Origin of the sequence: Bradyrhizobium xenonodulans (assembly GCF_027594865.1) — a bacterium.
Lineage (GTDB): Bacteria > Pseudomonadota > Alphaproteobacteria > Rhizobiales > Xanthobacteraceae > Bradyrhizobium > Bradyrhizobium xenonodulans.
Window position 1 is genome coordinate 8,133,182 of the sequence record NZ_CP089391.1, and the last position, 114,558, is coordinate 8,247,739.

Genomic DNA, 114,558 nt, shown 5'->3' on the forward strand with positions numbered 1-114,558 from the left:
GAAGTTGAAGCCGAACTCCGGATCATTGCGCGCACTCAACGCGCCGTAGGAGTCCGGCGTGTGCCCGACATCCACGATGATGCGGAATTTTCGCGGCTCGCACTTTTCCGGCGTGAACGCCCTCGGTTTCGCCTTTGCCACCTTCCGCGTCCCTGCCGCCTGGCCAGGGTCAACTGACGAAATCAAAAGCGGGATCAGCGAAACAGCGACAGCGGCGATGGCACGCCACGTCTTGCTCACACCGGCCGCTCCCCCTTCACCGTCACCCGCGTTCCCGAGCGCGTGTGCGGCCAGTAGTCCCACATGGCGCGGTGCTGGGTGCAGCGGTTGTCCCAGAAGGCGATGGCGTTCTCGGTCCAGCGGAAGCGGCACTGGAACAGCGGATTCTCGGCGTGCTGGTAGAGATAGGCGAGCATCGCGTCGCTCTCGTCGCGGGGGATGCCGTTGATGTGGCGGGTGAAGCCGCGGTTGACGTAGAGCGCCTTCTTAGCCGTCACCGGATGGGTGCGGACCACGGGATGCTCGGCATTCGGATAACTCGGCCTGTCGGCGACGCCATAGTTCGCGTAGAGACCGCGATAGATCGGCTCGCCGTCATGCAGCGCCGTCAGCCCGTCGAGATAGGCCTTCATGCGATCCGACAACGCCTCATAGGCCGCGTACATGTTGGCGAACAACGTGTCGCCGCCGCGCGGCGGGCATTGCCTGATGTAGAGGATCGATCCCATCGGCGGCTCGAGATCGCAGGACACGTCGGAATGCCAGCCTTCGCCGTTCGCCCGCGGCGAGTTCTTGTCGGCGTAGATCTTCATCAGCGCCGGATCTTCATCTTCGCGGGGAGCTGCGGGATGAAAATGCAGCTCGCCGAACTTGCGGCCGAAGGCGAGATGCTGCTTCGGCGTGATCTCCTGATCGCGGAAGAAGATGACGAGGTTCTCGGCGAGCGCGCGGTGGATCTCGTCCATCTGCCGGTTGGAGCGGGCGTCGTCCGAGACGAGCTTGCCAATGTCGACGCCGGAAATTTCCGCGCCGATGACGGGGGTGAGCTTTTCGACCGCGATGGTCTCATAGGGCGCGCCGTCCTCCGCCGTGTGGCGGTAGCGCGGGCCCTGCTTGCCGGCGAGTGAGCTCATGGCGGTTCTCCCGATCATTGTTGATTGGGAGCCATCGTAGCCCGGATGGAGCGAAGCGCAATCCGGGAACGGTCGTCCAAAAATAAGGCGGGTTGCGCTTCGCGAACCCGCCTTACGATTCCAATGTTGAGGAGACGCTTACTCTGCCGCGGTCACCGGCACCTTGGCGCCCTGGCCGTAACGCTGCTCGATGTAGTCGATCACCAGCGCCTTGAAGTCGGCGGAGATGGTCGGGCCGCGCAGCGTGCGGAACTTCTTGCCGTCGACGAAGACGGGCGCAGCCGGCGCTTCACCGGTGCCGGGCAGCGAGATGCCGATATTGGCATGCTTGGATTCGCCGGGGCCGTTGACGATGCAGCCCATCACCGCGACGTTGAGCTCTTCGACGCCGGGATATTTGGTCTTCCAGGCCGGCATCTCGTCGCGGATGAAATCCTGGATCGAGCGCGCCAATTCCTGGAACGTGGTCGAGGTGGTGCGGCCGCAGCCGGGGCAGGCCGCAACCAGCGGCACGAAGGTGCGGAAGCCCATGGTCTGGAGCAGCTCCTGGCCGACCTGCACCTCGCGGGTGCGGTCGCCGCCGGGCTCCGGCGTCAGCGAGATGCGGATGGTGTCGCCGATCCCCTGCTGCAAGAGGATGCCGAGCGCGGCCGAGGAGGCCACGATGCCCTTCGAGCCCATGCCGGCCTCGGTCAGGCCGAGATGGATGGCATAGTCGGAACGCGACGCGAGATCCTGATAGACCGCGATGAGATCCTGCACCGCCGAGACCTTGGCGGACAGGATGATGCGATTCTTGGGCATGCCGAGCTCTTCGGCGCGCGCGGCCGAGAGCAGCGCCGACTGCACCATGGCCTCGCGCGTCACCGCGCGCACGTCGCGCGGATTGGCGGACGCAGCGTTCTCGTCCATCAGCTTGGTCAGCAGCTCCTGGTCGAGCGAGCCCCAATTGGCGCCGATGCGCACCGGCTTGTTGTTCTTGTTCGCGATCTCGATGATGTCGGCGAACTGGGTGTCGCGCTTGTCCTTGAAGCCGACATTGCCGGGATTGATGCGGTACTTGGCGAGCGCTTCGGCGCAGGCCGGATAGGCCGCGAGCAGCTTGTGGCCGATATAGTGGAAGTCGCCGATCAGCGGCGTGGTGATGCCGCGCTTGGCAAGGCCGTCGCGGATGTGCGGGACGGCGGCAGCGGCCTCCTCGCGGTCCACGGTGATGCGGACCATTTCGGAGCCGGCGCGCGCGAGCGCTGCAACCTGGGCGATGGTGCCGTCGATATCGGCGGTGTCGGTGTTGGTCATCGACTGCACGACGATCGGCGCACCGCCGCCGACCGCGACGTCGCCGACCTTCACCTGGGTGGTCTGGTGCCGGGCCGCCGGGCCCGCGATGTCGGAATCGATGAGGTTTTCGAGCTTGTTCATGGGGTCCAAATATCAGGTTTTGGTGACGTTGAGCAATGCATCGCGCGGCGCCGCGGCCACTTGGCTCGGACGGTTAACGAGGAAAAGCCCAGCAATTACAAGGACCGCAGCGGCCCCGAATGTCAGGCTTAGGGTGTCGTGCATGATGAAATAGCTACCCACCACGCCAAACAAAGGGGTGATGAAGGTAAAAGCCGACAATTTGCTGGCCGAATAGGTCTTCACCAGCGCGAACCAAAGCGTGAACGTGGTTCCGACCACCCAGATCGCCTGGAAGGCCATCAGGCCGAACGACAGCGGCGACGGGGTATGGGTGATGGTCTCCCCGAACAGCCAGGCGGCGGCGCCGAGGATCGGAATCGAGGTCGCGACCTGATAGCCGAGCGCCTTCTCGGGCGCGGCGAAGCGCAGCCTTGTACCCTTGGCGACCAGCGTGGTCGCCGCCCAAAGCCCCGCGCCGGCCACGATCAGGAGATCGCCGAGCAGGATGTGCGAATCCACATTGGGCTGCGGCACGCCGATCGCGAGCGCAACGCCGGCAAAGCTCACGGCCAGACCCAGCCATTGGGTGCCGCCGAGCCGTTCGCCGAGCACCTGATAGGAGCCGAGCGCAACAAAGAACGGCGCCGTGTAGAGGAACACCACCGCGCGGGAGGCCGAGGTCAGGCGCAGGCCCTGGAAGATCAGCACGAACTCGATGCCGAACATCAGCCCGGCGATGAGGCCTGCCTTCCAGGTGCCGTCGCGCTCGAAGAATTTCACGCCGCGCAAGCTGCCGACGATGAACAGCACCGGCAGCGCCCCCATCGAGCGGATCATCGCCTGGAGCATCGGCGGCACGTCCGGCAGCACCAGCTTCACCGCGATCTGGTTGAATCCCCAGGTCAGGCACAGCATGAGCATCAGGGCGATGGCGCCGGCACTGAGGGGGCGGCCGGCGGACGATATGGCTTGTGGTGAGGACATCTCTTCCCGGATACCGGCTTGCGCCGTTGTTGCTTTAGGACTTCTTCTGGCAATGGGTGCAGACGCCCGTGATCTCCACCACGGACAGTTTTGGCGCAAAACCCGAGCCGCGCGCCGCGGAATTGAGGTCTTTGGCAAAAGACGCCGAGGAGATCTCCCCAACCAGGCCGCACCGCTCGCAGATCAGGAACGCCACCGCCGAGGTCGCGTCGTGGTCATGCGCCGCACAGGCGAGGTAGGCATTGCGGCTTTCGATGCGGTGCACGAGGCCGTTGGCCATCAGGAAATCGAGCGCACGGTAGACCGTGATCGGCGCCGGCCGCGGCATCGACTTGGCAAGTTCGTCGATCACCTCATAGGCGCCGAGCGGGCGATGACTGGACAGCAGCGCTTCCAGCACCTGACGGCGGATCGGCGTGAATTTCTGCGCGCGCTGCCCGCAGACCTCCTCGGCATGCGCCAGCGCATCCGCGGTGCAGCGGCCGTGATCGTGGTCGGGCGCGGGGAATGCCGGCTTTGCGAGCGTCATGTGGCCCGCCTTCTAGCATTTCGGAGAGGGAACCCAAAGCACGACCCTGCGAACGGCTGTCAGCCATGCTCACGCTGCGGGACAGCGTCCCGACAATCCGCCACGAAATAATCATAAGCTTGCTTATAATATCCCAAGCTTATTGGAGACCAAGCTCATGAGCCGCGGGCCCGTGGACCAGAACTTTCTGTTTACGCTCGCTGAGCTCTATCGCTTGCTGCGCGTCTATGCCGACAAGGAGGCCTCGCGCTTCGGCATCACCCGCGCCCAATGGGCGGTGCTGGCCAAGGTCGAGCGCAGCGAAGGCATGAAGCAGTCGGAACTCGCCGAATTGCTGGAGGTGCAGCCGATCACGCTGACGCGCCTGATCGACAAGCTCTGTGACAGCGACTGGATCGAGCGCCGCAACGACGCCTCGGATCGCCGCGTCAAGCGCCTCTACCTCAAGAAGGCCGGCCGGACGTTGCTCGGCCGGATGAGCGGGCTGAAGTCCGAGCTGACGGCCAACGCGCTCGACGGCATCACGCCGACCGATGCCCATCGCCTCCTGACCCAGCTCGAAACAATCAAGGAAAACGTGCGGACCGCGATCCAGACGTCGGGAGCGGAACAAGCACGTAAGGAGCAGCGCTATGGCTGATCAGGTCCTCAAATTCCAGCCCGAGCAGAAGATCGAGGGCGGCAAGCCCACCAAGAAAGCGGGCACTGATCCGCGCCGCCGCCTGGTGGCCGGCCTGCGCCGCTATCGCCGCTTCCTGCTCCTGGTCGTACTTCCGGTCGTCATGGCCATCGGCGGCATCACCTTCTACCTGCATGGCGGCCGCTATGTCGGCACTGACGACGCCTATGTCGGCGCGCAGAAGGTGCTGGTGACGCCCGACATCTCCGGCAAGATCCAGAAGGTCGTCGTGAAAGAAGGACAGTCGGTCAAGCAGGGCGACGAGCTGTTCGAGATCGATCCTGCTCCGTTCCGCCACACCGTGGATGAAGCCAAGGCGCAGCTCGCGCAGGCCCGCACGACCTACGACAACCTCGCTGCCAACATCAAGATCTACGGCGACATGCTCAATCTCGCCCAGCAGGGCATGGACCTGAAGCAGCGTGACGTCGAGCGCAAGCAGGCGCTGGTGAAGAACAATTACGGCTCGCAGCTCGACCTCGACAATGCCTCGAATGCGCTGGTCACCGCGGGCGCGCAGGCGCAGTACATCAAGCAGCAGCTCTCCAACGCCAAGACGCAATTGCTTGGCGATCCCGCGTTGCCGCTGGAGCAATTCCCGCCTTACGCACAGGCGAAGGCCAAGCTGGATGACGCCCAACGTAACCTCGACCACACCGTGCTGCGCGCGCCGATGGATGGCGTCGCGACGCAGGTCGAGCAGATTCAGCTCGGCCGCTATGTCGCCGCCGGCACGCCGGTATTCTCCATCATCGACGTCGCCCATCCCTGGGTCGACGCCAATCCGAAGGAGAGCGACCTCACCTACGTGACCGAGGGCCAGGCAGTCACGCTCGAAGTCGACGCGTTCCCGAACCATGTCTTCAAGGGCAAGATCGGCTCGCTCTCGCCCGGCACCGGCGCGCAATTCGCGATCCTGCCGCCGCAGAACGCCACCGGCAATTTCGTCAAGGTGGTGCAGCGCGTGCCGGTCCGCATCTATTTCGACGAGACCGACAAATATGTGCGGAAGCTGAAGGCGGGCATGAGCGTCTACGCCACCATCGACACCGGCCACCGGCGCTCGCTCGCCGGCCTGCTCGGCCTGTCGGCAACGGCGAACCAGGACAAAGACTGAGACAAGGACCGATCCGATGTCCGGCCCCAATGCCAGCCTGATGGTCCCCGGCCTGCGCCGGAACATGGTGACGATCTGCGCCATGACTGCGACCATCATGCAGGCGCTGGACACCACCATCGCCAACGTCGCCCTGCCCTACATGCAGGGTACGCTGTCGGCCTCGCAGGACCAGATCAACTGGGTGCTGACCTCCTACATCGTCGCCGCCGCGATCATGACGGCGCCGGTGGGCTGGATCGCCAACCGCTTCGGCCGCAAGCGCATCTTCATCATCTGCTCGGCCGGCTTTACCTTCGCATCCGTGCTGTGCGGTCTCGCGCAGGACATCAACCAGATGGTGCTGTTCCGCCTGCTGCAAGGCGTGTTCGGCGCCGCGCTGGTGCCGCTGTCGCAATCGGTCATGCTCGACTATTACACGCTCCAGGAACGCGCCAAGGCGATGTCGATCTGGGGCATGGGCGTGATGATGGGTCCGATCATGGGACCTTCTCTGGGTGCCTGGCTCACCGAGACTTATTCCTGGCACTGGGTGTTCTTCGTCAATCTGCCGTTCGGCGCCATCACCGTGCTCGGGCTGATCGTCTTCATGGACGAGACCAGGAAGGACCTCAGCCTCAAATTCGACTGGTTCGGCTTCGCCGCGCTGGCGGTTGCGATCGGCGCGCTTCAGCTCGCGCTCGACCGCGGCGAGCAATTGGGCTGGCTCGAATCCAATGAAATCCTCGCGGAGTTCATCGTCTCCGCCGTCGCCTTCTACTTCTTCGTCGCGCACTCCTTCACGACCTCGACGCCCTTCATCCGCTTCGCGCTGTTCCGGGATCGCAACTTCGTCACCGGCTGCATGTTCATGGTCGTGATGGGGCTCGTGCTGTTCTCGACCATGGCACTCGCCTCTCCCTACATGCAGAACGTGATCGGCTATCCCATCATCACCGCTGGCCTGCTGCTGGCGAGCCGCGGCTTCGGTACCTTCTTCGCCATGATGCTGGTCGGCCGCATGATGCGTTATTTCGAGGCGCGCACGCTGATCATCGCGGGCCTCACGCTGACCGCGGGCTCGCTGTTCCAGATGACCGGCTGGACCGATCTGACCCAGGTGCCGGAGATCGTGACCGTCAGCATCATCCAGGGCTTCGGCTTCGGTCTCGTCTTCGTGCCGCTCTCGACGGTGGCGTTCCTGACGCTGTCGAACGATCTGCGCACCGACGGCACCGCGATGCTGACCCTGATGCGCAACGTCGCAAGCTCGGTGGGCATTTCCGTCGTCATCGCCCAGCTGACGCAGGGAACGCGCAAGACCTATGCGATCCTCTCCGAGCATATCAACCCGTTCAACCACGCGCTCCAGATGCCGGACGTGCGCGGCATGATCAACCTCTCGACCGATGCCGGCCGCGCCATGGCCGACCGCATGGTCAGCGTGCAGGCGCAGATCATCGCTTTTGCACACGACTACATGCTGGTGATGATCTTCATCCTCTGCACCATCCCGCTCGCATTGCTGATCGGCTCGACCAAGGCGACGCTGCGCAAGCAGGCCGCCGGGCCGGAGCACGCGGTGATGGAGTAGCCACGGGTGTCATGCCCCGCGAAGGCGGGGCATCCAGTACGCCGTGGCTTCTCCGTATCACACGAACATCTCTGGGATACTGGGCCGCAGCCGGGCGACGACACCGAATATGTAGCGCCGCCCTTACCCCAACAACTCCTCGCAGCCCAAGTCCTCGACCGCCATCATCACCCGCTCCAGATTGTTCCACCAGACGATCGATGGAGTGTCGACGCTCCATTGCCAGACGGGCTTGGTGATGTGCCAAAGCACAGACCAACGATAGTCCTGATCGAGCGCGCCGCGCGTGTAGCCGCTGACGCCGTGTGCGATCAGCGTTTCATGGTAGCGATTGAGCAGGGCCCGCTCGAGCGTCTGCCGGCGTTCCGGGTACCATTGCGTCGCCATCATGTAGGCGAGGTCGTTGGTCGGCACGTTGATGCGCCACCGGTCGAAATCGAAGAGGCGTGCGGTATCAGCGATGCCGGCACGCGGCAGCAGGAAATTCCAGCTATGCGCGTCACCATGCACGATGGTCAGGTTGCGGTGCGAATGGTAGCGCTGCAAGAGCCGGCCCGACTGCTCGATGAAGCGGCGATAGAGGATGCGACGCTCTTCGCTGAGGCAGTCGCCGAGCAGGTCGGCGAAGCGATCGTAGTGACCCGCGAAGGTCTCCATTTGCCTCGCACTGTCGCCGACGCTCGACCAGGAGCCGACAGCCTCACCAAGGTTGGCATGATTCCACCACGCCGCGTGCCAGCCGGCGAGCGCGGTGACAATCGCCATCGCCTGCTCGCGTGACGGCGGCAACGGCCACTCGGTCGCGATCTCGTGACTGCCGGTGAGGTCCTCGAGCAACAGATGCCAGGCGAGGCTCTCCTCATCGAAATCCCCACCAAAGCAGCGCGGCGCAAGTTGCGTCGGCATTTTGGGCGCGAGCTGGGTGTAGAACTCCACCTCATGCCGGCCGGCATTTGCGAGCGTCTTGGCGAAGGAAGGTTGCGCCATCTTGAGGATCAGCGATTGCGGCGCGCCGCCGGACTCGCCGACATAGCGCAGGCCCAGGCGGATGATGTGTGACAACATCGTGTCCCGCTGGTGAAGCACCTTCACCTCGCGGACCGCGCCCGCGTCCAACGCGCCGGCCTTGCGCAGCGCAGCCGTCAGTTGGGCCGGCTCAACGACCGCCGGCAGTTGTGGAGGTGTCATGAGAACCACGATGCCCCTGTCCCGCGCCATCCTGCACGATCACGACCCCGCGCACCAGCTTCCGACCTGATGCCTCGCTTTATGCCGCCGCAGTCGAGTCGCGCACGGTCCGGACCACCACCGATCGCAGTTGATCGAGGTTGGCGGCCATGCCGGCGATGGCCTGCCTCACCTCCGTGGCGCGCTCGTTCACCGAGGCAGCGTCGCGGCTGACATTGGCGATCTTGGCCGAGACCTCCTTTGCAGCCGAGGCCGATTCGGAAATCGACCGCGCGATCGCCCGCGTCGCGGCGTCCTGCTGGTCCATTGCGGCGGCAACCGAGGTCGCGACGCCGTCGATCTCGACGATGTGGCCCCCCATGGTCTCGACGGCATCGACCGCAGCCTGTGTCGAGGCCTGAATCTCCGCGATCAGGCGCCCGATCTCCTCGGTGGATTTGGCGGTCTGGTCGGACAGGGATTTCACTTCGGCGGCGACCACGGCAAAGCCGCGGCCGGCCTCACCGGCCCGCGCGGCCTCGATCGTGGCATTGAGCGCCAGCAGGTTGGTCTGGCCGGCGATGCCGCCGATCAGGTCGGAGACCTCCGCGATCTTCTTCACCGCGCCCGCCAGCGCCTGGATGGTCGAACGCGCCTGCTCGCGGCCCGCGACCGCCGATTTGGTAACGGTGCTGGTCCGCGCGACCTGGGTTGCGATGTCCCGGATCGAGGTGCTCAGCTCTTCGGCCGCGGCCGAGACGGTCTGCGAGCTGCCCAGGGCCTGGGTGGATGCCGAGGCCACGGCCTGCGACTCCATGGACAGCGACCGGGCGATGTCGGACAGGCTGGAGGCGGCCCGTTCGACGCCCTGGCTTGCCACGCTTGCGGAATCGACCGAGCGGCCGGTCTCGCGCTCGACGGTCTCGGCCATCTGGTGCAGGGCGCCGCGCTTGGCCAGCGCCGCCTCCTGCTCCTTCCGCAACTGATCCTCGCGCAGGCGGGAATTCTCGACCGCCCCCTGCTTGAACACTTCGAGCGCGCCCGCCATCGAGCCGATCTCGTCCTGCCGGTGGGCGAAGGGGATGGCGGCGACGAGATCGCCGGTCGCGAGCTTCTGCATCGTGTCCGTCATGCGCACGATCGGGCGCACCACGCCAAGGGCGACGCCGAGCAGCCCGGCGGCAATGAAGGCAAGGACGGCCGCGGAGACGCCGAGGAGAATGTAGAGGATCGAGCTGTCCCGGTCGGCGGCCAGCTTCTCCATGTCGGCATTCTGCTTGTTGGCGCTCTCGACGATACTGTCGATCACGGCGCGATGCGCGGTGTAGGCGTCCTTGACCTGCGCATAGGCGCGCTCGGCGCCGGCCATATCCTTGCCCTTGAGGGCCGGCAGAAGCTGATCGGACAGGATCTTCCAGAACTTCTGCACCTCGGCATCGGATTTTTGCACCAGCGCCGTCTTCAGGTCGGCTGAGAGGCTGGAGGCGGTCCAATAGGCCTTGCGCTCGTCGTAATCCTTGCGGAGCTGGACCAGGCGTTCGCCATGGGCCGCCAGCTGATCCGGCTCGCGCATGGCGAGCGTGGCCTCGAGATAGGCTTCGATCACATATTCCGGCGGCGGCAGGATGTCGGCGATGAGGTCGTTGCCGAGCTTGATGTCGGAATACAGCGGACCGCCGACCTTGAGCTCGCGCAGGGCGTAGAGACTGGTCGAGACCACGGCCGTGAAACCGATGGCCAGAACGATGCCGAAAGCAATGATCGCGGAGGAAAGGGAAAGACGAATTTTCATGGAACAATCCGATGGGCCGCACCAAATCCAAACGGACTCTAAACGACTGCGGTAAACACGGGATTGCTACGCGCATAAATTGCACCGCCAAGGCCCCGGAAAACTACGGGAAATGCGATGCTGTCTCGATTGCCGATGCGCTCGGTGAGAAGCGTGGCCTTACATGTCGAAGAACACCGTCTCATTGTCGCCCTGGAGCCGCAGGTCGAGCCGGTAGACCGGCTTGCCGGCTTCACGCACCGCGGTCAGCGTGGCGCGGCGGTCGGCCGGCACCAAGGCCAGCACGGGGTCGGCGGCGTTGCCGGCCTCGTCGCTGAAATAGATCCGGGTATAGAGATGCCGCAGCATGCCGCGGCCGAACACCGCGAGCACGATGTGCGGCGCCTGCGGCTTGCCGTCGGGGTCGGGCACCACGCCCGGCTTGATGGTGTCGAAGGAATAATTGCCGTCCTTGTCGGTGCCGCAGCGGGCAAAGCCGCGGAAGCTGGCATTCGGCAGCGCGCGCTTGTCCTGCGGATCGGCGAAGCGTCCTTGCGCATCCGCCTGCCAGATCTCCAGCATGACATCGGGCACGACGACGCCGTCGCCGTCGAACACGCGACCCTCGATGCGGACGCGGTCTCCGGTCACGTCGGGCGTCAGCGTCGAGTTGATGAACGCATCGTTCCAGGCGTAGTCGCCGGTCGGCGTCAGGCCGTATTTGAAGAACGGACCGACGGTCTGCGAAGGGGTGATCCCTTTGTCCTTCTCGTTTCCCTGCACGTTAGTGGTTCTCCATTGGCGTAGCGTTCTTGCCGCGCAGTACGATGTCAAAGCGGTAGCACAGCGCCCATTCGGGCTGGGTATTCTCGAGATCGAACGACGAGACCATGCGCGCCCGCGCCTTCTCGTCCGGCACCGAGTTGAAGATCGGGTCGAACGGGAACAGCGGATCGTTCGGGAAATACATCTGCGTCACCAGGCGCGTGACGAAGGAATGGCCGAACACCGACAGGTGGATATGCGCGGGACGCCAGGCGTTGTGGTGATTGCCCCAGGGATAGGCGCCGGGCTTGATGCTGACGAAGCGGTAGTAGCCGGCGGCATCGCTCACGGTGCGGCCGGCGCCGGTAAAGTTCGGATCGAGCGGCGCCGGATGCTGGTCGCGGACATGGACGTAGCGGCCGCAGGAATTGGCCTGCCAGATCTCGACCAGCGAGTTCGGCACGCCGCGACCGTCTTCGTCGCGGACATGGCCATGCACGATGATGCGCTCGCCGAGCGGCTCACTCGCGTGCTGGCGGGTGAGATCATTGTCGCCCTCGCGCACCGTCTCGTGGCCGTAGACCGGGCCGGTCAATTCCGACAGCGTGTGGCGCATCGGGATCAGTGGCTTGTTCGGCGCACGCTTGATCGAGCTCTTGTACTCGGGCGACAGCGGCAGCGGATGCGCCTTGTTGCTGTCGGTGGGATAGATGAATGTCATGGGCGACTCCTCCCCGGCCATTGTGGTCCGGCCGGTCAACGCTTCCGCCAATCATTATATGATATAACTAATTGGGGGAAGCGGTTTGGCAGACCTCCTGCGTCTGGCCGGAGCGCACTTATTTGATCGGCGGGCGCGGCAGCACGGCCTCCCCGGCTTCGAGCCGGTAGGCGTGGTCGAGCGAATACCAGGGCGTCGCGACGTCGGGTGCGGCCGGATGCGGCGTGTCATGGCGCAGGAACTTGCCGATCAGCGCCTGTGTCACGCCGAACTGCACGTCGCTGTCGATATGGGGATCGTTGGGGTCGTAGACCTGCGAGATCAGCACCTTGAATCCGGGCTTGAAGATCAGGGCGTGCAGATGCGCGGGACGATAAGGGTGGCGGCTCTGCGCTTCCAGCAGGCGGCCGACCACGCCATCGGTCGGAATGGGATAGCCCACCATCATCACCGAGCGGAATGAGAAGCGCCCGTGCTCGTCGGTCGTGAACTTGCCGCGCAGGTTCATGTCGGCCTGATCGGGGTTCTGGTTCTCGTAGAGGCCGACCGGGGAGGCGTGCCAGACGTCGACCTCGGCGCCGGAAACGGGACGGCCGTCCCTGTCGACGACGCGGCCGTTGACAAACAGCGGTGCGCCCGGGGTCTCGGAGCGGACGATCGATCCGCCATTCTCCACCCGCGGCGAATTCAACCGCCAGAACGGTCCGAGCAGCGATTGATCCGTTTCCGTGTTGCCTTGGTCGCCATTGTTGAGCAGGCACACCAGCGGCGAGACGCCGAGCGAGCCGGCCATCAGCACGACTTCATTGTGCGTGTCGGTGGTCAGCTTGCCGAGTTCGGCCACGATCGCCGTCGCATCGCGAAACTCCTTCTCGGTCAGGCGAACGTCGCGGACGAATCCGTGCAGATGCTTGACCAGCGAGATCATGATCTGGCGCATCCGCGGATCGGAGGTTCGCTCCATCACCGCCAGAGCGGCGGCCGTGACGTCCTGCTCGCGTTCGATGATCATGCCCGTCTCCCAACCCACACGCTTCGCCTCTCCCCGCAAGCGGGGAGAGGGAGAGGAGAGAGCTCAGTTCAGCTTCTCGATCGCGACTGCCACACCCTGGCCGACGCCGACGCACATGGTGGCCAGCGCGAGCTTGCCGCCGCGCTTCTCCATGCCGTGCACGGCGGTGAGCACGAGACGCGCGCCGCTCATGCCGAGGGGATGGCCGAGCGCGATGGCGCCGCCATGCGGATTGACGAAATCGGCATCGTCGGCGACGCCGAGCTGGCGCATGCAGGCGATGCCTTGCGAGGCGAAGGCCTCGTTGAGCTCGATCAGGTCGAAATCGCTGATCTTCTTGCCGAGCCGCTCCATCAGCTTGCGGGTTGCCGGCACCGGGCCGATGCCCATGATGCGCGGCGGCACGCCGGCCGAGGCAAGGCCGAGGATACGCGCGCGCGGCGTCAGGCCGTGCTTCTTCACGGCAGCTTCGGAGGCGAGGATCATCGCGGCGGCGCCGTCATTGACGCCGGAGGCGTTGCCGGCGGTGACCGTGCCGGGATTGCGCACGATCGGCTTCAGCTTGGTCAGGCCCTCAAGCGTGGTCTCGGGACGCGGATGCTCGTCCTTGTCGACCGTGATCGGGCCGGCCTTGCCGCCGGGAATGGTGATCGGGATGATTTCTTCGGCGAAATAGCCGGCGGCGATCGCGGCACCCGCGCGCTGCTGCGAGCGGATCGCGAACGCGTCCTGGTCGGCGCGCGAGACCTGGAATTCCTCGGCGACGTTCTCGCCGGTCTCCGGCATGGCGTCGACGCCATACTGCGCCTTCAGCAGCGGATTGATGAAGCGCCAGCCGATGGTGGTGTCGAAGATTTCGGCCGAACGCGAAAAGGCTTCCTGTGCCTTGCCCATGACAAACGGCGCCCGGGTCATGGATTCGACGCCGCCGGCAATCGCCAGCTCGATCTCGCCGGAGCGGATGGCGCGCCCCGCAGCACCGACCGCATCGAGGCCGGACGCGCAGAGCCGGTTCAGGGTCTGGCCGGGAACCGAATCCGGCAGGCCCGCGAGCAGCAGCGCCATGCGCGCGACGTTGCGGTTGTCCTCGCCGGCCTGGTTGGCACAGCCGAAGAAGACTTCGTCGACCTGCGCCCAATCGAGATTAGGGTGCTTGGCCATCAGCGCCTTGATCGGGGCCGCCGCGAGGTCGTCGGCGCGCACCTTGGCGAGCGAGCCGCCGAAACGGCCGATCGGGGTCCGCACGGCATCGCAGATAAAGACGTCACGCATCGTTGTTCTCCCTGAATGCCGCGGTTCGGCCAAATTCTTCAATGTCGGCGGAGTTTTAGGAGGGCGCCCGCGGCAGGTCAATTGACTGATGCGCGCGTGTTCCGGGGGGTGCGCACGCCCTTGGCGCATGCCGCGCTGCGGACAACGTGGAAAACCTCCCCTCGCCGGCCAAAGCGATAGGAGCGCGGGGCGAAATTTTGTAGGTTGCGCCGCTCATGACAGTACAACAGCCGATACCCGTACCGCCCCCCGACGACGCGCCCGCACTACCAGCGGAAGCCGCCGCGCGCGTCACGCCGATGATGGAACAGTACCTTGAAATCAAGGCGGCGCATCAGGGCCTGCTGCTGTTCTACCGGATGGGCGACTTCTACGAGCTGTTCTTCGAGGACGCCGAGATCGCCTCCCGGACGCTCGGCATCGTGCTGACCAAGCGCGGCAAGCATCAGGGCGCCGATATCCCGATGTGCGGCGTTCCGGTCGAGCGCTCCGAGGACTATCTGCATCGCCTGATCATCGCCGGCCACCGCGTCGCGGTGTGCGAGCAGACCGAGGATCCTGCCGCCGCGAAAGCGCGCGGCAACAAGAGCGTGGTCCGCCGCGGCGTGGTGCGGCTGGTCACGCCGGGCACGCTGACCGAGGACACGCTGCTCGATGCCCGCGCCAACAATTACCTGCTGGCGATCGCGCGCGCCCGCGCCTCCGGTGGCGGCGACCGCTTTGGTCTCGCCTGGATCGACATCTCGACCGCCGAATTCACCGTGATGGAATGCTCGAGCGGCGAGCTCGCCGCGACGCTGGCACGCATCAACCCGAACGAGGCCATCGTCACCGACGCGCTCTACAACGACAGCGAGCTCGGCCAGACCTTGCGCGAGCTGCCGGCGGTGACGCCGCTGACGCGCGATGTCTTCGACGGCGCCACCGCCGAAAAGCGGCTGTGCGATTACTTTGCCGTCGCGACCATGGACGGGCTCGCGCAGCTCACACGGCTGGAGGCGACCGCCGCGGCCGCCGCCGTCACCTATGTCGACCGCACCCAGGTCGGCAAGCATCCGCCGTTGTCGCCGCCGGCGCGCGAGGCCTCGGGCGCGACCATGGCGATTGATCCCGCCACCCGCGCCAATCTCGAACTGACGCGGACGCTCGCCGGCGAACGGCGCGGCTCGCTGCTCGATGCGATCGACTGCACCGTGACCTCGGCCGGCTCGCGGCTGCTGGCGCAGCGGCTGGCGGCGCCGCTGACGGATGCGCCGGCGATTGCGCGGCGGCTCGATGCCGTCAGCGCCTTCGTCGCCGACTCGGCTGCGCGCGAAGACATCCGCAGCATTTTGCGCGGCGCGCCCGACATGTCACGCGCGCTGGCCCGTCTTTCGGTCGGCCGCGGCGGGCCGCGCGATCTTGCGGGCTTGCGCGACGGCATCATCGCCGCCGACCAGGTCTTGGCGCGGCTTTCCGAGCTCGACCAGCCGCCGCAGGAGATCGCGGCAGTGATGGCGGCCTTGCAGCGTCCGTCGCGCGAGCTCGCCACCGAATTTGCCCGTGCGCTCGACGAGCAATTGCCGCTGATCAAGCGCGACGGCGGCTTCGTGCGCCAGGGCTATGAGCCCGCGCTCGACGAGGCGCGAAACCTGCGCGACGCCTCGCGCCTCGTGGTGGCCTCGATGCAGGCGCGCTACGCCGACGACACGGGTGTGAAAGGTCTCAAGATCCGGCACAACAACGTGCTCGGCTATTTCGTCGAGGTCACCGCGCAGCACGGCGACAAGCTGATGTCAGCGCCGCTGAACGCGACCTTCATCCATCGCCAGACGCTGGCGGGCCAGGTGCGCTTCACCACCTCCGAGCTCGGCGAGATCGAAGCCAAGATCGCCAATGCCGGCGACCGCTCGCTCGGGCTCGAGCTCGAGATTTTCGAGCGGCTCTGCGCCAAGGCGCTGGATATCAGCGACGATCTGCGTTCCGCCGCTCACGCCTTCGCGTTGCTCGACGTCGCGACCTCGCTCGCCAAACTCGCGATCGACGACAATTACGTGCGGCCGGACGTCGATGGCTCGCTCGGCTTTGCGATCGAGGCCGGCCGCCACCCCGTGGTCGAACAGGCCCTGAAGCGCAACGGCGAGCCGTTCATCGCCAATGCCTGCGACCTCTCGCCTGCGCCGGCACAGAAATCCGGCCAGCTCTGGCTGCTGACCGGTCCCAACATGGCCGGCAAATCGACCTTCCTGCGCCAGAACGCGCTCATTGCCTTGCTGGCTCAAATTGGCAGCTTCGTGCCGGCCACGCGCGCGCGGATCGGCATCATCGACCGCCTGTTCTCGCGCGTCGGTGCCGCCGACGATCTCGCCCGCGGCCGCTCCACCTTCATGGTCGAGATGGTCGAGACCGCCGCGATCCTCAACCAGGCCGGCGAGCGCGCGCTGGTGATCCTCGACGAGATCGGCCGCGGCACTGCGACCTTCGACGGCCTCTCGATCGCCTGGGCCGCGATCGAGCATCTGCACGAAAGCAACCGCTGCCGCACGCTGTTCGCGACGCATTATCACGAGCTGACCGCGCTCTCGGCAAAACTGCCGCGGATGTTCAATGCGACGGTGCGCGTGAAGGAATGGCAGGGCAACGTCGTGTTCCTGCACGAGGTGCTGCCGGGTTCGGCCGATCGCTCCTACGGCATCCAGGTGGCGAAGCTTGCGGGCCTGCCGCCGGCGGTGATCACGCGCGCCAAATCGGTGCTGGCAAAGCTGGAGGCCCAGGACCGCGGCCAGACCGCGCGTGCACTGGCCGACGACCTCCCGCTGTTCGCCGTGCCCTCGCGCGCCGCCGCGGAAGCTGCGCCGCCGAGCGAAGCCGAGCTGCTGATGGAAGCCGTGAAGGCGCTGCACCCCGACGAGATGTCGCCGCGCGAGGCACTCGATGCGCTGTATGCGCTGAAGGCCAAGCTGCCGAAGCCGTGACGGTGCCGTAGGGTGGGCAAAGCGTAGCGTGCCCACCATACAAATCACACTGGAGAGATGGTGGGCACAGCGCGCGAAGCGCGCGCCTTTGCCCACCCTACAGGTCTGGCCTACGCCCTCGCCGCGATCGCGGCGGCTTCTGCGGCCGCGCGCTGCATGCTGGTCGACATCTCGTTCGTGACCGTGCTCTGCTCCTCGACTGCGGCGGCGGTCGACGTCACGTATTCGCTGACGCTGTTGATCGCCTGCTTGATCGAGCCGAGCGCGCTGACGACGTCGCCGGAGATGCCGTTGAGGCTGCCGATCTCCTGGCCGATCTTGTCGGTCGCCTGCTTGGCCTGGTTGGCGAGGCTCTTCACTTCGGAGGCGACCACGGCAAAGCCGCGGCCGGCCTCGCCGGCGCGCGCCGATTCGATCGTGGCGTTCAGCGCCAGCAGGTTGATCTGCCCGGTGATGCTGTTGATCATCTCGACGATGCCGCTCATCGACTGCGCGGCCTCGGTGAGGCGCTGGGCCTGGGCGTCGGCGGAGGCGACCTGATCCACCGCGCTCAACGCAGTCTCGCGCGATTTGGTCATGGCCTCGGAAATCTCCCGCACCGAGGCGTTCAGCTCCTCCGAACCGGCTGCGACCGATTCCATCATGCCGCGGACGCGCTCATTGCCCATGCGGACCAGCACCTGCTTCGTGGTGTCGGTGGCATATTTCACGACCTTGAACGGCTTGCCGTTGAGATCGAGAATCGGATTGTAGGACGCCTGGATGTAGACCTCCTTGCCGCCCTTGCCGATGCGCTTGTATTCGGCCGCCTGGTACTGGCCGCGATTGAGCGCAGCCCAGAACTCGCGATAGGCGGCGCCGTCCCGCTCGCTGGGATCGACGAACATGCTGTGATGCTTGCCCTTGATCTCGGCGAGCGAATAGCCGAGCGCGCCGAGGAAGTTGGCATTCGCGGCGATGATCGTGCCGTCCATGTTGAACTCGATCACGGCCTGGGCCTTGTCGATCGCCGCGATCTGGCCGGCGAGATCGGCGTTCTTCAGCTTCTCAGCGGTCACGTCGGTCGCGAACTTGACGACGCCGTACGGTTTGCCGTTCTCGTCGAGCAGCGGATTGTAGGAGGCGAGAATCCAGACCTCGCGACCGCCCTTGCCGATACGCTTGAACTCGCCGGCCTGGTAGTCGCCACGGTTGAGCGCGGCCCAGAATTCGCGATAGCCCGCGCCGTTGCGCTCGCCCTCGGCCACGAACAGGCTGTGATGCTTGCCCTCGATCTCGGCCAGCGAATAGCCGAGCGCCTTGCAGAAATTCTCGTTGGCAGTGACGATGGTGCCGTCGAGCTTGAATTCGATGACGGCCTGGGCGCGGCTGATGGCTGCGACCTTGGAAGCCTCGGTCATGCTCCGGATTTTCTTCGCAGTGATGTCGGTCGCAATCTTGGCGACCATCACCGTCTTGCCGTTGCCGTCGAGCACCGGATTGTAGGATGCTTCGATCCAGACCTCGCGGCCCCCCTTCGCGATCCGCTTGAACTCGCGGGCCTGATACTCGCCGCGGTTCAACGCGGCCCAGAACGCCTTGTACTCGGCGGTGTCGCGCTGGTCGGCCGGCACGAACATGGAGTGATGCTTGCCCTGAATCTCGTCAAGCCGATAGCCGAGGGCGTCGAGAAAATTCTTGTTGGCCGTGATGATCGAGCCATCGAGATTGAATTCGATCATCGCCTGCGAACGGCTGATGGCGTCGAGCCGCGGTTGTGCATCACTGTGGGACTTGCGACCAAACATCAAAGAATCTCCATCTCGAAATCATGCCGATGGGCCACGCCCGTCGGGGATGTGACCGTTCGGCGCCACTGCCGTATTCCAATCGACGATTTCCGCAGGTCCGCGCGATCGGATGCAAATCGGACGGAATTCGCGCTTCCGACAGCGGAAACGGATACGCAATGTCGTTCGTAAGGGAAAAGCTCGAATAAAGTTCTAATAGAGATGTCGAAAATCAGCAGGCGCGCGGCCGTGCCTGCCGGCGCCGAGGTCCCGCCAGGCGCGAGCGCGCGATTTGAAATGACACTTCTCATTCAATGGCTTGGGCGCCGTCGAGCCGGCATGAGAGTCTCGGACGTGTCTTCTCGCGACTCCGTGTCGCGCATATCCGTAGTGTCACGGCAACGGCCGCGCCTTGTGCCGCGCACGCCGGCCAATTCCCCAGAGCGACAGGTTCCACACGATGCAAGTGCCGAGCGCGAGACAAAGACCGACGGCAGAGCCGAACCACACCACCGCAACGTGCATGACGGCGATTGCCATGCCGAAACCGAGCAGCCCCCAGGCCGAATTGGCGAGTACCGCAGCGGTCGGCGGACCGCCGATGCGCGGATGCAGGATCACCATGATGCTGGAAAACACCACGGGATACAGCGCGATGATGCCGCTGATCCGCGGGCCGACCCAGCCCGACGTCGAGACCACGATGGCGACGAGGGTTGCGACCAGCGCAGCCCGCATCGGCACGTCGTACCAGCGGCGCGTCACCAGCGGCATCTTCACGTGGCGATAGCCCGCGAGCAGCGGAATGCAGATGCCGAACGCGATCAAATTGGCGGCGAGCCCGGCGCTGAGCGTCCAGTCGAATTGCCGGATGATCGAGGCGAGCACGATCCAGACCGCAACGGCGCTGCCGCAACTCGCGACAAGACCGTGCCGCTGCGACAGCACGACATAGGTGAGGCACATGAAGATCGTCGCCGCATTGACCGGCAGGCTCGCCAGCGCACCCTGCGCGATGAAGGCGGCGTCATGGTCGAGCGCGAGGAAGACATAGGACGGACCGGCGGAGACCGGCAGGGTCGCGACCAGCGCGCCGATCACCGGCCCCGAGCGTTCGGTGATGATCGACGCCGTCACGACGAACGCCGCCGCGATCGCCATGCGCAGGAGGAGGAAGAGGAGGAAGTGGAGGTCGGGGGACATCAGGCGCGGGATGATTTTTTGTTGAAGCGTATTATCCGCGGAGTCGTTCACCTCTCCTGTAGGGAGAGGTCGATTTGCGCAGCAAATCGGGTGAGGGCTTCAGGTCCCACGAGAGAGCACAGGCCCCTCACCCGCGCCTTCGGCGCGACCTCTCCCGATGGGAGAGGTGGACAGCTCACATCCGCTGCATCGACACCGAAACCTTCGGGCCGTTCTTGATGGTTTGATAGACCACGCAATAGCGCTCGGTGAGTTTCAGCAACAGATCGAGCTTGTCCTGCGGCGCATCGGTGTCGACCTCGAAGCGCAGCCGGATCTCGGCGAAGCCGACCGGGGTCTCCTTGTCGACGCCGAGCGTGCCGCGAAAATCGAGATCGCCCTCGGCATAGACGTTGCCGGTCTTCAACGGCACTTCGATCGCGGTCGCGACCGATTTCAGTGTGACGCCAGCGCAGGCGACCAGCGCTTCCAGCAGCATGTCGCCGGAGCAGAGCTCGAGGCCGGAGCCGCCGGTGGCCGGATGCAGACCGGCAAGCGCGATGGCACGGCCGGTCTCGACCTTGCAGGCGATGCCTTCGCTGTCGGTCGAGCCCTTGGCCTTCAGCGTGATCATCGCGGTCTTGGGATCGGTCTTGTAGCGCTCCTTGATCGGAGCCTGCATCTGGCGCAGTTGGGCAGCGTCCATTGTCGTTCTCTCCCGGAAAAATCGCTTCCCGATGTACCGGCTCAGAGGGACATTGTCACCACCACATGGCCTGACCGGGACCCTGGGTTGCGTCACGGTCGGGCACGCTGCGGTCGAGCGAACGGTCGAGTGACGTCAGCACACTTCGCTTGAAATTCTCGAACAGCGGCGAGTTGCGATCGCGCGGGCGCCCCAGATTGATCTCGATCTGGTCGAACAGCCGGCCCGGCCGCGGCCGCATCACCAGCACGCGGTCGGCCAGCACGACGGCTTCGTCGACGTCATGTGTGACGAGGATCAAGGTGGGGCGCGTGTCGGCCCAGAGGTCGAGCAGGTGATCCTGAAGGTCGCGGCGCGTGAAGGCGTCGAGCGCGGAGAACGGTTCGTCGAGCAGCAGCACTTCGGGCTGCGGCACCAGCGCACGCGCAATCGCGACGCGCTGCGCCTGCCCGCCGGAGAGCTCGCGCGGCCAGGCCTGCGCCTTGTCGGCGAGGCCGACGCGCGCGAGCGCACGCGCCACCTTCTCGCGGCGTTCCGCTGCGGGCAGGTCAGCGAGGCCGAAGCCGATATTGTCGGCGACGCTGAGCCAGGGCAAAAGCCGCGGCTCCTGGAAGATGATGCCGATCTTGGCGTGCGGCGAGCCGATCGCCTCGCTGTCGAGCGTCACCGAGCCGGAGCTGGCGCGGTCGAGGCCGGCAATGGCACGCAGCAGCGTGGACTTGCCGCAGCCGGAGCCACCGATGATGGCGACGATCTCGCCCTGCCTGATCTCGGCGGAGAAGCGCGCCAGCGCCTGCACACCGTTGGGATAGGTCTTGCTGACCCGGTCGAGCGCCAGCATCGCTTAACTCTCCCTGGCGCGCCCGAAGGCGTCCTGCCAGCGCAGGAACGGCGCGGCCGCGACCTCGATCAGCCAGTCGGTGAGCTTGCCGAGAATGGCGAAGATCACGATGGCGGCGAGGATCTGCGCGGGCTTGCCGAGCTGCTGGCCGTCGAGCAGGAGATAGCCGAGGCCTTCTGAGGCGCCGATCAATTCGGCCGCGACCACGAACATCCACCCCAAGCCGAGGCCGACGCGCAGGGACACGACGTAAGCCGGCAACACGGCAGGCAACAGGATGCGGCGGATCATGGCGAAGCCGGAGAGGCGGAAGGTGCGACCTACCTCGACGATCTTGCGATCGACGGAGAGGATCGCGCCCATCACGCCGAGATAGACCGGGAAGAACACGCCGACCGCGATCAGCGCGATCTTCGAAGTCTCGAAGATGCCGAGCCACAGGATGAACAGCGGCACCCAGGCGAGCGACGGGATCGCGCGCAGGGCCTGCACGGTCGGATCGAGCAGCCGGCGCGCCAGCGACCAATAGCCGGAGATGGCCCCTAACAGCGTTCCCGCGACCACGCCGAAGGCGAAGCCGAGACCGACGCGCCACAGCGTCGCGGCAATATGGCGAAGCAGCTCGCCGGAGCGGGCAAGCTCGGTGATGGTGGCAAACACGCGCGAGGGCGGCGGCACCAGCCGGCCGTTGGACCAGCCGAACCAGACCACGAACTCCCAGCCGAGCGCGAGGATGAGCGGCAGCAACACGCCCAGCATCGGCCGCGCATAGCGCGCGATGCGCGACGGCGCGGCGGCGCTCTCGGCGGGTTCCGATGATTGCTGCAGGACGGGCGCGTCGGAAATCATGGCCGGTAGGAAGCGCGTCTGGTCGGGGAATGCAACACTACTCTTGCCGCGCCCTCCGCTGTCGTCCCGGACAAGCGCAGCGGAGCGGAGCGCAGATCCGGGATCCATAATTGCAGGCCGATGTGATTACGGGGACCCGGAGTGACCGTCTTCGCGCCAAACTACTCCCTGTGGTTATGGGTCCCGGGTTCGCTTCGCGCCCCGGGACGACGGAGTTTGTTGCGCGCGCTTACCGACCTAATTCGTCGGCAGCGGGACCTGGTCGTCGATCAGGGCATCCAGCGTCGCCTTCACGTCGACCTTGGCGTCGACGACGCCGGCTTGCTGGAGCGCGAGGCCGGCGGCGAGGATTGACTCGCGCTGGGGTGCGCCGATGCGGCTGTGGGTGAGCTCGGTGCGCTCCTTGAGCTGCTTGTCGACGACGGCCTCCGGCAGTTTTGTGACCGCGATGAAGGTCTTCTTGAGCTCGTCGTAATTCGCCAGTGAGTACTTTCGCGCTTCCTCATACACAGCGAGCACGCGGCGGGCGGCGTCCGGATGATCCTTCAGGAACTGCTCGCGCACATTGAGGATGCCCCAGGTGTTGGCGTCGGCCTTACGATAGAACAGCTTTGCGCCCTCCTCGACCTCGGCCTGCGCCATCATCGGATCGAGCCCGGCCCAGGCATCGACGTCGCCCCGGATCAGCGCGGTCTTGCCGTCGGCGTGCTGGAGCAGCACCGGCGTGATGTCCTTTTCGGTGAGGCCGGCACCGAGCAGCGCACGCACCAGGAAGATGTGCGGATCGGTGCCGCGCGTCACCGCGACGCGCTTGCCCTTGAGGTCGGCAACGCTGGCAATCTTGGAATCCTTGCCCGTCACCAGCGCGGTCCATTCGGGACGCGAATAGACATAGATCGACTTGATCGGATTGCCGTTGATGCGCGCGACCAGCGCCGCAGACCCCGCGGTCGAGCCGAAATCGATCGAGCCGGCGTTGAGGAATTCAAGCGCCTTGTTGGAGCCGGCCGACTGCACCCAGGTGACGGTGATGCCGTCCTTGGCGAACTCCTTCTCGAGCAGCCCCTTCTGTTTCAGGACCATCGACACCGGATTGTAGGTCGCCCAGTCGATCCGGATTTCCTTGAGCGGATCGGCCGCCTTTGCCGCAGGGGTCACGGCGAGCGCCATTGCTCCCGCCAGCAGAATGCGTCGTGTCATCCCGGTCATGCTCAGCCTCCTCCAAAACTTCATTGTTTTTCAATGAGTTACATCTAGAGGTCAACGAGAAAATCCACCCCTTGAAAGCGCGCCGCCCGAGAACAATTTTGCCCGAGGCCGCGGCTTTCCAGCATGGAACGACTATTGCCAGAGAATGGCGGGTGACAGCGCCTGCCACCTCTTATATCCGGTGAAGCATGGACAGCGTCGCGACTGAGGACAAGCAAGAGGTGGACGATCGCTTCGACACCGCGCGGATCACCGCCGCGGTCGATGCGCTTGCCGAAAAGCACGAGGGACGCGAGGACGCGTTCCGCACGGCCATGGCGCAGTTGCTGAAGGCCGAGCTGATCGCGGCGCGCGCGGCAGCACAGGCGATCCTGCTGAAGGACCGTCACGGCCGTCGCTGTGCCGAACGGCTGTGCCATGTGCAGGACGAGATCATCCGCATCCTCTATTCGGCCGCGACCCGTCACCTCTACCGCTCGCCGATTCCGACCGGGGCCGAGCGCATGGCGGTGGTCGCGACCGGCGGCTACGGCCGCGGCCTGATGGCGCCGGAATCCGACATCGATCTGCTGTTCATCCTGCCCTACAAGCAGACCGCCTGGGGCGAGCAGGTCGCCGAAGCCATCCTCTATTGCCTCTGGGACATGGGCTTGAAGGTCGGCCACGCCACGCGCTCGGTCGACGAATCGATCCGCCAGGCACGCGGCGACATGACCATCCGCACCGCGATCCTGGAGACGCGCTTCCTCACCGGCGACCAGCCGCTCTATGACGAGCTGGTCGAGCGCTTCGACAAGGACGTGGTGCAGGGCACCGCGTCCGAGTTCGTCACCGCAAAGCTCGCCGAGCGCGAGGAACGCCACCGCCGCGGCGGCCAGTCGCGCTATCTGGTCGAGCCCAACGTCAAGGACGGCAAGGGGGCGCTACGCGACCTGCACACGCTGTTCTGGATCGCCAAATACGTCTACCGCGTGCGCGACACCGACGAGTTGGTCGAGCGTGGCGTGTTCGACGCGCAGGAATACCGCACCTTCCGCCGCTGCGCCGACTTCCTCTGGTCGGTGCGCTGCAACCTGCATTTCTACTCCGGCCGGCCTGAGGAGCGCCTCTCCTTCGATCTCCAGCGCGAGATCGCGATCCGGCTCGGCTATACCTCGCATCCGGGCATGCAGGACGTCGAGCGCTTCATGAAGCACTACTTCCTGGTCGCCAAGGAAGTCGGCAACCTCACCGCCATCCTCTGCGCCAAGCTCGAGGACCAGCAGGCCAAGCCCGCGCCGGTGTTGAGCCGGATGATGGCACGGCTGCGCCCCACCCCGGTGAAGCGGCGCGTCCCCGACAGCGACGACTTCATCGTCGACAACAACCGCATCAACGTCGCCGCGCCCGACGTCTTCAAGCACGATCCGGTCAATTTGATCCGCATCTTCCGCCTGGCGCAGAAGAACAACCTCGCCTTCCATCCGGACGCGATGCGCGACGTGACGCGCTCGCTCGGCCTGATCAACGCGCAGCTCCGCGAGAATCCCGAGGCCAACCGTCTGTTCATGGAGATCCTGACCTCCGACAATGCCGAGATCGTGCTGCGGCGGATGAACGAAACCGGCGTGCTCGGCCATTTCATCCGCGCCTTCGGCAAGATCGTCTCGATGATGCAGTTCAACATGTATCATCACTACACGGTGGACGAGCATTTGATCCGCTGCGTCGGCTTCCTTCAGGACATCGAGCGCGGTGGCATCGAGGAATTCGCGCTGGCCAGCGATTTGATGCGCAAGATCCGGCCCGAGCATCGTTCGGTGATCTATATCGTGACGCTCCTGCACGACATCGCCAAGGGCCGGCCGGAGGATCACTCGATCGCGGGCGCCAAGGTGGCGCGCCGGCTCTGCCCGCGGCTCGGCTTCAGCGCGGCCGACACCGAGCTCATCGCCTGGCTGATCGAGGAGCACCTGACGATGTCCACGGTCGCGCAGTCGCGCGATCTGTCCGACCGCAAGACCATCGAGAATTTCGCCGCCGTGGTGCAGTCGGTCGAGCAGATGAAATTGCTCACGATCCTGACCACCGCCGACATCCGCGGCGTCGGTCCCGGCGTGTGGAACGGCTGGAAGGCGCAGTTGCTGCGCTCACTGTATTACGAGACTGAGCCGGTGCTGACCGGCGGCTTCTCGGAAGTCGACCGCGGCAAGCGCCTCACGGCCGCCTACGGCGAATTCCGCAACGCCTTCGCTGAGTGGCCGGCGGACGAGCTCGATGCCTATATCGGCCGGCACTATCCGGCCTATTGGCTCAAGGTCGAGCTGCCACGAAAAATCCGCCACGCCCGCTTCGTCCGCTCCAGCGAGCAGGCCGGCCACAAGCTCGCGATCAATGTCGGCTTCGACGAGGTGCGCGGCGTCACCGAGCTGACGATCTTCGCGGCCGACCATCCCTGGCTGCTCTCGATCATTGCAGGCGCCTGCGCCTCGGCCGGTGCCAACATCGTCGACGCGCAGATCTACACCACGACCGACGGCCGCGCGCTCGACACGATCTCGATCTCGCGGGAATACGACCGCGACGAGGACGAGGGAAGGCGCGCCACCCGCATCGGCGAGATGATCGAGGACGTGCTGGAAGGCAAGCTGCGGCTGCCCGAAGTGGTGGCGCGGCGCACCGTGCGCAGCAAGGCGCGGCCGTTCGTGATCGAGCCTGAGGTGACCATCAACAACCAATGGTCCGACCGCTACACCGTGATCGAGGTGTCCGGCCTCGACCGCCCCGGCCTGCTCTACGAGCTGACCACCGCGATCTCCAAGCTCAACCTCAACATCGCCTCGGCCCATGTCGCGACCTTCGGCGAGCGTGCGCGCGACGTGTTCTACGTCACCGACCTCCTGGGCGCACAGATCAACGCGCCGACGCGCCAGGCCGCGATCAAGAGCGCGCTGACCCATGTGATGGCCGGCGACAAGGCGGTCGCGGCACCGGCGGCGTGAGGCTGGCTTCGTGTGCAGGATCGTATTCGACCTGCCTTACTCGTCTCCAGAACTAACCATGGTCGTATGGCTAACACTCAGATCTTAAGTGCGTGATTTTCTTCTAAGTATTGGACCGCCTTTTCGAGCGCGCGCATAATATGCAGCTCGTTCGTGCCCATCACATAGCGGCCTGTCATTTGCACATCGATTGGCAAATCGCTGTACGGAGGCTTGGGCTTAATTTTCTGACCGGTCTCGTCCGTAAAACTCAATGGGTATCTAAAATCCCGTCCCTCTCCGAGAAAGGTCCCCTTCGAACCATAGTTCTTGATTTTACCATTGAACGTCTCGCTTCCAATGATCCGCTCGAGCTCTCGGAGGAGGCTGGCGCGCTTTTTTGTGATCTTCACGATTTCCTCGTTAGTCGTACGCCGCTCACATGCAGAGCGGCTTCTAACATGCACATTATCACGCACCTCTAGCGCCGCGGCGCCTACGCGGCTGATCGGGGTTTATCGCCCGAAAGACGTGCTTGTAGCCTTCCACCGACATCTCGAAAAATTCTACACGCAGCTCATCAAGCTGCTGGATGATTTGCGAGCGATGTTGTGGATCGATGCGAGAGCCGAAATATATCGCGGTTACAACTCTCTCGTCATCGTAGCTGTTCTGGCCGACACGGCCCATAACTCGCCACTCGCGCTCATATGACCAGTTGGCCTTCTTATGTGAGAGAATCTTAATGGCGGAGTTTCTGCTATTAAGTGCTTCGTCTGGGCCTATTGGCGGTGGGGAATCGCCGTACGCAACTCTCGCCACACGAACATCGCGAGGTAATCCATCGATCAGTGCCTGCGTCTTGTACTGAACGCAGATACCCGCGTAGTTGTCCGCATAGTGCGCCCACATTAATTCATTCGCGTTCGTTTCGCTGAAGCAGGCAATTCCGTGATCGCTCTTTGCGTCATAGATGCGACGGACGACTCTCTTGAAGTCCTCTGTCCCACGCAGCCCCTCTGTGGGATCGTAAAATCCCTCCATGGCGTCATTCATGCGTTCGAAATTGGGGCAGTAGAGGTAAGCCTCTCGGATCGAGTGAACCTCCTGAACTAGGCTCTCTTCTCTACGCGACAGCGAGCGGTACCGATATAGGTATGGCGGCAAGACCGGGGGTTCAACGCGGGCCATCGGAAACCGTTTTAGACGATTGAATACTCCGCGATTACAATCCCAACGTTAGTTCGCCGTCAATAGACTGCGTCAGTTCATGTTACGCTCGCGGCTTTCAAACCCAATCTTGGCTTCGGTGCTAGTGATGACAGGCTAAGGGTGGCGCCCTCCCTTCAAACCTCCACCCCCTCATGCCGGAGCAGCCAGCGCTTGCGCTCGAGGCCGCCGCCGTATTTCACCAGCGAACCATCGGCACCGATCAGGCGATGGCACGGCAGCACCACGCTGATCGGGTTGGAGCCGTTGGCGTGGCCGACGGCGCGAATGGCCTTGGGCATGTCGATCCTTGCGGCCAGCGCGCCGTAGCTCATCGTGGTGCCCGCAGGGATTTTCGCGAGCGCGGTCCAGACCTTTTGCTGGAACGACGTGCCGGCGATGCGCCAGACGATGCCTGAGAGCTGGCCGAGATCGCCTTCGAAATAATTCGACAGCGCAGTCCGCATCCGCGTCGGCGCAGGCTGGTCGCTGAGATCCACCACGCCGTAATGCAGGCGCAACAGCTCGCGCATGCGATGCTCGTAATCCTCCCAGTCGAGCGCGCGCAGGGCGCCCTCGGCATCGGTGACGAGCAGGGCGATCCCGATCGGCGTCGCCAGCCGATCGAGACCGAAGCGTTCGAGCGTTCTTGTTGGTCGAGCGGCCATTGCGGCACCCTTGCATGGAAACACGCCCGTCGCACTTGCCATGCCGGCTGTGCTAACGTCCACCCGAAAGCTGACGCTTTGGGGGAGCTCAACTTGATTCTGATCGCGAATATCCTGGTGGCGCTGGTCGCCACGCTGCACGTCTTTTTCCTGATCCTGGAGATGTTCCTCTGGGACAAGCCGCTGGGCTTGAAGGTCTTCCGCAATTCGCCTGAGAAGGCCGAGATCACGAAAGTGCTGGCCGCCAATCAGGGGCTCTATAACGGCTTCCTGGCCGCCGGCCTGATCTGGAGTCTGGTGCACGGCAATCCAGCCTTCGCATTCCAGGTCAAGGCGTTCTTCCTGCTGTGCGTGATCGTGGCCGGCGCCTATGGCGCGGCAACCGTCAGCACGCGGATCCTGATGGTGCAGGCGCTGCCGGCAGTCATCGCACTGCTCGCGCTTTACTTCGCCTGAGACGCTACGGCGCAGCGCCGCGCTCCTTGCGCCGCGCGCCGCCTTCCTCCACAATCTTCGGCAGCGATGGCGACCGTTGCAATCAACGGAAAAAGACCGTCGGCCGGAAATTCCGTCAGGAGGAACAACCCAACATGACCAATCGCAGAGCCTTCATAACTGCCACGGCAGCGCTCGCCGTCACGTTCTCCGCCAGCCAAGCCCTCGCCCAGAAGAAATACGACACCGGCGCGAGCGACACCGAGATCAAGATCGGCCAGACCGTGCCGTTCTCCGGCGCCTATTCCGTCTACGCCAATATCGGCAAGACGCAGGCCGCCTACATCAAGATGATCAACGACCAGGGCGGCATCAACGGCCGCAAGATCAACCTGATCCAGTATGACGACGCCTATTCACCGCCGAAGACGGTCGAGCAGGTGCGCAAGCTCGTCGAAGGCGACGAGGTGCTGTTCACCTTCCAGCTCATCGGCACTGCGGCCAACGCCGCCGTGCAAAAATATCTCAACGGCAAGAAGGTGCCGCAATTGCTGGCCTCGACCGGCGCGGCGCGCTTCAACGATCCGCAGAACTTCCCCTGGACCATGGCCTACAATCCCAACTACGTGTCCGAGGGCCGGATCTACGCCAAGTACATCCTCAAGGAGCATCCGAACGCCAAGATCGGCGTGCTCTACCAGAACGACGACATGGGCCGCGACTATCTCGCCGGCCTCAAGAGCGGTCTCGGCGACAAGGCCAGCATGATCGTCGGCGAGGTCTCCTACGAGGTCACCGATCCCACAGTCGACTCGCAAGTGGTCAAGCTGAAGTCGATGGGGGTCGATCTGTTCTATGACGCCTCGACGCCGAAATTCGCGGCACAGGCCATCAAGAAGCTCGCCGATCTCGGCTGGACCCCGGTGCATATCCTCGACATCAATGCGAGCCCGGTGTCGGCGACCCTGAAACCGGCCGGCCTCGACATCTCCAAGGGCATCATCTCGACCAATTACGGCAAGGACCCCGGCGATCCCCAATGGAAGGACGACGCTGGCGTGAAGGCTTTCTTCGCCTTCATGGACAAGTATTTCCCGGAAGGCGACAAGCTCAACACCATCAATACCTACGCCTATTCGGTGGCCGAGCTCCTCGTGCAGGTGCTGAAGCAATGCGGCGACGACCTGACGCGTGAGAACGTCATGAAGCAGGCTGCCAGCATCAAGGCCTACACGCCGAGCCTCGCGCTGCCCGGCATCAAGATCAGCACCGGCCCGAACGACTATCGCGTCAACAAGCAGATGCAGATGATGAAGTTCAACGGCGAGCGCTGGGAGCTGTTCGGCCCGATCATCGAGGACAACGGCCCGTCGGGTTAGGAAGACAACGCACGCATCATAGGGTGGGCAAAGGCGCCAAGCGCCGTGCCCACCCTACGAGCTAGGAAGGTATCTCCCCGAAATTCTTCCCGACCGGCAGCACGGCATGGCGGATCAGCCGCGAGTCTTCCACCGCTGCCTGCCGGTGCTTCACCGCCTCGCGGTAGACCGGATCGCGGATCATCTCGACGAAGGCTGAGACGCTTGGATATTCGGCGATGAAGCAATGGTCCCAGCGTTCGTCCTGCGGGCCGATCAACATCAGCTCGAACCTGCCTTGCCAGACGATGCGGCCGCCGAGGCGTTCGAACACCGGGCCGCTCTCGCGGCCATAGGCCGCATAGGCTTCCGCGCCGCTGGCCTTGCGGCCGTCAGGATAGGCGGCGTCCTTGCGCAGCCGCACCAGGTTGAGCATGTGGATCGGGCCGGGGCGATCGTTGTCCCGGAATTGCGCAAAGATCTCCTTGGTCGGATCGATATGGCCCATGCCTGTTCCCTCTCGTTTTTATGGGGACGATCCTAGCTTCGCCGCCTCGTAAGCGGAACTGCGGCCAAGGAATGCCCCATCTCCTAATCACGCGTTAACGCCGGGGTAACCGGGCCTTAAACAGCGACCGCTAGCGTGCGGCAGGGCGGGCTGACCGGGCGTTTCGCGTATGGGGTTGGGAAAGAAAAAGGGTGGGCGGAAGGAGCCGTTGTTCGGCTTGCCTGCTGCACTCGCCGATCTGCGCCTGACAGCTGCGGACCGGATTCCCAATGCCGAGGACAAGCCGAAGAAATCCGCGAAATCATCTGCCAAACGCAAGAGCGACGATGCCGGCGACGAGCCGCCGCGCGAACGCAAGCCGCAAGCCAGCCGCAGCGGCGCCAAGCGCCGCTCGAAATCGCGTTTCGGTGCCGGTCTCGGCCGCCTGGTCTATTGGGGCGCCGTACTGAGCCTGTGGGGCGTGATCGCCGTGATCGGCGTCATCATCTATGTCGGCGCCCATCTGCCGCCGATCCAGTCGCTGGAGATTCCAAAACGCCCGCCGACGATCCAGATCGTCGGCATCGACGGCAGCATGCTGGCGCAGCGCGGCGAGATGGCCGGCGCCAACATCGCGCTGAAGGATCTGCCGCCGTACTTGCCGAAGGCGTTCATCGCCATCGAGGACCGCCGCTTCTATTCGCATTTCGGCATCGATCCGGTCGGCATCCTGCGCGCCCTCGTCACCAACGTGCTCCATCGCGGCGTGTCGCAGGGCGGCTCGACGCTGACGCAGCAGCTCGCCAAGAACCTGTTCCTGACTCAGGAGCGCACCATGCAGCGCAAGCTGCAGGAGGCTGAGCTGGCGATCTGGCTGGAGCGCAAGCACTCCAAGGACGAGATCCTGGAGCTCTATCTCAACCGCGTCTATTTCGGCTCCGGCGCCTACGGTGTCGAGGCCGCCGCGCAGAAATATTTCGGCAAGTCGGCCAAGAGCATCACCGTGGCGGAGGCCGCGATGCTGGCCGGCCTCGTCAAATCGCCGTCGCGCCTTGCGCCGAACCGCAATCCGGAAGGCGCGGAAGCGCGCGCGAAAATCGTGCTGGCGGCGATGGCGGATGCAAAGTTCATCACCGAAGCGCAGGCGCAGGCCTCGATCGGCCATCCCTCCTACAATGTGAAGCCGGCCGGCGCCGGCACGGTGAATTACGTCGCCGACTGGATCGGCGAGGTCTTGGACGATCTGGTCGGCCAGATCGACGAGAGCATCAAGGTCGAGACCACGATCGATCCGAAGCTCCAGGGCGTGGCGGAAGCCGCGATCATCGACGAGCTCGCAGCCAAGAGTGTGAAGTTCAATGTCAGCCAGGGCGCGCTGGTGGCGATGACGCCCGACGGCGCGGTGCGCGCCATGGTCGGCGGGCGGAACTATTCCGACAGCCAGTACAACCGCGCAGTCACGGCCAAACGCCAGCCGGGCTCCTCGTTCAAGCCGTTCGTCTATCTGACGGCGCTCGAGCAGGGCCTGACGCCTGATACCATCCGCCAGGACGCGCCGATCGAGGTCAAGGGCTGGCGACCCGAGAACTACACCCACGAATATTTCGGCGCGGTGACGCTGACCCAGGCGCTGGCGATGTCGCTCAACACGGTCGCGATCCGCCTCGGCCTCGAGGTCGGGCCGAAGAACGTGGTGCGCACTGCGCACCGGCTCGGCATCTCCTCGAAGCTCGAACCCAACGCGTCGATCGCGCTCGGCACCTCCGAAGTCTCGGTGGTCGAGCTGGTCGGCGCCTATGCGCCGTTCGCCAATGGCGGCCTCGCGGTGGCGCCGCATGTCGTCACGCGGATCAGGACGCTCAGCGGCAAGCTGCTCTACATGCGCCAGCCTGAAGAGCGCAACCAGGTCATCGACCTCCGCTATGTCGGCATGATGAACACGATGATGCGGGAGACGCTGATATCAGGCACCGCCAAGAAGGCGGAGATCCCCGGCTGGCCGGCGGCCGGCAAGACCGGCACCAGCCAGGATTACCGCGACGCCTGGTTCATCGGCTACACCGCCAACCTCGTCACCGGCGTCTGGCTCGGCAATGACGACAACTCGCCGACCAAGAAAGCCACGGGCGGCGGCCTGCCGGTGGAAGTGTGGACGCGCTTCATGAAGACGGCGCACGAGGGCGTGCCGGTAGCGGCCTTGCCGAGTTCGCAGGGCACCTGGGGCCTGTCGAACCTCGCGCAGGCGGCCTCGCAAGTGTCGCCGCCGACACCGGCCGCGCCCGGCCCTGCAGCGGTGAACAGCGGCGGCTATCGCCCGCCGCCGCCGACACGCGCCAATGTGCGGCCGGAAGCAGCCGCAGGGCTCGACGGCTGGCTGATGGACCGGCTGTTCGGCGGCAATCGATAGATTCGTGTTGAGGTTCTGAGCGCCTCAAAACAAAACTGCGAAAACAACCCCATGCACAGTAGCCGGTGATAGCAGAATCAACGGCTTACGCAGGTCGCAAGACGGCTCATTCCGGCAGCACGGCCATTTGACACGTCGGGCAAAACAGCAGCGATCCGCCATCATCCCGAACACGTCCGCGATCTCCGCTATCCCTCCTCGCCACCAGTCTCGTCTTCGGCAAGTCCTGCCTATGGCGGCAAGATTCTCCGCGAGCAGCGGCTCTCTCAACGCGAAAACACCAGTCTCTTCAAGCTCCCGTCAGCGGCCCGGAATTTGCTCTCATGGGTTGAGTGAGTGGTGAGGAGCGTTCGATGATGTCAGGTGTATCCAGCGCAGCGTTGCCCCATCTGCGGCCCGCGTCGACGTCCGCTTCAAATGCGACATCGAGTCTTCAGCCGGTGGTACCGGATGCGACTGACGCTGCGACCAGCGGCTTCCGGCTCGACGTCTCGCAGGTCAAGCCGCTGTCAGGCGCCAAGGGGATATCGGCGGCGGATCATCCTGACCTGCGCGACCTCATGGCAACGAACTGGCTGATGACTCACGAGGCGAGCGCGGATCAACCGGCCGTCGCGGACAATGCGCCGGAGAACACCTATGCCCAGGTGAAGGTTGGCGGCAAGGTGGTGGCTACTCTGTACAACGGCGGCTCCTCGGTGATGACCAACGCGGCGGCCGCAACGATCGGCAAACTCGAGGATCCTCCGGGTCTGGGTGGACCTGATCTGGCGCAGTGGCGGGCCGACCAATACGCAGCGCGGCTCGGCGGCACCGTCGAGAAGGCGCCCACCGCGATCACGCAATCGCAATGGATCCCGCGTGAAAGCGTGTCCACGACCTATAGCCGCGAACAGCTCGACGCAGCCTTCCAGGCGATGCTGGCCGAGGGCCAGAAGGCTAGCGCGCAACGGCAATCAGCCTATCTGGCGTCGCGCGCGCAGGCGGGGACGAGCGCAGATGTGAGTGCTTGATCTGAAATGACTTGAGGACACGCCTTAAGGTACGCAGGGCGCGACCTCATTCTCCGCCGTCATTCCCCGCGAAAGCGGGGAATCCAGTACGCCGCGGCTTCTCGATTCGATCACTACGGTCTCTGGAATACTGGATCGCCCGCTTTCGCGGGCGATGACAGTCTTTGCCAGGATAGCGGCGCGGCCTAATCCTCGACTGCGCCCTACTCCTCGATCCCGTACCGGTGCAGATCGTTCCCGTAGGTGTCGAGCCACTTCTTGGCGCGCTCCATCGACGGGCAGACCTTGCCGCAGACGCGCCAGAAGCGGGCCGAGTGGTTCATCTCGACGAGATGGGCGACCTCGTGGGCGGCGAGGTAGTCGAGCACGAAGGGCGGCGCGAGGATCAGGCGCCAGGAGAACGACAGTGAGCCTGCCGAGGTGCAGGAGCCCCAGCGGCTGGACTGATCACGGATCGAGAGCCGCTTGACCTTGACGCCGAGCTCGGCGGCGTGGGTCTCCGCCGAACGCTGAAGATCCTTGCGCGCCTCGCGCTTGAGGAAGTCGCTGACGCGGCGGTCGACATGATCGAGACCACCGGCGACGCAGAGAATCTTTTCACCGCTGTCACGCGTCTCGGTCCACACCGTGCCGCGGCTGCCTGCGCGATGAACGATGCGATGGGCCGTGCCGCGCAGCGGTATCACTGTGCCAGGCTGGAACGGTGCGGCCTTCGGCAAGCGCCCGAGACGCGCTGCGATCCACGCGCCGTGACGCGTCGCGAAGTCCTTCGCTTCAGCGAGCGTGCCGCGCGGCGGGATGGTGAGGATGGCTTCGCGGTCGCTCGGATGGATTCTGAGCGTGTAACGACGCGCTCGGCGGTGTCTTCGCAGGCGAATCGCAAAGAATTGCGATCCATGAGTGATGACGAGGGTCTTTGGTTCGTGGGGCCGACGATAGAGGAGCGCGCGAGTGGCCATGTCTGTCAGTCCGGGGGGCAGGAGGGCGCCCGGATTCTGCCATAACCGCCGCCAGGGAAAGCGCTCGGCGCAAAAACAAATCATTTGCCCAATATACAGCGGTCTAGCGTCCGGGAGACCCTACAGACTGGGGTTGGAACCCGGTTTTTTCGCCCCCGCTGGACGCATGCGACACCCCCAAGGGGTGAGGTAAGACTCACTCCTAGAAAGCTACCTAAATACCGCGAATCTGGAGAGATCCAGGCGCTGTCGGAACCGCCGACAGGGCCCGGATTTTCGACGGGAAAGCCGAAATACGCGACTATTCGGCTGCAATCGCCTGCAACGAGGCCGGATTCGCTGCCGAGACCATGAAGTCGTGAATCCGCGGCACGATTTCCGACTTGAAACGCGATCCGTTGAACACGCCGTAATGTCCGACGCCCTTCTGGACGTAATGAACGCGGCGGTGATCGGGAATCGCGCTGCACAAAGTGTGCGTCGCTTCGGTCTGACCGAGACCCGAGATGTCGTCGTTCTCGCCTTCGACCGTCATCAGCGCGACGCGCGTGACCTTGGAGGGATCGACGCGGGTTCCACGATGGGTCATCTCGCCCTTCGGCAGTGAGTGCTTCACGAACACGGTGTCGACGGTCTGGAGATAATACTCGGCGGAGAGATCCATCACCGCGAGATATTCGTCGTAGAAGTCGCGATGCTTGTCGACGAGGTCGCCGTCGCCCTTCACCAGATTGGCGAACAGACGCTTGTGAGCGTCCATATGCCGGTCGAGATTCATGCTGATGAAGCCGTTGAGCTGCAAAAAGCCGGGATAAACGTCGCGCATCATGCCCGGATGCGGGAACGGCACCTTGGTGATGACGGTGTTGCGGAACCAGTCGATGCCGCGCTCCTGGGCGAGCTTGTTCACCGCGGTCGGATTGCGGCGGGTGTCGATCGGGCCGCCCATCAGCGTCATCGAGGTCGGCACGAAGGGATCGCGCCGCGCTTCCATGATCGAAACAGCGGCGACGACAGGCACGGAGGGCTGGCACACCGCCAGCACATGCGTATTGCCGCCGAGGACGTGCAGCATCTCGATGACGTAGTCGATGTAATCGTCGAGATCGAAGCGGCCTTCGCTCAAGGGCACCATGCGGGCATCGGCCCAGTCGGTGATGTAGACCTCATGCGCGGGCAGCAAGGCCTCGACCGTGCCGCGCAGCAGCGTCGCATAGTGGCCGGACATCGGCGCCACGATCAGCACGCGCGGCTGCGGGCTGCGCAGCGGACGGGTGAACTTGCGATCGAAATAGAGCAACCTGCAGAACGGCTTTTCCCAGACCGAGCGGACCTCGACGGGGACGCGAATGCCGTTGACCTCGGTGTCGTTGAGGCCCCATTCCGGCTTGCCGTAACGGCGCGTGGTGCGCTCGAACAATTCGCAGGCCGCGGCGACCGACTTTCCGACCTCGGTGCGTGCCCACGGGTTGAGCGGATTCTGAAACAGAAGTTTGGTCGCGTCAGTGATCGCGCGCGCCGGATTGAGAGAGGCCTGCCCCATCTCGTACATCCAGTACATCGGCGTCGTTAGAACCGGACTGCCTTCGGCCGACAGGGGCGGCGCACCAAACTCACCAATAGGCATCGTTATATTCCTCTTCGCATCGCAGCATACTGCCGAATGCGTAATATTGCGTCAATGCATGGTTCCGTACATCTACGTGGCCGGAGCGGCCAAACCAGCCTGAATCCACGGGAAAGTGACGTTATTCGCCGCCCGACAGCAACGAGCCGTGCTTCCGGGCGCTGCGCAGAAGGGCAAGGAATGCCCCAAAAGATGCAACCAGAAGGCCAGCATTGATGACCAACGCCTCCAGCATCAGATCGATCCGGAAGGTGTTCTCGATCAAGAGCGCGCGCATCCCCTCGAACACGTAAGTCGGCGGCAGCACCCAGGCGACATGTTGCAGCCAGACCGGCAGCACGCTGACGGGATAGTAGATGCAGGCGAGCGGCATGATCGCGAACATCAGGGTCCAGACAATGCTCTCGGCGCCGAGGCCGTTTCGCACCACCAGACCCGAGACGAAAATGCCGACCGACCAGCTGGTGAAGATCAGATTGCAGAAGAACGCGATCAGCGGCAGGCCGAGCGCGTAAACATTGAAGTGAAACAGGAACAGCGCGAGCAGCGTCATCGGGATCACGCCGATCGCGAGCCGGATCAGGCTCATGACCATCAGCGACAGCAGAAACTCGATCGGCCGGAGCGGGCTCATCATGAGGTTGCCGAGGTTGCGCGCCCACATCTCCTCCAGGAAGGAGATCGAAAAGCCGAGCTGGCCGCGAAACAGGATGTCCCAGAGGATGACGGCGCCGATCAGCGTGCCGCCGGCGCGCGCGAAGAAGTTGGAATTCTCGGCAATGTAATACTGGATGAAACCCCAGGTGATGACTTGCAGCGCCGGCCAGTACAAGAGTTCGAGCAGCCGCGGCCAGGATGACAGCAAGAGGTACCAATAGCGCAGGATCATCGCACCGATGCGATGCGGGGAGATGCCGCGGTGGAGGGAGACGTCGCTCATCTGACCGCCTCCTTCGCACCATTCACCCGGCCACGCGCGACGTCCAGGAACACCTCTTCCAGCGTGGTGCGGTTGTAGCGGGCCATGATGCCTGCCGGCGTGTCGTCGTCCTCGATGCGGCCGCGCTTCATGATGATGACGCGGTCGCAGAGCCGTTCGACCTCGAGCATGTTGTGCGATGCGAGCAGGATGGTGGCGTTGTTCTCCTTGCGATAGCGCTCCATATGCGCCCGGACCCAGTCGGCCGTGTCGGGGTCGAGCGAGGCGGTCGGCTCGTCCAGCAGCAGCAGCTCGGGCTGGTTGATCAGCGCTTTCGCCAGCGCGACGCGGGTCTTCTGCCCGGCGGAGAGCTTGCCGTTGGCGCGGTCGATGAAATCGGTGAGGTCGAGCTCGTCGGCGAGCCTGGCGATGCGGTCGGCGAGGTTCTTCACCGCATAGAGCTTGCCGAACACGGTGAGATTCTGCCGCACCGTGAGCCGCATCGGCATGTCGACATAGGGGCTTTCGAAATTCATCCGCCCCAGCACCGCCGCGCTCTCCTCGGGCATCCGATGACCCAGCACCTGGACGCGGCCGGAGGTCGGCAGCACCAGCCCCATGATCATCGCGATCGTCGTGGTCTTGCCGGCGCCGTTGCCCCCGAGCAGCCCGGTGATGCTGCCGCGCGGCAGCGAAAAAGAGATATCGTCGACGGCGCGGGTCTGCTTGTAGACCTTGACGAGGCGATCGACCTCGATTGCCGCGGATGAAGTGATACCCGCGACAGTCGGCCGACTTGAAGCCTTGTCATTCCCGGTCATGCTGGGCCGTTCTTCTGCTATTGCAGCGGAGAGCGCAAGGCTTGTAATGCCCGGGTGGTTCCGCGAGCTCTGCGTTTGTGACGAGAAGGCGCCGCCCCATTGGCCGACATGACCGAAATTGCCGCTTCCAACTTCCGCCACGCGCAGCGGCATATCCGGCTGGACACGATCCTGCGGCTGCGCTGGCTCGCGGTGCTGGGCCAGCTCGCCGCGATCTTCATCGTGGCGCAGGGGCTGGAATTCAACGTCGAGATCGTCCCCTGCGTCAGCATCATCGCGCTGTCGGCGACGCTCAATCTGGCGCTCCAGACCGTGGCCAATCCGATGCAGCGGCTGGAGCCGATGCAGGCCGCCGGCCTGCTCGCGCTCAACATCGTGGAGCTGGCCGGCCTGTTGTTCTTCACCGGGGGCTTGCAGAACCCGTTCTCGTTCCTGTTCCTCGCACCCGTGCTGATCTCGGCCACCGCACTGCCGGCCCGCTTCACCTTCGGTCTCGGCGTGTTGGCGGTCGCCTGCGCCTCGATCCTGTTCTTCTTCCATTTTCCGCTGCCCTGGGATTCCGACGATCCGCTGGTGCTGCCGCCGATCTATCTGGTCGGCGTCTGGCTCTCGATCGTGCTCGCGATCGGCGTCACCAGCCTCTACTCGTTCCAGGTCACCGAGGAGGCGCGCAAGCTCGCCGACGCGCTGGCTGCGACCGAGCTGGTGCTGACGCGCGAGCAGCATTTGACCCAGCTCGACGGTCTCGCCGCTGCGGCCGCGCATGAGCTCGGCACGCCGCTCGCGACCATCTTCCTGATCTCGCGCGAGCTGGAGAAGACGGTGAAGGATGCAAGCTTTGCCGCCGATTTGAAGACCCTGCGCGAGCAGACGCAGCGCTGTCGCGACATCCTGAGCAAGATCACCCAGCTCTCCTCCGAGGGCGCGCCGTTCGATCGCATGAAGCTGTCGGAGCTGATCGAGGAGGTGGTGGCGCCGCACCGCGATTTCGGCGTCGACATCAAGGTGCGGATCGCGGTCGCCATCGTTGCCGAGCCGGTCGGCTCGCGCAACCCGGCGATCCTCTACGGCGTCGGCAACATCGTCGAGAACGCGGTCGATTTCGCCCACACCTCGGTCGAGGTGAACGCCTGGTGGAACAAGGACACGATCGAGCTCGTGATCTCCGACGACGGCCCGGGCATTCCGCCCGACATCCTCAACCGGATCGGCGAGCCCTATCTGTCGCGGCGGCGCAATCTGGATGACGGCGCCGGCGAGCGGCGCGGGCTCGGGCTTGGCGTGTTCATCGCACGCACCTTGCTGGAACGCACCGGCGCAAAGGTCTCGTTTACCAACCGGACCTTTCCGGAACACGGCGCAGTGGTCCAGATCAATTGGCCGCGAGAGCGTTTTGAGGCTATCGAGATGCTCGAAGAAACAATAGGATAGGCCGCGACCTTGCGTCGCACAACGGGGCTGATCGACTATTGGCGGCCTTGGCACCGTCCGATTGCGACGCCATATGTGGATGCGCAGAGAGAGGACAACACCTTGAACGCCATCGCCGAATTGAACGAACAGACCGACCGCTCGCTTCTCATCGTGGAGGACGACAAGCCGTTTCTGGAGCGGCTGTCGCGCGCGATGGAGACGCGCGGCTTTGCGGTGACGTCATGTGACACGGTCTCGGATGGTCTTGCGCAGATCGGCAAGGCTGCGCCGGCATTCGCCGTGGTCGATCTTCGCCTCGGCGACGGCAACGGCCTCGACGTCGTCTCGGCGCTGAAGAAGAAGCGCCCCGAGGCGCGTGCGATCGTGCTGACCGGCTATGGCAACATCGCCACCGCCGTCACCGCGGTGAAGATGGGCGCGATCGATTATCTCTCGAAGCCCGCGGATGCCGACGACGTCGTCGCCGCGCTGCTGTCGACCAGCGCGGAGAAATCCGAGCTGCCGACCAACCCGATGTCCGCCGACCGCGTCCGCTGGGAACACATCCAGCGCATCTACGAGATGTGCAACCGCAACGTCTCGGAAACGGCGCGGCGCCTCAACATGCACCGCCGCACGCTGCAGCGGATCCTGGCGAAGCGCGCGCCGAGGTAATGGCCTCGTAGGGTGGGTAGAGCGAAGCGAAACCCACCTTCTAAGCGCCTTGCACCAAGAGCGATGGGTTTCGCTACGCTCTACCCATCCTACGGATTCACTCCCAAAATTCCGCGTGCCCCTGCGGATCGACCAGGCGGTTGATCCTCAAGGCCGCCGCCATCGCAAACCGCACCGTCATCTGCTTGCGCGTGGCGGCAGCGAGCTTGTGCTCGGGCGCCTCGCACTGCAGATGCGCACCATAGGCATCCGCGATGATCAGGCCGGTGCCTTCCGGAAAGATCTCGCAGGGCAGATCCTGCGTGAAGGCGAAGAACAGCCGGTCGCAATGGGCCCGGTACTCGTGCCATTTCTGGTCGGCGCGCAGATCCTCCACCGAGGATTTGATCTCGACGATCCAGATCTCGCCGCGCTCGTTCAGCGCCACGAGGTCGGCGCGCCGGCCCGACGGCAGCGGCAATTCGCTGATGCAGGTGAAGCCGAGCGAACGCAGCAGCCGTGCCGTGCCGCGCGCGATCGCCAGCGCCGTTTCGGACTGGCGGCGATCGGGCGGCGGAACGAGGGCGATGTTGCGGGCGGAATTGTCCATGGCGGAAGGATAGCCGATTCCGTTCGCGGGGACGACAGTGAGTGTGGGAGCGGGAACCTCCCTCCCCCGCCGCACTTATCACGCAGCCGCCGCACCTCGGCGGAGCTGTGAGGCCGCTCGCGCATGATCGACGATCTCTGGTACAAGAACGGCGTGATCTATTGCCTGTCCGTCGGCACCTATATGGATGCCGACGGCGACGGCGTCGGCGACTTCAAGGGCCTGTTACGCCGGCTCGACTATCTGCACGGGCTCGGCATCACCACGATCTGGCTGATGCCGTTCCAGACCTCGCCCGGCCGCGACGACGGCTACGACATCGCCGACTATTACAGCGTCGATTCCCGTTACGGCACGCTCGGCGATTTCGTCGAATTCGCCCATGGCTGCAAGCAGCGCGGCATTCGCATCATCATCGACCTCGTCGTCAACCACACCTCCGACCAGCACCACTGGTTCAAGGAGGCGCGGCGCGACAAGAACTCGCCCTATCGCGACTGGTATGTGTGGTCGGACAAGAAGCCGGCCGGCGCCAACAAGGGCATGGTGTTTCCCGGCGTGCAGAAATCGACCTGGACGCGCGACAAGGAAGCCGGCGCGTATTACTTCCACCGCTTCTACGATTTTCAGCCCGACCTCAACACATCGAATCCGCATGTGCAGGCCGAGATCCTGAAGATCATGGGCTTCTGGATCCAGCTCGGCGTCTCCGGCTTCCGCATGGACGCGGTGCCCTTCGTGATCGCGACCAAGGGCGCCAAGGTGAAGAAGCCGGTCGAGCAATACGACATGCTGCGTGCGTTCCGCGAATTCCTGCAATGGCGGCAGGGCGACGCCATCATCCTCGCCGAGGCCAACGTGCTGCCGGAAACGGACATGGAATATTTCGGCCACGATGCCGACCGCATGCACATGATGTTCAACTTCCACGTCAACCAGCATCTGTTCTACGCGCTGGCCTCCGGCGACTCGCGGCCGCTGGCGAAGGCGCTGAAAGCAACCAAGCCGCGGCCGGCCACGGCGCAATGGGGCCTGTTCCTGCGCAATCACGACGAGCTCGATCTCGGGCGCCTGACCAAGGCGCAGCGCGACACCGTGTTCAAGAAATTTGGCCCCGACAAGGACATGCAGCTCTACGATCGCGGCATCCGCCGCCGCTTCGCGCCGATGCTGGGCGGCGACCGCCGGCGGCTCGAACTCGCCTACAGCCTGATGTGCACGCTGCCGGGAACGCCTGTGATCCGCTATGGCGACGAGATCGCGATGGGCGACGATCTCTCGCTCCCCGAGCGCAACTGCGCGCGCACGCCGATGCAATGGTCGACCGAGCCGCATGGCGGCTTCACCAAGAACGACAAGCCGGCCTGCCCCGTCATCGACAAGGGTCCCTACGGCTATCCGCACGTCAACGTCGCAAAACAGCGACGCGATCCCAACTCCATGCTGAACTGGACCGAGCGCATCGTGCGCATGCGCAAGGAGGTGCCGGAGATCGGCTGGGGCGACTTCGCGATCGTTCCGACGCGCGATCCCGCGGTGTTCATCATGCGCTACGACTGGCGCAACAATTCCGTGCTGTTCGTGCACAATCTGGATCAGATGCCGCGCGAGATCGCGTTCTCGGCGGGGCTATCAGGCGAGGCCGGTGCGCACCTGATCAACCTGCTCGCGGAAGACCACAGCCACGCCGACAAGCGCGGCCAGCACCGCATCGTGCTGGAGCCCTATGGCTATCGCTGGTACCGGGTCGGAGGGCTGGATTATCTGTTGAAGCGGAGCGATATCGACAGCAAGACCACGGGCAACAAGCATCCGGGGTGATGCGGCCGTTGCGTGCCGCTGTACCGCACCCACAACTGTCGTCCCCGCGAACGCGGGGACCCATAGCCCCAGGGAAGAGTTTGGGGCGCGCTGGTCACTCCGAATCTTCGCCAAACCACTCCCTGTGGCTATGGGTCCCGGATCTGCGCTCCGCTTGTCCGGGACGACAGCTAGGCTGGCGGTGCCACGATCACACCCTCATTGCCGCGCAGATCCAGCACGCCCTCCAGCTTCTCGCCTTCGCGATCCAGAAACGTCGACAGCAGAATCTCGCTGCCGAAACGAATCGCGCTGGTGGTCACCGCGATCGGCTCAGGACCAAGATTGAGCACGACGATCATGCTCCTGCCCGCGGCCTCCCGCCGATAGATCAGGAGGTCGCCCTGCGCAGCGATCGGATGATAATCGCCCGAAGCCAGCGGCGGAGAGGACTTCCGCAAGGCGATCAGGCGCTTGTACAGGCTCAGGATCGACCGCGTATCCGCTTCGAGATTGACGACATTCTCGTGGATATGGTCCTCCGGCAGCGGCAGCCATGGCCGCACCTCCGAGAAGCCGCCGAATTGCGAGAAATCCCACTGCATCGGTGTGCGGCAGCCGTCGCGGCCGACGCCGATGCCGGGCACGTTCTTCTCGAAGGGATCGCGCACGTCCTCGGGTGCGATCGCGAGCTGATGCATGCCGATCTCGTCGCCGTAATAGAGCGTCGGCGTGCCGCGCAGCGTCAGCAGCAGCATGGCGGCGACGCGGGCCTGCTCCGGCCCGACACGGCTCGCGACGCGCGGACGATCGTGATTGCCGAGCACCCAGTTCGGCCAGGCACCTCGTGGCAGCGCCTTCTCGTAGTCTTCGATGATCTTCTCGATCGAACGCGCACTCCAGAAGGTCGAGAGCAGCGCGAAATTGAACGGCATCTGCGCGCCGGTGAGGTCGTTGCCGTAATAAGCCATCAGCCGATGCAGCGGCAGATAGATCTCGCCGATCAGAACGCGGGCGGAGTACGCATCGGTGACGCGCCGCATCTCGGCGATGACGTCATGCACCTCATCCTGGTCGGTGGAATATTGGGTGAGGATCTTCTCATTCGGTGGCCGGCCCTCGACGTAATGCGGGTTGGGCGGATTGTCGCGAAATTCGGCGTCCTTGATCAGGTGCCAGATCACGTCGACGCGAAAACCGTCGACGCCCCTCTCCAGCCAGAACCGCATCACGTCGTAGATCGCGGCCCGGACCTCGGGATTGCGCCAGTTGAGGTCCGGCTGCTGGGCGAGGAAGGCGTGGTAGTAATATTGGCCGGTGGTCTCGTCGAAAGCCCACGCGCTGCCGCCGAACTCCGACAGCCAGTTGTTCGGCACGCCGCCGTCGGGCGCCGGATCGCGCCAGACGTACCAATCGCGCTTGGGATTGTCGCGCGAGGACCGGCTCTCGACGAACCAGGGATGCTGGTCGGAGGTGTGGTTCGGCACGAGGTCGAGGATCAGCTTGAGGCCGTTGTCGTGCGCGGCCGCGAGCAGCGCATCGAAGTCCTCCATCGTGCCGAACAGCGGCTCGATGCCGGTATAGTCGGAGATGTCGTAGCCGAAATCGGCCATTGGCGAGGGAAAGATCGGCGACAGCCAGACCGCGTCGACACCGAGCGACTTGATGTAAGGCAGCCGCCGCAAAATGCCGGCGAGATCACCGACGCCGTCACCGTCGCTGTCCTGAAAGGACCGCGGATAGACCTGATAGAAGATGCCCTCGCGCCACCAGTTTTCGTCGCTCTGAGCCATGCCGGAGAACCCATCCAAATCTGTATCTCGCGCGGAAGAACGCGAGAGCAACGTCCCGGTTCAAATTGGCGGGTCAATTGGGACGGCCGTGTGACCGCAGGGGTAAATGTTCCGGCGCACTTTCCGGGTCTTTGGCCCGAATCTTTTGCTTGGCGGCCTGGCAAAAATCGGCATTGTGACGCCATGACCGAGCAAGATGACAACAAGGCCAAGGCCGGCGCGATTATCGTCCCCGTGACGCTGTTCGAGCAGAACTGCACCATCATCTGGGACGAGCCCAGCAAGAAGGCCGTGGTGATCGATCCCGGCGGCGACGTGCCGAAGATTCTGGACGCGATCAAGCAGACCGGCGTCACCGTGGAGAAGATCTGGCTGACCCATGGTCATATCGACCATGTCGGCGGCGCGGCCGAATTGCGCGATGCGCTGAAGGTGCCGATCGAGGGCCCGCATCCCGCCGATAAATTCCTGCTCGACAACGTGGTCGAGAGCGGCGCGCGCTTCGGCATGACCGGGGTGCGCAATTTCGAGCCGGACCGCTGGCTCGACGAGGGCGAGACCGTGTCGATCGGCAGCTTGCAGTTCGATATTTTCCACTGCCCCGGCCACTCGCCCGGCAGCGTGGTGTTCTTCAACAAGGAATTGCGTTTCGCCCATGTCGGCGACGTGCTGTTTGCCGGCTCGGTCGGCCGCACCGATCTGCCCGGCGGCAGTCATGCCACGCTGATCAACTCGATTCTGACAAAACTGCTGCCGCTCGGCGACGATGTCGGCTTCATCTGCGGCCATGGCGCCGGCTCGAGCATCGGCCAGGAGCGGATGACCAATCCGTTCATCACCGGCGAGATGTAAGCGCCTATTCCGCGGCGTCCGCAAGCGCCGCCGTCTCACTCAGGTTACGTTCGCCCCACTCGCGGATCGCGGCGACGACCGGCACAAAGCTCTTGCCCTTGCGGGTCAGGCGATACTCGACCTTGGGCGGCACCTCGCCGAAATCCTTGCGGTCGATCAGGCCGCTTTGCGTCAGCGCCTTCAATTCACGGCTGAGCACGCGCGGGGTGATCTCGGCGCTGCCTGACGTGCCGCGCAACAGCCCGCTCCTGATCTCGCCATAACGGCGCGGGCCGTCCTTGAGGTCCCAGACGATGCGCAGCTTGTATTTGCCGCTGATCATCTTTTGAAACGCCGCGACCGGACAGGCGCGCGCCGGGAGGGCCTTTGCACTTACCTTGGCCATGTCGTCTCCTCCATGTGCGGGGAGAGATTAGGAGCAACGTCGAAAAAGTCCATACTATCAATTTTGTCCATACTTGCGGGATCGCTTGCAAGGCGCAGATGATGACGCACACGACGAACAGGGAGAGTCACATGAAGCACTTCATGATCAGATACGAGTTCAAGGACGGCACGACGGAGGCCTGGCACCGGGAGATCGGTCGCTTCATCAAGGCCATCGACGGCGATCCGGAACTGAAGGGCCGGATCGGCTATCGCGTCCTGAAGAACCGCGACGACGGCCACTATTTCCACCTCGCCAGCGTCAGCGACGAAGCCGCGCAGAAGACGCTGCAATCACGCGACTTCTTCAAGGCCTATCAGGAGATGACGCGGAAGGTCGCCGGCGGCGAGGTGACGGCGACGCCGATCGAGTGGATCGATCAGACCGCGTAGCGTCGCTGAGCTGATGCGACAGCGGGGTTACTTCATCAACCCCGCGGCGGTCAGCGCGCGGGTGATGATCTGGCCGAGATCGAAGCCGCGAGCTTGTTCGCGCGTCGGCTCGGCCGATTCTTCGGCGACCTTCGCACGGATCGAGCGGGCCAGATGCGGCGCCGGCGTCAGCGCCGGCTTCGACGCAGCGGCGGGCTTTGCCTCCGCCTTTTTCTTCGCGTCCGCAATCCATTCGGTGAGGCCGAAGAATTTTGCGATGTGGTACGACGAGGAAATGCCGGCCTCGATCAGGAACGCACCTTCGATGCCGTAGCGCTGGTCATTGTCGGCGAGGCCGAGCGGGGTGCCATGCGCCATGTCGGTGATGGCGTAGGACTCGACCAGCGTCTCGCCATCCTTGTTCCACCAGGCCTGGCGCGGATAACCATCGACGATGGTTTCCGCCATCGGCACCAGCGGCAGGTCGTGCAAATCAAGCCACTGCTTGACGATCTCGTTGGCGTTGCCGGGATTGACGGTGCGGTCGGCGCTGCCGTGCCACACCGAAACCTTCGGCCAGGGTCCGCGATGGTTCGAGGCCCGTCGCACGAAATCGCCGAGCTCGCGCTCGGGACGCGCGGGGGAATGAAACATGCCGTCGAGCGCCTCGCGCAAATTCGACGCGATGCCATAGGGCAATCCGGCGATCACTGCGCCGGCCGCGAAGACCTCAGGGTAAGTCGCGAGCATCACCGAGGTCATGCCGCCGCCGGCGGACAGGCCGGTGATGGAGATGCGCCTGGGATCGATGCGATGCGCTTTGACCATGTGCGCGATCATCTCGCGGATCGAGCGCGCCTCGCCGCTGTCGCGCGCGGTGTCTTCCGGATTGAACCAGTTGAAGCAGGTGTTGCCGTTGTTGGCGCGCTGCTGCTCGGGCATCACCAGCGCGAAGCCGTAATGCCGCGCGAGCGTCGACCAACCCGCGCCGAGATCGTAACCCGCCGCAGTCTGGCCGCAGCCATGCAGCACGACGACGAGCGCGCGCGGCTTCTGAAGTTGCGCCGGCACGAACGCGAACATGCGCAGGTTTCCGGGATTGTCGCCGAAGCCCGTGACTTCCTCCAAGGGACTGGACGCATCCGCGCCCTGGCCAAACTCGGCAAAGCGCAGACCGCCCAGCTTTGGCAGGCGTTTCAACAATTCGACATTTCTGGCTAACGACACGGCAACTTCCTGGTGGGCGACTTTCAACGTTCAGCCAGACCAGATAGTTGCTGCATTGCAAAATAAAAAGACCGTGCGCTGTCAGTCCGACGAAAATCGCGGGAAAACCCGCGGGAATCCGCACGTATTAACCGCACTGCCTCAACTTCGTGCAGATGCGCGGCGCGTCCACGCCAGAAATGCGGCGCAGATCATGATTAATGTCACAAACAGCGCGAGCGAGACGACGAAAGCTGCGCGCGCTGATTGCAGAGCCTCGATCGCGAAGAACACCGCGCCGATTGCGGCCACTCCGGCCGCATTTCCGATCTGCGCAATGGTGCCATACATGCCGGACGCCGAGCCCGCTGCGGCAGGTTTGACCGTCGAAAGCACCGCACCCGAGAGCGGCGCCATCACCAGCCCCTGGCCGTAGCCGAAGATGATCATGGTGAGCGCCAGCAGGAGCGCGGACGGCGCATCGGCATAGAACGCGACGAGCGCAAGCGCGGCGAGGCCCGCGATCTGAAGCGCGCAGCCTTCGATCAACACTTTTGTGCCGCGATGTCGCGCCCGCGCGCCGCTGTGGCGTGACGCCACGACGAAAGCGAGCGCGAGCGGAATAAAGGCCATGCCGGCTGCGAGCGGCGGGATCTTGAGGCCTCTCTGCATGAACAACGTCATGACCAGATAGAACGAGAGATTGGCAGCGAAGAAAAAGAAGGCTGCGCCGAGGCCGCGCAGGAACGCGGCATCCGCCAGCAGCGTCAGATCGATCAGCGGCATGCCGCCGGCGCGCGCCACCGCATGCTCCAGTTTCAGGAACGCGGCGAGGATTGCGCCGCCGCTTCCCATCACCGCCCACAGCCACGGCGCCCAGCCGACATCGTGGCCGAACAGCAGCGGCCCGATCAGGCACAACAGGCCTGCGAACAGCACCGCGCTGCCCTTGATATCGAGCTTCGTGCCGGCCCGGCGCGGCACCGACGGCATGATGCGCCATGCGGCCGCGGCGATGACGAGACCGCACGGCACATTGACGAAGAACACCGCGCGCCAGCCGGTATGTGCAAGGTCGATCGTGACGAGGAGACCGCCGAACAGGAAGCCTGCGGCGCCCGCGAGCCCCAGCACGATGCCGTAAATGGCAAAGGCGCGGCTGCGCGTCTCGTCGGTGAAGAGCAGATGCAGCGTCGCCAGCACCTGCGGCACCATCAGCGCCGCGGTCGCGCCCTGCGCCAGCCGGGCGACGATCAGTTCCGCGCCGGATTGTGCCAGGCCGCACCACAGCGAGGTCGCCGTGAAGCCGAGCACGCCGGCGAGGAAGACATTCTTCGTGCCGTGAATGTCGCCGAGGCGGCCGCCGGTGACGACCAGCGTGGCATAGGCGATCAGATAGATCGCGATGACGGATTCGATCTGGGCCGGCGTCGCGTGCAGATCGGCCGCAATGGTGGGGATGGCCACGTTCACGATAAAGGCGTCGACGCCGAACATGAACTGTGCCGCGACGACGATCGCCAACACCCACCAGCGGCGCGTCGAATCGACTTGTTTTGTGACGGTTTGATGCATTTTCGCGCGAACCTTCCGCGATTTATTTGCGCGCGAAACTCGCAGATCGGCGTCATCCGCGCGATTACCTCCGAGGTAGGACTTGCCGCTCTGGCCCGATTGCTGCATGGCAACTCCCGCTGGTTTTTGCGGGCTCGGAAGTCTTCGGGATGTACGACTACGACATGGTGGTGATCGGCTCGGGCCCGTCGGGGCGCCGGGCCGCGGTGCAATGTGCCAAGCTCGGCAAGGCCGTGCTGGTGGTGGAGAAGGGCCGGCGCGTCGGCGGTGTCTCGGTCCATACCGGCACCATCCCCTCGAAAACCCTGCGCGAGACCGTGCTCAATCTGTCCGGCTGGCGCGAGCGCGGCTTCTACGGCCGCTCCTACAAGGTGAAGCAGGACATCGCGGCGAGCGACCTGATGATCCGGCTCCAGAAGACGCTCGACCACGAGGTCGAAGTGCTCGAGCATCAGTTCAGCCGTAACCTGGTGCGCACCGCCAATGGCGAGGCCCGCCTGGTCTCGCCGCACGAGGTCGAGATCACCAGCTCCATCGGCGAAACCAAGACTGTGTCGGCCGCCTTCATCCTGATCGCCTGCGGCACGCGCCCGTTCCGGCCCGACTACGTGCCGTTCGACGGCACCACCGTGCTCGACAGCGACGAGATCATCGAGCTACCGAAGCTGCCGCGGAGCCTTGCCGTAATCGGCGCCGGCGTGATCGGCGTCGAATATGCCACCATCTTCAGCGCGCTCGACGTGCCCGTCACCCTGATCGAGCCGCGACCGACCTTCCTCGACTTCATCGACAAGGAGCTGATCGACGAGTTCATGCATGAACTGCGCGACCGCAACGTCGCGCTGCGGCTCGGCTCCAAGGTGACGTCGATCGAGAAGAATGCGCAAGGCAGCATCGTCACGAACCTGTCCGACGGGCGGCACGTCACCACGGACATGCTGCTGTTCGCCGCGGGGCGCGTCGGCGCCACCGACAAGCTCAACCTCGAGGCGGCCGGCATCGCGGTGGATCATCGCGGCCGCATCACCGTCGATCCCGTGACCTTGCAGACCAGCGTGCCGCACATCTACGCCGCCGGCGACGTGATCGGCTTTCCGAGCCTTGCCTCGACGTCCATGGAGCAGGGGCGCGTCGCGGCGTGCCACGCGCTCGGCATGGAGCCCCTGGCTCCGCCCGAGTTCTTTCCCTACGGCATCTATTCGGTGCCGGAGATCTCGACAGCGGGACTCACCGAGGAGGAGGTGCGCACGCGCGGCATCCCGTACGAAGTCGGCATCGCTCGCTTCCGCGAGACCTCGCGCGGCCACATCATGGGGCTGAACAGCGGCATGATGAAGATGATCTTCTCGACCAAGACGCGCCGCCTGCTCGGCGTGCACATCCTCGGCGAAGGCGCCACCGAGCTGATCCATATCGGCCAGGCCGTACTCAATCTCAAAGGCACCATCGACTATTTCATCCAGAACACGTTCAACTATCCGACGCTGGCAGAGGCCTACAAGATCGCCGGCCTCGACGCGTGGAACAGGATGACGCGGTGATCCTTTCTTCACCTCGCCCCGCTTGCGGGGAGAGGTCGGAATTCAAACGCAGTGACGGTGTGGGGGCATTTCGAAAATCCAACTATCGCTGTCCCCGCGGAGAGACGCCCCTCACCCCGCCCTCTCCCCGTAAGAACGGGGAGAGGGAGACGAAACATCTCGTCTCGCCTCAACGCATGCCTGCATTCCGCCGCGCGGGACATCGCCCGATTGCGTTCGCTTGTCCCAGCACGTAGCCTCACCGCCTCAACAAACAAAAAACTCAGCCGGAGAGAACGCCATGGCGCGCCTGAAATTCGGAGCCTTTCTTGCCCCGCATCACCCGATCGGGGAGCATCCGATGCTCCAGTTCCGGCGCGATCTCGACCTCGTCGAGCAACTCGACGCGCTCGGCTATGACGAGTTCTGGTGCGGCGAGCATCATTCCTCCGGCTGGGAGATGATCGCCTCGCCCGAGATGTTCCTGGCAGCGGCCGGCGAGCGCACCAAACGCATCAAGCTCGGCACCGGCGTGGTGTCGCTGCCCTATCACCATCCCTTCAACGTGGCCCAGCGCATGGTGCAGCTCGACCACATGACCGGCGGCCGCGCCATTTTCGGCTCGGGCCCCGGCGCGCTGGCCTCGGACGCGCACACGCTCGGCATCGACCCGATGACGCAGCGCGACCGCCAGGACGAGGCGATCGGCGTGATCCGCCGCCTCTTCAACGGCGAGCGTGTCACGGCGAAGACCGACTGGTTCACCATGAACGACGCCGCACTGCAGATCCTTCCGCTGCAGGAGGAGATGCCGTTCGTGGTGGCCTCGCAGATCTCGCCGTCGGGCATGACGCTCGCCGGCAAATACGGCATCGGCATCATCTCGCTGGGCTCGATGACGACGCAAGGGCTGATGTCCCTGCAACAGCAATGGCAGTTCGCCGAGGATGCCGCCAAGAAGCACGGCACCAAAGTGGATCGGGCGAACTGGCGCGTGCTGTTGACCTGGCACCTCGCCGAGACCCGCGAGCAGGCCCGCCGCGAAGCCGGCGCCGGCCTGATGCGCTGGCACAATGAATATAACGTCGGCACGCTGCAGCGGCCGGGCCTGACCGCATTCTCCTCGCCCGACGATGCCGTGGACAAGACCGCTTTCGTCGAGGGTGCGGCTTCCGTCATCGGCACGCCCGACGACCTCGTCAAGATGATCAAGAACGTGATGCAGGTGTCGGGCGGCGTCGGCGCTGTCATCGGCTTCGTGCACGATTGGGCCAATCCCGAAAATACCCGCCGAAGCTGGGACCTGGTGGCGCGTTACGTCGTGCCGGAGATCAACGGCTATATCGACGGACTGCGCAAGTCGCAAAAGTTCGTGATCGAGAACCGCGCGATCTTCGAACGCGCCGGCCAGGCGGTGATGGCGAAGATCATGGAGAACGAGAAGGCTGCAGAGGCCCTGAAGGTGACCGGCGCCGGCCGCGTCGCCATTCCCGCCGTCAACGCCCCGGATTTGCAGAAGGAAGCCGCGAAGCGGTAGGGCCCGTTGGGACAACGCTTGTAACGACGTTCACAAGAAAGACGTACCGGCCTGTGCTATGCTGACCCGGTCAGCTGGCGCGGGCCGCAATGCTGTGCCCGCGCGCTGTTCGGTCAGCCAACCGGAGCAATCGTCATGTCGATGCAGAATGTCGCCCCAGCGCTCGGCTTCACCGCCCCCAAGCGCAACGAGCTGACGCACATCCCCGGCGATGAAGGCTGGCCGATCATCGGCAAGACCTTTCAGGTGCTGGCCGACCCCAAGGGGCACGTCGAAGCGAACGGCGCCAAATGGGGCCCGGTTTACCGGACCCATATTTTCGGCGAGACCAATGTCGTGCTGCTCGGCCCCGAGGCCAACGAGCTCGTGCTGTTCGACCAGCAAAAGCTTTTTTCCTCGACGCATGGCTGGAACAAGGTGCTCGGGCTGTTGTTTCCACGCGGACTGATGCTGCTCGATTTCGACGAGCACCGGCTGCACCGCAAGGCGCTGTCGGTCGCGTTCAAGTCCGGGCCGATGAAATCCTATCTCAGCGATCTCGACCGCGGCATCTCCGCGCGCGTCGCGCAATGGAAGGCAAAGCCCGGCGAGATGCAGCTTTATCCGGCGATGAAGCAACTCACGCTCGACCTCGCCTCCGCATCCTTCCTCGGCGCCGATATCGGGCCGGAGGTCGACGAGATCAACCGCGCCTTCGTCGACATGGTCGCGGCCGCGGTCGCTCCGATCCGCCGCCCCCTGCCCGGCACGCAGATGGCGCGTGGCGTTGCGGGGCGCAAGCGCATCGTCGCCTATTTCCGCGAGCAGATTCCGCTGCGGCGCGGCAATCACGGCGGCGACGATCTGTTCTCGCATCTCTGCCGCGCCACCCATGAGGACGGCGCGCTGCTGTCCGAGCAGGACATCATCGACCATATGAGCTTCCTGATGATGGCGGCGCACGACACGCTGACCTCCTCGCTGACCTCGTTCGTCGGCGAGCTCGCTGCGAACCCGGACTGGCAGGACAGGCTGCGCGCGGAAGTTCTTGCGCTGGGGCTCGCCCCGGATGCGCCGAGCAGCTTCGACGATCTCGAAAAGATGCCGCTGTCGGAGATGGCGTTCAAGGAGGCGCTGCGGATCAAGCCGCCGGTGCCCTCGATGCCGCGACGCGCGATGCGCGATTTCACCTTCAAGGGATTTACGATTCCCGCCGGCACCGCGGTCGGCGTCAATCCGCTCTACACCCATCACATGAAGGACATCTGGCCGGAGCCGGATCGCTTCGATCCCTTGCGCTTCACCGAGGAAGCCCAGCGCAATCGCCACCGCTTCGCCTGGGTGCCGTTCGGCGGCGGCGCGCATATGTGCCTCGGCCTGCACTTCGCCTACATGCAGGCGAAATGTTTTGCCCGGCACTTTCTGCAAAACATCGAGGTGTCGCTGGAAGACGGCTACAAGCCGGACTGGCAGATGTGGCCGATCCCGAAGCCGCGGGATGGGTTGAAGGTGCGGGTGAAGGCGGTGTGAGCACCGACCTCGTAGGATGGGCAAAGGCGCGGAGCGCCGTGCCCACGATTACGCGCGATGAAAAGAATTGGTGGGCACGCTTCCGCCTTCGCTCTTCGAGCTACGGCGGACAAGTCGCTTTGCCCACCCTACGGCTCCGTTGCCGTGGCCTTACGCCCCCTGATCGAACGCGTTGCGCAAGGCCGCGAGGCCCTGCTGCTGCTGGCTCCAGTTGCGGCCGGCGGTCATGGCGCCGTCGATGACGAGATCGTGGCCGTTGATGAAGCTGGACTCGTCGCTCGCCAGGAACACCGCGGCATGGGCGATGTCATCAGGGAGGCCTGCCCGCGGGATCGGCTGCGCGGTCTTGTAGACCTCGCGCATCACGGCCGGCGTCTTCTCCGCGGCATCGGTCGACAGCCCCAGAGCCTTGCCGAAGATGCCGGTCGCAATCGCGCCGGGCGAGATCGAGTTGACGCGCACATTGGACTCGCCGAGCTCCATCGCCACGCATTTGGTGAGATGGATCACCGCCGCCTTGGCCGCGCCATAGACGATCGAGGAGGAGAAGCCGGCGAGACGGCCGGCAATGCTGCCATTGTTGATGATGCTGCCAAAGCCCTGCTTCTTCATATGGGGCGCGGCATGCTTCATGCCGAGCATGACGCTGCGCACCAGCGTCGCCATCGCCGCATCGAACCGCTCGACCTCGAGGCCTTCGATGCCCCCCGTCTGCGCCGGGCCGCCGGCATTGTTGAACAGGCAGTCGATCCGGCCGAATTTTTCCACCGCGAGCGCGATCAGCGCCTGCATCTGCGCTTCGACCGTCACATCCGTCTGGCGGAAAACGCAATCGGCCCCGAGCCGCGATGCCAGCGCCTCGCCTTCCGGTACGCGTCGCCCGGCGATCACAATTTTGGCACCTTCGGCAACGAAGACTTCCGCGGTACGCAATCCGATCCCGCTCGTCGCCCCCGTAATCACCGCAACCTTGCCATCCAGCCTGCCCATGGAATGTCCCTGTTTTCAAATGATTTGATGCCAAATGGCGGACGCCGGTCGATGACGTCGCCGCGACAGTCGGCGCCGCGACGCTCACTATTCCCGCCAGCCCATGACAAGGCAAGCTTTGCTTGCGCATGCGACATGCGTAACATTCTCGCTTCTCTGTGGATTTTCGAACGCATCGCGCATCCGGGCCCGGCATGGAGAAGCTGATCGACGAGTTCCGCAAGGGCTGGCAGGGCGAGGCACCGCCATCGCTCGCGCTGAGTCTCGCCTTCGCGGCCGCCTGCCTGCTGGTTGCGACGCTGGCGCGCTGGGGTCTCGCGCATGTGCGGCCCGACGTCTACTTCACGCCGTACTTCCCGGCCGTGTTCTTTGCCGCCGCATTCGGCGGCTTGCGGATCGGCATCATCACGGCGCTGATCGGCGGCGTGCTCGGCGTCGTCGTCAATTTCGGCGACGCCTTTGCCGATCGTACCAGGTTCACCTTGCTGACGCTTTACTGGGGCGTCACCGCGCTCACCATCTGGGGCGTCGAGCATTATCGCACGATGCTGGCGGAGCAGCGCCGGATCTCAAAGCGTCTGATCGAGGAAGAGGATTACCGCAAGCTGCTGGTCGACGAGCTCCAGCACCGGCTGAAGAACAAGCTGTCCACGGCACACGCGGTGCTGCACCAGGTGCTGCACGACCAGCCGCAGGTCTGGGCCAAGGTCGATCCGCGGCTGCGCTCGCTGGCCACGACCGACGATTTGATCTCGCGGATCGACAGGGCCGGCTGCGACATTCGCGATCTCCTGATTGCGGAGCTCGGGCCTTACGGCCATGTCCGCTTCACGCTCAACGGCGACCAGCTGTTCCTGCCGCCGAAACTCGCGGTCACGCTGTCACTGATGTTTCACGAGCTCGCCACCAACGCGGGCAAATATGGCGCATTCTCCGCGCCGCGCGGATTATTGCAGGTGTCCTGGACCGTCAGCGGCGATCGTCTGACCGTCACCTGGGATGAAACCGAGGGTCCGAGCATCGACAAGGTGTCGGCGCCGGGCTTCGGCACCAAATTGCTGACGTCGGCGCTATCCGCCTTCGACGGCAAGACCGAGGTCTCGTATCTCCAGACCGGCCTGCATTGCATCATGCAATGCCGCATCCCCAAGAACGGCTGAGGACCACCTCTCCCTCCGGAACGGACGTCGACTGCGGCTCGCACTGATTTCAGTCGAGCCATCCCGCGGCCAGACTTGAAACAAGCGAAAGCGAACCGCGCGCTCCGCTCGCAGTTTCGCATGCGCCGTTGACGCTCTGTTAATGACGATGGATTGCACGTGTCGCATCGCCGCAAAACACCCCCGTATTTCTGCGGACCCCTTAACCAAACCTAAGAGGGAACTGCGCAAGATCGCGCCCATTGCAAAGGCGCGCTGAACAAGAAGATTCATGACTTCTATGAACGACAACAAATATTCCGGCGCGAGTGAAGCCGAGCTCGGGTTTCTCAAGGAAATCGTTAGAATGCTGCCTGCCGGCCTGACCGTGCAGGACGCGCAAGGCGAGCTTCTGCTGGTTAACGATGCCGCAGCCAGCCAGCTCGGCATGGATGGCAGCCGTCCCGCGCCGGATCTCGCACAGCGCCGCGACGCCTGCCGGCGCGCTCTGAGCGCCGGCCAGGCAGTCGTCACCGAGGAAGCGCTCCATGACGGAGCTGCACGCCAGGTGCTGCTGACCACCCATCGCCCGATCAGCCATGCCGGACGCGAGTTGCTGATCTCGGCCTCTTCAGACATCACCGAGCAGAAGAACTTCGAGGACCAGCTGTTTCGCTCGGCCTATTTCGACGAATTGACCGGCCTGCCCTCGCGGCGCGTGATCGAGCATCGCACCAACGGCCTGCTCGCGCGCGACAGCAAGGGCGATCGTTTCGCGCTTGCCTTTCTCGACGTCGACAATTTCAAGCACATCAACGACTATTACGGCCATGCCGTCGGCGATGCGCTGCTGGTCGAGCTGTCGAAGCGGCTCGGGCGCGACCTGCGCGATTCCGACATGCTCTCGCGCATCTCCGGCGACGAATTCTTGCTGCTGCTGTCGCCGATCCAGAGCCAGGAGGAAGTCGCCGAGTTCATGCAGTCGACGCTGGAGCGGCTGACCGCGCCGTTCTTCATCGACAATTCGGAAGTGTTCGCCTCCACCTCGGTCGGCGTCAGTCTCTATCCCGATCACGGCCGCAGCTTCGAGACGCTGCGCCAGAACGCCGACATCGCGATGTATCGCATCAAGAACGACGGCAAGGGATCGGCGGCCTTCTTCGATTCCAGCATGGAGCGCGAAGCGCTGGCGCGGATGAAGATCGAGCAGTCGCTGCGGCTCGCGATCCTCGAAAAGCGGTTCTGCTGCGCCTTCCAGTCCAAGGTCGACATCCGCACGCAGGCCGTGAAGGGCATCGAGGCCCTAGTGCGCCTGCGCGACGACGAAGGCGTAATCCAGGCACCGGGCTCGTTCATCAACCTCGCCGGCGAATTGGGGCTGATCGACGAGCTGACCCATCTCGTGCTCGCCGAGATCGTCAAGTCGATCGATCTGATCAACGACACCTTCGGCGCGGAAGCGACGATCAGCATCAATGTCGCCGCCAAGCAGGCCGGCAATCCCGAGTTCATGCGCAGCTTTGCGCTGGCGCTGGAGGAGACCGGCTTTCCGCAGCGCTTCATGATCGAGGTGACGGAAGACGCCTTCGTCGCCAAGAATCATTTCCAGACCGAGATCCTGCCGATGTTCCGCAAGCTCGGCGTTGGCATCTCGATCGACGATTTCGGCACCGGCTATTCCTCGCTCTCGGCGCTCGCCGACATCACCGCCGACGAGATCAAGATCGACCGCTCCTTCATCACCGACATCCATAAGCGCCCGCGCAGCCAGGGCATCCTGCGCGCGATCGAATCCTTGAGCGACGCGCTCGGCATGACCGTGATCGCCGAGGGCCTCGAATCCTACGAGGAGCTGGCCTATCTCCAGGCCGCGACCAAGATCCGCTATGCGCAGGGCTATTATTTCGCCCGGCCGATCTTCCTGGAGGAGCTGAAGCTCGCAACGCCCGCCTCCAGCGAGTCGCGCGCCAGCGTGGCGAGCCGCCCGATGCAGCAGAACCGCCAGGGCTATTCGCGCGCGAACGGGTATCGGCGGTAGGGCAAGCGTGGCGCTGCAATCTCGATGTCGTCGCCCGGCTTGATCGGGCGACCCAGTACGCCGAGACGGTAGTGGTTGAATCGATAGGCCGCGGCGTACTGGATGCCCCGCCTTCGCGGGGCATGACAATCGTAGGGGCGGTCCAGGTCCCCGAACTCATTTCCCCCTTTGAAATCGCTGCCCTTTTGCTAATAAACAGGCGGACTTCCCGCGGGGTGTGTCATGCCTGCCTCTTCCACCTCCATCAGCGATCCCGCCTATCTCCGCGCACGCGCGATGGAGACGCTGTTCGAGCGGCTGGAGAACCTCTGCGAGGGCGCAATCGCGATCGATCGCGGCGGGCGGGTCGTCTACGTCAACGAAAAATACCTCGCCTCGCTCGGCCTCAAGCAGACCTTCGAGGCGATCGGCCGGCCGATCGAGGAGGTCATTCCGAACAGCCTGATGCGGAAGGTGGCCGAGACCGGCGAGCCGATCCTGCTCGACATCATGGAGCTCGGCGGCGAGCAGCTCGTCGTCACCCGCATGCCGATCGAGGACGAGAACGGCAAGGTGATCGGCGCGATCGGCTTCGTGCTTTACGACCACCTCGAAAGCCTCAAGCCGCTGCTCGCCCGCGTCGCCCAGCTCGAGAGCGATCTGCGGCTGGCGCGCCGGCAATTGTCCAACGCCCGCGCGGCCCGCTTCACCTTCGCCGACTTCGTCGGCACCTCGCCGGGAATCGCGCAGGCCAAGGAGCTCGCAAACCGTGCCGCGCGGCAGAGCGTCACGGTACTCCTCACCGGCGAGACCGGAACCGGCAAGGAAATGCTGGCGCAGGCCATTCACAACGCGTCATCCCGCGCGGAGAAGCCGTTCGTCAGCGTCAATGTCGCCGCGGTCCCGGACACGCTGATCGAATCCGAATTCTTCGGCACCGCGCCGGGCGCCTATACCGGCGCCGACCGACGGGGCCGCGAGGGCAAATTCCGTATCGCCGACGGCGGCACGCTGTTCCTCGACGAGATCGGCGAGATGCCGCTGCAATTGCAGGCCAAGCTGCTGCGCGCGCTCCAGGAGCGCGAGATCGAGCCGCTCGGCTCCGACAAGGTCTCCAGGGTCGACGTGCGCGTGGTTGCCGCCACCAATGTGGACCTGCGCAAGCGCGTCAGCGACGGCACGTTCCGGCCCGACCTCTACTATCGCCTCAACGTGCTCTCGATCGACCTGCCGCCGCTGCGCCAGTGCCTGGACGATCTTCCTGATATCTGCGCCCGGCTGCTCGAGGACATCAGCGCGTCCGGCGACTATGTCAGCGCCAGGATCACGCCGAGCGCGCTCGCCGCGCTTGCGCGCTACGACTGGCCGGGCAACGTCCGCGAGCTCCGCAACATCCTGGAGCGCGCGCTGATCCTCAGCGATTCCGGGCGGCTGACCGGCGACGACGTCGCGCGCATTCTTCCCGTCGGCGCCGAACTCAGGTCCGCAGCGCCGGCGCGCCCGGCCGGACTCGTCGTGCCCTACGCCGAGGCCGAGGCGGAGTTCGAGAAGCACACGCTCGAACAGGCGCTCGCCGCCAGCAACGGCCAGATCTCCGAGGCCGCCAGGATGCTGCGGATCTCGCGCGCGACCTTCTACAAGAAGCTCGCCAAGTTCGGCCTCGCCGCCGGACCCGCCTCCGTCTGAGTTTCGAGACACGGACTGTCCGGAGTCTCGGATTCCGGACAACGCGCCGTGCGGCCCGGTCCCGAGACCAACGCTGAAATTGCTGGGTTTTCGGCCATTTGCGCAAAACGACGCCATCTGGCGCGGCGCTTGCTCTTCGCTTTGCACAATGACGCATGCCGCACATGCGCATTCGCAATCAGGGAGAACGCCAGATGAGTGAAGCGATCACGGTTCATCAGCTTCAGGCCAAGCAGCCCTCGCACGTCACGGTCGCCACCGCGAGCCTGATCGGCACGGCCATCGAGTGGTATGACTTCTTCCTCTACGGCACCGCCGCGGCGCTGATCTTCAACAAGCTGTTCTTCCCGACCTTCGATCCCATGATGGGCACGCTGCTGGCGTTTGCGACCTACGCGCTCGGCTTCATCGCCCGCCCGCTCGGCGGCGTCGTGTTCGGCCATTACGGCGACAAGATCGGCCGCAAGACCATGCTTTATCTGACGCTGCTCATCATGGGCGCTGCGACCGCAGCGATCGGATTTTTGCCGACCTATGAGACCGCCGGCATCGGGGCCGCGATTCTGCTCGTCACCTGCCGGCTGGTCCAGGGTTTTGGACTTGGCGGCGAATGGGGCGGCGCGGTGCTGATGGCGGTCGAGCACGCGCCTGCGGACAGACGCGGCTTTTACGGCAGCTGGCCGCAGCTCGGGGCGCCGCTCGGCCTCGTGCTCGGCACGCTGGTGTTCTCGGTGGTGTCCGCGATGCTGACCGACGCCCAGCTCCTGGCCTGGGGCTGGCGCATCCCGTTCCTGTTCTCGATCGCGCTGGTGCTGGTCGGCCTTTGGATCCGCTTCACCATCGCGGAATCGCCGGAGTTCCAGAAGGTCAAGGACAGCAAGCAGGACGTGAAGATGCCGATCGTCGAGGCGATCCGGATGTATCCCAAGAACATCCTGCTCGCGATGGGCGCGCGCTTTGCCGAAAACGGCTTCTTCTACATCTACGCGACCTTCGTGCTGGCTTATGCGACGCAATCGCTCGGCATGAACAAGCAGGACATGCTCAACGGCGTGCTGATCGGCGCGGCGATCGAGACCTTCACCATCCCCGCCTTCGGCGCGCTCTCCGACAAGGTCGGGCGGCGGCCGATCTACATCTTCGGCGCGGTGTTCTCGGCGCTGATGTCGTTCCCGCTGTTCATGCTGCTGGCGACCAAGAACCCGCAATATGCCTGGATCGCGATCGTGCTCGGTCTCGCCATCGGCCATGCCGCGATGTACGGCCCGCAGGCGAGCTTCCTGTCGGAGCTGTTCGGCACCAAGGTGCGCTATAGCGGCGTCTCGCTCGGCTACAACCTCGCCTCGATCTTCGCCGGCGCGCTGTCGCCGCTGATCGCGACCGGATTGATGACGGCCTACGCGCCGGCAACCTGGCCGATCTCGCTCTACATGATCGCGCTGGCGCTCATCACCATCGTGTCGGTCTATTTCGCCACCGAAACACGCAAGATAGTTCAGACCTGAACGGCCTGATCGCGTCTTCGATCGCAGGAGCAGCCTGTTCCAGGGCTGCTCCTCGCGATAGGATCAACCCACAACAACGACGGCATGCGGTCGAGAAGACCGGGAGGAACGCCGTGAGCCATCACCCAGCTTTGCCTTACCTGCCCAATTCCGAGAAGGGCAAGGTCGTCACGGCGGCCGAAGCGGTCATGCTGATCCGCGACGGCGACACGGTGGCGACCGGCGGCTTCGTCGGCATCGGCTTTGCCGAGGAGATCGCGATCGCGCTGGAGGAGCTTTATCTCGCGAGCGAAGGTGACGCGCCCTACACGCAGGGCAAGCCGCGCAATCTGACGCTGGTCTATGCGGCAGGCCAGGGCGACGGCAAGCAGCGCGGCCTCAATCATTTCGCGCATGAGGGCCTCGTCCGTCGCGTGATCGGCGGGCATTGGGGCCTTGCCCCGAAATTGCAGCAGCTCGCGATCACGGGCCAGATCGAGGCCTACAATTTGCCGCAGGGCGTCATCACGCATCTGTTCCGCGACATCGCCGCGCACCGGCCCGGCCACATCACCCGCGTCGGCATGGGCACCTTCGTCGATCCCCGGCACGGCGGCGGCAAGCTCAATGCGCGCACCACCGAAGACATGGTCGAGCTGATCACAATCGGCGGCGAGGAGTGCCTGCTCTACAAGACGTTCCCGATTCAGGTCGGGATCATCCGCGCCACCACCGGCGATCCCGACGGCAACCTCACCATGGAGAAAGAGGCGCTGACGCTGGAGGCACTCGCCATCGCCATGGCGGCGCATAATTCCGGCGGCATCGTCATCGCCCAGGTCGAGCGCGTCGCCGAGGCCGGCAGCCTCAATCCGCGCCAGGTCAAGATTCCCGGCATCCTCGTCGACTGCATCGTCGTGGCGAAACCCGAGAACCATTGGCAGACGTTCGGCACGCCATACAATCCGGCCTATGCGAGCGAGATCCGCGTCCGCGCCGCCTCGCTCCCGGTGATGCCAGTCAGCGAGCGCAAGATCATCGCCCGGCGCGCCGCGCTCGAGCTCAAGGCCAACAGCGTCGTCAATCTCGGCATCGGCATGCCCGAGGGGATCGCCTCGGTCGCCAACGAGGAGCGGATCATCGATCTCATCACCCTGACGGCGGAGCCGGGCGTGATCGGCGGCATCCCGGCGAGCGGCATCGATTTCGGTGCGGCGATCAACACCCAGGCAGTGATCGACCAGCCCTACCAGTTCGACTTCTACGATGGCGGCGGGTTAGATGCCGCCTTCCTCGGCCTCGCCCAGGTCGACCGCGCCGGCAACCTCAATGTCAGCAAGTTCGGACCGAAGCTCGCCGGGGCCGGCGGCTTCATCAACATCAGCCAGAACGCCAAGGAGGTCATCTTCGTCGGCACCTTCGGCGCGGGCAAGCAGCACATTGCGGTAAATGACGGCAAGCTCGTCATCCTCAATGAGGCGACATCACGCAAGTTCGTCGACAAGGTCGAGCAGGTCACCTTCAGCGGCCCGTTTGCCGCCGCGCGGCGGCAGCGCGCGCTTTACGTCACCGAACGCTGCGTGTTCGAGCTCAGGCCCGACGGGCTCGAGCTCACCGAAGTCGCGCCCGGCATCGATATCGAGCGCGACATCTTACGCCTGATGGATTTCAAGCCGCTGATCCCGCGCGATCCCATCGTGATGGACGAGCGCATCTTCCGCAACGGCCTGATGGATTTGCGCGAGCGCTTGCTCACCATCCCGCTCGACCAGCGCTTCACGCTGGACGAGCAGCAGAGCCTGTTCTTCGTCAACCTGGAACGCTATCCGCTGCGCAGCAAGGCCGAGATCGCCACCATCGCTTCGATCGTCGAGGCCAAGCTCACCCCGCTCGGCCGCCGGGTCTACGCCATCGTCAATTATGACAATTTTTCCATTCTGCCGGAACTGATGGACGATTATTCGGCCATGGTGCGCAGTCTGGTCGACCGCTTCTATTCCGGCGTGTCGCGCTACACCACGTCGGGTTTCCTGCGCATCAAGCTCGGCGAAGCCCTGGAGAAGCGCGGCGTTGCGCCGCATATTTTCGAGAGCGCGGACGAGGCGCAGTCGGACTGGCGTCAGGTCGAAGGCACCGGCACGGCGCGCGTCATGCGGCAGGCCTAAAAATGATGCATGCTCGAAAGGCCGACACGCTCCACCGGAAGGTTCAATTGCAATGTTCGTAGTGTTGTGCAAATCGCTGTTGCCGAGAAACTTTAAATCAGGAGGGACCATCGTGCGTCGATCACTCATCATAACAACAACCATCCTCGCCCTCGCCGCGGGGACCTCCGCACGAGCCGACGATCTCAAGGTCGCGCTGATCTACGGCAAGACCGGTCCGCTCGAAGCCTATGCCAAGCAGACCGAGACCGGCCTGCAGATGGGTTTCGAATACGCCACCAAGGGCACCATGATGCTCGACGGCCGCAAGATCGTCATCATCACCAAGGACGACCAGGGCAAGCCCGACCTTGCCAAGACGGCGCTTGCGGAAGCCTATCAGGACGACAAGGCGGACATCGCGATCGGCACGACCTCGTCGGCCGCAGCACTGGCGATGCTCCCCGTCGCGGAGGAGAACAAGAAGATCCTGATCGTCGAGCCCGCAGTCGCGGACCAGATTACCGGCGAGAAGTGGAATCGCTACATCTTCCGCACCGCGCGCAACTCGTCGCAGGACGCGATCTCGAACGCGGTCGCGATCGGCAAGCAGGGCGTCACCGTCGCGACGCTGGCGCAGGATTACGCGTTCGGCCGTGACGGCGTCGCCGCCTTCAAGGAAGCGCTGGCCAAGACGGGTGCGACGCTGGCTGCCGAGGAGTACGCCCCGGCCAACACCACCGATTTCACCGCGGTCGGTCAGCGCCTGTTCGACGCGCTGAAGGACAAGCCGGGCCGCAAGATCATCTGGATCATCTGGGCCGGTGCCGGCAACCCGCCGTCCAAGCTGCAGGACATGGATCCGAAGCGCTACGGCATCGAGCTGTCGACCGGCGGCAACATCCTGCCGGCGCTCGCCGCCTACAAAGGCATGCCGGGCATGGAAGGCGCGACCTATTATTTCTACGAGATCCCGAAGAACCCGGTGAACGACTGGCTGGTCGCCGAGCACCAGAAGCGCTTCAAGTCGCCGCCCGACTTCTTCACCGCGGGCGGTTTCGCTGCCGCGATGTCCGTCGTTGGCGCCGTCACCAAGGCGAAGTCGACCGACACCGAGAAACTGATCACGGCGATGGAAGGCCTGGAGTTCGACACGCCGAAGGGCAAGATGGTGTTCCGCAAGGAAGACCATCAGGCGCTCCAGAGCATGTATCACTTCAAGGTCAAGGTCGATCCGAACGTCGCCTGGGCTGTGCTCGAGCCGGTGCGCGAATTGAAGATCGAGGACATGGACGTTCCGGTCCGCAACAAGCGTTGATCTTTCTTGCTTCACGTCTCCCGCTTGCGGGAGAGGCCGGGAGAGGGTTTCTCCTCTAGGGGATTATCCCAATTGCGGAAGCACCCTCTCCCCCGCCCTCCCCCGCAAGCGGGGGAGGGAGCGCAGCGTGATCGTGGATACGTCTGACCCCTTTTATTCGCCGGACCTCAATGCCACTCTCTCTCGAAACCCGCGACCTCACCATCCGCTTCGGCGGCCATGTCGCGGTCAACAACGTCACCTGCACGTTCCGTCCGGGCGAGCTCACCGCCATCGTGGGGCCGAACGGCGCCGGCAAGACCACCTATTTCAATTTGATCTCGGGCCAGCTCCGCGCCTCGAACGGCAGCATCCTGTTCGGCGGCACCGACATCACCCAGCAGTCCGCGCCGATGCGCACCCGCGCAGGCCTCGGACGCGCATTCCAGCTCACCAACCTGTTTCCGAATCTCTCGGTCGAAGAGAACGTCCGCCTCGCGGTGCAGGCGGCTGATGGCACGCATTACGAAATGCTGCGCCCCTGGATGGTCCGTCGCGACCTGATCGCGCGCGCCGATGGCATCCTCGACCAGGTCGCGCTCGGCAATCGCCGCGGCGTCGCGGCAACTGCGCTCTCGCATGGCGACCAACGCAAGCTGGAGGTCGCGCTGATGATCGCGCTCGAACCAAAAGTGTTCATGTTCGACGAGCCGACTGCCGGCATGAGCATCGACGAGGTGCCGGTCGTGTTGAACCTGATCGCCCAGCTCAAGCAGGACAAGAGCAAGATCATTCTGCTGGTCGAGCACAAGATGGACGTGGTGCGCTCACTCGCCGACCGCATCATCGTGCTGCATAACGGGCAGCTCGTTGCCGATGGCCCGCCCGCCGAGGTGATTGCGTCTCCGATCGTGCAGGAAGCCTATCTCGGCGTCGTACCGAAGAGCGCCGCATGACCGATCTGCTCAAGCTCTCCGGCGTGCACACCCATATCGGGCGTTACCACATCCTCCAGGGCATCGACCTTGCAGTTCCGCAAGGGCAGGTCACGATGCTGCTCGGCCGCAACGGCGCCGGCAAGACCACCACGCTGCGCACCATCATGGGCCTGTGGCAGGCTTCCAGCGGCGAGATCAGCCTTGGCGGCGAACGCATCGAGAGCCTCGCCACGCCTGACATCGCCCGGCTCGGCGTCGGCTACGTGCCGGAGAGCATGGCGGTGTTCTCCGACCTCACGGTGAAGGAGAACCTCGTTCTCGCCGCGCGCGACGGGCCGCTCGACGAAACCCAGCTCGACTGGATCTTCGGCTTCTTCCCGGCGCTGCGCCGGTTCTGGCTGTCGCGGGCGGGAAGCCTCTCGGGCGGACAAAAGCAGATGCTGTCGATCGCCCGCGCCATCGTCGAGCCGCGCAAGCTGCTGCTGATCGACGAGCCGACCAAGGGGCTGGCGCCGGCGATCGTGATGGCGCTGATCGAGTGCCTGAAGGAGATCAAGCGCAAGGGCGCGACGATTCTTCTGGTGGAACAGAATTTCTTTGCCGCCCGCGAGCTCGGCGACAACGTGCTGGTCATGGACAACGGCACCATCGTCCATCGCGGCGAGATGCCGGCGCTCGCCGCCGACGTGCCGCTGCAGGAGCGGTTGCTCGGCCTGAGCCTGGAGGCGCATCAGTGACTGACCTTGCCGCAAACGACCCGCTGCCGAAGCCGAAGCGCGACATTGCGCCGATCCTGCTGCCGATCGCAGTCGCACTTCTCATGATCCCGCTGATCGGCTCGACCTCTTCCTGGCTGACGCTGACCGCCGCGAGCCTTGCCATGGGCATGATGATCTTCATCATGGCCTCCGGGCTGACGCTGGTGTTCGGCCTGATGGACGTGCTCAATTTCGGCCACGGCGCCTTCATCGCCGTCGGCGCCTATGTCGCAACCCTGGTGCTGGCACCGTTCGCGGCGTCCATTCAAGCGGACTCGCTGTGGATGAACCTCGCAGTGCTGGCGCCGGCCGCGCTGCTGTCGATGGCGGTGTCCGGCGCGCTCGGCCTGATCGTCGAGCGCGTGCTGATCCTGCCGGTCTACGGCCAGCATCTGAAGCAGATCCTGATGACGACCGGCGGCCTGATCGTCGCCGAGCAGACTCTCTATGCGCTCTGGGGACCGCAGATCATCCCGATGCCACTACCGACCTCGCTACGCGGCTCCTTCATCCTCGGCGACGTCGCGATTGCCAAATACCGCGTGCTGGCGATGCTGATCGGCCTTGCCGTCTTCATCGCGATCCAGCTCGTGCTCAACCGCACCAAGCTCGGGCTCCTGATCCGCGCCGGCGTCGAGAACCGCGAGATGGTCGAAGCGCTCGGCTATCGCATCCGCCGCCTGTTCCTCGGCGTGTTCATGACGGGATCGGCGCTCGCCGGCCTCGGCGGCGTGATGTGGGCGCTCTATCGCGAACAGGTCCACGCCTCCATGAGCGACGACCTCACCGTCCTGATCTTCATCGTCGTCATCATCGGCGGCTTAGGGTCGATCGGCGGCTGCTTCATCGGCGCGATCCTGGTCGCGATGGTCGCCAATTACGGCGGCTTCCTGGTGCCGAAGCTCGCTCTCGTCTCCAACATCCTGCTGATGGTCGCCATTCTGATGTGGCGGCCGCGCGGCCTCTATGCGGTGACCAGCCGATGATGATCCTCTCAGGCGATCCACCGCGCAGCCGCGTGCTCACGCTTCTCCTCGTCGTCATCATCCTGGCGCTGGCGGCGACGCCGTTCCTGTTCCCGGGCGCCAAGGCGCTGAACGTCGCAGCCAAGATCTGCGTCTTCGCGGCGCTGGTCGCCTCCTACGATTTGCTGCTCGGTTATACCGGCTCGGTGTCGTTCGCCCACACCATGTTCTACGGCATCGGCAGCTACGCGATCGCGATCGCGCTGTACGGGATGGGCCCGAACTGGGCGGCGGTCGCAACCGGCATCGTCGTCGGCCTGCCGCTAGCGGCGCTGCTCGCGCTCGCCATTGGTCTCTTCTCGCTGCGCGTCGCCGCGATCTTCTTTGCCATGATCACGCTCGCGGTCGCCTCCGCCTTCCAGGTGCTGGCCTCGCAGCTCTCCTGGCTCACCGGCGGCGAGGACGGGCGCAGCTTCCAGCTGCCGGAGCTGCTGCGGCCCGGCACCGTGCTGATCTCAAAAAACCTGTTCGGCTTCGAGGTCAACGGCCGCATCCTGACCTTCTACCTGGTATTTGCGGTCTCGGCCCTGATGATCCTCGCGCTGCTGCGGGTGGTGAACTCGCCGTTCGGGCGCGTGCTCCAGGCGATCCGCGAGAATCGTTTTCGCGCCGAGGCGCTCGGCTTTCGCACCGTCTTCCACCTGACCTACGCCAACTGCCTCGCCGCGCTGGTCGCCGCCGGCGCCGGCATCTTGAACGCGCTTTGGCTGCGCTATGCCGGTCCTGATACCTCGCTCAGCTTCTCGATCATGCTGGACATCCTCCTGATGGTCGTGATCGGCGGCATGGGCACGATCTACGGCGCGATCATCGGCGCCACCATCTTCATCCTCGCCCAGAACTATCTGCAATCGCTGATGGGCGTCGCCTCCAAGGCAGCGTCGGAAGCCGGGCTGCCGCTGCTGCCGGGACTGTTGCATCCCGACCGCTGGTTGCTGTGGCTGGGGCTGCTGTTCATCGCCAGCGTCTACTTCTTTCCGACCGGCGTGGTCGGACGGCTGCGCCATGGCGGCAGTGGCAAGAGCGCGGGCGCCTCGCATTAAGCCCCGGTTAATGATGCAGCGCAGCGGTTGGTGCTGGAACGATGCAACCGCGACGTGCTTCGCGCGTTGCGGCACGCGGCCGTCGCTACGCAACCGGATTAATCCTTAGGTAACTGGCTTTCCTAAGGGTTCTCCTACCTGTGCATAGTATTCCTGGTCCCCCAGGGAGGGGGAATGAGCCAGGTCTTTGCATCGATCGCAGCCGGAATGTCCCTAGCCGTCAGGAACGGCTGGGAGGCAGCCATTCGGCGCGGACCGGTCCTGTGGCTGACCCTGTGCGGCGTGCTGCTCGTCGCGGGAATCTTCTCCGTGACTGCCGTGGCCGTCGGCGAATTCCGCGAACGGACCCTGACCAACCGCGAGCGCGAGCTGGAAAACACGGTGCAGCTGATCGCGCGGCACTTCGATCAGCAATTCGAGGATTCCGACGTCGTCGCCGCCGACCTTGTCGGCCAGATGAACCTGCCGGAGATCACCTCGCCCGCCATGTTCCGCGAGCGCATGTCCGGACCTGCGGCGAACCAGATGCTGCGGAGCAAGATCAGCTCCGTATCCTATCTCGGCGACATCGCGATCTACGATGCCGATGGCGAGCTGATCAACTGGTCGCGGGCCCAGCCGTTGCCCAAGATCAATGTCTCCTCACGCGCTTACTTTCAGACGTTCAAATCCGATCCCAGGGCCGAACCGGTCATCCTGGAATCGGTCCGCAGCTTCATCATCGGCAAATGGACCACGGTCGTGGCGCGCCGGCTGAACGGCGCCGACGGCACCTTCCTCGGCGCGATGGTCCGGCGGATCGATCCGGACAGCTACCAGCACTATTTTGCATCCGTTGCTCTCGCCGAGGGTACGGCGATCTCGCTGTTCGATCGCGAAGGCAAGATGCTGGCGCGCTATCCGCATATCGAGGAGCTGATCGGACGGAGCTTCAAGGATGCGCCGCTGATGCAGAGGGTGCTGACCAAAGGCGGTCAGCACACGCTCCGGGTCAGGAGCCCGCTCGACGGCGAGGAGCGGCTCGGCTCGGCCGTGTCGCTGACGCATTTCCCGCTGGTCATCGTCGCCACCAACACCACGGCCGCAGCGCTGGCCGACTGGCGTCAGCAGACCGGATTCATGGTCACCACAGCCGCGCTGTCGGCCGCTGTGATCGCGCTGATCCTCTATCTGATCATCCGGCAGATCAACCGGCAGAACCGCGAGGCCCAGGAGCGGATCGAAGCGGAGCGACTGCGGCTCGACACCGCCCTGAACAACATGTCGCAAGGCCTGATCCTGTACGACGCGGCCGGATACATCGTCACCTGCAACCGCCGCTACGTCGACATGTTCGGCCTCTCCCACGACGTCATCAAGCCCGGATGTCACATCCGCGAGGCGATGCATCATCGCAAGGAGCGGGGCGCGTTCAGCGGCGACGTCGAGGCGTTTTGTGCCGACGTCATGCGGATCGTCGCCGAGGGCACGGTCGCAACGAGAATCCATCAGTTGCCCGGCGGCCGCGCCTTCCAGGTCATCAACACTCCGCTCGCACAGGGCGGATGGATCGCCACGATCGAGGAGATCACCGAGCGGCGCAATCTGGAGCAGGAACGCGACCGCAACTCCACGTTCCTGCGCGAGATCATCGACCATATTCCCTCGCGCATCACCGTGAAGGATGCCCGGACGCGGCGCTACCTCCTCGCCAACCAGGTCGCCGAGGAACAACTCGGCGAGACGTCCGAGACCATCGTCGGCAAGACCGCGTTCGACCTTTACCCGACGGCAACCGCCGAGATCGTCACCCGGGACGACGACAAGCTCCTGCAATCTCCGGACGGCCTCTTCCTCGACGAGCACGTCTGGAGCACGCCGACCATCGGGCAGCGTTACATCACCTCGCGGCGGATCGGCATCCGCGACAAGGCCGGTGAGCCGCGCTACATCATCAATGTCGTCGAGGACGTCACCGAGCGGCGGCGCGCCCATGAGAAGATCGCGCATATGGCGCATTACGATGCGCTGACCGACCTGCCGAACCGCGCGCTGTTCCGCGAACAGATCGAACGCGAGCTGGCAAAGGTCGCCGGCGGCGAGCAGTTCGCGCTGCTCTACATCGACGTCGACGAATTCAAGGGCATCAACGATTCGCTCGGCCATCACGTCGGCGACGAGCTGTTGAAGGCGATCGCGACCCGCCTCCGCGGCTGCCTCAAGCGGGGCGACCTGATCGCGCGGCTCGGCGGCGACGAATTCGCGGTGATCCAGACCGGGATCCGGTCGGCTTCCGACGCGCTGTCGTTCGTGACGCGGATCTACGAGGCGATCCGCCAGCCCTATCACTGCCTCGGCCATCAGCTTTCCACCGACGCCAGCATCGGCATCGCGCTGGCGCCGCAGGACGGGACCGATCTCGACCAGCTCATCAAGCACGCCGATCTCGCGATGTACGGCGCCAAGGCCGAAGGACGCCGCACTCATCGCTTCTTCGAGCCGGAGATGGATGCGTGCGCCAAGGCGCGCCTGACCATGGAGCAGGATTTGCGCCAGGCGCTGCTGAATGGCGGCTTCGAGATCTACTACCAGCCGCTGGTCGATTTGCGCACCAACGACGTGTCGGGCTGCGAGGCGCTGCTGCGCTGGCGGCATCCCGAACGCGGCTGGGTGTCGCCGGCGGAGTTCATTCCGGTCGCCGAGGACACCGGCCTGATCAACGAGCTCGGCGACTGGGTGCTGCGCATGGCCTGCAACGAGGCCGCGACCTGGCCGGCGCATGTGCGGATTGCGGTCAACGTCTCGCCGGTACAGCTCAAATGCGACACGCTGGCGCTGCGGATTGCGGGCGCACTCGCCGCCTCCGGGCTCGCTCCCTCCCGGCTCGAGCTCGAAATCACCGAGGCCGTGCTGATCCGCGACGACGAGGCTGCACTCTCGATCCTGCACCAGCTCCGTTCCATCGGCGTGCGCATCGCGCTCGACGATTTCGGCACTGGCTATTCCTCGCTGAGCTATCTGAAGCGCTTCCCGTTCGACAAGATCAAGATCGACCGCTGCTTCGTCGCCGACATCGCGGAGACCAGCGGCGCGCCCGTGATCGTGCAGGCGGTGGTGAACATCGCCGCGGCCAGCAACATGACCACGGTCGCCGAGGGCGTCGAGACCGAGGCGCAACGCGAGATGCTGCGCGCGCTCGGCTGCATGGAGATGCAGGGCTATCTCTTCAGCAAGCCGAAGCCGGCCGCCGAGGTGCGAAAGCTGTTCGGTCCGAACGATGCCGAGCCGGTGGCGGCGGTGGCCTGAGATGGCAAATCCGAGGAAAGCTTCGGCGAAAACTGTCGACGTCGCGGATTCCTATGCCGTGCGGCTGATGCAGCATCTGGTGGTGCCGACCTTCGTGATCGACCCCAAGCGCCGCGTCGTGATCTGGAACAGGGCCTGCGAGCGGCTGACCGGCGTCGCCGCCTCGGAGGTGATCGGCACCACGAAACACTGGCAGGCCTTCTACGAGACCAAGCGCCCCTGCCTCGCCGACCTCGTCGCACTCGACCGGCCCGAGCAGCTCCCGGAGTTTTATTCGGAATATGCCGCGCGCGGCCATAACGGGCTCGGCTTTTCCGCGGAGAACTGGTGCGTGATGCCGAAGCTCGGCAGCCAGCTCTATCTCGCCATCGACGCCGGCCCGATCCACGACGAGGCCGGCCATCTGATCGCGGTGGTGGAAACGCTGCGCGACCTCACCGACCAGAAGCGCGCGGAGGCGGCGCTGAAGGAGCTCGCCACCAAGGACGGGCTGACCGGCCTGTCGAACCGACGCGCGTTCGACCAGATGCTGATGAGCGAATGGGACCGCGCCCTGCGGACGCAGAGGCCAATGGCGCTGCTGTTCGTCGACGTCGATCATTTCAAGCTGTTCAACGACCGGCACGGCCATCAGAACGGCGACGAATGCCTGCGGGCGGTCGCTTCCGTCGTCAGCCGGCATGCCCTGCGTCCGCTCGATCTCGCCAGCCGCTATGGCGGCGAGGAATTTGCGCTGATCCTGCCGGACATGGATTGCGACACCGCCTGCACCATCGCCGAGGATATCCGCATCGCCGTCATGGCCTTGGCGATCGCCCATGGCGCCGCGGGCGCCGACGACCACGTCACCCTCAGCGTCGGCGTCGCCAGCCACATTCCGGGTGCGGCCGACGGCGGCGGCCCCGACCGGCTGCTGGGCGCGGCCGACGAGGCGCTCTATGTGGCCAAACGCCTCGGCCGCAACCGCGTCATCTGCGCCGAGCGCGTGCTGGCCGAATTCGCCGCCCTCGGCCGGGAGGCCGCACAGGTTCCGGCCCCTTTCCGGCGCAAGACGGCTTGAGAGCCATCCGGCGAGAAGCGGTTGCCCACCCCTCGCCAATCGGCTAAATGAACCTCCACTAGCACCCGTAGCTCAGCTGGATAGAGCGTTGCCCTCCGAAACTGGACCGGTGACAGACAAGATCCCTCAGAATGCTGCAGGTTTTCTGACGCCGGTGTGTCATGTCCTCGCCTCAGGCACACCCGGGCCACGCTTGGTCTTGTTCGCTGCGATCGCCCGACTTCAAAATGGCCGATCTTCGGAGGAGTTCGCGGAAGGTAGCACTTCGAATCCTGCGCGTGTTATGCGAGGGTCAAAACTTCAAATTGCTAACATTGCTCGCGAAGCGACCGAATGGATCCGCCAAGTCTTGATACTCTCATGCGAGTGGCCGCCTTCGAGCGCGTGCGAGGGCTGAATGAAATTCACGACCATCTGACCACCTCGGAATTGAAGCCGGGGTTTCTCTTTCGGGGAGAGCGCATCGCATTGGTCAACCCCCAACGGGGTCTTTTCAAGCCACAACAGATGCGCTTCTTGCTGTCGATTAAGACGGTGTTCCCCAAGCCAGGCGCTAAGGTCTGGTATGATGACTAGCGCGAAGTCCATCGCCAAATATTTCATGGTGATGAGAGCCTGGACTACGCCTTCATGGGCAAAAACCCTGACGCCGCAGATAATCGATGGTTGAATGAGGCATACGAGAACCAAATACCAATTATCTATTTTCTTGGCACAGCGCCAGGCCGTTACCAAGCCCTTCTGCCGACCTTTATCTCCGACTGGGACGGCAACGCACTCAAGACGAGCGTAACGTTCGGACCTAATCCGGAAGGTCTAGCTCCCCCCAACGGATAGCGCGGAGCGGCGGTATGCGCTACGCAACAGTCAAGCAGCGGCTGCATCAGCCGAACAAAAGACTATCAAGATCGAGATCGATTAGCCATGCGCTTCGAGCGCTTTCAGGCAATTGCCTAAGCTTCGGATGACGTGACGCTCGGGGCTTATGCGACCGTCATCCGATAAAGACGAGCCGGATTGACCTGAGCCCCTGAACTTCCTCCAAAAATGGGTAGAATCCGTCCACCTTGAGGGAGACGGAGATGAAGCAGTCGAGGTTCACGGAAGAGCGGATCATTGCGGTGTTGCGGGAGCACGAGGCAGGATCGAAGACCGGTGATGTTTGCCGGAAGCACGGGATCAGCAGCGCGACGTTCTACAAGTGGAAGGCCAAGTATGGTGGCCTGGACGTATCCGAAGCTCGACGCCTCAAGGTCCTTGCCGACGAGAATGCGAAGCTGAAGAAGCTGTTGGCCGAGGCGATGCTCGACAACGCCATGCTAAAGGACCTCAATTCAAAAAAATGGTGACGCCCGTTGCAAGGCGGCAGGCTGTGGCTCACCTTTGTTCGAGTTTTGAGGTCAGTCAGCGGCGGGCGTGTGAAGTGATTGGGGCTGATCGGTCCTCGGTGCGTTATCTCAGCCTTCGGCCTGACGACGCGACCATTCGCGTCCGGCTGCGCGAGTTGGCGTCGGTGCGCCGGCGCTTTGGCTATCGCCGTCTGCTTCTCATGATCCGCAGTGAAGGCGTGCTTATCAACCACAAGAAGCTGAGGCGGCTGTATGCCGAGGAGCGGCTGCAGGTTCGCCGGCGAGGTGGACGCAAAAGAGCTCTCGGAACACGGGTTCCGATGGAGTTGCCGCAGGGACCGAACCAGCGCTGGTCACTGGATTTCGTCAGCGACACGCTGACCGACAGCCGACGCTTCCGTATCCTGGCTGTCGTTGATGACTTCACCCGGGAATGCATCGCATTGGTGGCCGACACGTCGTTGTCGGGGATCCGGGTGGGTCGTGAGCTCGATGCCGCGATCGCCCGACGAGGCCGCCCAACGATGATCGTCAGCGACAACGGGACCGAGCTCACCAGCATGGCCATCCTGCGTTGGTCGCAGCTCACCCGGATCGAGTGGCACTACATCGCGCCGGGCAAGCCGCAGCAGAATGCCTTCGTGGAAAGCTTCAATGGACGACTGCGCGACGAGTTGTTGAACGAGACGTTGTTCTCGTCACTCGATCATGCTCGGGAGCTGCTCGCCGAATGGCAGGACGATTACAACACCGTTCGTCCGCACAGCGGGATCGGCAACCTGCCGCCATCAACTTACGCCAGGCTAACAGCGTCCGAGATGCAACGGGACGGGACGCTGCGCTGTGTCGAGGGCTCCGCGCCCCGTCCCGTTGCATCACCAAGCCACACAGGCTCAAATGACCAAAGGATTCCGCCCATCGCTGGATGACCTTTGGGGCTCAGGTCACGATGTCTGCACTTACGTTTGCTCCTGCGGTGAGCATGGACAGCCAGTCTCGATATGCGTCGCCGTATTCAGTGGAAATTCGTTTTCCAGCCAGGAACGGCGGATTGCCTACTACGGTGTCGAACCCGCCGTTATCTCTCGCAAAGACTTCCGGAAACTCAATTTCCCAATGAAACGGAGTGAGCGGATGTTCGCCTTGTTGCAAGACCGCCGCCATAGCGGCAAGGTTATCCCATGCAGCCTCTAGCGATCCGGTCAACCAACTCTCGGCCTCCGCTAGTTTCGCTTCCCGCGTCTTTTGCTTGTAGCTTGAGAAGAACGTCGCGATGATCGCGTTTCCGATTGTTCGTGTAAATCTAGTTCGCTCCTCCACGAACTGATGCTGACGCTCCAAAACGTAACGCATGGCGTCGTCGGGGGCCGCCTGGATCTCCGCGCGCCCCTTAATTGCCTCGGCGACACGCTGCTTCACCAGCTGCCTAAACAGTGGCAGACCGGGTTTTGAGATGTTCCAATGAACGGCCGCGATCTGAGCTTCAGTCAATCCTACGAGACTGTCGCCTGATTTAAGCGCGTGATCGAGGAAAGTGAATTCATGATCGCGCGCCAATGTTGCCAACCAGAGCGATAGTTTGGCGAGATCGGTGGCGAGAGGGTTCTTGTCCACGCCGTAAAGGCATCGCTGCGCGACAAGACGACGAGCATGCAACTCCTCGTCCTCGTCCGGTGGGATTGCCGGCCTCTTTTCCGGCCAGCGCGTCCAAGCGGCGAGCAGCCTCGCAGCAAGAGCGCGACAGGCTTCGACTAGAAACGCTCCGGAACCCATCGCAGGGTCACAGGCCTTCAGGGCGAGAATCTCTTCCGGCGTCGCGTCCGGTCCGAGTCGTTCGAAGGCCGGCGCCAGCGCGTAACGCACGATCGGTTCGGTGAGGCTACGTGGTGTATAGTGGCTGCCGCTGCGACGGCGCTCGTCGGTCGGTTGAAGTATCGGAGTGCTGGCTGACAGCTCACGCTTCCGGGGCGAGGCACGCTCATCGACGATCGAATCCAGCGCCGCGACCAACTCGGCGACAGACTCGGCCGCCTCGACGGTCTTGGCCTGTGCCGCGGTTAGCGCACGGTCGCCGTCTTCCTTCAGATACTTGACGCGATCCTTGCCGCTTTTGGCGAGCAGAGCGTCGAGATTCACGAATACCGGCGTGCGGTTGTTCTTGCCTGCCTTGATGGCGAGCGCGCGGCCGGCCGCCCGCTCGACCGTAAAACCCATCACGGTCTCGTAGACCGAGCCGATCTGTTCAACGTCGAGGGTGCGATAGGAAAGGCGCTCGCGGGCGCGGTCGGAACTACGTCCCTTGGCTTCCAGGGTCATCAGACCTTCAAGCACACGCAGGACACAACCGTCGGAGACAGGTGTGACCGTCGGTTCGGCGTCCAAAGCGCGTCCTTCAAGAAACGGGAAGACATCCGGATCAAACAACTTACCGCCGCGTGCTTGAATGATGTGCGACGGGTGACCGCCATGGATCAGACGAAACAAGGCCAGAAGCCGGCCCCAGCCGCCGCGTCTTTCGTCCATGGTATCGGGGTTGAGCGCAGCGTCTTGGGCCAGCTTGGCGTAGAGCCCTCGGATGGAATAACCGTTGTCATAGAGTGCGCGCGAGCGGCCGTCGGTTCGCGACGGCAGAAGATCGCGATCCTCGGCATAAAGCACAAACACCAGCCGCATCAGGACCGTAAGCAAGCCTTCGTAGAGATGGCCGGGCCGCTCGGTCGCAAGCTTTTGGATCGCGTCCGGATCGGCAGCATTGAGTCCGCGCAACAATTCGTGCAGCGCGCCGAGGACCTGCTCGGCGAGCGCGGTCGATACCGCTGCTTGTGCCTCGCGGCTTTTCTTCAGGACCGCGGGCAAACGTCGATCTTCGGCATCGGTGAAGAGCCGGCCTCGGTCGAGCATCAGCTTGAGCCCGCCGAGCATCGCACGCCCGCCGACTGTCGCGAGTGATCGTATTGGGAAGGCAAGCCACCCGGACGTCTCGCCCTTTGGGGCATAGACCAGCCGGATATCCTTGTCGGTGATCATCAGCCCCGCGGAGACACCGGTCTCGCGCAACAGCCGCTCGAAACGTTGATGTGGGGTCGCCTCCCAGCCGCCGAGCGCGCCACGCTGATCGGGATCGATGCCCGCCCCCTCCAGCCTGACAAGCAGTTGCCAGGGCTGCTCACCGCCCGATGGATCAAGGACGGCCCAATTGGGCGAAAGTGTCGTGCCATACTCCGGCAGGCGCAGGCTAAGACTGTCGGGTAGAGCAGGACCGCCGGGCGCGCCTGCGACCACCCGCGCTTCCCAGCCGAGGATCCCTTCCGCAAAGACCCATGGATCGACCAAGGCTGGTCTCGCCGGATCGGGATCGACAAGCAAATCGACCTCGGCGCTGTCGATCTGGCTCTGCGGCGTCGGCTCAAGGATCAGATCCTTGACCACGGCTGGTGCGACCACAAGGCCGACCGGCTGCACGTGGTCCAGCCATTCAAGCGCGGGATCGCGGTATATCTCTCGCATCGTTTAACCTGAAACTGGCCAGAGATAGACAATGCCAACTGGCTCGAGGCGATGCGCCGTCACGTCATAAGAATGCAGGATGCGCTCTGGCTCTGTTTTCATCTCCTGATCGAGGCGCTCAAGCCGCGTTCGCCAATGACGACGATCCGCCTCCTGTTCTCGCCGCTCCTCCTCGGCGATTCCCGGGAGAGAAAGCTGATTGGGGTCGAATTCGTCCGCCGCCTTGGAAATTCGGCCACGCTGGCGCTCCAGCAATTCGCGCAGCGACTTTGACTCCTCCTCGCCACGTTTGCGCAGCAACTTGGTATTGGTTGCAATGCGCTCGCCGGCGATGCTCTCAAGAGCGGGACGCAAATCCGTGATGTCTTGCTCAATCAATGCCTGAACGCGCGCAACCGCCATCGCGGTCGCCGGCGTCGCCGTTCTCAACGCCTGCTCCAGCTGATCCAGCGTCCGCGCCTCGCTGCTCTCGCCCAGAGCTTTCAATGGCTTCCGGGCACGCTCGGCCTCGGACCAGATCGCAGCGATTGGAATGACCTCCTCGTGCAAGCGTGTCGCGCCGCTGCCATACAAGCTGAGACGCCCCATCAGGACGATGCGCGGCTGCGCGCCCGGCCCCATGATCACCGAAACGCGTGACAGATTCGATTCGAAGCCTTGCGAAATGAACCGTGACAATAGCCTTCGGACAAGACGGTGTTCGAGATGGACCTGGACGACATTCGGCGCGTCGCGACCGTCCGCCAGCACCGGGGGTTTGAAAGAAATCGAACGGATAGGCGCGTTACGCCGCCAATCCGAGTAACGTTCGCCGCGCTTTCTCGGACGGATTCGCAGATCGTCGAACGCGTCGCCCCAGCTGCCCTCGCCCTTGAAGGCCAGATGAGAGGGATCAAAACGATAGGTTTCGACCGGGCCGACGGCCTCCGCCCGGGCCCCGTCGAAATGGTAGCCCGCGCGATCAAGCGCGACAGCCACCACATGCCTCAGATCATCCTGATTGACGCCGACCTTTTCCTGCGAGTCTTCCAGCACCCGTTGCAGCTCGCGCTGCTCCTTGGTGATCTTCTCAAAGCGGACGCGCTCATCATCGTCCATCTCAGCCCGCGCCCGAGTAAGACGCTCGGCATCGCTCTCTGCCTCGATGGCTTTGGCGATCTCCGCGGCCGTCCCCTGACGGATGCCACTTTCCGCTAGCCGCTTCGTCACACGCTCTTCAATCACCTGACCGACTGAGCCGAGCTGATTACGGATCGACTCGGTCTTGCGCACAAGGGCATCGAGAACGATGTCCGCTTCGCGCTGCTCATACTTGAAGTAGCGGCAAATGATTAACTTTGCCGGCTGCAGCTTGCGATCAATGCGCCCGTTGCGCTGCTCAAGACGAGAAGGGTTCCAAGGCAAGTCGAAGTGGATCAAGTCCGAGCAATAAGTCTGGAGATTGATACCTTCGCGGGCAGCATCGGTGCAAAGCAGTATCCGGACAGGTTCGATCGTGGGGTCGGTGTTGAAGGCGCGTTTGACGGCTTCGCGCTTGTCAGTGCCGGTGGCGCCCGAGAACACAAGAATGCGTTCGTCCGATTTATCGGTGGCATCGATTGCCTCAAGCAGCCGCCGCTCCAACCATCGGCGCGTATCTTCGTATTCGGTAAAAATGATCAGGCGTCGATCGTTCCAGGTCTTGCCCGCGAGCATATTGCCCTTGATCCATTCGACCAGCCAGTGAATCCGAGCGTCGGGGCGGCTTGCGGAAGCCTCTGCGACCGCCAGCATGTCGTCGACCGCGGCAAGCTCAGCTTCAAGCGCGCTTTTGGTAGCTCCGAGCGCCCCCGCGCGAGACGCCGCCTCGGTCGCGGAGGCTTCGTCCTGATCTAATGTTGCTTCGGCGTCCGAATCCTCGAGGTCAAGCTCAGCAGTGACCTCACCGCTCAGCGAAGCAACGAATGTCAGCGCGGCTAGTGATTCACGCGCAGTAATCTCCCCGTTGATCAGCCTTGCCAGCGAACCACGATGAACCTTCAGCGTTTTGGCAAATGCAGCGTTTGATGAAAGCAAGCGTTGCTGCAATCCCACGAACGCAAGCTTGGCCAACGCCGCCTTTTGGCTTGGCAGGGTCGATATGCGCGCCATCCGCAGTTCGCCATACGCGGCGAGCCGGCGAGCGAGATCGAGCTCCGGCGCATCGGCCGGAAGGCCAGAAATTGGAATTGCCTCGATCCGCCGCTCTGGAAACGCCTCGCCGAGCCGGCGAAGGTCCGATTTCAGCCGGCGGACCATGACCGGCTCCAGATCCCTCGGCCGAACCTCCACTCCGCGCGTGAATCGCTGTGGGTCGAGCATCTCTAACAAGGCGGAAAAACTATTGCTGTGACCATTGTGCGGGGTTGCGGAGAGGAACAAGCGATGTTCAAAACGCTCTGCGATGTTGCGGACGGCTTTGGTGAACTGGCTCGATATCGCATAACGCGATCCCCCCGCTGGGGCCGCATGATGCGCTTCGTCAAGGATCAGCAGCGCGCGAGCGCGAAACTCTCCGAGGACATCCCTCAAGCCGGAGACATACGTTTCATCAGTGAGTAGGCGATGAGAAATGATGAAGCGGGAGCCGGTGCGCCAAGGGTTGACACCAAAGCCGTGCAAACGCCTCATCTCGGCGAGATGCTCTCGGTCGACAATCTGGAAGGATAGACCGAATTTCGCCTGCAGCTCGTCCTTCCACTGCAATGTCATGGAGGGCGGCGCTGCCACAACGATGAAGTCTATGCGGCGGCGCAGCAAGAGCTCACGAGCGATCAAGCCGGCTTCAACGGTCTTGCCAAGCCCGACGTCATCGGCGATCAGCAGATTTACCCGGGGCAGCCGTAGGGCTTTCCGCAAAGGTAGAAGCTGATAGGTATCCAACCGAATTCCCGCCCGGAAGGGCGCTTGAAGCAAGTCCCGTTCAGCGGCGGTGGAGGAATTCCAGCGAATCACCCGCAGATGGGCTGCGAACACGTCGGCCGAATCCGGTCCGCCTGCCCCGACACGTTGCCAGTTATCCTCGCCTAGGATCCTTGGTCCGATCTCGGCATCCCAAATGACCTCGAGTTGCTCGCCCTGGGCGTCGTCGGCAATGCACGAAAGCCTCAGCGACTCGAACTCTCCATCCCCCTTCACGGTCTCCTCGACCAGCCAAGGGCGCCCCCGGAGCTCCACAAAAGCCCCCGCCTCAAGTTTCCCCGCCATTTCAAGTGCTTCCAGTGTGGCCTTATCGAACCCGATAGGACAATAGTTGCGGCTAAAGCGCCACACAACTATTTGCTAGAAGGTAAGCCCATCACTGCGGCATACCAATCGCAGGGCGAGACTAGAAGCTACCGACAGTTGGGTGGGCGACACTCAACAGTTGGAAAAAGCCTAACTTCGGTGGGAGCCTAAGCTGCATGTATAGAAGCGCAAATAGGTTCATGATTGGAAGCCGCAAGGGCTCGGGCTATTCAGAGCGCGGAGCCGATTCGGAGCCCAAGGTAGCTGCAACCAAGCTACGCAGGAAGACCCTTGCAATTGCTTGCGAGTATCAAAAACTCCTAGGCAAAAAGAAAGCCGATGAACACAAGAAATTGAAGGAGCGACAGCGAGCAATTGCTGCGGACAAGGCACGCGCTGCTTTGCGCAAAGCTGTAAAGGAGCACAGGCGTCTACCCGCCAACTCTAAGAAATCCAACTCCTCAGAGCTTGATGATAGAGCATCTAAAGGACGAAAGCTGATCGTTGTGAGAAGACGGGAAGGCCGTGAGATCAGATTGCGCACCGATCCGGTGGAGTAAAGCAGAATGGCAATTTACGAAAAACCGACCAAGACGCTAATGCTTGAATTCGTGAAAGAGAATTTGAAACCCGGACAGACATTCGAAAAGAAACAGGTCGTTCATTGGTTCAAACAGCATTATCCGAACATTAGACCCACAACGGTCCAGATGCACGTTGAGGGCATGGCAATAAACTCCAATGTAAGGAAACACCACGCCAGCATACGCCCCGGGTCTGGACACGACCTGTTTCAAAATTAGGCCAGGAGAGTTTCGACTCTTGGATCCAGCAAATGACGGACAACCAATTTACCGCGAGCAATCCGAAACGAGCTCTCCACAAGACGCCGTAGAAGAGGACGATGCTGAGGACACATCAGAAGCTCAACCAGGCTCCAAGGAATTCGCGTTCGAACGAGACCTCCGAAATTATCTCTCTAAGAACCTTACTTCCATTGAGCCGGGGCTAAAAATCTTCCAAGAGGAAGAATTCTCCGGGATCGAATACCCCGTGGGTGGACGTTATATCGATATCTTGGCGATGGATGCCAAAGGCGACTATGTGGTGGTGGAGCTAAAGGTCTCGAGAGGTTACGAGCGGGCCGTCGGACAAATCCTAAGATATATGGCATGGGTAAAGAAGCACCTTGCCTCCGGACACCGCGTTCGCGGCATAATAGTCGCCAACGAAGTAACCGAAGACCTGCGACTCGCTGCCTCGTTGATTCCGGATTTACAGCTCTTTGAGTATTCCATCTCAATGAAGCTGAAACCTGCCGGCCAGTAGGCCCGCAATGACCTCGGAATGCTGGATTTTCGGTTCCGAGCGGCTGAATCGCTGCAAAGCAGCGATTTGGCCTGCGCCACAGTGTCGGCACGACTGGCACGCGCTTCCCTGGCGCACCCGACACGATTCGAACGTGTGACCTTTGCCTGAGCGAGGGCGACGCAACCATCCACCCGAGCCACCCTAGGCAAAGCTAGCGGTTGCCCACCCCTCGCCAATCGGCTAAATGAACCTCCACTAGCACCCGTAGCTCAGCTGGATAGAGCGTTGCCCTCCGAAGGCAAAGGTCACACGTTCGAATCGTGTCGGGTGCGCCAGTGAAACCAACAACTTAAAAAAATTTTGTGCTTCGCCATTCGCCGTTGGGTAAGCATAGGGTAAGCAGCTTCAGCCTAAGTATCCAGCGTCTTTCGGAGCTTGCTTAATACTGGATCTTCACGCATCTGCCCGAGGCGAGGCTTTCGTTGTCCTGCGTGAGGCGTGCGACTTGCTGACAGCGCACCATCCATAGAATGGAAGAACAACTGGCAGATCGCCATTCCGGGCGTCAATTTAACAGGCAGCTCTCCAACATTCGCGATTTCGAGTGTTAGACAACCGGAAAAGCCAGGATGCACGCCTGCTGCCGTTTCAATGATTATGCCTCTTCTTCCTAGGCTCGATTGGCCGACAACAAAGGCCGTAAAGCTGACCGGCAACCTAAGCCACTCCAGCGTAACCGCCAAAACAAAACGACCGGGATGCAGGACGAAGTCTTTTCCAAACGGCACGTAGTATTGCTTGGAAATCTTTTGAACTTTGTCCTGCGCTGCAGGCGTGGTCTCGATATGTGTTTCGTTTGACTGCCTCACCGCCAAGAACCAGCGCCCCAAACGGAGACTGATCGACGATTCGCCGGATAGCTCAAGATCATTCAATGCGGGCTCTGGCACCAGTGCTATTCCGTTAGGATCAATCAACTCAAATGCATTGCGCACATTCGTCGAACGGAGAATGAACCCTAACAAGGGCAGGACTTGCAGAATTTTGAGGTTTATATTTTCGGCTACCGAAGAGATGCTGGCATCGTTTTTGAGCCGTATCGCTCGATCCAGGTTCGTCTCCAATCCGGCGAAGACGCTCTGGAGTTTTTCGAGAGCCCGTCTCCCAGCCGCAAACGGAAAATCTCCCGTCAGGATCTCGCTAATCGTCCGCTGGACGTTTCGGACATTATTCGTCAAAACGGCATCGACTCGACTAGGATGCCCTAACACAGATGCTTCTCAGCAGCCTTTTTTAGGCCTCCTAGCAGCTAAAAATATATTTGGGTACAGCTGTACGAGCGGCGTCGATTCCAAGGTTCAAAGGGTTACCCGGCCTTAACCATTCAGGCACCGGCGTACGGTTGGCGGTGCGCGTCTCGCGAGGCGTCCCTTTCGGCCGACCAAAGTTAGGCTTGACGAACAGCTAGAGGTGCCACGGCCTCTAGGAGCCAGCCCTAGCGGCTTGGGATTGGCCGTCGTGGACGGAATCCTCCGGCGTGCCTGCCGCCAGAATCGTTACCCCGCCGCAGTCCGGCCGTGACCGCAACCATATGCTGGCAAGCTTCACGCTGAGGTCCCCTACGAGCAAGAGAGGCGGGAAGCGCGGAGGTCGATGCTGCGGGCGATCGAATGACCACGACCTAGATTACATCGCCCCAACGACGCGCCCGTTCATTGGCGGCGCCCCTCCCGCTCGATCGTTGATACTGTCTACAGCCGAAACGGCTGCTTGTGCTCCGCTGCGACCATCGGCGCCACAGCGAAACCATCGACCTGATTCTTAGCCCACGATCGGACACTTGTTTTCGGCGGTGAAGGAAGAATGGCCGCATCACCCGAGGGAGTACGGTATCTTCCGATATCTGAATAGCTACCTCGCTGGGCTTTATTGAGCATGGGTCCGCTATGTCCTCGAAGGTCATAATCGCACCGCAAACGGTTTCGAACGCCGAACACGATGAAACAAAATGGTTCGGTGATACTTCGTGAGCGAAGACTCGTGTCTCGCAGTTAAGCAGGGGAATCCCGAGCGTTTCAAAGAAGCGAGCAGCAAGTTCTGAACAGAAAGGCCCGGATGACCTCGCGTCGTTCGCAGAACTTCGATTGATCATTAAGAACACTGCTCGAATTGCTGACCGCAAAGGAAGCGGAATGGACGATGCAGCTGAGACCAATCGATCCCGAGTTGGATAATGGCGATGGAAGTAGCTTTCGCGGATATGCTGAGACGCGCGATCGAGCTCCGCGGCAGATACAGTCTCCACCGATCTGTTTCGAACGAGTGTGACAGCACTCGGGTTCCCCGGGACCATCGCCACTTCGATCGAGACTGATTTTGTTGGGTTGAACAATGTAAACCGGGCCAGAGGTGTTGCACCAATGCCGAGCTCATCTGCTTCGACCAATTGAAGATTGTTCCAACTGCTCGTTTTGTCGGAGCGCTCCCGAGTGTCTATCGGCATCCAAAGCGCTGCGTGCGACCACCTTCCGCCGCTCAACCTCGCAAAGAGCGCCGACTCCGTCTCATCGCCGCGCGACAGAAGAACGTCGCCCGCCCTTACGCGGTCGAGCCGTATAAACATAGCTCGACGGAGTTGCTCCTTGTTAGAAACTTCGTCAACTCGAGCTAGGGCCAATTACCTTATCTCGCTGGATCGAAGGGTTCTGGGGGATGGATGCAGACACACCAGGATATTTGAAGACAGTCAGGCGTAAAGCATAGTCAACCTTCTCAGCGCGCTGCTCATCCGTAAGCAACGAAAAACGCACGCGCAGTGACCGAAATTCGGTTATCGCCGCGTCGAACACTGCGAGATAATCGTTGGGCTTCAAAAAGCCGAAAAGCGCCGCACAAAGGCCTCCTGCTCCCGATAGGTACTTAGCTCCCTCAGCAATACCAAACGTAACGCCCATCGCCGCCAAAGCGGGGAAAGTAATCGCTCCTCCTCCGAGAAGAATATAGATCGTATACCAAAGAAAATAGTATCGCATTGCCTCGCGCTCGTATCCGGCAACGTCATCGATAGAGAGGGGCATACTAATCTCCTCACTCATAGAGATGAAAGGCTGGAGCCTTCCACCGGAGCGCAGTCTATGGTTGAATTGCCGGCTAACACAAGGCGATTGCAGAACGCGGGAGGGAGATGGCAGAGCCCTTGGGTGGCCAGCCGTGATTGGCATGGTTGGAGGCGTGGTGGGCCTGCTCGGAGGCCTCGCATCATTTTGGGGACCGCTTCTACAAAGGGGCGGCCGGTTGGCTCACTTACGACGCGAGGCCAAACTGGGCTTAAATGCGCTATTGAAAGAGCGAAATGACGAATCACAGGGGCGGCACTGCGCCGCCAAAACCGTCTTGGACATGGCGTGCTTATGCAGCCATCATCGGGTGCGGCGCTGCGGTGCTGGCACTCCTGGCTTGGGTAGCGTCGATGGTGAAAAACGTCGATGAGCTTGCAGCGATGAGGCAAAAAGTTGCGGAGTGGATCGCGCCCACTCCCGTTAGTTTGACGTTGAGGGACGCACGTGTCACCGATTTCAATAAGCTAGAGATGAGGTTGCCGGATGGACGCAGAACGCCCATAGCAACAGTTGAAGTTGTGGGCGACAAGAAGGGCGACGCATCGCTGCGCGATTGCGCTGGTGAGCTGGACCTAGATAGCGGCCGTCAGTTCTTGCCAACCCCGTACCAAGCGATTCCGCTTACCTACACGTTTCCCAGCGGATCGAACCAAATGCTGTTGAAGTACGTATTCAACCTGGAGCTTTGGCTTGGTGGTGTCTTCGTTCTTCAGGGGCAGCCCCCTCCTCAAGTGAAGCTTAAATTCAGAGTGCTTTGCCACGGAGTGGTGACGGGATTTACCGACCTAGTTGCGACAGATTGAGTCGCGGGCCCATTCCTACTGGCGTCCAGCTTGGCTGCGTTTGCGCAGAGCAACTTGGAATGAAGCAGCAATAGAGGCCGACCTTCTGTTCCACCGACGACAGGCTGCTGGTCGCCACCATGCGTCGAACGTTACGATTCCTTCTCGTTGATCTGCTTGCGCTTGCCGCGTCAGCCATTGCGGCAATCGCCCCTATCGTCGAGTCCGTGCAAGTCGACCGCGCCTCGAGCGACCTTTATCAGTGGCAGAGGATTGATTTTCGTTCTTCGGGACGTCCCCAGAGGGACAGGGCGCAGATCAAAGTTGCCATCCGTACCAAAGGGCCCAGCATGCAGGGCCTGATCCGGATTCCTGGCGCGCCGGCGTCTAATTTCGACACCGGCAAAGGGTTGACCGTGGTGGAGCTCATCAATGCCGGCAACGAAGCCACGGGCTATCGAGATAGTCGCACTAGAGATTCTGCTTACGCAGGCGACGCCTGGGCAGCACTACCAAGTCTTTGCGGTTGACCCGGCAGAGAGAATTAGCCCACCGGGCTCTCAGCACGGTAGGAATTTAAACTGCTGCGTCCCATGCTCGCCGGGATCCGGGCCGCGTTCCGCTATCTTGTAGTTCTCATGAGCCTCGATGAAGGCGCGCTCGGAAATCCAGGTCCGCTCGTACCTCACGAGCTTTTCCGCGGACGAGGACAGTTGACCAGGTCCATTGTCGCTCAAATAGGAAGTTTGGACTTCTCGCCTGGGGCCGTCGTCGCTGATCGGAACGCGATGCCAGACCAACTTTGCAGGTCTAACAGCACAGAGTGTTTGGATGCTCCCGAACGCATCAGGCACGTATTGAATCGCTCCGTTGGAATGAACCAAATCGACGTTTCCGAGCCAGTCGGCCGCCTCTTCAATCCGCTCGAAAAACATCAGCCGGTCGGTGGCAAGCTCATTCGCACGCCGCACCATGGCCGGCGTTTCAACCACTGCCCATCGGATGTCCGGGGATTGTTGGCGCGCCACTTTGTAATGCAGCCCCGCACCTCCTCCGAAATCGAGAACGGTCCCGACACCCGCGACCAGCGGCCACTGCCCGTCCGGCTTGTAATTGACTGTCTTGAGGAAAATGGTTTCGACCAGCTCGGGGTTTTCGTACCCTTCGATGACCTCCCGGGGCAGAAACAGCTTACGCTTTATTTTTTGGATGAAATTCATACGGTTGGCCCGGCACACTTTTTGATAGTGGCTGCCGGGTAGCACAATTCGAAACATTTGGAAACGATCCGTAGCGCCCTGAAAAGCACTTGAATGGGGCCACCACCATCGTGCATCGAGCATCCGACGGTATGCTCAGGTGATGGCGCGACGTTCGCGGCCAGATCCCCCGCGACGTTCTCAAGTCAGAAGAGCTGCAACCTTCTCCATAATGGCCCGCACGACGTCATCCATTGTGTGGCAGCAATAGCGCGCAAACCGAGAGCGGGACGTTGCCGTGAGACCGATCACGTGTTTGGCCATTTCGCTCAAGGGCAAGAGGAAGTAGTCAACAACCTCCCTATTTGTCTTCTGGTCCAATCGCAGCGCAAGAATCAGTCCGGCTGGCTCAATCGTGCGCCGATGGACCAACCAACAGGGCGCGTGGCATCTCCCGACGTAATAACGCGCCGTCCGCACCGAGATGGCGAGCTTGCCGGCAACCGTCATCACTCCAGCTTCCGCATCAAAGACTGCGGTAACGCCACGCGCTGTGATATGAGCGACCAAAGCTTCTACCTGTCTCGATAGCTCGGCTTCAGATTCCTTCCGCCCGTCGGCGTAGTCGTAACTGCGTTCGGGATCAACATAACCGACCCGGCGAAAGGCCGCTCTCAGGCTGCCGAACCGGTATGCGTACAGTGCGGCGCTAGGCATATTCTCCGTTGCAGCTAGAATCGAGGCGCTCAGCTTCCCATTCACAGCGAGTGTCTCTCGCAACTTCTCCAGTAGCCACTCGTTCGACCACCTGCCCTCTCTTTCATTCAGGAGCCTCTGGGCTTTCTGGAAGATGCTCTTGTCAACAATTGGCTCGAACAGACCAGTGGCCCGAATCCATTGCTCTGGCGGATTCTGCTTCCTCACTTGCTTCAGCCGGCACGAAGATCGATTGTAGACGCTATTACCGATGTAGGCCTCATTACTCAAAACTTGACGAACCATCGCATGTGACCACGGCGTCCCTCTGTGGTTAGGAACTCGCTCGCTGTTCAGCCAGCGGACAATGGATTCTCGGGATCGGCGATGCACGGCAAACTCCCGAAAAATCCGGGCGACGATACGCTGCTCGTTCTCCGTTCCTGGCCGGATCACAACCCGATCGGTTTGCAGGTGCTTGCGTTCGCCTTTTAGCAAGATACCCCTGGAACATCCGCTTTCATCGATTAGCTCTCGTTGGAGGCCATACCCCGCCGGGCCGCCCTGCTTGAAGCCCAAGCTCGCTACGCGGCACGCCCCTGCGTGCACCTTTACGGAGAGCTCTCTGGAGTATTCGGCGGCCATCACTCGCTTGAGGTTCTTCACGATGCTTGCGATGACACTGCCGTCATTGTCGAATTGCTCAGCGCAATAACACACCTTGATCCCCGCCTGACGGCAGGTGAATTCGTGGTAGGCGCCTTCATCGGTGTCCTGGAACCTCCCCCAGCGGCTCACGTCATAGACTAGGATGTGGTCGAAATCCGCTCGACCGCTGCGGACATCATCAAGCAGCTCAATCAGGCCGTCGCGCCGATGAATACTGAGGCCGCTTCGACCCTCGTCGGTATAGGTGCGAACGATCACAAGGCCATGTTGCGCGGCCTAGACAGCGATGGCCGCAGCTTGGTTTTGTGTCGAATAGCGCTGATTATCCGTCGACATCCGCACGTACTGTGCTGCCCGTCCTCCATTTGTTGGCGATAGCAAATCGGTCCTAGGGCGGATGATTAGGGCGTTGTCCATGCGCGCCTCCGCTACAAAGCCGCTCACTTCCTCTGGTGCGGTCACCAGAGCAATGAAGAACCATGCTTGCTCAGCCATTCTAGCACCGCGGAGCACACCAGGGAAAACAGGCCGCCCCAAAGCCAAGAACGTCCGCGGGCGGCGCTGATGGATCTCAGATACAGGAATGCCCCGAGGAAAGTTCCGTAATTTTTCCTGAAGTCGCCGTTGAGCTTAGCAATTTTGGACAGATCGCAAGAGGTCTCGACGTCGTCGTCCATGGCGCTGGTCTCCCAATGGTTTAGAGCCAGCGCCCTATAAACTCCTGTTTTGCCCGACGGCACAAGCGAAACTTCGGTATATCGAAAACACGTTTGATTCACGCCCTCCACACATTTCCACACCCACGACGCGAAGTACCCCGCGCGCGTTCCAGAGCCCAAGGGATTGATAATTTGACTCTCGCCAGCGCCGCGTTTCGATGGCGCTATGCCTCGCCCTGTCCGACGCGCCACGCCTACGCATGCCGACGGCCGCCCGCTGAAGATCACCTTCGGCGAGATGCGCGAGATGAGCCTGCGCGGCGTCCTGGTCTATTGCCACTGCGGCCATCACATCGAGATCAACGCCGATCGTTGGCCGGACCAGATGCGGCTGTCCCACCTCGAGCCGCGCTTCGTGTGCTCCGCCTGCGGCAGGCGCGGCGCGGATGTCAGACCGGACTTCAACTGGAATAAGCCGGTGATCTCGGCGATGGGCTATCGATAGCCCCGCGAATGCGGCCCCGGCCGTGGGGGGCTTTTGGGGTGTGGAGGCCGGGGCCGCTGGAGGTGCTTGGACCTTGGGCAGGCCAAGCAATCCCAAGACTAGGAAAAACCGGCAATCAATTCTGTTCGCTTCCACACATTGGCTATACGGTTCCTGCTGGGGAACGGAGTAGCTGCAATGAAAGACATGCTGGCTCAGTTGGAAAAGCTGCGCACGGATGCGGCTGAATGCGCTCTCATCCGAGACCTGGCAACCGATCCTAAGAAGCGAGATCTATTCACCCGGCTGGCGGATCATCTGAGCGCGCTCGCCGCCGAGGTCGAGAGAGCGATTGCGGAGGGTATGAAGAGCAAGGGATGACTGGCTGGGCGCGCCTTTCGATGAGCCAATCGAGATCGACGGTCGCGAGTTGGTGACGCTCCGCGATGCCGGCGAGTACATCGCCGCCCTGCCGAACAAAGAGCACGCAGCGCCGGAATGGCGGGCGGCGATGGAAGCGCCGCTCCTAGTCGTCGAGCTCGGCGGGCCGACGATGTTCGCCCGGATAGGCATCATGCGGGCACTGAACTGCGGGAAGCCAGCGCCAAAGCTGGAGCCGAGGCGGAAGAAAGCCAGGGTCTTTACGGTGATCCGGTGAATTGAGAATCGCCCTATACCTCTGCGCAGTTTCTGCGCTTGGGGCATAGATCGATGAAGTTGATTGGCGAACGTCCTTATTCCGATCCGGAAGCCGCCGCACGCAAGCTGGTCGAACTCGCCAAGAGCATTCAAGCCGTTCAGGACGGCCGCATCTATATCGAGAAGATCAACGCGCCATTCCTGTCGAAGAGCGGCTGCAAGGCCACCGGGCCCAAGTTCGGCACTGGCATCCGCTACGCGATCGAGCAAGGCTGGTTCGAGTTGCACGAAAGCGGCACCTATGTGCGGCTGCTGAGTGGCGGAGATCACAAAATCGCCTTGCGCGCCACAACCTAGATTATCTTTCCGCAAACTGTCGTCATACCGTGCGCACACTCACAATGCTCAATCTTGAGGCGGCTGGCACTTCTATCCAAATGGTTGTGCCGGAATACTGACGGCCCTAGCGGGAGGCCCCCCGGCTGGGGCCATTTCTTCAGTATCGAAGCGGCCAGGAACCACGGCCTTCACATCAGCTTGAGAGTCTCGCTGGCTTGTCGATCGAGCTGGCTGAGCGGCCCCGGCCATAACCCCTGCGAGCCGGGGCCGCCTCTCCGTCATCAGTGCCAAATGAAAGAGGCCGCCAACTGAGGCGGCCTTCCTGTCCTATTGGGAAATTAATTTACGGGTGCTTGCCCTTCGAACCGCGCCAAAAGCCGACCAGCGCGCGCCACTCGAATACAATGATGATGCTGCCCAGCAGCGCGGTCCCGAGACCGGACATTAGCAAGATCATTTCCAGCATCGAATCGCCCCGTGCTGTTGTCCAATTTCGCGAGGGTACTAAGCTGCGCAATTGTTCTTCTATGTATCTTCCGGCATAGCCCGTGCCTTTACGTGTCCGCGAATTCACATTTGTTGTGGCGGGAACTGAGGGCACTGGGAAAAATCGGCAAACCGGGCTGGCTGGATACTTCACTTGATCTTTTTACCCGGTTCATTTGACCGTGCGCGGGCCGCAGCGATTGAGTTCGCTGCGGCCTTCGTCGTTTCGGCGCCCCCGAACTCTATGGCTCAGCTAATCCTTGCTTAAGCTGTCGACGCCCATAGTGCCCTCTTTTCAGCCGATACTTTTCAAGGAGCATCCGTTGTGGATTTGGATCTGCGAGGCGAGCTCGAAGCCTTGATGACCGAGATAAAGAAGCGCCAGCGGCACATTGAAGATCAAGCGTTTCTGATCAGCGTTCTGGAGCGCGACGGTCACAACACGGTGGAGCAGCAGGCCGCGCTCAAGCTCGAACGCAAGCAGCTTGCACTGCAGACGGAACGGCAGACAAACCTCTTACAGAAGGCGCTCGTCTAATTTTAGCGCCATTCGTTCTCAGGCACTGTCCGCGGGTGGCGGCCGAAGCTCCTCCAGTCCGTCCTCGATCACTCGAAGGTCCTCAAGTAGAGCATCTCGCGACTGAGCCGGGTCGATGCCAGATGTTGACTGTAGGGATCCCAGCAACTTGCGCCGCAGTTCTCGCATATTCTCCAGGGCTCGCCGGTTTCCTAAACGCACATAAGCGGAAACGATCGATTCAATCGATGTTGGCAATGGTAGCTCCTAATAGACATTTCTAAAATAGGTTGCAGAATAATCCGTTTGAGCTAACCCGCAAGCTCTGCTGACGCGAAGCTGGCAGACTACCTTCGTATAGACACTAATAAGGAATCAGGCCCGGATTCCCTCTGGGACGGGGCCGTTGGCAGCATTGGCGGCTTCGTGCTTGGGGTGAGGGACCCGTCCGCCGGCCTCGGCGGGCCCTCCCTCAGCCCTCTAACGTGCAGAGGAACCTACGAATGCACGGGCCGCTGCGTGTTCATCGCTGCGGCCTTCGTCTTGATACCTACGGATAACGGCTCAGTGAACGAAACCATTTGCCGCTTCCTCGAAGTAGTCCGGAAACAGTCAGAGCCGAACCTGTCGTCATTAACGAGGGACTTCAGATGCTCGCATTTCAAACGACTGCACTCGCCCTTGCTGCCGGCATTCTATTTTGGATGTATTCGGGGGATTTCGGCGCCGACGTAGCTCTCGCCGTCGTGGCCTGTCTCTCATAAGAGAAAGGCCCACCAGTGAAACCGGCGGGCCTCTCTTGTACTCCCGAGGTCAGCTCGCGTCAGTCGAGCTTGAGCTTCTTCTGGAGCGTCCTGATCATATCCTCGACGTGTCCAACGGCGAATAGCGCGCGCGCAACGCTATCTGGCGTTAGGTCGTGGCGGATTACCTCGAATACCTGGCCGCCGTCGCCGCTACGGTTAAATTCCGTATCCCCAACGACCTCGAACACCGTCAGCGACGCAATGCGCGCCATCTGCGCAAGTTCTGAGAGGTCACCCTCGAGATCAAGCGGACTGATCGGCATGTATCGATCCTCGGCTACTCGCGTCACGTTGGCCAAATCTGCGCTCTTGAGCATCATATTCATAGCGTCTCTCGGGTTTGGTTCATGTCTCGTCCATCAAGCGGCCGATGCTTACAGGCAGGCTCTCAGACACTGTTGAGCGCTGATGATCAAATTCCTGAGTTCTTCCTCCCCGAAAGCGTTGTCGGGTCTTCCACTTGACGAGTATTTTCCCTCGCTGACGTCCTCAACATAGGTCATGAGCGCGAGCAATCCCGCCAAGGAGGTCGGGACCGTGTTGGAGAGATCCCAGCAAACGCTCCTTTCAAGGTCGCCGAAGTGCTCTTCCTTCACGGGATCAGGGCTAAGCGTGTCTTCGAAAATTTCCTTTGTCGCTTCGGCATACTCTGCGTTAGCCCTCTTGTGGTCCTCGATGGCCGCGAAAATCGGATCGCCTTCGCCGGCAACGCACGGCACTGCCGGTGCGGCGGTGAGCGCGCTCGTTGCAATAAACATATTCATGACTGCTCTCCTGCTGATCTGGGCCCCAGCAGCTTGAATTGCGACCGGGCCGCAAGGTTCTCCGTCCACATGGCCGCTCTGACATGCGCCAGGTGAACTGGTCGGATTGAAAGGCGCGGAGGAAAATGGAGTACCGCCGGGGGCGTTGATGGTCGGGCTTATCGTTTGGGAGATGCGTACCGCGTTGCTCATGTCTATCTCGATGTTGATGGCTGGGATTGGATGGGATCGCGCAGTCAACCGAGCTGGTCCGCCCCTGCCGGCTGCTTGCCTTTGCTGAGCAAGTCTAGAGTTGCTTCACCTCCTTTCGAGCTTGCCCGTCAAATCGCGTTGGGTGGAAGATGGAAGCTCTTCAGAAGACCGAACGGCGCACGCCACTCCGCGCAGTGCCGTAGGGTGCGACAGTGGTCATTGCGACGGGCAGGCCGTGACGCTGGCGCCACGCGCACAGCATCTCCGGGATCATGTCTGCGCACATGCGGACGGAGGCCCGGAGGGAGCGCGGGGTGATTTCTCCCCAGGTTCGCATCGCTTCTCGGCGCGCCAGACCCTTGAGGACCCAAATCTTCACTTCGCCGGTTTCCTCGTCGATCAGGTTGCGGATGGTAAGGGTGGCTGCGGGCATAGCTCCGCCGTTCACCGGGAAGGTGCTTTTGCTCATCGGGTTGCCTTCGGGCTTCTGTCTTGATACAAAATGGATCATAGCTGTGATCCAAAAAGTGTCAAGCAGGAATCGTGATGATTTCGATCGAACAGATAAGAGCTGCGCGCGGCCTACTAGGTTGGTCTCAAACCGACCTTGCAGAGGCTGCCGGGCGCTCGCTACCGACCATCAAGCGCCTAGAGCGGGAGAGCGACGACGGCTCTGCTGTGTCCGAGGATGTTCGGGATGCGGTGCGCGGCGCCTTAGAGAAGGCCGGCGTCGAGTTCATCCCCGAAAACGGGGGCGGAGCCGGCGTGAGGATGAAGAAGCGGAAGCGATAGAAGCGCCTGACAGCGCTCTCGCTAAAGAGTGTATTTTGCCTCTTGCAAACAACTACAATGTGTTTTGGATAGCTCGGCAGACAACTGGAGGTAAACGTGCTCAATTCGTGGACTGGACGCCTCGCGACACTCTTCCTACTCTTCTGTTCGGCCGCATTAACTTCAAAAGCTTCGGCTGCGTCAGATTTAAAACTCCTACAGTCGTCGATGGCTTGCTACTCCAAAACCGCAGGAAATGACACGACGAGTACGTGTACCTCGGTTGCTTATGTTTTGAACTTGCAGAGCACCGCGAAGTCCACGCCCCAAATTTTTACGTGTGTTCTAAGTGTGCAATTCGCCTATGTAAAAGTAGCGTATATTCGAGAGAACGTGCGGACTGTTCGGTGTGATCCGCAGTTTTCCCTACCCTCCGTTGGATCGGTGAACTCCTACGCTGTGCCACATTATGCGCCAGTCGAGATCGAGCCCGGTACTACCAGGGTTGTGGGGCCTGACAATCATGTCTGGTACACAGCAGCTCCGGATGGGCCTCTTTACGCTTGCCTGTTCCTGCCATTCACAGGTCTCCCGGCCAATTATCCCATTCGTTGGGGGCGGCCAACGGTGTGCGAAACCTTTAAGGCGCCTGAGACGGAGCCGAACTAGCTCGGTCAGAATGTCGAAACCGCGGAGCCGGCGTGAGGATGAAGAAGCGGAAGCGGTATTTTTTTTCAGAAGTACCCCACCCATTTTGGGGCCCCAGCTCACCTACTTGCGAGCGGCAAAAGGGCCTTTTTCGCAGAGGACGTGGATGGGAAAATCGAACGAACTTACCCACTCCATAAAAGGGCGATTATTTTCGTGCTGAAAATGCTCAAAGTCCCTATTTTCGTAGGCCAGAAAATCAGCTCGAAAATCAAAATAAATGGAATTTTTGGGCTGGCGTTGGCCGTCGTCGCTACGTTCGCTGCGACCGCTCACGCAGAGGACCTGGTCGGGCAAGCCAGCGTGATTGACGGCGATACCATCGAGATCCACGGCACCCGCATCAGGCTTTGGGGTATTGACGCTCCCGAGAGCACCCAGCTCTGCCGGAACGATGACAGCAACCTCTATCAGTGCGGACGCGCTGCGGCGACTGCGCTCGCTGGACTGCTCTGGGCGATCAAGCGACCGGTCCAATGCACCTCGATTGATAAAGACCAATACGGACGCACCGTAGCAACGTGCCAACTCGGGATGCCGGGACCCGACATTGGACAATGGTTAGTTGCTAATGGGCATGCGCTCGATTGGCCGCTGTACTCGAAAGGTAAGTATGCCGACGCGCAGCGCGGTGCGGAGAAAGGCGAACGGGGAATATGGTCGGGCAGCTTCGTCGAGCCCTGGCAGTACCGTGCTTGCGTCAAGGCCGGCGGCAGACCGGCCGCATGCTCCGACGACGCGGACGGTCGTCACTGAGCGGAGTGCCGGACCTATTTTGGGTCGTCGGGTGAAGGGCGGCCAATCTTTGCCGTCAGTTCGGCTATCCGCTTGTCGTCCTTCGCCTTGATCGCCTTGCGAAGCTCTTTCAGGTCGGCCTCACCAAATCCGGCACTCCTGGCTGGCTTCGTTCGGAGAGAGGCGCGGGTCGTTGAGGCGAGCCGGTTGCCTAATTTTCTTTTGGGGGACTCCAGCGGACCGAGGTCCACATCGTCCCAGCTGGCTGCCAACCCTTTCTTTGTTTGTCGAGGTTGTAGTTTAACCGGCGGCGGGGGGCGCTTCAATTCTTCGAGGGCCTTAATTCCGCGTTCGATCACCCTTTCAGAATGCATGCCGCCAAAGGCCGGCTCCTCGCCGAGAACCTTATGTGCGGCCAGGCGGAGCGCGCCCTTCACAATATCGTCGAGGCCGTCTTCGCGGCGCCAGCGGCGATAGCGCCAATCATCGTCGGCCGAATAATCCATTTCAGCTTGTGGGAGGTGGAGAGCCTCATTCAGTTCTGGAACCGACAATCCGCGGTCCGCCTGGTTCTCAAACTCGCTGACCGCCTCCACGAGGAGCCGAAGTCGGCGGACAAGGAAGGCCGCCTCAGTATCGTTACCGGCCATTGCACGAAGCAGAGCGGCAGCAAATTCGGACAGGGCGCGCTGTGCCTCGTTCCTTGCCCACTCGATTTGTCGATCGGCACGAGCATTGGGGTTGTCGCTGACTACCCTAAACTTGGGAGGCTGCTCGTCTCCATTGTCATCGTCGTCGTTTGACACCGTTTGCTCCTCTCGGCCGACGGCCGTTCAGGCTTGATCTCGTTTGATTGAAATCAAACGGTAGCAACGTAATGTTGCTCGCCACCTCTATCCATATTCAATTGGTCGCCATTGTTCTACAACCAGAATTTGTACTATCCTGCGGCCACTTCAGTCAGCCCAGGAAGGGGGATGGGCATGCTCAGGATCGTCCAGCTACTTGTTCTGTTATCTGGTGCCATCAGCCTGTCTGGCTGCATCACAACGTCGATGCAGGGGTATGCTGACCGGGATTTGCCGGCGAAGCCAGTTAAACGGGTCATTGCCTATGTTGCAGCGCAGGGGCCACTCGCCACGAATATTCAATCCAACATTCAAGAGGAGGCGCGCAAGCATCAGGTCGATGCCGAGGACGCTCTGAATGTCTTTCCGCCAACTCGCAAGTACAGCGACGCTGAGATCCGGAAAGGCATGACGCAGACGGGTACCGATGCGGTGCTTTTCATTAACGTTGGCGACACGGGAGTGCAGCGAGAGTACGCAGGAACCATTCTTTCTGGGGAATACGTTGGTTCATCATCAACGAGCGGCACGATCAACAGCGCCGGCTCGTTTTCTACGGTGTCGATGAACGGTACGACCTCCGGAACGCTGACTGCCACCTCAACTCCAACGTACAGATATCGGCGCCAGACAAACTTCACCGCTCGGCTCGTCGAAGTTTCTAGTGGTCGAAACCTCTGGGTCGGAAATGGTCAAGTGAACGCGGGGGGCCTTCTTTTCGTAGGAGATGGAGCGAATGCCTCCAGCTCGGTTGCCGCTATATTTGATGATCTGCAGCGCAAGGGGATCATCTAGGCCGACCAGCAGCCGGCTCGCCGCAAAAGGTGATGGAGACGGCAGACGCTATGGCGTTACCGATTTTCACACTCCGCGAAGGAGCGCGCTTTTTAAGGCCGTGGCGAGGCCACGAAAGCGCGAGAGCAAAGGATTAGAAATGGCGTGGTCAGTTGTTACGATGTCAACATCGCTTGGTCTTGGGACTATGCTTTGCGTAACAGAGAGCCCCCAAATTGGGGGTGGCCCATACGCTCACCCAACGGCGGGTGATGTATTTTCGATTGAAGCAGCTACGGGCGCTCGAATTACGGCCACGGTGGCGTCGGCTTCGTCAGCCGAGATGATACTCCAATCTCCTACGGGAGATTGGCTGCTTACGCCTTGGCAGCCGGAAGACCGGCCAAAGACTGTCGAAACCCCGGGGATGCATTCGACATACTGGATCGTCAGATCGTCAGCCTGAGACAAGCTCGAATACGCACTTGTCGCGATCAATATGTGGCGAACAAGGCCACTGGGTCGAACGGGGGCCTGTTGTGGATCCAAGACAGCGGTGGCTATTACACGGAATGCAATAAACGCTTGAAAGGCTGAAGGGATCAGCCGATCTGCGCTTCGCTATTGGGGCCTCCCTTACCGCCGCCGGACTTGATTTCGGTTGATTAAATTCAAAGGGGCTTGCCGGTAATACAGAGAAACCCATCTCGGCTTTGGACGGCCCCAGCAGCGACCAATTCAGCCACCTGCCGACCTGCATCATCCTTATCGGTCGCCGTGATGATGTGCACGCTCCTGGCGGTTTGACTTCGGCGGCACTCTAGAAGCTCCAGACGGCGGGAGAAGGCGGCCTTCATGTCTGCACCCCGAGCACGGCGTGGATCAGCTCGACGTCGCTCATCTGCCTCATGCGCTCCTCGGTGAAGCTTGGGGCGGGCCCAATGCTCGCCGCCTTGCCCGCCGGGCGTCCAGCAATTCGATCTATCGAGCGGTTCAATTGTTCATATTCTGCGGCCGGCATGGCTTGACCGAGCCGTTCACCGTACCAACGCGGCTCTGGCAACGGACCATCCTCGAACCACTCGGCGCAGACCACCTTATCGCCAGGAGCAAAAGTGGCGCCTGTCAGCACCCCGGCAACGTCCGCCTCGGGTCGACGCCACACCACCAGCATTTCGTGAGGCCGCGCCGTGCGCACCTCGAGCTTGATGATGCGCGATTCCAGACCACGTCCAATCATTGCAGTACCTCTGGACGAGCATAAACCTCCAGCCACTCCTCGACCGTGGCACAAGGCCAGGGAGCGGTTATGAAGCAATGCCCAGCGGACTTCGCCGCTTCGATCGCGGCCAGTTCGTGTGGGAGGGCCGGTTCACTTACATGATAAACAAACGGCGGCCTGACCGTGACGCTTCGCTGCTCTTCCAATCGAACGACGCGAGATTTCAGATTTCGCCCCATCATTGGCTCGTCATCCTCTCCAAGCGCTCAAGCCGTTCGGTAAGCTCGGCCGTCTCGAATGCCTTCACATAGCTGTCGATTAGTTTGCCGATCTCGGCAGCGTCGGCTGGAGTGATTTCGCCCGACGCGACCGCAGCCAGAACAGCGGAAACGACCGCTGCCGCATCTTGGGCGCTCTTGATCTCGGGCAGCGTGAACGTCACGGGCCTGTCCTTGCGAGGGGGCAGGATGCGATCCAGACAAAGGCGCAGTGCGACCATATCGCCGTCCAAGGCGAGGTTGATCGCCTTCTGTGTCAGGGCGGTAGCCTGCCCGTCCAAGAGAACTTCCAGCGCCAGCGTTGTGGCGTTGCGTGCTCCCCGCGGACGGCCGCTAGGATTTCCGGACTGCCCTTTCTGGAATCTTCGGCCCCGCTGTTTTTCGACTGTTTTTTCAGTTTCCGGCATTAGCAGGCGGCTCGGTTTCAGACGCTTCGACGATCAGTCGGAAATTCTCATCGATGCCATAGGCTTGGGACTTTCCAAGCTCGCTATTCACCTCGCTGTCGCGCCAGACCTGCTCGTCGCCATCCATAGTTTTCACTTGAAAGCGCACGGTGAATTTCTGGCCGTCTTTCTCGTTTATCGTGAGTGTGATCATTGGGGGGTCCTAAAGCTTCAGGTATGTCGTGGCGAGCATCGTCGGCTGGACGGTCGCGTGAGCCTGCCCGCCGCTCGGGTTGATCGTGATTCCGGTGGTCGCACTCTGCGAAACCCAACTGCTGACCCCGCTATTGGACGCACCAATATAGGCTTGGTCGTTATTGCCGATATATGACGTGCTAGTCGAACGGGGGACCGACACACCATGTATGTGGCCCGGATCAGTGTAGGGAATGCTCGACGGAAGCTGAGCCGCTGTGAGCGTCCTGCTTTCGACGCCCCCTGGGGTGCCAAGGATGGTTGCGGTCGCTCCGAAATACGTCGCAGTGAGGCGACCAGCCGGGCTTGCGCCCATATCGTCAAGTCCTGCGATGGTGCGGCCCCGGAGATCGGGAAGCGCGATGGTTTTGTTCGCAGCCCAATCCGCCGCGCCGGATGCGCCGCGGCCCCCGCTCACAGCAAGGTTTGCGTCGGCGCCCCAGAGGTAGGCAAATAGCGCCTGACAGTCTGAATTTGCCCGCTCCGTCGCGCCCGAGGCCGGACCGCCGATCGTTCGCCCGTTCGCCCGTACCCAGCCTGACAATATGCCGGTCCCATAAAACTGCATGAAGGCGCCGGTCTGGAAGATAGTGGTTGGATCGACCGTGCCACCGCCTCCGCCTCCCGCACTGGGCCCAATTACCAAAACGTTGTCAGCGACGAGCTGCTGAACACCATTCTTGTCCGTCAGCCTGACCTTGATTGATCCATCAGCGCAGAACAGCTGCGGCACGCGGCCGGCGGCATCAAGCGTGATCGGATTAGGCCAAGGAATTGTCAGCCCTACATCCTGAAAGCAATTCTGCGGCTCGGATACCGTGCCCGCTTTGATCAGAAACAGTTGCCCGCCGCCGAGAGGCTTTCCCAAGCTGCCGAACTGCTGCGTCATCGAGAGCGGGATTGTGCCGGCGGCCATGGCGCTCGAAGCAACCAGCGCGCACACAAGCAATGCGCACGCCGCGCGACCAGCAATCTCACGAAGATTGATGCCATCTGAGCGAAGTCGATCGACGATCGATTGGCGGATGTAGTCAGATTTCGATTGGCATCTTTGCTTTGCAGCTGTTTCTATGGCTTTAGACAGGTTCGTCGGCGCTCTAAACTGCACCAGATCCTCAAACTTGCGAGCGTCGTCCATCGCTTTGCCCGATGCAATCTGCATGGGGTTGTCAATACGAGTGATGGGGATGCTCCGCCACGTCAAGACTGCTGATCTTGCGGACTATGCAGTTTCTGCGCCACCCGGCCCAAGAGTCAAAACGCTTGCGATGGTCTGCTTTCGGGCTGGTAGCGGTAGTTGACCCTAGGGAAGGAGGGGCGGCTAAGGGCCAATTCCGGACATGATAGCGCATCACGTCGGATGCCCAAGCCGCCACGGAAAGCTCGACACGCTGACGATCTATGACCGTCGCGACAACGATCTCGAAGATCACACCGACATGGGCAACAAGACCTTCGGCATCTGGCAGGGGACGTTCAGCGGGATTTAGCGATCCACTCCCTCAGCGTCGGAGAGCGCATTGCTTGAGTCCGAAAAAGTTCCTATGGCGATCGGCATATGGGCTTGGCCCAGTGAAAACACCATAAACTCCAGCTCGATTCGTGAGGAGACTTAGCTGGCTACCCCGGCCTAATCTCTGCTCTGGCGGTTGGAGGTGCTTCTATGTCTTTTGACCCAATGGCGGCTGCCGTCGATTGGCTCGATTCCTACCGTGCCGGCGATATCGAAGCGATCCTCGAAATGTACGCCGAAGATGCCGTGATGTACTGCGATTGTGACGAATTGGTTATCACCGGCAGAGAAGGCCTCCGAAGCTACTGGGTTGCTCGTCTGCAAAAATACCCCGCTGCCGAGCTGGACAATCTTCAGCCCGCGCGCGACGGGGCAACGATCTCTTACATTTGCGAGGAAAATGTAGTGAAGGCGGACTTGGCTTTTAATGATGCCGGAAAAATCAAGACCTTGAGCTGCGGCCCGCTCCCGCGAGCCTCCAGCTGCAAGATCAGAAGCTGACGCCGACCAGGATGGACATTCGAGTGCTGGAGTCCGCTAAGGGCGGACATCAGCTTGCGACAGGCAGGGATGTCGGCAAAGGGCCCAAAAGACGACATGGCTTATCCCCCAACCAACTAAGAAGTCGGAACCACGCTCGGGAAAATTTGGCAATTAACCCGACCCCTCTAATAAGGATGGAAGCCAGGTTCCGGGATGCTCTTGGCTCAAGCAAGCGTGAGTGTTGTCGCCTCGTAAAGCCCCAATTGACTGCAGCAGTTTTGAAGTAAGAAAACTAGAGAAGTTGTTTGGAATGCTTTTACACCCTGCAACCTGCTGCGCAGGTTCTGGGCGATGTCATGCAGCGCCGGATTGCTTTTCATGAAACGTTTGGCTTCGTTGACGGCGGATATTGCGCCGACGGCGAACCGGCCGCGCACGCTGAGCGGGATGAAACTGTCAAAGATTGGCTCGTAGTCCGGGCAGACCAGCAGCTTGTAGTCGTAAAAGCCAATGCCAAAGTCGAAGGCGCGATACCTCTGACCGGCAAAATGATCGATGACATGGCGCATGAGAATCAGGCCAGGGCTAAACTTCGCTTTCCGCGACATGGTATAGGTGTTGAACATCGCCGAAAAGCGGTGGTCGTCCGCCATAACGGCGAGGATCGCGATCACCTCCTCGTCGCATTCGAGCGCATGGATCTCGATCGCGCGGCCGCAGTCGGCTAGCTTTGTCATGCAGGCGCTGCGGATGAATCCCTGCACGTCCGGGTCGGCGAACGGGCTTGGCAGCTTCTGCTGCGCCATTATTCGTTGCGGCTTGACCTGGAAGAACCAGTCGAGCAGACGGGTGATATCGACGTCATCAGACGCGATGTAATAGCGGTAGCCAGCAAGCAACTGCAGCTTGCGCTCCTTGCGCTGCAGCCGGCGCCGGAGAGATTCGCTCACCAGGCTCACCGATGTCGCGCCCGGCTCGATCGTCCGCACCGGGCAGTGAACGGTTGAGGGCTCATGCGGCAGCAGCCTCAAGGGGTTTTGTAGGTCGCGCCAGTAAGTCGGCTGGCGGCGCAGCACGAGCACGTCGGCTTTGTCGCGCGCGGCGAGCATCGCCGTCAGCGAGCGGAGATCGTGTTCGGTAGCGGTCGCCGCGAACTCGCTCTGCCACAGGCCCATGTTGAAGGTTGAGTGAGTGCCTCCCATGAAGCTCGCGTAGCGCACGCCGAAGGCTGTTTGCAAGGCAAGCGGCAGCAACCCAAGCGGCCGGCCCTCGTCGTCACGGGCGATCACGAGGAAGGGAGAAAGCCCCGCGCGCTGCCCGACTCGACGCTGCCAAGCGGCGAGGAAATCGAACCGCTGATAGGGCGTGGCAGAATTGCTCGGGCACTCAAGACTGCGCCAGACCGCTTCGGCAGTCGCGAGGTCGTGGACGATATCGACCGAAGCGACGCGCCTTGATCGCGAGCAAAGATTGGCTTGCATCGTCCGGCCTTCGTCCTCGATCGCGATCCTGCGGGAGCCGTCCCATAACTCCACGGCCAGCCCATAGCTGGCGAGGTCTCTGGCGCGTTCCTTTGCAGCTTCGTCATTTTGCGACGACAGGTGCGCGCGGTTGATGATGTGGCCTTCCTTGTCGAGGATGAATACCCTGTAGTTATGGTGTACCGATGCACGCCAATTGCTCATTTGAGCCCACCCAGAAGTAGCCGCGCGTCCCTCGTCAGCGCTCGCCTATATTGTTGCGAGAGTTTCTATTCCAGGGTGGAAAATTGGAGCTACGGTGGAAAACTGGAGCTACCTCGACCGGGAAAAAGCGGCAAATGGAACTCGACTTCAGCAGGCCGCTGCGTGGTTTAGCGGCGCAAGCCGCTCGTTACCCAAAGCCCTATCCAACCGATGAAGAAGAGTAGGAGAGGAGGACCCAAGACAACTACTGGATAGACGGCTTTCGGGATCGCAGAAGCCGGCGGGACGGCGGGCGGAAAATCACACAAAGGCCCCTTGCTCTTCGATGGTCCACAGTCACTCTCGTATTTGGCCCAAACCGCGGCGGCGGCGCGCTCGTATGCGCGCACATGTGCGTCTCTCTTCCAAATATGGACGGCTATCGGGCCAGCAACACCGCCCCAAACGAGAGAGAGAACGATCCACAGCTGCAGCAGACGTCGGGTCGGGTTCATGGTCCCCTCGACCAAGAATGGCGGATACGTTCGGTGATGCCAGGCGATCGTCAGGCTCCCCGCCCAAACTGCGGTCACGTCGGAGCCGAACCCTTTCGCAACCTGATTGCGGGCGCAAGTACCTTTCCGCGCTCCGTGATCAACGCCGCGCAAAAGCAGACATCGTGGGATGTCCGAGAAGGGTCTTGGTCGTGTGGAAACACCAAGATTGTTGAGAGCGGAAGGCGACCAGCCCTCCACGCCCGTCAGGAGAGTTTCCGGCTGGAGCTGATCGGTGCTGCCGCGGTTACGTCGATCGTAGCCGACACGGTCAGGATTGGAACGTCTTTCGTTCTCACGAGCACGGACAGTTTGTCGGTTAGCTCCGACGGGCTGTGATCCCGTATCCCTTCGGCTAGATATCTCATCGCAGCGTCGCACGCAGTTGCGAAGTCCGGAAGGTCCTCACCCTGGTCGTCAAGGATCGTCCCGGCCGAGTCTTTGTAGTCGAAGTAGAAGCGCATGGGAGCCAACACTGGCTTGGTCCAGGTGTTCCTATCTGACAAGAGCCGCTGCCCAGCGAACGGCGTTACTCACTCAAGATGAGCCGTTCCGCCTGAGGTAATCCTGGAGTCCGCTAAGGGCGGTTAGCCGCGCGACCTGACCGAACCTGCGGCCCTTCGTTCTCAGGGTTGCAGGAGCGATAAGAGCCTTTGACGGTCTTGATCGCGCAGCCGCTGGCACTCACGTAGCCGTTCAAGCTCCTTTTCGGCGCTTTCCGAATTTTGACCTTCCCGTTTCAAGTCGACAATCAGCCGCTCCTGTTCTGCAAGCTGACGCTCTCCTGCGACCACATCGCTTTCAACACGGTCCAACTCATCATGGATCGAGGTTCTGTCCATCGAAGTGCTCCACGTCCTCGATCAACCCGGATCAGTGTTTCACCGTTCCTAACCCTTTTGCCATTTTATCCCGGCCGTTTTTGACGGGGAGTTGTGGAGTCATCCACGAGATCTCGGCATCTTCGGCGGGCGGCAGGTGGTCACTGACAGATGACGGCGGAGTGGGTCGTTCAGGCCCTAGAGTCCGCTAAGGGTCAAAACTGAGAAGAACTTGGGCGGAGCAAATCCCATCCGCTGTGCTCCCGTAAGCGGACCTCAGCGCGCCGGGCCATCACTTCGACTTCGGGCCAATGAGCGACACATGAGGGCGTCGCCGTGCGTGGCCGAACGTCGGTCCTCTCCGATCAGGTAGACATCGCAGCCGGCAGGATAAACTCGTTAAGTAGAATTTCCTCTGGAAGGGTCATCCGTTTCGGCAGCCATGCAAGAGCAAGCGCGACCAGACCCAAATCCGGAACGATCATCAGTCGTTGACCGCCCCAGCCCATGGCCCCGGCCCACTCGACCACTCGCCCGCGACAGAAAGAGCGTCCGAGCCACCAATGATAGCCGTACAGGAACAATCCCGGTCCATTGTTGTGAGGCTTGATCGAGTCCGCGATCCAAGCCGATGGAACAATCTGCCGGTTATTCCAGACACCGCGATTTATCACCAGCTGACCAAGCTTCGCCCAGTCGCGTGGGCGAGCCCGCAATGCACCGCTGGCCTGCGGCTGACCATCCGGCAATTGTCGATTCCATTCGACGTCCTCGATGCCCAGCGGCTCGAACAATTCGTCTCTCGCCAGCGCGTCAAGGGACTTGCCACTTGTCTTCCGCAAGACCGCGCCAATCAACTCGGTCGCCCCGCTGTTGTAGTTGTAGGTGCGCCCCGGCGGCGCAACCGCCGGCTGTTCCAGGACGTAGCGATAGGCGTCCTTCGCGCCACGCATCTTGCCGAAGCTATCGAACGGCGGCTTGAACTCGGACCAATCAAGGCCGTCCGACATCGTCAGCAGATGGTACAGCGTGATCGGGCTCTTCTCCGGCGTGCGCAGATCGGCATATTCCGGAAAGTAGTCCAGAACCGCTGCATCCAGAGTTTTGATCCAGCCACGTTGCAGGGCGACGCCGACCAAGAGCGAGATCACGCTCTTGGTCATCGAGTTGCCATTGTGCTTCGTCGCCGCGTTGAAGATCGTATGCTTTGCCGGCTCAAGACCATTTTGATCCTGCCCGGCCGCGTACTGCTCGTAAACGAGCACACCATCGCGCGCAACGATGATGGCGTGAACGTTGTCGAGCCGGCCATCGGCCACGCGCCGGCGCATATCCTGCAGCAGCGCGGAGTCGAACCCATGCCATGCAGGATTTCCGACACGCCAACCGTCATGAAGATCCTCAGGACTGTCCGACACGCTCTCCGAAGTCATCGGGGCCCCCTTCGCTGAACCGTGCCCAGCCAACAGCAATGCTCCGGAGCCGACAATGACGTCGCGTCGATCCACTCTGCTAATCACGTTGCAAACTTCTGTAAATGAGAACGAGAGGTTGTCTCTTCGGCGGTAAAGAATCAAGACAAACTACGCTGTCATGCCAATTCTATTGCTCCGGTCACAAGGCGACGCGACCCAGGCCTCTTTTCCGGCTCCAAAGGTCCGCTTCGGTCACAAGCGGCGCTCGAGCAGGTCCTAGCCCCGCGTCCGCTCTGCGTCCCATAGCCGGCATTGCAAATGCCTAAGCCCAGTTCGGCTGAGGGCCAGAAGCTGACTTAATGGTCTGCAAACCCTATCGTCAGAGAGCGGCCAGCTTAGAGGGTCCTCGTGCTACTTTAGCGGGCATGTCACCTTTCAGCATTCGCTCCACCCTTATGCTCGTCCTCGTCGTCGGGGGCACGTCAAGCGCCTACATGTTCCTCGGCCTCAGCCTCGTCGTGGTACTGATAGCGTTGGCCCTAGCCTGCCTTGTGTACGTTCCATTCGCTAAGCGGTACGGATGGGGCAATGAAGGGCGTCTCACGAGGCATCTCAGTCGTCCGCCGTTCGAAGACGAAAGCCGCAAATCCAGTTGAAGTGCACCGCGGGGACGACCACTCCGAACCAAGCAGTGAACGGTGGAGCTGGCCGTAATGGGCACATTCTACAGCGATGACCAGATACAGGAAGCGATTGCGGCCTTGGAGAGCTACTCTCCAGGTATTTGGGAAACCATGAAGAGGATGGCCTTGATCACGGATCCACGGAGTAAGCAAGAAGAGCTAGCAAAAGCGGCCATCTCACGTGCGCTTATTGTCGTTTTGCCCAAAGTCTCGTTCGTCGCTCAGGCCGACGACAAATTCGAGGCCGAGAACCGTCTGATCATAGACGTGGGCAACGCTGTAAGGAGCGCAATCGATGCGGGAAAAGGTGGCTCCTAGAGCCAACCGAACGTCCGCCTTGGGTCAAAAGCAGATGGTTTGCGGGCTGGGCTACAAGGTCCGCTAAGGGCCAGGAGCAGTTGTCTCGCGGTGGCTATATGGCCAGTCTTTTGAGAACTGTGTAGACCGCGAATGCTACTATCGGAAGTACCACGATCGTCATCAGCAACCGCTGCTGCACAAATTGCTTCTGCTGATCATCCCTAGGAAAGGCCTCCCAAGTCATCCGCTCCCACAGACCCTTCCGAGGTGATGGTTTGATACCCCTCATCCAAAGAGTGCCATGAACAATTGCCACGCTCAAAGTTAGCGTCAGTATCACGAAAAAAGCGCTCTTGGGCATGCAGCACTCCTCTTCGATGCCCCAACAGGATCGCGCGGCAGCCGTCCTTGCGATACACCATCTCAGCGGTCAAGGGCCTGCCGCCTTGTCGGTAAGTGGAATTGCTCGAACGCCTGCTCAGGGTCACATCCGGGCATCGCGGCCATATCCGTCCTTGGTTCGTTTGCACCTCGCAAGCCGACGTCAGGGCGTAGAGACTGAGCGGCAGCAACGGGCCATCAGCGGACTAAGTGGTCCTTCGGTATCAGCACGAGACCGAGCAACGGATCGCCCTGAAGATAGCCGAGAATAATGCCGTGCCCCCCGGCAGCGCGGGGGCAGCCTTGGTACAAAAGTATCTTCACGGTGTCTGTCTTGATTGATCCCTTGATCACGCGATCAACGCGTGCGCTCAACAGCTCCCCTTGCAGACCTCGCGCGTCGCTGACCTGCGTGCGATCATGGATGGTTGCTTCGATGATCTCGGATGCATCGATGTCGGCCGGGACCTGCTCGAACATAATGCTCCGTCCTACCAAGATGGCGCAGGCGGTCGCACCGGTGCATGCTATGCAATAGATCGCCAATGAGAGCGACCATGTACGTATATGGGCAGGCAGGTCGTTGAACATCGCACGACAATGCCAACTCTCCGCAAGGTCCGCAACGGGCGCCCGGTTTCCCCGCAACACCGGACGTGACAACAGCCGGGAGCTTTGGGCGGCTAAGGGCCAGCAGCGGAAGTTGCGGCAGACGGTCGTTTACCTAAGGTTAGGCACTGTTGCCTCACAACCAATGGATGTTTGCGCAATCGTGGAATCGAGCACTTGGTGCGGTACTGCTCTTCGTTCTCGCCGCCGGTGTCTTCCGAGTTGCGGGAGGCTGGGCATACGGCGAGCCTCCGTATGTCCAATACTTAAAATGGGTGCATCACGACATCCCGCGATTTACAGTTCCGGCGCGTCTGATCGAGGGGACACCCTTCACTTTTCAAGCCCAGATCATCGGAAAGAAGCGATATAAGCTGAACCTCGTGGTCTATTTCACTGGACCAAGGGAGGAGGCTGCTCTTGAGGCTCTGCTCGGTCCCATTGCACAACCGATTAACGCAGGATTGCCCCTCGGGAAGCTGCCGACGAAGGTTCATGTAACCGTTCAGGATCAAGAGCGGCGCGTGGTGTTTGATCAGACCCAGAGTTCGGACGGGATCGACGCACGGACAGCTTTCTCGCGTGCTCGTGAGCTCGCCTTACTGCCTTTGGATGAAGGCCGTTACACGGTCGCTATCACGCCCTTGAGGGACATGACGGCATTGTCTCCGTTTCGAACGGAAATCGAGGTCACTTATTCCGGGAAGTAGCGTCCCGGGCAAGCGCGGGAACGTCAGCTATTGGTCTTGGCTGTGTGAAAACGGCAAGACGGTTGAGAACGATAGAACAAGTTATTCGTCCGAGGCCGATCTAACGCTCATGCTCGCGAGCGATTTCAAGTTAGACGACGAATTGAAGAACATGATTCTAGCCGTCTTTCGTCTCCTCGCGTTTTTACACAGCCAGGGTCACAAGCGGCGCTCGAGCAGGTCCTAGCCCGCGTCCGCTCTGCGTCCCATAGCCGACATTGCAAATGCCTAAGCCCAGTTAGGCTGAGAGCCAACAACGGACATCAACCGTCCGTCAGTCGTGTTTGCTAGACGAGTTAGCGTCACCGTGTTCCGGCTTGTTCGGCTGGCTGAGAGCGTATCGTAAGGTTTCGAGGCTCAAAATAACGCCGTGGGGATCCTGATCAATGATCCAGACGTCTTCCATCCCTTCGGCCGCCATCTGTTCGCCCAGCGCAAGCGCGTCTTGCGGTGTCGCGGCCTGATAGACCTGCGGTCCGGACCTAACGATGAATCTATTCTTGGGCATGAGAGGGGGCGATTTCGTAAGGGCCATAAGGGAAATCTAGACGGGGTAGCGCCACCTCAGAATGCGACGGACAACAAATCAGAGCCAAAACATTTGCCGGCAGGCTAATCCAAAGAAACGTCGGGACCGTCAACGCGATGCACGCGTGGATCAGATAAATAACCTGGCCGATCAGACTGGCAAGCAGTCCAACTCGAATCCAGCCCAATAGCGTTCGCGCACCCAATCGTCGGACTCGCCGATCAGATATGCTGCGATCCATGCCGAAAAGGATTCCATGCTCTACTGTAACACCCCGTCCTTCGCAGGTATTTAAGAACTCGCTTCGACATTGATCAAGTCCGCTGCGGGTCCAAAAGCGGCTCAGCACGTCCATCGCGCTAGGTCCGGTCTCCCTCAAACAGCCGACGTGGCGACGGCGCGTTCGTTGTTCGGCTCAGGGCCAGAAGCTGACATCCCAGTTATGACGTGATAGGCAAAACGGGAGGGGCTGCCTATGCACTACGACGTCTGTTGGCAACGCTGCGTTACGCCACAAACGAGCGAGGCATATGGTCAATGGCGCTGGTCTGTGGGCATCACGCCAGCCGAAAAGGCTGTAGCGCTGCAGCCCATCGATGAGTGAGGGATCACATGAAATTGCGTGTCTGGCACGAGATTATGGCTATGGCAGCAACTGTTGTTCTAATGGCTGGTCAGCTTCATGCCGCGGGACAGAAAGTACGAATCACAGGGATTTACAGCGACCTCTACTTCAACCAAGAAGGTGGTGATCTGCTGGGCAACGAAATCTTCATCGTTTACGCGAGCGGTGGTTATGTAGCATTCGTCCAACAGTCTCAGGGTGAGCCTCAAATGCCGAGCGTTGTACCCGTGAGCATCGATGGCGACACTATCAGTTTTACTGTTCCTGACCCATCAGGGGGCACGGACGAATACAAAGGAAGAATCAGCGTAGCGGGTTTCGTTGGCACCCTGCAGCACCAGCCGGCGCGTGGAGAGCCTGCACAACGCGCGATCCGTCTTAAGCGCAAGAAGAGCTACTGGGAATAGCGCATCCCTGACGGATAGCGAACCTGCACGCCCGGCGACCGAAAGTTCGCCGAAACAGCTGGACTCGTTAACTCAGCACTCGATCGATCAAATCTACGCAACGAGTTGCCAATGTCTGTTTTGGGTCACAAGCGGCCCTCAGCGGGCCTCGTCGTGAAGGTCGGGTACGGGCCAAAACCAGACATCGACAGGACGATGCCCACATCATGGTAGCTCGTCAGCGGCGACAATCCGGCGCACCTCTTCTCTTTGCGCTTATCGCGCGCTTCAATCCCAATCCATCCCGCCAATGACGCCAAGAAACCAGCCACCCAAGAAAGCGGCGGTAAACGCCGCGAGGTCGAGTGCCACAGACGGGCCAAAGTCCTGCTTGTCTTGAACATGATGAAATGCGAGCAGCGCGAGCGCAATGATCGCCGCGCACATCGCCGGCCAAAGCGCCTGTTGCCGCGCTTTAAGCCGCTGGGCCGAGGCAGCCCCCTGAGAATTCCGTGATAAAGTCCTGGATCGACGAAACGATGCCACGGCGCTCAAGACGACTACGATCAGAAAGGCTGTGAAGTACACCAGACTTTCTCCCCCATGCCAGCGGTTAGTGCGCGGCGCGGCCGTCGCCCTTCGGTCAAAAGCTGCCATCAGGACGTGGAAACCCTCGCCCTTTCGGAGGTGCCTGTTCGATACAGGTCTTCGCCCGGGCGACGATTTCCTTTGGCGATAGCTCCTTGAGAATGCGATCACGTTCATTCCCAAAAATGAAAGCAAGCTCCAAAAGGCGTTCACGTTCTCCTTCAGGCTGACGTGTGTCCAACCTTCTGAAAGTCGTCGACGCGTTCTGGTGGTTGATCTCAGCGTCGTTCGCTTTCTGTCGCAGCGCAGCGTCAGTCGGGACTTTGCCGGTTTCCATAAGTTTGTCCGCGACAAAGATGGTCGTCGCGCAGGTGAGATGGACGTCCTCCTGGGGAGAACAAGCCGCTACCGATAAGCTCGTAGCAGCAAACAGAGCTAAACCGACGGTTTTGCAGAGAGGGATCACACTTAATCTCGGTTCTGACCGGTGGACCAAAATGCCGACAACGCCACCCCACTTGTGGGTTGCACAGCAGCACTCCGTCAACCGAGAACACGGTGAATGCTCAATTTTCCATGAATAGGGGAAGTCTGCTACGGGTCACAATGCGCCTTCGCGGATAGTCCGACTGACGTCCGGTCAATCCCTGATAGCGGAAGTTTTCGGTTTAGGCAGACCGAAGCGCTCGAAATATTGAGCAACTGCCGAGTTCGAGTGGTCGCCCGCATGGTACGCAGCGAGAGCTGCCATATCGCTATCCAGGAACATCGCTAGGGCGACCTGGCTGACAACCCAAACGCCGCCGCCAACACGACGTCCGAGACCATGCTGAGGGCACCAATTCCGGATCGTCGTTTCCGACTTTCCGGCCCTCCTGGCTGCCGCAGCGAGGCTGATCCCTTCCCGAGGGTCATACGGCATCAGGATCTTGAAGTGAGAATGCTCCGGAGGTTTCATCTTTCCACCGTTCTCAGCAGCGTTGCCAGTGGGCCCGCCGAACCGCCCTCTCTTGCCAAGGCATGCTGGATTGTCTCGACAGGGCAGCCATGCTGGAGGGCCAAGGACGCGACGATTGCCGCGTCCTGGGCGTTGGTTTCGGCAGCCGTGCCGACCTTCGTCCCGTTGATGAACACTTCCGCAATTCGACCATCCTCAAACCGACCGATGCCGCCCGTGTAGGACTGGCCATCGCATTCGAACCGGAAGAGCCAATGCGCTCTCCGGTCGTTCAGGCGAGTTCGGAGGCCCGTCATCGCGGACCTCCGGCCTCTCCATGGGCGCCCAAATCATCCATGGGCGCCCTTGTTTGGGACGGGGCGCCCATGGGGTTTTTGGGCGCCCATGATGCGTCCGGCACCTCCAACACGTACCGGGAACCGGGCCCGAAACCGTCCCTGGTGGACTTGATGCCCAACTCGATCCGGGCATCGCGGAAGGCCTTGCTCTTGCTCAGCCGCTTGTCGTCCTCAAGCAACGCCGCCGCCCGCGCCTGACGCTCGACCTCCAGAACGTCCACCGGGCCGGCCGAGAGGATGTCCCTCAGAAACTGCATGACATCGTCCTTGCCGCCGCCCGACTGCCCCTTCTTGGCCCCGCGGTTCTCCGATGCAGACAGCGCTTCATCGATCGACTCGCTGACGTGGTCGCCCTCGAACATGACATTCGATGACATCACGTCATCCCCGACCAGGCGTTGTTCGAGCCGAAAGGCGAGCCCCTTGCACTTCTTGCCGAGGTTATTCTTGGCCTGGAGCAAGAACCGCCGCTCGTCGTCTTCCGGATCTTCGATGACCGCAAAGGCCGCGCGAGCTGCCGCCACGAAAGCGATCGAGCCGGCGAACCGGTTCAGGGCGCTTTGGTTGCCACCGCCGCCCCCCTTGTTGAGGTGCGTCACCGCGACGACGGCGATCCGGAGGCGGTTGGCCATGTCAGCCAGCGGCTCCAGGACCTCGCGGGTCTCCACGTTACCGTTGCCGTCGCTGCCACCCATGTACGCTGAGATCGGATCGACGATGATCAGCCTGACCGTGCCGATTTTCCTCGCCATATCTTCCAGCAGATCGACGTCTGTCTTCAGGCTGAACGTCTTCCGGCCCGTTCCGTCCGGCTTCGTCGCCGCCGAGACGATGTGAACGCGCTCGCGATCGGCCCCCGCCGCCATGAGGCGCGGGATGATGGTGTCCTGTACGCCGTCTTCCGCAGACATGAAGATGACGTCGCCCGGGAGCGTCGAGCCCTCACCACACGGCCAGTGGCCACCGTTCGAGACGGTAGCCGACATGAACGCGGTCAGCTGGCTCTTACCGAGGCCCGGGGGACCACCCAGCAGGACGAGCTTGCCCTCCGGGATGCGGCCGGGCCAAACCCAGACCAACTTCTCCGGCTCGAGGTCGCTGGCGCGATGCACGATCAGCCGCCGCTTTGCCGGCTTCGAACCAGACGGTGCTTGCTCCGGCTTTTGCGTCGAGGTCGAAGCCCGCTCCGCATATTGGCCGATCAGTTCTTCGATCTCTCGTTGATCACGACCGAAGTGTCCGTGAGCGACGGCGATTTCAGACAGGCGATCGACCATCACGTTCTTGGGCACCCACTGGCTCGCCACGGCATCCGCCAGTGTCGCTGCGGCTTCCGTGAAAACGGCGAGCTTGGCGTCCTGAGACGCCAATGCCACGCTGCGCTTCACCTCGCGCAGTATTTTTGCGGCCGTGGGACCGTATTGCCGCTCATCGCTATGATCCGTGTCGACTGCTTCGTCTCCGGAATGGCTCTGATGGTGGTCCGAGGCCTGGGAGTTCGCTGACAAAGCTTCGGCACGGCGCTTCAACTCGTCTGCGGTCAGGGGCGCGCGTGAGTGATGAAAGTTCATTTACGCAGCCTCTGCAACAACGGTGACGGGGGTTTCGAGCCGGTAACGACCGTGCATGCCGGGGAACGGACCCGCATGCGGCTCGCTGGTGGTCGAGATATTCAAGCCGGATTTCCTGAGCATGTAGATGTAGTGCGAGCATCGCGCCCCGGAGGTCTCCAGCAGGGTGATCCCAGCTGATCCGGCGTCGATCAACTTTCGCAGCATCCAAGCTTGGCGGCCGGTGAAGGTCCGGCACGATCCGTCTGCCTTGCGGATGGTGATGTTGCTCATTGCTCCACCCCCGTCCCGATTCCGGCGAGGTTTGCGACCAGGTCGGCAACTGCCGGGTGGACGCGGTACCGACGCGCAACATAGTTGCCGGCCCTCGTGCTGGGATGCACCACCACCATGCGCCAGTTGAACAAGGGCAGGTCGGAAACTGATTGTGCTTTGTGATGTCGTTTGCTACAGGTTTTCAAGTTCAAGACTCCTAGAGAGCCCGGTGCGCACGATCTGATCCGCCAAGATGTGGATCGTGCAGCCGGGTTTTCGTTTTGGGGAACAGGGGTTAGGCGACGCGCCGGACTTCGGAGGTTGATCTGACCAGGGGTCCGATCTTCCTCTGTGCCCAAGCGTCGAGGCCGGAGACGGGGTAGAGGGGAAAGCGTCCCGCCAACCGAAAGGGCGGGCCTTCCGAACTCACGCAAGCAAGCTTTGCCAGCGTCTTGGGTGAGCACGGGACGTTGTAGGTCTCGACAACATATTTCGCTGCTTGAGCACGCCGCAGCAGGCGTTCGGGGTTGATCTCAGCGTTTTCTTTCATCGGGTCTCTCATCAACAGAGGGGAATCCTCTTCGTCGACGTGAAACCTCTCGCATAGTCGCGAGCCCGAAAGCCGCTCAGAACCCGTCCAAAACTGATCATAACCTCCGATCAGGGGTTATGATCAGAGGTCCTTCAACCAAGTCGTAATGTAGCGACGAACAGTTGGCTCGGCCAATTCGACGCCCTTCCTAGCCCACTCGTTCATAACGG

Annotated in this window: 106 protein-coding genes and 2 tRNA genes (2 of these 108 only partly in view); 49 read left to right on the forward strand and 59 right to left on the reverse strand. The window is 62.2% G+C overall.

All coding sequences use genetic code 11. From position 1 onward, the window contains the following. From I3J27_RS38370 to I3J27_RS38390, 5 genes are all read right to left on the reverse strand, one after another. A protein-coding gene (locus tag I3J27_RS38370; protein WP_370692001.1) for an N-acetylmuramoyl-L-alanine amidase crosses the window boundary here: on the reverse strand, positions 1-219 show its start. 573 nt of this gene lie to the left of the window's left edge; 219 of the gene's 792 nt are visible here — the first part of the coding sequence; its start codon is at positions 217-219; the stop codon falls past the left edge of the window. 17 nt (positions 220-236) lie between these two features. Continuing rightward, entirely contained in the window at positions 237-1,133 is an 897-nt protein-coding gene (locus I3J27_RS38375; RefSeq protein WP_270163998.1) for a TauD/TfdA dioxygenase family protein, read from the reverse strand. Positions 1,134-1,271: 138 nt separating this feature from the next. Continuing rightward, on the reverse strand, positions 1,272-2,555 hold the full coding sequence (gene ispG, locus I3J27_RS38380) for a flavodoxin-dependent (E)-4-hydroxy-3-methylbut-2-enyl-diphosphate synthase (protein WP_270163999.1): 1,284 nt from the start codon (positions 2,553-2,555) through the stop codon (positions 1,272-1,274). Between the two features lie 12 nt (positions 2,556-2,567). Further along, entirely contained in the window at positions 2,568-3,521 is a 954-nt protein-coding gene (locus I3J27_RS38385) for a DMT family transporter (RefSeq protein WP_270164000.1), read from the reverse strand. A 34-nt stretch (positions 3,522-3,555) separates the two neighbouring features. After that, positions 3,556-4,050 carry a Fur family transcriptional regulator gene (locus I3J27_RS38390; RefSeq protein ID WP_270164001.1) on the reverse strand — a complete coding sequence of 165 codons (495 nt, stop codon included), beginning with the start codon at positions 4,048-4,050 and terminating at the stop codon, positions 3,556-3,558. A gap of 157 nt (positions 4,051-4,207) precedes the next feature. Here I3J27_RS38390 and I3J27_RS38395 point away from each other — a divergent pair, with 157 nt between their 5' ends. From I3J27_RS38395 to I3J27_RS38405, 3 genes are read left to right on the forward strand one after another with little or no spacing between them, the layout of a single operon-like run. Further along, positions 4,208-4,690 carry a MarR family winged helix-turn-helix transcriptional regulator gene (locus tag I3J27_RS38395; RefSeq protein WP_270164002.1) on the forward strand — a complete coding sequence of 161 codons (483 nt, stop codon included), beginning with the start codon at positions 4,208-4,210 and terminating at the stop codon, positions 4,688-4,690. Continuing rightward, positions 4,683-5,846, forward strand: coding sequence for an HlyD family secretion protein (locus I3J27_RS38400; RefSeq protein ID WP_270164003.1), 1,164 nt, complete (start codon positions 4,683-4,685; stop codon positions 5,844-5,846). The genes I3J27_RS38395 and I3J27_RS38400 overlap by 8 nt, the downstream gene beginning before the upstream one ends. Positions 5,847-5,862: 16 nt before the next feature. Then, a complete protein-coding gene (locus I3J27_RS38405; protein WP_270164004.1) occupies positions 5,863-7,419 on the forward strand; it encodes an MDR family MFS transporter in 1,557 nt (518 codons plus the stop codon). A gap of 123 nt (positions 7,420-7,542) precedes the next feature. Here the strand turns inward: I3J27_RS38405 and I3J27_RS38410 are convergent, their stop codons facing one another. The 6 genes from I3J27_RS38410 to pcaF all read right to left on the reverse strand — a co-directional run bounded on the left by I3J27_RS38410 (position 7,543) and on the right by pcaF (position 14,127). After that, positions 7,543-8,637 carry a phosphotransferase gene (locus I3J27_RS38410; protein WP_270164005.1) on the reverse strand — a complete coding sequence of 365 codons (1,095 nt, stop codon included), beginning with the start codon at positions 8,635-8,637 and terminating at the stop codon, positions 7,543-7,545. Between the two features lie 49 nt (positions 8,638-8,686). After that, on the reverse strand, positions 8,687-10,378 hold the full coding sequence (locus I3J27_RS38415; protein WP_270164006.1) for a methyl-accepting chemotaxis protein: 1,692 nt from the start codon (positions 10,376-10,378) through the stop codon (positions 8,687-8,689). A gap of 159 nt (positions 10,379-10,537) precedes the next feature. Continuing rightward, a complete protein-coding gene (gene pcaG, locus I3J27_RS38420) occupies positions 10,538-11,140 on the reverse strand; it encodes a protocatechuate 3,4-dioxygenase subunit alpha (RefSeq protein ID WP_270164007.1) in 603 nt (200 codons plus the stop codon). A 1-nt stretch (position 11,141) separates the two neighbouring features. After that, positions 11,142-11,843, reverse strand: coding sequence for a protocatechuate 3,4-dioxygenase subunit beta (gene pcaH, locus I3J27_RS38425; protein ID WP_270164008.1), 702 nt, complete (start codon positions 11,841-11,843; stop codon positions 11,142-11,144). Positions 11,844-11,961: 118 nt separating this feature from the next. Then, complete coding sequence (locus tag I3J27_RS38430; protein WP_270164009.1) at positions 11,962-12,855, reverse strand: dioxygenase family protein; 894 nt, start codon at positions 12,853-12,855, stop codon at positions 11,962-11,964. A gap of 63 nt (positions 12,856-12,918) precedes the next feature. Further along, positions 12,919-14,127, reverse strand: coding sequence for a 3-oxoadipyl-CoA thiolase (gene pcaF / locus I3J27_RS38435; protein ID WP_270164010.1), 1,209 nt, complete (start codon positions 14,125-14,127; stop codon positions 12,919-12,921). 215 nt (positions 14,128-14,342) lie between these two features. Here pcaF and mutS point away from each other — a divergent pair, with 215 nt between their 5' ends. Continuing rightward, positions 14,343-17,081, forward strand: coding sequence for a DNA mismatch repair protein MutS (gene mutS / locus I3J27_RS38440; RefSeq protein ID WP_270164011.1), 2,739 nt, complete (start codon positions 14,343-14,345; stop codon positions 17,079-17,081). A gap of 110 nt (positions 17,082-17,191) precedes the next feature. Here the strand turns inward: mutS and I3J27_RS38445 are convergent, their stop codons facing one another. The 6 genes from I3J27_RS38445 to I3J27_RS38470 form a co-directional block, all read right to left on the reverse strand. Further along, complete coding sequence (locus I3J27_RS38445) at positions 17,192-18,868, reverse strand: methyl-accepting chemotaxis protein (protein ID WP_270164012.1); 1,677 nt, start codon at positions 18,866-18,868, stop codon at positions 17,192-17,194. A 375-nt stretch (positions 18,869-19,243) separates the two neighbouring features. Further along, positions 19,244-20,053 carry a hypothetical protein gene (locus I3J27_RS38450; RefSeq protein WP_270172988.1) on the reverse strand — a complete coding sequence of 270 codons (810 nt, stop codon included), beginning with the start codon at positions 20,051-20,053 and terminating at the stop codon, positions 19,244-19,246. 175 nt (positions 20,054-20,228) lie between these two features. Continuing rightward, positions 20,229-20,738, reverse strand: a complete 510-nt coding sequence (locus I3J27_RS38455; protein WP_270164013.1) for an OsmC family protein — start codon at positions 20,736-20,738, stop codon at positions 20,229-20,231. A gap of 55 nt (positions 20,739-20,793) precedes the next feature. Then, positions 20,794-21,579, reverse strand: a complete 786-nt coding sequence (locus tag I3J27_RS38460; protein WP_270164014.1) for an ABC transporter ATP-binding protein — start codon at positions 21,577-21,579, stop codon at positions 20,794-20,796. Between the two features lie 3 nt (positions 21,580-21,582). Continuing rightward, positions 21,583-22,428: an ABC transporter permease gene (locus I3J27_RS38465; protein ID WP_270164015.1), complete on the reverse strand. Its 846-nt coding sequence runs from the start codon at positions 22,426-22,428 to the stop codon at positions 21,583-21,585. A 237-nt stretch (positions 22,429-22,665) separates the two neighbouring features. After that, a complete protein-coding gene (locus I3J27_RS38470) occupies positions 22,666-23,637 on the reverse strand; it encodes an aliphatic sulfonate ABC transporter substrate-binding protein (RefSeq protein WP_270164016.1) in 972 nt (323 codons plus the stop codon). 188 nt (positions 23,638-23,825) lie between these two features. Here I3J27_RS38470 and I3J27_RS38475 point away from each other — a divergent pair, with 188 nt between their 5' ends. After that, positions 23,826-26,618, forward strand: a complete 2,793-nt coding sequence (locus tag I3J27_RS38475) for a [protein-PII] uridylyltransferase (protein WP_270164017.1) — start codon at positions 23,826-23,828, stop codon at positions 26,616-26,618. A 77-nt stretch (positions 26,619-26,695) separates the two neighbouring features. Here the strand turns inward: I3J27_RS38475 and I3J27_RS38480 are convergent, their stop codons facing one another. From I3J27_RS38480 to I3J27_RS38490, 3 genes are all read right to left on the reverse strand, one after another. Further along, a complete protein-coding gene (locus I3J27_RS38480; protein WP_270164018.1) occupies positions 26,696-27,010 on the reverse strand; it encodes a hypothetical protein in 315 nt (104 codons plus the stop codon). Positions 27,011-27,068: 58 nt separating this feature from the next. Continuing rightward, the gene (locus I3J27_RS38485) at positions 27,069-27,653 is read right to left on the reverse strand and encodes a DUF2971 domain-containing protein (RefSeq protein ID WP_270164019.1); all 585 of its coding nucleotides are present in this window, start codon (positions 27,651-27,653) and stop codon (positions 27,069-27,071) included. Between the two features lie 290 nt (positions 27,654-27,943). Then, the gene (locus tag I3J27_RS38490) at positions 27,944-28,474 is read right to left on the reverse strand and encodes a methylated-DNA--[protein]-cysteine S-methyltransferase (protein WP_270164020.1); all 531 of its coding nucleotides are present in this window, start codon (positions 28,472-28,474) and stop codon (positions 27,944-27,946) included. Positions 28,475-28,573: 99 nt separating this feature from the next. On the opposite strand from I3J27_RS38490, the gene I3J27_RS38495 reads away from it, so the two are divergent. Then, positions 28,574-28,930: a DUF1304 domain-containing protein gene (locus I3J27_RS38495; protein ID WP_270172989.1), complete on the forward strand. Its 357-nt coding sequence runs from the start codon at positions 28,574-28,576 to the stop codon at positions 28,928-28,930. Between the two features lie 134 nt (positions 28,931-29,064). Further along, positions 29,065-30,288 carry an ABC transporter substrate-binding protein gene (locus tag I3J27_RS38500; RefSeq protein ID WP_270164021.1) on the forward strand — a complete coding sequence of 408 codons (1,224 nt, stop codon included), beginning with the start codon at positions 29,065-29,067 and terminating at the stop codon, positions 30,286-30,288. A gap of 61 nt (positions 30,289-30,349) precedes the next feature. Here the strand turns inward: I3J27_RS38500 and I3J27_RS38505 are convergent, their stop codons facing one another. Continuing rightward, the gene (locus I3J27_RS38505; RefSeq protein WP_270164022.1) at positions 30,350-30,775 is read right to left on the reverse strand and encodes a DUF1330 domain-containing protein; all 426 of its coding nucleotides are present in this window, start codon (positions 30,773-30,775) and stop codon (positions 30,350-30,352) included. Positions 30,776-30,944: 169 nt separating this feature from the next. Between I3J27_RS38505 and I3J27_RS38510 the strand changes: the two genes are divergently transcribed. Beyond that, a complete protein-coding gene (locus tag I3J27_RS38510) occupies positions 30,945-33,161 on the forward strand; it encodes a transglycosylase domain-containing protein (RefSeq protein WP_270164023.1) in 2,217 nt (738 codons plus the stop codon). A gap of 353 nt (positions 33,162-33,514) precedes the next feature. After that, complete coding sequence (locus I3J27_RS38515; protein WP_270164024.1) at positions 33,515-34,174, forward strand: hypothetical protein; 660 nt, start codon at positions 33,515-33,517, stop codon at positions 34,172-34,174. Between the two features lie 203 nt (positions 34,175-34,377). On the opposite strand, the gene I3J27_RS38520 is transcribed toward I3J27_RS38515, so the two are convergent. From I3J27_RS38520 to I3J27_RS38535, 4 genes are all read right to left on the reverse strand, one after another. Then, a complete protein-coding gene (locus tag I3J27_RS38520) occupies positions 34,378-35,217 on the reverse strand; it encodes a M48 family metallopeptidase (protein ID WP_270164025.1) in 840 nt (279 codons plus the stop codon). 217 nt (positions 35,218-35,434) lie between these two features. Continuing rightward, positions 35,435-36,760, reverse strand: coding sequence for a polyhydroxyalkanoate depolymerase (locus tag I3J27_RS38525; RefSeq protein ID WP_270164026.1), 1,326 nt, complete (start codon positions 36,758-36,760; stop codon positions 35,435-35,437). Between the two features lie 121 nt (positions 36,761-36,881). Beyond that, on the reverse strand, positions 36,882-37,700 hold the full coding sequence (locus I3J27_RS38530) for an ABC transporter permease (protein WP_270164027.1): 819 nt from the start codon (positions 37,698-37,700) through the stop codon (positions 36,882-36,884). Continuing rightward, complete coding sequence (locus I3J27_RS38535; protein WP_270164028.1) at positions 37,697-38,500, reverse strand: ABC transporter ATP-binding protein; 804 nt, start codon at positions 38,498-38,500, stop codon at positions 37,697-37,699. The genes I3J27_RS38530 and I3J27_RS38535 overlap by 4 nt, the downstream gene beginning before the upstream one ends. A 108-nt stretch (positions 38,501-38,608) precedes the next feature. Here I3J27_RS38535 and I3J27_RS38540 point away from each other — a divergent pair, with 108 nt between their 5' ends. Continuing rightward, complete coding sequence (locus tag I3J27_RS38540; RefSeq protein ID WP_270172990.1) at positions 38,609-39,931, forward strand: ActS/PrrB/RegB family redox-sensitive histidine kinase; 1,323 nt, start codon at positions 38,609-38,611, stop codon at positions 39,929-39,931. Between the two features lie 102 nt (positions 39,932-40,033). Further along, positions 40,034-40,588, forward strand: a complete 555-nt coding sequence (locus tag I3J27_RS38545) for an ActR/PrrA/RegA family redox response regulator transcription factor (RefSeq protein ID WP_074122131.1) — start codon at positions 40,034-40,036, stop codon at positions 40,586-40,588. A gap of 97 nt (positions 40,589-40,685) precedes the next feature. Here I3J27_RS38545 and I3J27_RS38550 read toward each other — a convergent pair whose 3' ends face one another. Beyond that, on the reverse strand, positions 40,686-41,177 hold the full coding sequence (locus I3J27_RS38550) for an MmcB family DNA repair protein (RefSeq protein ID WP_270164030.1): 492 nt from the start codon (positions 41,175-41,177) through the stop codon (positions 40,686-40,688). A 123-nt stretch (positions 41,178-41,300) separates the two neighbouring features. Between I3J27_RS38550 and I3J27_RS38555 the strand changes: the two genes are divergently transcribed. Next, entirely contained in the window at positions 41,301-42,998 is a 1,698-nt protein-coding gene (locus I3J27_RS38555) for an alpha-amylase family protein (protein ID WP_270164031.1), read from the forward strand. A 170-nt stretch (positions 42,999-43,168) separates the two neighbouring features. Here I3J27_RS38555 and I3J27_RS38560 read toward each other — a convergent pair whose 3' ends face one another. Further along, positions 43,169-44,770, reverse strand: coding sequence for an alpha-amylase family glycosyl hydrolase (locus tag I3J27_RS38560; protein ID WP_270164032.1), 1,602 nt, complete (start codon positions 44,768-44,770; stop codon positions 43,169-43,171). 183 nt (positions 44,771-44,953) lie between these two features. On the opposite strand from I3J27_RS38560, the gene I3J27_RS38565 reads away from it, so the two are divergent. Beyond that, the gene (locus tag I3J27_RS38565) at positions 44,954-45,622 is read left to right on the forward strand and encodes an MBL fold metallo-hydrolase (protein WP_270164033.1); all 669 of its coding nucleotides are present in this window, start codon (positions 44,954-44,956) and stop codon (positions 45,620-45,622) included. 4 nt (positions 45,623-45,626) lie between these two features. Here the strand turns inward: I3J27_RS38565 and I3J27_RS38570 are convergent, their stop codons facing one another. Continuing rightward, a complete protein-coding gene (locus tag I3J27_RS38570; protein WP_270164034.1) occupies positions 45,627-46,007 on the reverse strand; it encodes a winged helix-turn-helix transcriptional regulator in 381 nt (126 codons plus the stop codon). A gap of 131 nt (positions 46,008-46,138) precedes the next feature. Here I3J27_RS38570 and I3J27_RS38575 point away from each other — a divergent pair, with 131 nt between their 5' ends. Then, entirely contained in the window at positions 46,139-46,441 is a 303-nt protein-coding gene (locus I3J27_RS38575; RefSeq protein ID WP_270164035.1) for a hypothetical protein, read from the forward strand. Positions 46,442-46,468: 27 nt separating this feature from the next. On the opposite strand, the gene I3J27_RS38580 is transcribed toward I3J27_RS38575, so the two are convergent. Both I3J27_RS38580 and I3J27_RS38585 read right to left on the reverse strand, forming a co-directional pair. Further along, positions 46,469-47,647 (reverse strand): extracellular catalytic domain type 1 short-chain-length polyhydroxyalkanoate depolymerase, encoded by a 1,179-nt coding sequence (locus I3J27_RS38580; protein WP_270164036.1) that lies wholly within the window; start codon positions 47,645-47,647, stop codon positions 46,469-46,471. A gap of 141 nt (positions 47,648-47,788) precedes the next feature. Next, positions 47,789-49,201, reverse strand: coding sequence for an MFS transporter (locus I3J27_RS38585; RefSeq protein ID WP_270164037.1), 1,413 nt, complete (start codon positions 49,199-49,201; stop codon positions 47,789-47,791). 149 nt (positions 49,202-49,350) lie between these two features. Between I3J27_RS38585 and sthA the strand changes: the two genes are divergently transcribed. The 3 genes from sthA to I3J27_RS38600 all read left to right on the forward strand — a co-directional run bounded on the left by sthA (position 49,351) and on the right by I3J27_RS38600 (position 53,767). Continuing rightward, positions 49,351-50,742, forward strand: a complete 1,392-nt coding sequence (gene sthA / locus I3J27_RS38590; protein WP_270164038.1) for a Si-specific NAD(P)(+) transhydrogenase — start codon at positions 49,351-49,353, stop codon at positions 50,740-50,742. Positions 50,743-51,022: 280 nt separating this feature from the next. After that, a complete protein-coding gene (locus tag I3J27_RS38595; protein ID WP_270164039.1) occupies positions 51,023-52,258 on the forward strand; it encodes an LLM class flavin-dependent oxidoreductase in 1,236 nt (411 codons plus the stop codon). Between the two features lie 135 nt (positions 52,259-52,393). Next, complete coding sequence (locus tag I3J27_RS38600; RefSeq protein ID WP_270164040.1) at positions 52,394-53,767, forward strand: cytochrome P450; 1,374 nt, start codon at positions 52,394-52,396, stop codon at positions 53,765-53,767. Positions 53,768-53,917: 150 nt separating this feature from the next. Here I3J27_RS38600 and I3J27_RS38605 read toward each other — a convergent pair whose 3' ends face one another. Then, complete coding sequence (locus tag I3J27_RS38605; protein ID WP_270164041.1) at positions 53,918-54,757, reverse strand: SDR family NAD(P)-dependent oxidoreductase; 840 nt, start codon at positions 54,755-54,757, stop codon at positions 53,918-53,920. A 194-nt stretch (positions 54,758-54,951) separates the two neighbouring features. Here I3J27_RS38605 and I3J27_RS38610 point away from each other — a divergent pair, with 194 nt between their 5' ends. The 14 genes from I3J27_RS38610 to I3J27_RS38675 all read left to right on the forward strand — a co-directional run bounded on the left by I3J27_RS38610 (position 54,952) and on the right by I3J27_RS38675 (position 74,911). Then, positions 54,952-55,917, forward strand: a complete 966-nt coding sequence (locus I3J27_RS38610) for a sensor histidine kinase (RefSeq protein ID WP_270164042.1) — start codon at positions 54,952-54,954, stop codon at positions 55,915-55,917. A 280-nt stretch (positions 55,918-56,197) separates the two neighbouring features. Beyond that, positions 56,198-57,934: a putative bifunctional diguanylate cyclase/phosphodiesterase gene (locus I3J27_RS38615; RefSeq protein WP_270172991.1), complete on the forward strand. Its 1,737-nt coding sequence runs from the start codon at positions 56,198-56,200 to the stop codon at positions 57,932-57,934. Positions 57,935-58,156: 222 nt separating this feature from the next. Continuing rightward, positions 58,157-59,599: a sigma-54 interaction domain-containing protein gene (locus I3J27_RS38620; RefSeq protein ID WP_270164043.1), complete on the forward strand. Its 1,443-nt coding sequence runs from the start codon at positions 58,157-58,159 to the stop codon at positions 59,597-59,599. 194 nt (positions 59,600-59,793) lie between these two features. Beyond that, the gene (locus tag I3J27_RS38625; protein ID WP_270164044.1) at positions 59,794-61,104 is read left to right on the forward strand and encodes an MFS transporter; all 1,311 of its coding nucleotides are present in this window, start codon (positions 59,794-59,796) and stop codon (positions 61,102-61,104) included. Positions 61,105-61,217: 113 nt separating this feature from the next. Continuing rightward, positions 61,218-63,248: an acyl CoA:acetate/3-ketoacid CoA transferase gene (locus tag I3J27_RS38630; protein ID WP_270164045.1), complete on the forward strand. Its 2,031-nt coding sequence runs from the start codon at positions 61,218-61,220 to the stop codon at positions 63,246-63,248. Positions 63,249-63,360: 112 nt separating this feature from the next. Further along, the gene (locus I3J27_RS38635; RefSeq protein WP_270164046.1) at positions 63,361-64,545 is read left to right on the forward strand and encodes a substrate-binding domain-containing protein; all 1,185 of its coding nucleotides are present in this window, start codon (positions 63,361-63,363) and stop codon (positions 64,543-64,545) included. A 170-nt stretch (positions 64,546-64,715) separates the two neighbouring features. Further along, positions 64,716-65,480, forward strand: a complete 765-nt coding sequence (locus tag I3J27_RS38640) for an ABC transporter ATP-binding protein (RefSeq protein ID WP_270164047.1) — start codon at positions 64,716-64,718, stop codon at positions 65,478-65,480. Then, the gene (locus I3J27_RS38645; RefSeq protein ID WP_270164048.1) at positions 65,477-66,199 is read left to right on the forward strand and encodes a branched-chain amino acid ABC transporter ATP-binding protein; all 723 of its coding nucleotides are present in this window, start codon (positions 65,477-65,479) and stop codon (positions 66,197-66,199) included. The genes I3J27_RS38640 and I3J27_RS38645 overlap by 4 nt, the downstream gene beginning before the upstream one ends. Next, a complete protein-coding gene (locus I3J27_RS38650) occupies positions 66,196-67,206 on the forward strand; it encodes a branched-chain amino acid ABC transporter permease (protein WP_270164049.1) in 1,011 nt (336 codons plus the stop codon). The genes I3J27_RS38645 and I3J27_RS38650 overlap by 4 nt, the downstream gene beginning before the upstream one ends. Continuing rightward, entirely contained in the window at positions 67,203-68,288 is a 1,086-nt protein-coding gene (locus I3J27_RS38655; RefSeq protein ID WP_270164050.1) for a branched-chain amino acid ABC transporter permease, read from the forward strand. Before I3J27_RS38650 ends, I3J27_RS38655 begins: the two co-directional genes overlap by 4 nt. 174 nt (positions 68,289-68,462) lie before the next feature. Continuing rightward, on the forward strand, positions 68,463-71,573 hold the full coding sequence (locus tag I3J27_RS38660; RefSeq protein ID WP_270164051.1) for a bifunctional diguanylate cyclase/phosphodiesterase: 3,111 nt from the start codon (positions 68,463-68,465) through the stop codon (positions 71,571-71,573). A gap of 1 nt (position 71,574) precedes the next feature. After that, positions 71,575-72,633 (forward strand): sensor domain-containing diguanylate cyclase, encoded by a 1,059-nt coding sequence (locus I3J27_RS38665; protein WP_270164052.1) that lies wholly within the window; start codon positions 71,575-71,577, stop codon positions 72,631-72,633. A 333-nt stretch (positions 72,634-72,966) separates the two neighbouring features. Beyond that, a complete protein-coding gene (locus I3J27_RS38670; RefSeq protein WP_270164053.1) occupies positions 72,967-73,209 on the forward strand; it encodes a hypothetical protein in 243 nt (80 codons plus the stop codon). Between the two features lie 506 nt (positions 73,210-73,715). After that, a protein-coding gene (locus tag I3J27_RS38675) for an IS3 family transposase (protein ID WP_370691928.1) occupies positions 73,716-74,911 on the forward strand; the annotation gives its coding sequence in 2 pieces (ribosomal slippage) (positions 73,716-73,977 and positions 73,977-74,911; 1,197 coding nt in all). Positions 74,912-74,921: 10 nt separating this feature from the next. Here I3J27_RS38675 and I3J27_RS38680 read toward each other — a convergent pair. Both I3J27_RS38680 and drmD read right to left on the reverse strand, forming a co-directional pair. After that, complete coding sequence (locus I3J27_RS38680) at positions 74,922-77,489, reverse strand: Eco57I restriction-modification methylase domain-containing protein (RefSeq protein WP_270164055.1); 2,568 nt, start codon at positions 77,487-77,489, stop codon at positions 74,922-74,924. Between the two features lie 3 nt (positions 77,490-77,492). Beyond that, positions 77,493-80,714, reverse strand: a complete 3,222-nt coding sequence (gene drmD / locus I3J27_RS38685) for a DISARM system SNF2-like helicase DrmD (RefSeq protein ID WP_270164056.1) — start codon at positions 80,712-80,714, stop codon at positions 77,493-77,495. Between the two features lie 197 nt (positions 80,715-80,911). Between drmD and I3J27_RS38690 the strand changes: the two genes are divergently transcribed. Genes I3J27_RS38690 through I3J27_RS38695 form a run of 3 tightly spaced genes read left to right on the forward strand, consistent with a single transcriptional unit; the run spans position 80,912 to position 82,064 of the window. Next, complete coding sequence (locus tag I3J27_RS38690; protein ID WP_270164057.1) at positions 80,912-81,295, forward strand: hypothetical protein; 384 nt, start codon at positions 80,912-80,914, stop codon at positions 81,293-81,295. A 39-nt stretch (positions 81,296-81,334) separates the two neighbouring features. Next, positions 81,335-81,538, forward strand: coding sequence for a DUF7669 domain-containing protein (locus tag I3J27_RS39385; RefSeq protein ID WP_441467315.1), 204 nt, complete (start codon positions 81,335-81,337; stop codon positions 81,536-81,538). Positions 81,539-81,557: 19 nt separating this feature from the next. Then, positions 81,558-82,064, forward strand: coding sequence for an endonuclease NucS domain-containing protein (locus I3J27_RS38695; protein WP_270164058.1), 507 nt, complete (start codon positions 81,558-81,560; stop codon positions 82,062-82,064). Between the two features lie 109 nt (positions 82,065-82,173). Here the strand turns inward: I3J27_RS38695 and I3J27_RS38700 are convergent. Continuing rightward, positions 82,174-82,246: transfer RNA gene (locus tag I3J27_RS38700), tRNA-Ala, on the reverse strand. A gap of 58 nt (positions 82,247-82,304) precedes the next feature. Here I3J27_RS38700 and I3J27_RS38705 point away from each other — a divergent pair. Further along, positions 82,305-82,381, forward strand: a tRNA-Arg gene (locus I3J27_RS38705). Between the two features lie 75 nt (positions 82,382-82,456). Here I3J27_RS38705 and dcd read toward each other — a convergent pair. Further along, the gene (gene dcd, locus I3J27_RS38710) at positions 82,457-83,284 is read right to left on the reverse strand and encodes a dCTP deaminase (protein ID WP_270164059.1); all 828 of its coding nucleotides are present in this window, start codon (positions 83,282-83,284) and stop codon (positions 82,457-82,459) included. A 1,419-nt stretch (positions 83,285-84,703) separates the two neighbouring features. Continuing rightward, entirely contained in the window at positions 84,704-85,123 is a 420-nt protein-coding gene (locus I3J27_RS38715; protein WP_270164060.1) for a hypothetical protein, read from the reverse strand. 392 nt (positions 85,124-85,515) lie between these two features. Between I3J27_RS38715 and I3J27_RS38720 the strand changes: the two genes are divergently transcribed. After that, complete coding sequence (locus I3J27_RS38720; RefSeq protein ID WP_270164061.1) at positions 85,516-85,968, forward strand: hypothetical protein; 453 nt, start codon at positions 85,516-85,518, stop codon at positions 85,966-85,968. A gap of 539 nt (positions 85,969-86,507) precedes the next feature. Here I3J27_RS38720 and I3J27_RS38725 read toward each other — a convergent pair. The 3 genes from I3J27_RS38725 to I3J27_RS38735 form a co-directional block, all read right to left on the reverse strand. After that, the gene (locus I3J27_RS38725) at positions 86,508-87,224 is read right to left on the reverse strand and encodes a class I SAM-dependent methyltransferase (protein WP_270164062.1); all 717 of its coding nucleotides are present in this window, start codon (positions 87,222-87,224) and stop codon (positions 86,508-86,510) included. 123 nt (positions 87,225-87,347) lie between these two features. Then, on the reverse strand, positions 87,348-88,769 hold the full coding sequence (locus tag I3J27_RS38730) for a recombinase family protein (protein ID WP_270164063.1): 1,422 nt from the start codon (positions 88,767-88,769) through the stop codon (positions 87,348-87,350). A 200-nt stretch (positions 88,770-88,969) separates the two neighbouring features. After that, positions 88,970-89,188 carry a hypothetical protein gene (locus tag I3J27_RS38735; protein WP_270164064.1) on the reverse strand — a complete coding sequence of 73 codons (219 nt, stop codon included), beginning with the start codon at positions 89,186-89,188 and terminating at the stop codon, positions 88,970-88,972. A 208-nt stretch (positions 89,189-89,396) separates the two neighbouring features. On the opposite strand from I3J27_RS38735, the gene I3J27_RS38740 reads away from it, so the two are divergent. The 4 genes from I3J27_RS38740 to I3J27_RS38755 all read left to right on the forward strand — a co-directional run bounded on the left by I3J27_RS38740 (position 89,397) and on the right by I3J27_RS38755 (position 90,650). Beyond that, positions 89,397-89,675 carry a hypothetical protein gene (locus I3J27_RS38740; protein ID WP_270164065.1) on the forward strand — a complete coding sequence of 93 codons (279 nt, stop codon included), beginning with the start codon at positions 89,397-89,399 and terminating at the stop codon, positions 89,673-89,675. 177 nt (positions 89,676-89,852) lie between these two features. Further along, entirely contained in the window at positions 89,853-90,035 is a 183-nt protein-coding gene (locus tag I3J27_RS38745) for a hypothetical protein (RefSeq protein WP_270164066.1), read from the forward strand. Positions 90,036-90,087: 52 nt separating this feature from the next. Beyond that, positions 90,088-90,312 (forward strand): hypothetical protein, encoded by a 225-nt coding sequence (locus I3J27_RS38750; RefSeq protein WP_270172992.1) that lies wholly within the window; start codon positions 90,088-90,090, stop codon positions 90,310-90,312. Between the two features lie 53 nt (positions 90,313-90,365). Next, a complete protein-coding gene (locus I3J27_RS38755; RefSeq protein WP_270164067.1) occupies positions 90,366-90,650 on the forward strand; it encodes a hypothetical protein in 285 nt (94 codons plus the stop codon). A gap of 325 nt (positions 90,651-90,975) precedes the next feature. Here the strand turns inward: I3J27_RS38755 and I3J27_RS38760 are convergent, their stop codons facing one another. After that, positions 90,976-91,098 (reverse strand): hypothetical protein, encoded by a 123-nt coding sequence (locus tag I3J27_RS38760; protein ID WP_270164068.1) that lies wholly within the window; start codon positions 91,096-91,098, stop codon positions 90,976-90,978. 345 nt (positions 91,099-91,443) lie between these two features. On the opposite strand from I3J27_RS38760, the gene I3J27_RS38765 reads away from it, so the two are divergent. After that, positions 91,444-91,656, forward strand: coding sequence for a hypothetical protein (locus I3J27_RS38765; RefSeq protein ID WP_270164069.1), 213 nt, complete (start codon positions 91,444-91,446; stop codon positions 91,654-91,656). Positions 91,657-92,458: 802 nt separating this feature from the next. Here I3J27_RS38765 and I3J27_RS38770 read toward each other — a convergent pair. The 3 genes from I3J27_RS38770 to I3J27_RS38780 all read right to left on the reverse strand — a co-directional run bounded on the left by I3J27_RS38770 (position 92,459) and on the right by I3J27_RS38780 (position 93,908). Further along, complete coding sequence (locus I3J27_RS38770; RefSeq protein WP_270164070.1) at positions 92,459-92,767, reverse strand: hypothetical protein; 309 nt, start codon at positions 92,765-92,767, stop codon at positions 92,459-92,461. Positions 92,768-92,815: 48 nt separating this feature from the next. Beyond that, positions 92,816-93,205: a hypothetical protein gene (locus I3J27_RS38775; protein ID WP_270164071.1), complete on the reverse strand. Its 390-nt coding sequence runs from the start codon at positions 93,203-93,205 to the stop codon at positions 92,816-92,818. A gap of 352 nt (positions 93,206-93,557) precedes the next feature. Beyond that, the gene (locus tag I3J27_RS38780) at positions 93,558-93,908 is read right to left on the reverse strand and encodes a hypothetical protein (RefSeq protein WP_270164072.1); all 351 of its coding nucleotides are present in this window, start codon (positions 93,906-93,908) and stop codon (positions 93,558-93,560) included. A 35-nt stretch (positions 93,909-93,943) separates the two neighbouring features. On the opposite strand from I3J27_RS38780, the gene I3J27_RS38785 reads away from it, so the two are divergent. Both I3J27_RS38785 and I3J27_RS38790 read left to right on the forward strand, forming a co-directional pair. Then, positions 93,944-94,189, forward strand: a complete 246-nt coding sequence (locus I3J27_RS38785) for a helix-turn-helix domain-containing protein (RefSeq protein WP_092190622.1) — start codon at positions 93,944-93,946, stop codon at positions 94,187-94,189. A gap of 789 nt (positions 94,190-94,978) precedes the next feature. Continuing rightward, positions 94,979-95,632, forward strand: coding sequence for a thermonuclease family protein (locus I3J27_RS38790; RefSeq protein WP_306417047.1), 654 nt, complete (start codon positions 94,979-94,981; stop codon positions 95,630-95,632). Positions 95,633-95,646: 14 nt separating this feature from the next. Here the strand turns inward: I3J27_RS38790 and I3J27_RS38795 are convergent, their stop codons facing one another. Continuing rightward, on the reverse strand, positions 95,647-96,417 hold the full coding sequence (locus tag I3J27_RS38795) for a hypothetical protein (protein WP_270164073.1): 771 nt from the start codon (positions 96,415-96,417) through the stop codon (positions 95,647-95,649). Positions 96,418-96,594: 177 nt separating this feature from the next. On the opposite strand from I3J27_RS38795, the gene I3J27_RS38800 reads away from it, so the two are divergent. Beyond that, positions 96,595-97,254 carry a hypothetical protein gene (locus tag I3J27_RS38800; RefSeq protein ID WP_270164074.1) on the forward strand — a complete coding sequence of 220 codons (660 nt, stop codon included), beginning with the start codon at positions 96,595-96,597 and terminating at the stop codon, positions 97,252-97,254. A gap of 832 nt (positions 97,255-98,086) precedes the next feature. Here the strand turns inward: I3J27_RS38800 and I3J27_RS38805 are convergent. The 4 genes from I3J27_RS38805 to I3J27_RS38820 form a co-directional block, all read right to left on the reverse strand. Continuing rightward, the gene (locus I3J27_RS38805; protein ID WP_270164075.1) at positions 98,087-98,473 is read right to left on the reverse strand and encodes a hypothetical protein; all 387 of its coding nucleotides are present in this window, start codon (positions 98,471-98,473) and stop codon (positions 98,087-98,089) included. Positions 98,474-98,693: 220 nt separating this feature from the next. After that, positions 98,694-99,140 (reverse strand): DUF5681 domain-containing protein, encoded by a 447-nt coding sequence (locus I3J27_RS38810; RefSeq protein WP_270164076.1) that lies wholly within the window; start codon positions 99,138-99,140, stop codon positions 98,694-98,696. Then, positions 99,127-99,333, reverse strand: coding sequence for a hypothetical protein (locus I3J27_RS38815; protein WP_270164077.1), 207 nt, complete (start codon positions 99,331-99,333; stop codon positions 99,127-99,129). Before I3J27_RS38815 ends, I3J27_RS38810 begins: the two co-directional genes overlap by 14 nt. A 9-nt stretch (positions 99,334-99,342) precedes the next feature. Continuing rightward, positions 99,343-100,536, reverse strand: coding sequence for a hypothetical protein (locus tag I3J27_RS38820; RefSeq protein ID WP_270164078.1), 1,194 nt, complete (start codon positions 100,534-100,536; stop codon positions 99,343-99,345). 178 nt (positions 100,537-100,714) lie between these two features. Here I3J27_RS38820 and I3J27_RS38825 point away from each other — a divergent pair, with 178 nt between their 5' ends. Next, positions 100,715-100,864: a hypothetical protein gene (locus I3J27_RS38825; protein ID WP_270164079.1), complete on the forward strand. Its 150-nt coding sequence runs from the start codon at positions 100,715-100,717 to the stop codon at positions 100,862-100,864. A gap of 173 nt (positions 100,865-101,037) precedes the next feature. Beyond that, entirely contained in the window at positions 101,038-101,388 is a 351-nt protein-coding gene (locus I3J27_RS38830) for a YybH family protein (protein WP_270164080.1), read from the forward strand. 206 nt (positions 101,389-101,594) lie between these two features. On the opposite strand, the gene I3J27_RS38835 is transcribed toward I3J27_RS38830, so the two are convergent. The 4 genes from I3J27_RS38835 to I3J27_RS38845 form a co-directional block, all read right to left on the reverse strand. Then, on the reverse strand, positions 101,595-102,851 hold the full coding sequence (locus I3J27_RS38835; RefSeq protein ID WP_370692002.1) for a GNAT family N-acetyltransferase: 1,257 nt from the start codon (positions 102,849-102,851) through the stop codon (positions 101,595-101,597). 943 nt (positions 102,852-103,794) lie between these two features. After that, positions 103,795-104,052 carry a DUF6894 family protein gene (locus I3J27_RS39390; protein WP_441465936.1) on the reverse strand — a complete coding sequence of 86 codons (258 nt, stop codon included), beginning with the start codon at positions 104,050-104,052 and terminating at the stop codon, positions 103,795-103,797. 162 nt (positions 104,053-104,214) lie between these two features. Beyond that, on the reverse strand, positions 104,215-104,430 hold the full coding sequence (locus I3J27_RS38840; RefSeq protein WP_270164082.1) for a hypothetical protein: 216 nt from the start codon (positions 104,428-104,430) through the stop codon (positions 104,215-104,217). Positions 104,431-104,774: 344 nt separating this feature from the next. After that, positions 104,775-105,842, reverse strand: coding sequence for a serine hydrolase domain-containing protein (locus tag I3J27_RS38845; RefSeq protein WP_270164083.1), 1,068 nt, complete (start codon positions 105,840-105,842; stop codon positions 104,775-104,777). A gap of 695 nt (positions 105,843-106,537) precedes the next feature. On the opposite strand from I3J27_RS38845, the gene I3J27_RS38850 reads away from it, so the two are divergent. After that, the gene (locus I3J27_RS38850) at positions 106,538-106,825 is read left to right on the forward strand and encodes a hypothetical protein (RefSeq protein WP_270164084.1); all 288 of its coding nucleotides are present in this window, start codon (positions 106,538-106,540) and stop codon (positions 106,823-106,825) included. A gap of 561 nt (positions 106,826-107,386) precedes the next feature. On the opposite strand, the gene I3J27_RS38855 is transcribed toward I3J27_RS38850, so the two are convergent. Continuing rightward, positions 107,387-107,668, reverse strand: coding sequence for a hypothetical protein (locus I3J27_RS38855; RefSeq protein WP_270164085.1), 282 nt, complete (start codon positions 107,666-107,668; stop codon positions 107,387-107,389). 278 nt (positions 107,669-107,946) lie between these two features. Here I3J27_RS38855 and I3J27_RS38860 point away from each other — a divergent pair, with 278 nt between their 5' ends. Together I3J27_RS38860 and I3J27_RS38865 are read left to right on the forward strand one after the other, a co-directional pair. Continuing rightward, positions 107,947-108,507, forward strand: coding sequence for a DUF5625 family protein (locus I3J27_RS38860; RefSeq protein WP_270164086.1), 561 nt, complete (start codon positions 107,947-107,949; stop codon positions 108,505-108,507). Positions 108,508-109,687: 1,180 nt separating this feature from the next. Beyond that, positions 109,688-110,107 carry a hypothetical protein gene (locus I3J27_RS38865; RefSeq protein WP_270164087.1) on the forward strand — a complete coding sequence of 140 codons (420 nt, stop codon included), beginning with the start codon at positions 109,688-109,690 and terminating at the stop codon, positions 110,105-110,107. 267 nt (positions 110,108-110,374) lie between these two features. On the opposite strand, the gene I3J27_RS38870 is transcribed toward I3J27_RS38865, so the two are convergent. The 6 genes from I3J27_RS38870 to I3J27_RS38895 all read right to left on the reverse strand — a co-directional run. Next, on the reverse strand, positions 110,375-110,674 hold the full coding sequence (locus tag I3J27_RS38870; RefSeq protein ID WP_270164088.1) for a hypothetical protein: 300 nt from the start codon (positions 110,672-110,674) through the stop codon (positions 110,375-110,377). A gap of 55 nt (positions 110,675-110,729) precedes the next feature. After that, the gene (locus I3J27_RS38875) at positions 110,730-111,011 is read right to left on the reverse strand and encodes a hypothetical protein (protein ID WP_270164089.1); all 282 of its coding nucleotides are present in this window, start codon (positions 111,009-111,011) and stop codon (positions 110,730-110,732) included. Between the two features lie 617 nt (positions 111,012-111,628). Continuing rightward, the gene (locus tag I3J27_RS38880) at positions 111,629-111,928 is read right to left on the reverse strand and encodes a TSCPD domain-containing protein (protein WP_270164090.1); all 300 of its coding nucleotides are present in this window, start codon (positions 111,926-111,928) and stop codon (positions 111,629-111,631) included. Continuing rightward, the gene (locus I3J27_RS38885; RefSeq protein ID WP_270164091.1) at positions 111,925-113,541 is read right to left on the reverse strand and encodes an AAA family ATPase; all 1,617 of its coding nucleotides are present in this window, start codon (positions 113,539-113,541) and stop codon (positions 111,925-111,927) included. The genes I3J27_RS38880 and I3J27_RS38885 overlap by 4 nt, the downstream gene beginning before the upstream one ends. After that, positions 113,542-113,814 (reverse strand): winged helix domain-containing protein, encoded by a 273-nt coding sequence (locus I3J27_RS38890; RefSeq protein ID WP_270164092.1) that lies wholly within the window; start codon positions 113,812-113,814, stop codon positions 113,542-113,544. A gap of 655 nt (positions 113,815-114,469) precedes the next feature. Beyond that, positions 114,470-114,558: the 3' end of a hypothetical protein gene (locus tag I3J27_RS38895; RefSeq protein ID WP_270164095.1), read on the reverse strand. It continues 709 nt past the right edge of the window; the window shows 89 of its 798 coding nt (coding positions 710-798); its start codon lies off the right edge, out of view; it ends in the stop codon at positions 114,470-114,472.

Bases quoted from the DNA above. Each gene is read 5' to 3' on its own strand.
- I3J27_RS38775 (WP_270164071.1), bottom strand. From the start codon at position 93,205: ATGAATATGTTTATTGCAACGAGCGCGCTCACCGCCGCACCGGCAGTG.
- drmD (WP_270164056.1), bottom strand. From the start codon at position 80,714: ATGGCGGGGAAACTTGAGGCGGGGGCTTTTGTGGAGCTCCGGGGGCGC.
- I3J27_RS38455 (WP_270164013.1), bottom strand. From the start codon at position 20,738: ATGGACGCTGCCCAACTGCGCCAGATGCAGGCTCCGATCAAGGAGCGC.
- I3J27_RS38490 (WP_270164020.1), bottom strand. From the start codon at position 28,474: ATGGCCGCTCGACCAACAAGAACGCTCGAACGCTTCGGTCTCGATCGG.
- I3J27_RS38375 (WP_270163998.1), bottom strand. From the start codon at position 1,133: ATGAGCTCACTCGCCGGCAAGCAGGGCCCGCGCTACCGCCACACGGCG.
- I3J27_RS38725 (WP_270164062.1), bottom strand. From the start codon at position 87,224: ATGTTTCGAATTGTGCTACCCGGCAGCCACTATCAAAAAGTGTGCCGG.
- pcaF (WP_270164010.1), bottom strand. From the start codon at position 14,127: ATGCGTGACGTCTTTATCTGCGATGCCGTGCGGACCCCGATCGGCCGT.
- I3J27_RS38510 (WP_270164023.1), top strand. From the start codon at position 30,945: ATGGGGTTGGGAAAGAAAAAGGGTGGGCGGAAGGAGCCGTTGTTCGGC.
- I3J27_RS38805 (WP_270164075.1), bottom strand. From the start codon at position 98,473: ATGATTGGACGTGGTCTGGAATCGCGCATCATCAAGCTCGAGGTGCGC.
- I3J27_RS38550 (WP_270164030.1), bottom strand. From the start codon at position 41,177: ATGGACAATTCCGCCCGCAACATCGCCCTCGTTCCGCCGCCCGATCGC.
- I3J27_RS38740 (WP_270164065.1), top strand. From the start codon at position 89,397: ATGCCTCGCCCTGTCCGACGCGCCACGCCTACGCATGCCGACGGCCGC.
- I3J27_RS38855 (WP_270164085.1), bottom strand. From the start codon at position 107,668: ATGTTCGAGCAGGTCCCGGCCGACATCGATGCATCCGAGATCATCGAA.
- I3J27_RS38880 (WP_270164090.1), bottom strand. From the start codon at position 111,928: ATGACGGGCCTCCGAACTCGCCTGAACGACCGGAGAGCGCATTGGCTC.
- I3J27_RS38540 (WP_270172990.1), top strand. From the start codon at position 38,609: ATGACCGAAATTGCCGCTTCCAACTTCCGCCACGCGCAGCGGCATATC.
- I3J27_RS38875 (WP_270164089.1), bottom strand. From the start codon at position 111,011: ATGGAAACCGGCAAAGTCCCGACTGACGCTGCGCTGCGACAGAAAGCG.
- I3J27_RS38615 (WP_270172991.1), top strand. From the start codon at position 56,198: ATGAACGACAACAAATATTCCGGCGCGAGTGAAGCCGAGCTCGGGTTT.
- mutS (WP_270164011.1), top strand. From the start codon at position 14,343: ATGACAGTACAACAGCCGATACCCGTACCGCCCCCCGACGACGCGCCC.
- I3J27_RS38535 (WP_270164028.1), bottom strand. From the start codon at position 38,500: ATGACCGGGAATGACAAGGCTTCAAGTCGGCCGACTGTCGCGGGTATC.
- I3J27_RS38845 (WP_270164083.1), bottom strand. From the start codon at position 105,842: ATGACTTCGGAGAGCGTGTCGGACAGTCCTGAGGATCTTCATGACGGT.
- I3J27_RS38785 (WP_092190622.1), top strand. From the start codon at position 93,944: ATGATTTCGATCGAACAGATAAGAGCTGCGCGCGGCCTACTAGGTTGG.
- I3J27_RS38800 (WP_270164074.1), top strand. From the start codon at position 96,595: ATGCTCAGGATCGTCCAGCTACTTGTTCTGTTATCTGGTGCCATCAGC.
- I3J27_RS38475 (WP_270164017.1), top strand. From the start codon at position 23,826: ATGGACAGCGTCGCGACTGAGGACAAGCAAGAGGTGGACGATCGCTTC.
- I3J27_RS38465 (WP_270164015.1), bottom strand. From the start codon at position 22,428: ATGATTTCCGACGCGCCCGTCCTGCAGCAATCATCGGAACCCGCCGAG.
- I3J27_RS39385 (WP_441467315.1), top strand. From the start codon at position 81,335: ATGCTTGAATTCGTGAAAGAGAATTTGAAACCCGGACAGACATTCGAA.
- I3J27_RS38450 (WP_270172988.1), bottom strand. From the start codon at position 20,053: ATGTCCCCCGACCTCCACTTCCTCCTCTTCCTCCTCCTGCGCATGGCG.
- I3J27_RS38780 (WP_270164072.1), bottom strand. From the start codon at position 93,908: ATGATCCATTTTGTATCAAGACAGAAGCCCGAAGGCAACCCGATGAGC.
- I3J27_RS38525 (WP_270164026.1), bottom strand. From the start codon at position 36,760: ATGCCTATTGGTGAGTTTGGTGCGCCGCCCCTGTCGGCCGAAGGCAGT.
- I3J27_RS38830 (WP_270164080.1), top strand. From the start codon at position 101,038: ATGTCTTTTGACCCAATGGCGGCTGCCGTCGATTGGCTCGATTCCTAC.
- I3J27_RS38735 (WP_270164064.1), bottom strand. From the start codon at position 89,188: ATGGACGACGACGTCGAGACCTCTTGCGATCTGTCCAAAATTGCTAAG.
- I3J27_RS38885 (WP_270164091.1), bottom strand. From the start codon at position 113,541: ATGAACTTTCATCACTCACGCGCGCCCCTGACCGCAGACGAGTTGAAG.
- I3J27_RS38610 (WP_270164042.1), top strand. From the start codon at position 54,952: ATGGAGAAGCTGATCGACGAGTTCCGCAAGGGCTGGCAGGGCGAGGCA.
- I3J27_RS38770 (WP_270164070.1), bottom strand. From the start codon at position 92,767: ATGAATATGATGCTCAAGAGCGCAGATTTGGCCAACGTGACGCGAGTA.
- I3J27_RS38520 (WP_270164025.1), bottom strand. From the start codon at position 35,217: ATGATTTGTTTTTGCGCCGAGCGCTTTCCCTGGCGGCGGTTATGGCAG.
- I3J27_RS38560 (WP_270164032.1), bottom strand. From the start codon at position 44,770: ATGGCTCAGAGCGACGAAAACTGGTGGCGCGAGGGCATCTTCTATCAG.
- I3J27_RS38530 (WP_270164027.1), bottom strand. From the start codon at position 37,700: ATGAGCGACGTCTCCCTCCACCGCGGCATCTCCCCGCATCGCATCGGT.
- I3J27_RS38715 (WP_270164060.1), bottom strand. From the start codon at position 85,123: ATGCCCCTCTCTATCGATGACGTTGCCGGATACGAGCGCGAGGCAATG.
- I3J27_RS38820 (WP_270164078.1), bottom strand. From the start codon at position 100,536: ATGCAGATTGCATCGGGCAAAGCGATGGACGACGCTCGCAAGTTTGAG.
- I3J27_RS38395 (WP_270164002.1), top strand. From the start codon at position 4,208: ATGAGCCGCGGGCCCGTGGACCAGAACTTTCTGTTTACGCTCGCTGAG.
- I3J27_RS38460 (WP_270164014.1), bottom strand. From the start codon at position 21,579: ATGCTGGCGCTCGACCGGGTCAGCAAGACCTATCCCAACGGTGTGCAG.
- I3J27_RS38865 (WP_270164087.1), top strand. From the start codon at position 109,688: ATGAAATTGCGTGTCTGGCACGAGATTATGGCTATGGCAGCAACTGTT.
- I3J27_RS38755 (WP_270164067.1), top strand. From the start codon at position 90,366: ATGAAGTTGATTGGCGAACGTCCTTATTCCGATCCGGAAGCCGCCGCA.
- I3J27_RS38390 (WP_270164001.1), bottom strand. From the start codon at position 4,050: ATGACGCTCGCAAAGCCGGCATTCCCCGCGCCCGACCACGATCACGGC.
- I3J27_RS38445 (WP_270164012.1), bottom strand. From the start codon at position 18,868: ATGTTTGGTCGCAAGTCCCACAGTGATGCACAACCGCGGCTCGACGCC.
- I3J27_RS38405 (WP_270164004.1), top strand. From the start codon at position 5,863: ATGTCCGGCCCCAATGCCAGCCTGATGGTCCCCGGCCTGCGCCGGAAC.
- I3J27_RS38570 (WP_270164034.1), bottom strand. From the start codon at position 46,007: ATGGCCAAGGTAAGTGCAAAGGCCCTCCCGGCGCGCGCCTGTCCGGTC.
- I3J27_RS38640 (WP_270164047.1), top strand. From the start codon at position 64,716: ATGCCACTCTCTCTCGAAACCCGCGACCTCACCATCCGCTTCGGCGGC.
- I3J27_RS38385 (WP_270164000.1), bottom strand. From the start codon at position 3,521: ATGTCCTCACCACAAGCCATATCGTCCGCCGGCCGCCCCCTCAGTGCC.
- I3J27_RS38500 (WP_270164021.1), top strand. From the start codon at position 29,065: ATGACCAATCGCAGAGCCTTCATAACTGCCACGGCAGCGCTCGCCGTC.
- ispG (WP_270163999.1), bottom strand. From the start codon at position 2,555: ATGAACAAGCTCGAAAACCTCATCGATTCCGACATCGCGGGCCCGGCG.
- I3J27_RS39390 (WP_441465936.1), bottom strand. From the start codon at position 104,052: ATGCGCTTCTACTTCGACTACAAAGACTCGGCCGGGACGATCCTTGAC.
- I3J27_RS38890 (WP_270164092.1), bottom strand. From the start codon at position 113,814: ATGAGCAACATCACCATCCGCAAGGCAGACGGATCGTGCCGGACCTTC.
- I3J27_RS38760 (WP_270164068.1), bottom strand. From the start codon at position 91,098: ATGCTGGAAATGATCTTGCTAATGTCCGGTCTCGGGACCGCGCTGCTG.
- I3J27_RS38505 (WP_270164022.1), bottom strand. From the start codon at position 30,775: ATGGGCCATATCGATCCGACCAAGGAGATCTTTGCGCAATTCCGGGAC.
- I3J27_RS38470 (WP_270164016.1), bottom strand. From the start codon at position 23,637: ATGACCGGGATGACACGACGCATTCTGCTGGCGGGAGCAATGGCGCTC.
- I3J27_RS38690 (WP_270164057.1), top strand. From the start codon at position 80,912: ATGTATAGAAGCGCAAATAGGTTCATGATTGGAAGCCGCAAGGGCTCG.
- I3J27_RS38585 (WP_270164037.1), bottom strand. From the start codon at position 49,201: ATGCATCAAACCGTCACAAAACAAGTCGATTCGACGCGCCGCTGGTGG.
- I3J27_RS38665 (WP_270164052.1), top strand. From the start codon at position 71,575: ATGGCAAATCCGAGGAAAGCTTCGGCGAAAACTGTCGACGTCGCGGAT.
- I3J27_RS38815 (WP_270164077.1), bottom strand. From the start codon at position 99,333: ATGATCACACTCACGATAAACGAGAAAGACGGCCAGAAATTCACCGTG.
- I3J27_RS38600 (WP_270164040.1), top strand. From the start codon at position 52,394: ATGTCGATGCAGAATGTCGCCCCAGCGCTCGGCTTCACCGCCCCCAAG.
- I3J27_RS38565 (WP_270164033.1), top strand. From the start codon at position 44,954: ATGACCGAGCAAGATGACAACAAGGCCAAGGCCGGCGCGATTATCGTC.
- sthA (WP_270164038.1), top strand. From the start codon at position 49,351: ATGTACGACTACGACATGGTGGTGATCGGCTCGGGCCCGTCGGGGCGC.
- I3J27_RS38835 (WP_370692002.1), bottom strand. From the start codon at position 102,851: ATGCAAGCCAATCTTTGCTCGCGATCAAGGCGCGTCGCTTCGGTCGAT.
- I3J27_RS38720 (WP_270164061.1), top strand. From the start codon at position 85,516: ATGGTGAAAAACGTCGATGAGCTTGCAGCGATGAGGCAAAAAGTTGCG.
- I3J27_RS38840 (WP_270164082.1), bottom strand. From the start codon at position 104,430: ATGGACAGAACCTCGATCCATGATGAGTTGGACCGTGTTGAAAGCGAT.
- I3J27_RS38680 (WP_270164055.1), bottom strand. From the start codon at position 77,489: ATGCGAGAGATATACCGCGATCCCGCGCTTGAATGGCTGGACCACGTG.
- I3J27_RS38645 (WP_270164048.1), top strand. From the start codon at position 65,477: ATGACCGATCTGCTCAAGCTCTCCGGCGTGCACACCCATATCGGGCGT.
- I3J27_RS38430 (WP_270164009.1), bottom strand. From the start codon at position 12,855: ATGATCATCGAACGCGAGCAGGACGTCACGGCCGCCGCTCTGGCGGTG.
- I3J27_RS38670 (WP_270164053.1), top strand. From the start codon at position 72,967: ATGGATCCGCCAAGTCTTGATACTCTCATGCGAGTGGCCGCCTTCGAG.
- I3J27_RS38595 (WP_270164039.1), top strand. From the start codon at position 51,023: ATGGCGCGCCTGAAATTCGGAGCCTTTCTTGCCCCGCATCACCCGATC.
- I3J27_RS38745 (WP_270164066.1), top strand. From the start codon at position 89,853: ATGAAAGACATGCTGGCTCAGTTGGAAAAGCTGCGCACGGATGCGGCT.
- I3J27_RS38555 (WP_270164031.1), top strand. From the start codon at position 41,301: ATGATCGACGATCTCTGGTACAAGAACGGCGTGATCTATTGCCTGTCC.
- I3J27_RS38575 (WP_270164035.1), top strand. From the start codon at position 46,139: ATGAAGCACTTCATGATCAGATACGAGTTCAAGGACGGCACGACGGAG.
- I3J27_RS38515 (WP_270164024.1), top strand. From the start codon at position 33,515: ATGATGTCAGGTGTATCCAGCGCAGCGTTGCCCCATCTGCGGCCCGCG.
- I3J27_RS38415 (WP_270164006.1), bottom strand. From the start codon at position 10,378: ATGAAAATTCGTCTTTCCCTTTCCTCCGCGATCATTGCTTTCGGCATC.
- I3J27_RS38605 (WP_270164041.1), bottom strand. From the start codon at position 54,757: ATGGGCAGGCTGGATGGCAAGGTTGCGGTGATTACGGGGGCGACGAGC.
- I3J27_RS38850 (WP_270164084.1), top strand. From the start codon at position 106,538: ATGGGCACATTCTACAGCGATGACCAGATACAGGAAGCGATTGCGGCC.
- I3J27_RS38485 (WP_270164019.1), bottom strand. From the start codon at position 27,653: ATGAATGACGCCATGGAGGGATTTTACGATCCCACAGAGGGGCTGCGT.
- I3J27_RS38825 (WP_270164079.1), top strand. From the start codon at position 100,715: ATGATAGCGCATCACGTCGGATGCCCAAGCCGCCACGGAAAGCTCGAC.
- I3J27_RS38400 (WP_270164003.1), top strand. From the start codon at position 4,683: ATGGCTGATCAGGTCCTCAAATTCCAGCCCGAGCAGAAGATCGAGGGC.
- I3J27_RS38860 (WP_270164086.1), top strand. From the start codon at position 107,947: ATGTTTGCGCAATCGTGGAATCGAGCACTTGGTGCGGTACTGCTCTTC.
- I3J27_RS38655 (WP_270164050.1), top strand. From the start codon at position 67,203: ATGATGATCCTCTCAGGCGATCCACCGCGCAGCCGCGTGCTCACGCTT.
- I3J27_RS38410 (WP_270164005.1), bottom strand. From the start codon at position 8,637: ATGGCGCGGGACAGGGGCATCGTGGTTCTCATGACACCTCCACAACTG.
- I3J27_RS38660 (WP_270164051.1), top strand. From the start codon at position 68,463: ATGAGCCAGGTCTTTGCATCGATCGCAGCCGGAATGTCCCTAGCCGTC.
- pcaH (WP_270164008.1), bottom strand. From the start codon at position 11,843: ATGACATTCATCTATCCCACCGACAGCAACAAGGCGCATCCGCTGCCG.
- I3J27_RS38620 (WP_270164043.1), top strand. From the start codon at position 58,157: ATGCCTGCCTCTTCCACCTCCATCAGCGATCCCGCCTATCTCCGCGCA.
- I3J27_RS38810 (WP_270164076.1), bottom strand. From the start codon at position 99,140: ATGCCGGAAACTGAAAAAACAGTCGAAAAACAGCGGGGCCGAAGATTC.
- I3J27_RS38625 (WP_270164044.1), top strand. From the start codon at position 59,794: ATGAGTGAAGCGATCACGGTTCATCAGCTTCAGGCCAAGCAGCCCTCG.